The following is a 115,343-nucleotide window of genomic DNA, read 5'->3' as shown; positions in this document are numbered from 1 at the left end:
CGGCGTCGAACAGCGGCTGATCCCCGGCTGTTTCGGGATTTTCGGCCACGGCAACGTCGCCGGGATCGGACAGGCGTTGCTGCAGGCCGCGCGCACCGGAGAAGCGGACCTGCCCTACTACCTCGCGCGCAACGAGCAGGGCCAGGTCCACGCCGCGACCGCGTTCGCGAAGATGCGCAACCGGCTCCAGACCTTCGCCTGCACCGCGTCCACCGGCCCCGGCTCGACCAACATGATCACCGGAGCCGCGCTGGCCACCACGAACCGGATCCCGGTGCTGCTGCTCCCGAGCGACATGTTCGCCACCCGCGGCCCGGACCCGGTGCTGCAGCAGCTGGAGGACACGCGCGCCGGCGACGTCTCGGTCAACGACGCGTTCCGTCCGGTCTCGAAGTACTTCGACCGGATCACCCGGCCCGAACAGCTGATCCCAGCCGCGCTCGCGGCGATGCGAGTGCTCACCGACCCCGTCGAAACCGGCGCGGTCACCCTCGCCCTGCCGCAGGACGTCCAGGCCGAGGCCTACGACTGGCCGGAGGAGTTCTTCCGCCGCCGCGTCTGGCACATCGACCGTCCGGTCCCCGAACCGGAAGCGCTCGCCCGCGCGGTGGAACTGCTGCGCAGCGCGAAGACGCCGCTGATCGTCGCGGGCGGCGGGGTCGTGTACTCCGAAGCGGAGCGCGAACTGCGCGCGTTCGCTGCCGCGACCGGCATTCCGGTCGCGGACACGCACGCGGGCAAGGGCGCGGTGCCCTGGGACCACCCGAGCGCGGCCGGCGGCATCGGCTCCACCGGCACCACGGCGGCCAACGCACTGGCCGCGGAAGCCGACGTCGTCCTGGGCATCGGCACGCGCTACAGCGACTTCACCACCGCATCGCACACCGTGTTCGGCAACCCGGCCGTCAAGTTCGTGAACCTCAACGTCGCCCGCCTCGACGCCGCGAAGCACTCGGCGGAGATGGTCCTGGCGGACGCGAAACGGGGCATCACCGCGCTGCACGAAGCCCTCGCGGGCTGGCAGGTGGACGACGCGTACCGCACCCGCGCGCGGCTGCTGGCGCAGGAATGGAACCGCACCGCCGACGAGTGCTTCCGCGTCGGGCATCAGCCGCTTCCGGCCCAGACCGAGATCCTCGGCGCGCTGAACGACGAACTGGACGACCGCGACGTGGTCGTCAACGCGGCCGGCTCGATGCCGGGCGACCTGCAGATGCTCTGGCGGGCAAGGGATCCGAAGGCCTATCACGTCGAGTACGCCTACTCCTGCATGGGCTACGAGGTGGCCGCGGGCGTGGGCGCGAAAATGGCCGCGCCGGACCGGGAAGTGGTCGTGCTCGTCGGCGACGGCTCGTATCTGATGATGGCGCAGGAAATCGTCACGATGGTCGCCGAACGGCTCAAGGTGATCATCGTGCTGGTGCAGAACCACGGTTTCGCCTCGATCGGTTCGCTGTCGGAATCGCTGGGCTCGCAGCGGTTCGGCACCTCTTACCGCTACCGCGCCGATTCCGGGCTGCTCGAAGGCGACGTCCTGCCGGTCGACCTCGCCGCCAACGCGGCCAGTCTCGGCGCGACCGTGCTCCGCGCGTCCACCGTGGACGAGTTCCGGACCGCGGTGAAGCAGGCGAAGGCGAATTCCACGACCACCGTCGTGCACGTCGAAACCGACCTGCTCGGCCCCAACCCGCCCGGATCGGCGTGGTGGGACGTGCCGGTCAGCGAAGTCTCCGACCTGGACTCCACGCGCGAGGCGCGCGAAACCTACGCCGAAACCAAGCGACAGCAACGGCCTTACCTGTGACTAGGAGCAGCGTGAACACCATCGAACACTGGATCAACGGCACCGCGACGCCGGGCGGCTCGACGCGCACCGCGCCGGTCTACGACCCGGCGACCGGGCGGCAGCAGTCGGCCGTGCTGCTCGCCGAGTCCGCGGACGTGGACACCGCCGTCGCCGCCGCGAGCAAGGCTTTCGAGGCCTGGAGCGATTCGTCGCTGACCCAGCGCACCCGCGTCCTGTTCGCGTTCCGCGAGCTGCTGGTGAAGCACGAGGACGAGCTGGCGCGGATCATCTCGAGCGAACACGGCAAGGTGATCGACGACGCGCGCGGCGAAATCGTGCGCGGCCGCGAGGTCGTCGAATACGCCTGCGGCATCGCCGACGCGCTCAAGGGCAGCTTCTCCGACCAGGTCTCGCGCGGCGTCGACGTGCACGACTTCCGGCAGCCCCTGGGCGTGGTCGCCGGCATCACGCCGTTCAACTTCCCGATCATGGTGCCGCTCTGGATGCACCCGGTCGCGATCGCCACCGGCAACACCTTCGTGCTCAAGCCCAGCGAACGCGACCCGTCCGCGTCCAACCTGGTCGCGCAGCTCTACGCCGAGGCCGGGCTGCCCGACGGCGTGTTCAACGTCGTCCACGGCGACAAGGTGGCGGTCGACGCGATCCTCGACCACCCGGACATCGCCGCGGTGTCGTTCGTCGGCTCCACCCCGATCGCCAAGTACGTGCACGAGCGCGGCACCGCGACCGGCAAGCGCGTCCAGGCCCTCGGCGGCGCGAAGAACCACGCCGTCGTGCTGCCCGACGCCGACCTCGAATACGCCGCCAACCACCTCACCGCCGCCGCGTTCGGCTCCGCCGGGCAGCGGTGCATGGCGATCTCCGTCGCGGTCGCGGTCGGCGACGCGGGCGACCGGCTGATCGGGGTGCTGGAACGCAAGGCGAACGAGGTCAAGGTCGGCCCCGGATCGGACTCCTCGAGCGACATGGGCCCGGTTGTCACCGCCGCCGCCCGCGATCGCGTCGTCGCCGCGGTCGCCCGGGGCGCGGAGGAAGGCGCCACCGTCGTGGTCGACGGACGCGGCCGGTCCGTCGAAGGGTACGAGGAGGGCTTCTTCGTCGGACCGTCCCTTTTGGACCACGTGACGACCGAAATGCAGGCCTACCAAGAGGAAATCTTCGGCCCGGTGCTGGCCGTCGTCCGCGTGTCCACAGTGGACGAGGCGATCGCGCTGATCAACGCCAACCCGTACGGCAACGGCACCGCGATCTTCACCGGCAGCGGCGAGGCGGCGCGCCGCTTCCAGCGCGGGGTCAAGGTCGGCATGATCGGCGTCAACGTCCCGATCCCGGTCCCGATGTCGTACTACTCCTTCGGCGGCTGGAAAGACTCGCTCATCGGCGACAGCCCCATCCACGGCCCCGCGGGAGTCCGGTTCTACACCCGGGCGAAGGTCGTCACGACCCGGTGGCCGGAGACTGAGGCGCACGGGGCGGCGTTCAACTTCCCCACCGCCAACTGAATCCGGGCTGGGGCCCGCCCGGTCCTTCCGAGCGTGCCCCAGCCCTTCACCCGGCGAACCGGCCGACCGCGACGAACACGGCGAGCAGCAGCAGGAAAACGTTGACCGGCAACGGCGTTCGCTCGGCCCGGAGCACATGCACCCGCAACGCGAAGAGCTGCACGACAGCCAGGCCAGCCGCGGCGACCGGGGTGAGGATCGGCGCGATCCCGGTCAGCCACGGCAGCACCACGCCGAGCGCACCCAGGAGTTCGACCAGCCCGACCACCTTCACTCCGGCGTCCGACGAATCCTTCATCCAGTCCAGGCTGCCCGTCGCGATCAAGTGCTCTCGAGAGCGCACGACCTTGAGCCCGCCCGCGGCGAGGTACACCGCGGCAAGCAGTCCCTGGCCGATCCACAGTGCGATGTCCACTGGATACCCCCTCCTTGCGACCTGTGCGTAGCCTGATGATCTGCGCGCACGGGGGCGCCCGCAAAAGGCACACCGGTGTATGTGTCCAGGAACGGAGCCACGGATATGTCGGAGGTCACACCGAAGCCGGCCGTTCCGCCGCGAATCCGGGAGGGCGGCGCGGTCCGGGAGGTTCTGGACCGGATCGGCGACAAGTGGAGCATGCTCGTGGTCGGCACCCTGCGTGCCGGGCCGCGGCGGTTCGGCGAACTGGAACAAGCGATCGCCGGTGTTTCGCAGCGGATGCTGACGCTGACCCTGCGACGATTAGTCGAGGACGGACTGGTGGCGCGCACCGCCTTCGCCGAGGTGCCGCCTCGGGTCGAGTACGAACTCACTGACCTCGGCCGGACGCTGGTGCCGCTGGTGATGGCGCTGGCGGAGTGGGCGATGGCGCATCGCGAGGAGATCAACGCCCACCGATCCCGGCACCGCGCCGACACAGCGGACGGCCCGGGAGGCCACTGACCGCTTCCGGGCGGACGCTGGTGCCGCTGATGATGGCGCGCAGCGGCCGGAACGAGAGAATCGTTGCGAACCGACGTTCCGCCCCGGCCGCTGGCTTGCTCCTACACGGTCAAGGTCCGGGGTCGCGGTTCAGAGCGGACCCGGACCCCGTGATTACGCGCCGAAGTGCTTCTCAACCAACCCAGTCGCCTTCTCCCGCTGCCGCACCGAAATCTCCTCCGCCCGCTCCTCCCAGCCGAACACACACGACGACACCACCCCGTCGAACCCCACGTCGGCGAGGGCGCCGAACACCTCGTCGAAGTCCACCTCGCCGCGGCCGATCTCGGCGTGCTGGTGGACTCGGACGGTCGAGCCGGGCGGGTTCACGATGTAGCGCAGGCCGTTCGACGCCGTGTGGTCCAGCGTGTCGGCCAGGTGCACATAGGTGACCTTCTCCGCGGCCTCGGCGATGATGCCGGCCGCGTCGTTGCCCTGGTGGAACGTGTGCGGAGTGCAGTAGAGGAACGAAATCCACTCGCGGTTCAACCCGCGCACGAACCGCACGGCGGCATGGCCGTCCTCGATGAAGTCGTCCGGATGCGGTTCCAGCACCAGCTTCATGCCCTCGCGTTCGAACACCGGGATCAGCTCGTCCATCGAGCGCAGGAACTGGCTTTCGGCGAACTCGGCGGCCTCCGGACGGCCGTTGAACTCCGAATTCATAGTGTCGACGCCGAGATCGACCGCGATCTGGACGGCCCGCTTCCACGCCCGGACCGCCGCCTGCCGTTCCTCCTCCCCCGGACCGGACCAGCGCAGCACCGGCAGCACCGACGCGATGCCGACCCCGGCGTCCGCGGCGCGCTTGCGCAGTTTCGCCACCGTGGCGTCGTCCGCGCGCGGATGGGAGAAGAACGGGATGAAGTCGGCTTTCGGCGACAGCTCCATCCAGGAGTAGCCCGTCCGCGCGACGACGTCGGGCAGGTCGAGCACGGAATGGGTCGCGTAGAACATCTGCGGGTCGAGAGCGAGTTTCACGGTTTCCTCCGGAAATGGGACAGGGCGGCCGGGCACTGCTCCCGGCCGCCCTTCGGACAGATGCGTTCAGAGGCCGCGCGCGGCGGCGTGCAGGTTCTTCGCCGCCAGCGCGAGCCCTTCGGTCTGCGAGTACGCGGCGTCCTCGTGTTCGATGTTCACCGCGATCTCCGGGTCGACCTCGGCCAGCGCGCGCAGGAACCCGGTCCAGTAGGCCGCGTCGTGCCCGAGACCGACCGCGACGAACTTCCAGGCCGGGTCCTCCGGCCAGGCGGAGCACCAGTGGCCGATGCCGGTCGGGACCCGTCCCGGAGCACCGGCCGGCACCCGGGTGAACGACGTGTCGAGCACGCCGCGGACGTCGGCCCCGGGGCAGAGCGTCGCGTCCTTGGCCGCGGCGTGGAACACCAGCGGCCCGAGCCACCGGATGCACTCGACCACGTCCATGCCTTGCCACATCAGGTACGACGGGTCCATCTCCGCGCCGAGATTCGTCGCGCCGGTCTCGTCGACCAGCCGTTTCAGCGTCACCGGCGAGAAGGCCAGGTTGTGCGGATGCATTTCGATCGCGACCCGCACGCCGTTCTCCCGCGCCAGCGCGTCGATCTCGTTCCAGAACTCGGCCGCGACATCCCATTGGTAGTCCAGGACGTCCAGGTACACGCCGTCCCACGGGTTCACCACCCACGACGGGTACTTCGCGTCCGGATCGGACCCCGGGGTGCCAGACATGGTCACCACGTGCCGCACGCCGAGCTGCCCGGCCAGCCGGATGCTGCGACGGAGGTCCTCCGCGTGCTTCGGCCCGACGCCGGGCAGCGGGTTGAGCGGATTCCCGTTGCAGTTCAAAGCGGTCAGCTCCATGTCGCGCTCGGCGAACTCCGCCAGGTACTCGCGGCGCGCGGTGGCCGAGGACAACAGGAGGTCGACCGGGCAATGCGGGGCGGGCAGGAACCCGCCGCTGTTCACCTCCGCCGAGGTCAACCCGTTGGCCCGCAGCACGTCGAGCGCCTCGGCCAGCGTGTGGTCGTGCAGGCAGGCGGTGTAGGCGCCCAGCTTCACCGTGCGCCCTCCGCGTAGAATGCGGGCCGGTCCTTCATCGTCACGCCGACGACCCGGCCGCTCTTCAGCGCCTCCACGGTCGCATCGGAGATCACCGTCGCGGCGTAACCGTCCCAAGAGGACGGTCCGGTCGGCTCGCCGCCGGCGTCGAGCGTGTCGATCCATTCCTGGAACTCGACGTCGAACGCGGTGCCGAACCGTTCCTTCCAGTCCTGGGGCACGGCGACGCGGGTCGCGTCGCCGCTGCGGACGGCGAGCCGCGCCGGCTCCGGCAGCCGGGCCAGCCCGGTCTCCCCCACCGTCTCGCACTGGATGTCGTAGCCGTATTGGCAGTTGACGAACACCTCGAGGTCGATCCGCACCCCGGCGGCGGTTTCGAACAGCATGATCTGCGGGTCGCGCAGGTGCTCGAACCGCTTGGCGGTCGGCCGCGGCGTGATCACCTGCGCCGACACGATCTCGTCGGACAGCAGCCAGCGCAGCACGTCGATCTCGTGCACGGCGGTGTCCTGCGCGGCCATCTCGGAGTGGTAGCTCTCCGGGACGGTCGGGTTGCGATGCGCGCAGTGCACCATCAACGGGGTGCCGATCTCCCCGGCGTCCAGCACCCGCTTCAGCTCGCGGTACCCGGCGTCGTAGCGGCGCATGAAACCGACCTGGACGAGCCGTCGCCCATAGGCGATTTCCGCCTCCACGATGCGCAGGCAGTCCTCCGCCGTGGTGGCGAGCGGTTTCTCGCAGAACACCGGTTTCCCGGCGGCGATCGCGGCCAGCACGTGCTCGGCGTGCGTCGGCCCCCACGACGTGACCAGCACGGCGTCCACTTCGGACAGTCCGATCAGCTCGGCCCCGTCGGCCGCGGCCTGGGCGCCGACCGCCGCGGCGACCGTCGCGGCCCGCTCGGCGTCGAGGTCGGTCACCGCGGTCACCTCCGCCCCGTGCACCACCTCGGTCAGCCGGCGGACGTGGTCCTGGCCGATCATCCCGGCCCCGATCACTCCCACGCGTACGGTCACAGCGGGATCTCCTTTCTTCTCAGCGTTCAGCTGTTTTCACAGCCAGGACAGGCACTTCCGCGCCGAGCAGCAGCCGCTGCGCGACACTGCCGAGCACGAGTTTCCCCACCGGCGACCGGCGCTTCATGCCGATCACCAGCAGTTCGACTTCTCCCGCCCGCTCGTCGAGCAGGTCGAGCACGTGCTCGGCGATGTCCACTCCCGGGCGGCGTTCCAGGACCTCCGCCGCGCCGGGCACCTCCAACGGGCTCAGCCGCAGGTTGGCGACCAGCAGCTTCGTGCCGCGCAACCGGGCTTCGGCGATGCCCCGGGCGAGGGCGAGATCGCCCTCTTCGGAATCGGTCACGGCCGCGAGGACGGACATGGTCAGTTCTCCTTTCCGGCCGCGACCGGCTGGGACCGGTCGAATCGGCTGTGCAGCTCGACTTCGAGCGTCTCCAGCGAACGCCCGCGGGTTTCCGGGACGTACTTCGCCACGAACGTGATGGCGACGACGCCGAGCCCGACGAAGATGAAGAACGTCGTCGAGATGTGCAGCGCGGCGACCAGCATCGGGAACGTCAGGCCGATCGCGAAGTTCGTCAGCCACAGCACCAGTCCCGCGATGCCCATCCCGAACCCGCGCAGTTTCAGCGGGAAGATCTCCGAGAGCATCAGCCAGGTGACCGGGGAGATCGCGCCCTGCTGGAAGGCGAGGAACGTGACCGTCAGCACGAGCACGACGTACGCGCGGCCTTCCCCGGCGGGCAGCAGCAGCGAGAACACGCCGATCAGCAGCAGCGCGCCGGTGGTGCCGACCTGGCCCGCGATCAGCATCGGCCGCCGGTTCACCTTGCCCAGCAGGTAGATCCCGACGAACGTGGCGAGCACCGAGATCACGCCGTTGGCGATGTTCGCGGTCAGCGCGCTGTCCGCGGAGAACCCGGCGTCGGTGAGGATCTGCGTGCCGTAGTACATGATCGAGTTGACGCCGGTGATCTGCTGGACGATCGCGATCCCGATGCCGACGAGCACCAGCCGCCGGATCCACGGGGTCGCCAGGTCGCGCAGCCCGCCGGTCTGCGACTTCTTGTCCTCGATCGCCAGCTGCCGCACCTCGGCGAGTTCGGCCTCGGCCCGCCGCGCGGAGCGGACCTGCTGGAGCACGGCCAGCGCGTCGCCGAACCGGTCCTTCGAGGCCAGCCAACGCGGGCTTTCCGGCATCACCAGCATGCCGAACCACAGCACGACCGCGGGCAGCGTCGCGATGACGAGCATCCAGCGCCAGACCCCGCCGGTTTCCCCGAAGGAGTTGCCGATGATCGCGTTGAACGTGAAAGCGAGCAGCTGGCCGGAGACGATCATCAGCTCGTTCTGGGTGACCAGCCGCCCGCGCCGCTCGGCGGGCGAGACCTCGGCGAGGTACGTCGGCACGGTGACCGACGCGCCGCCGACGGCCAGGCCGAGGACGAACCGGCTGAGCACCATGATCGCCGTGGTCGGCGCGAGCGTGCAGCCGAGCGTGCCGATCAGGAAGATCACGGCCAGCATCAGGATGTTCCGGCGGCGGCCCCGCCGGTCCGACAGCCGCCCGCCGACCACCGCGCCGAGCGCGGCGCCCAGCAGCAGCGAACTCGTGACGAGTCCCTCGGTGAACGGCGACAAGCCGAGGTCGGTCTTCATGTACGGCAGGGCGCCGTTGATGACTCCGGTGTCGTAGCCGAAAAGCAGGCCGCCGAAGGTCGCGATCACGGTGACCAGCCGCAGCCGGCGGGAATGCGGTCCCTTTTCGTCGAGCGGCACGGCAGGCGGCGTCGTTGCCCGGACCTGATTCATGTGGGTGCTCCATTGCCCCGTGCGCCAGACCCCACTGGCGCGGATCAGTAAGTTCCCTGTGGTTCCCCGGAAAGCGTTCAGCCCAGACGCGGGCGGGTACTGCCGCTCAACCCCTGCGCGGCGAGATATTCGCGCGTGCGCACCGCGATCGGCAGCGGCACCTCCGCGGCGCACGGGTAGAGATCCTGTTCCACGATCACGAACAGCTCCGCGTCCAGTGTGGACAGTGCGTCGACGACCGAGGCGGGATCCGGCACCCCGGCGGGCGGTTCGACGCAGACGCCTCGCTTGACCGCCTCGCCGAACGACAGCCCTTCCGCGGCGACCTGCTCGAGCACGGCCGGGTCCATCTGCTTGATGTGCACGTACCCGACGCGCTCGCCGAACCGGCGGATCAGGTCGAGGTTGTCCCCGCCGCCGTAGGCGACGTGGCCGGTGTCGAGGCACAGGTTCGCGTACCGGGAATCGGTCTCGTTCAGGAACCGCTCGATCTCCGGCTGGGTCTGGATGTGGCTGTCCGCGTGCGGATGCAGCACCAGCCGGACGTCGTACTCCTCCAGCAGGATCCGGCCCAGTTCGTTCGCGCGGCCGCCGAGCGAGTTCCACTGCTCGGCCGTCAGCCGCGGGTCCTCGGTGTACGCGCCGGTCTTCTCGTCGCGGTACATCGGCGGGATGAAGACCAGGTGGTGCGCGGCCGCGGCGGCGGTCAGCGCGGCGACCCGGCGGGCGGTCGCGACCGTCTCCTCGAACGCCTCGGGACGGTGCAGCGCGCCGAACGTGGTGCCGCCGGAAACCCGCAGGCCCCGCGCGGCGGCCGCGTCGGCCAGCTCCCGCGGATCGGTGGGCAGATAGCCGTAGGGGCCCAGCTCGAACCAGCGGTAGCCGGCGCCGGCCAGCTCGTCGAGGAACCGGGTCCACGGGACCTGGTGCTCGTCCTCGGGGAACCAGATCCCCCAGGAGTCGGGTGCCGAACCCAGGCACAGGTTTCCGGCGGTGATACGGGACATCGTCGTCACGGCGGGTCCTCCCGGACTTCAGGGGAAAGGGACGGTCGTGGTCACCTAGTGCGCTCTACTAGCGCGCTCTAGTGGACTGAACTATGCTGGCTGTCACAGCGGGCTGTCAAGAGCCTGGAAGAATCCCGCCGGAACGCCGACGAGAGGAGGGACGCCGTGCCCGAGCAGCCGCCCGGCGAGGAAACGGCGGGCAAGCCGCGCCGTCCGACGATGGTCGACGTCGCCGCCAAAGCCGGCGTTTCCCGTGCGCTCGTGTCCCTGGTGTTCCGCAATCAGCCCGGCGCCAGCGAGGCCACCCGCCAGCGGGTGCTCGCCGCCGCGGACGAACTGGGCTACCGCCCGGACAACGCCGCCCGCCTGCTGGCCCGCGGCCGCAGCCGCACGCTCGGCGTGGTGCTGACCGTGCACCAGCCGTTCGACGCCGACCTCGTCGAAGGCATCTATCCGGAGGCCGAACGGCTCGGCTACGACGTCCTGCTGTCCGCGACCGCGCCCGGCCGCGACGAAAGCAAGGCGGTGGAAGCACTGCTGAGCCATCGCTGCGAATCGGTCATTCTGCTGGGCTCGCAGTCGGAGCAGGCGTATCTCGCCGAACTCGGCCGGCGCACGGTCGCCGTCTCGGTGGGCCGCCGCGTCCCGGGAGCGCATCTGGACAGCGTGCACACCGCGGACACGGTCGGCGTCCGCCAGGCCGTCGACCACCTGGCGGAGCTGGGCCACCGCGAGATCGTGCACGTCGACGGCGGAAAGGGCCCCGGAGCCCCGGACCGCCGCCGCGCCTACCGCGGCGCGATGCGCCGGCACAAGCTTCCCGCGCGCGTCCTCCCCGGCGCGTACTCCGAGGAAGCCGGAATGGCGGCGGCCCGGCAGCTGCTGAGCGAAGACCGGCTGCCGACGGCGGTGCTGGCGGGCAACGACCGATGCGCGGTGGGCCTCATGCACGCCTTCGCCACCGCGGGCCTGGACGTGCCGAAGGACATCTCCGTCGTCGGCTACGACGACAACCACCTGTCGCACCTGTCCTATATCGACCTCACGACGGTCCGCCAGGACGCGAACCGGATCGCGGAACAGGCGGTGCGGCAGGCAGTGGCCCGGCTGGAGGACGAAACCCTCGAACCGAGGGAGACGGTGCTGGACCCGAAACTCGTGGTCCGCGGGACGACGGGACCGCCAGCCGTCCGCTGACTCCGGACCCGGTCGTCAGCGGCTTCGGTTCGACCTGAACACCCCTGCCGGGAGGCGACTGTGCGAGCAACGTCGCCAAGTCCGGCTCCCCGGCTGGCTGCAGAGAGCCTATTTCCCGTTGTGCTGCTTGGTATACGCGGCCAGCAGGTCTTCCAGCCCGCGCACCATGAACCGGTAGTAGTCGCGCATGTCGGTCAGGCGCGCCCGCTGCGCGGTGTCGAAGGACGCGCCGCGCTCGTGGCCGCGTTCGGCTAGCTTCAGCAGCTCGGCGGTCTGGCCGAGCTGGTGCTGCAGGCAGCCGATCCACGCGTCGTCGCGCCAGCGGTAGACGAACTGGCGGCTGCCCGGTTCCTTGAACCGTTCGACGGTGCCGTTGACGATCAGGAGGCGCGTGGTCTCCGAGACCGAGCCCTTGCTGGCGTCGAGTCCCTCCTGCAACTGCGCCAGGGTGAGCGGCTTTTCGCTCAGCATGAGCAGGGCCGCGGCCCGGCCCGCCATCGGCGGCCATCCCATCGCGCGGCCGATGTGCACGCCGAAGTCCTCGACGAGCTCGTCCTCCTCGGCGGGCACGGCCACCTCCGTTCATTTTGAAGTGAACATTCATTCTTGACTGAACTCACCGGGTGGCGCACAGTTTAGTCCTTCGAGCGACTCCGGAGGACTCAATGGGTGCAGACGGCTGGGATCTGATCGTGGTCGGCGCGGGATCGGCGGGAGCCGCGCTCGCGGTCCGCTCCGCCGAGCAGGGCAAACGGGTGCTGCTGCTGGAAGCCGGCGCGGATTGCCGATCGGCGCGGACGCCCGAGGAATGGCGCTCGCCCAACCCCGCCGTCGCCCTGATGCACCCCACGGCCGCCGCCGGCATGGTGTGGGAGGGCCTCGACGCCACCCGTACCGAGAAACAGCCCGCGGCGCCCTACTGGCGCGGGCGCGGCACCGGCGGCAGCTCGGCGATCAACGGACAGATCGCCATCCGCCCGCCGATGGCCGACTTCACCGATTGGGCTCTGCCGGGCTGGTCGCCACAGGACGTGCTGCCCTACTTCGCCCGCCTCGAGGACGACGAGGAGTTCGGCGACGAGCCTTACCACGGGCGGGGCGGGCCGACGCCGATCCACCGCACGCCGCAGGACCGCTGGGGCGGCGTCGACGCGGCGCTCGCCCGGTCGGCACTCGCCGCCGGCCACCCGTGGGCCGCGGACGTCAACGCGCCCGGGGCGACCGGCGTCTCGCCCTACCCGATCAACTCCCGCGCCGGGCGCCGGGTTTCGGTCAACGACGGCTACCTCGAACCCGCCCGCGGCCGGGCGAACCTCGCGATTCACGGTGACGCCCTCGTGGACCGGGTGCTGTTCCGCTCCGGCCGGGCCGTGGGCGTCCGAGTGATCACCAGCGGCACCGCCGTCGACGAGTACGCGGACACTGTCGTGCTCAGCGCCGGCGCGATCCACTCCCCCGCGATCCTGCTCCGGTCCGGGATCGGTCCGGCCCGGCACCTGGCCTCACTCGGCATCGAGGTCCGCCAGGACCTCCCGGTCGGACACGGACTGCAGGACCACCCGATGGCGCTGATCTCGCTGCCGCTGACCGAAGCGGCGGCCGTCAAGTCCCCGCACGACCGCCACACCAACGTCTGCGTCCGCTGGACCAGCGAGACCGGCGAGTTCGCCGACGACCTGATGTTCGTCTCCCTCAACCAGAAGGTGCTCGCGATGGCCGCCGCCGACCCGGGTGTCCACAGTGGAGCGTTCGGCGTCTGGCTCAACCAGAACCACTCCCGCGGCGAGCTGACGCTGACGTCGGCGGATCCGACGGCCCAGCCGCAGGTCGCCGAGCGGATGCTCTCCGACGAACGCGACCTGACGAGGCTGCGCGAAGGCGTGCGGAAGCTGGCCGGACTAGCCCGCACCGCCGAAACCGCGCCCGCGTTGGCGTCCACTGCGGAGGGTGCGAACCCGGAGCTGTTCCGGGTCCTCGACAACGACGCCGAACTGGACGACTACCTCCTCGCGACCGTGGTCGACGCGCAGCACGGAACCAGCACGTGCCGGATGGGCGAGGTCGTCGACCCGGCGTGCCGGGTGCTCGGCGTGGACGGCCTGCGGGTCGTCGACGCGTCGGTCTTCCCGTCCGTCCCCCGCGCCAACACCAATCTCGCCACGATCATGCTCGGCGAGGCCATGGCCGACCGGCTCGGCTGAGGAGAAGCATGCAGACCCTGCGCAACCTGGTCGGCGGCCGATGGCGGGACTCCGCGAGCGAGGCCGTGCTCGACCTGGCCGACCCCGCGACCGAAGCGGTGATCGCCCGTTTCCCCGCCGGCTCGGCCGCCGACGTCGAGCTCGCCGTCGAGGCAGCGGCGCGAGCACAACCGGCGTGGGCCGCGCTGCCGGTGGCCGACCGCGTCGCCCGGATCCACCGCTGGGCCGACGTCATCGCCGAGCACGCCGCCGAACTCGCCGAGCTCGAACGCCGAGAGATGGGCAAGCCGGTCGCGATCGGACAGTCGTTCATCGACGCCGCGGTGGCCGGGCTCAAACATTCGGCGTCCGAGGCGTTGTCCTACGGCTTCGACACCACAGTGGACAGTCCCGGCGGGGGCCGCACGCGGATCGTGCGCAACCCGTTGGGCCCCACGGCGGTGATCACGCCGTGGAACTTCCCGGTACCGATGGTGCTCGGCGCGCTCGGCCCTCTTCTCGCCGCGAGCAACACCGTGGTCGTCAAGCCGTCCGAGCGGTCGCCGATGTCCACCGTGCGGCTGTTCGAACTGCTGACCGACCTGCCGGACGGCGCGCTGAACCTCGTCCTCGGCGACGCGCGCGCCGGGAAACCGCTGGCCGAACACGACCAGATCCAGCTCGTGCACTTCACCGGCTCCGTCGAAGCGGGCCGCCAGATCGGGGCAGCGACCGGGCGGCTGCTGCACCGGTCGGTCCTCGAACTCGGCGGCAAAGACCCCGTCGTGGTCGACGCCGGGGTCGATCCGGTGGCCACCGCCGCCGCGGTGGCGTTCGGCGCCTTCGTCAACACCGGCCAGATCTGCACCTCGATGGAGCGGATTTACGTGCACCGCGATCTCGCCGCCGCGTTCGTCGACGCACTGGTGGACGCCGCGCGGGCCTACCCGGTGCGGGACGTGCTGGGCCCGCTCGCCGACGAACGGCAGCGCGACATCGTCCGCCGCCACGTCGACGACGCCGTCGCCCGCGGCGCGAAGGTCCCCATCGGCGGGGTCGTGCCGGAAGGCCCGGGCTATTTTTACCCGGCGACCGTGCTGACCGGCGTGGACGAGTCGATGCTCGTCATGACGGAGGAGACGTTCGGGCCGATCGCCCCGGTCGTGACGGTGGACTCGTTCGAAGAAGGGATCGAGCGGGCCTCGCGGTCGCGATTCGGCCTGGCGGCGACGGTCTACACCCACGACCCCGCGCACATCGAGGCGGCCGCGCGCATCCCGGCCGGTGTCGTCTGGGTCAACCAATGGCAGGGCGGCGGCCCGGAGCGGCTGTACGAACCGGCGGGCGACAGCGGCATGGGAGCCACCGGTGCCCGTGCCGCCTACGACGCCGCCACGCGCCCGGCATCGATCCACCTCACCGCATGACGCAGCACCGGATTGTCCTTGGGCTGCCCGGAAAACCAGTCGCGAGAGAACGGAATTCCGCGGCACCGGCGGCGATCCGGCCGGTGCCGCGGGTCATCAGGCCTCTGCTGCGGCGGGCGGGGCAGACGGGCGGCGGACCAGCGAGCCGAGCGCGACGGCTCCCGGGCCGGTGAAGACGAGCAGCAGGAACGCCCAGCAGAACAAGGCGGAGGACTCGCCGTGGTTCTGCAGCGGGAGAAGCCCGTCGGGCTGGTGGACGACGAAGTAGGCGTAGGCCATGGAACCGGAGGCAAGGAACGCCGCGCTCCGGGTGAATACGCCTGCCGCGACGAGCAGCCCGCAGACCAGCTGGATCACCGCCGCGTACCAGGACGGCCAGGATCCGGCGGCGACGGTTCCACCGTTAGTGCCGACCGCTCCGCCGAAAACCCCGAAGAGCGAGGCGGCGCCGTGCGCGGCGAAAAGCAGGCCGATGACGAGGCGGAACAGGCCGATCGCGAAGGGAGCGGCCTTGTCGACGGTCGAACTGGGCTGGGGCATGGCTGCTACTCCTCGGGGAAAGTTAGGCAAGGCTCGCCTACCGTAAGGAGGTGCCGCAGAACCGTCCAGAGGCTGTGATGCGGGTCAAACCGGGACAGACCCGGCACTGGATCTTGGCCGGACGGTTCGCGAGGCCGTTCCGGATGCGCTGGCCTGCACGAACTCCGCACCGCGGGAGTCCAGAATGGAGCGGGGAATTTTCCGGACATCAGCCCCCGAATCACCCCGGCCGGGCAAGCCGACGGTTAAAACTTAGGACCGCCTCTGTTAGGGAAGGCTCAGCTGAGGTTACGGTCCTGGCGCTCCGCCCCCTTCGCAGAACCGGGAACTCCCATGTCTTCCGCTCAGATCGCCCTCCTCGGCGGCATCGCCGGGCTCACCATCTTCCTCGGCCTGCCGCTCGGCCGGCTCCGGACGCCGTTGCCCCGGATGAAAGCGCTGCTCAACGCCATCGCGACCGGAATCCTGATCTTCCTGCTCTGGGACGTGCTGGCGCACGCGTGGGAGCCGATCGACTCGGCGCTGTCGCACGACCACGCCGGTTCGGCAGCGGGGAACGGCGCGGTGCTCGCGGTCGCGCTGGGCATCGGACTGCTCGGCCTCGCCTATGTCGACGAATCCGCCGCGCGGCGCGAAAAAGCGGCGCGCTCGTTCGGTCCCGGAACCGCGGCGGCCGGCGAACTGAACGGGGCGACCGCGCGCGGGCCGGCGGGGCGGCTGGCGCTCACCATCGCGATCGGCATCGGGCTGCACAACTTCGCCGAAGGGCTCGCGATCGGCAACTCCGCCGCGGGCGGCGAGCTCAGCCTCGCGGTGCTGCTGGTGATCGGTTTCGGGCTGCACAACGCGACCGAGGGCTTCGGCATCGTCGCGCCGCTCACCGGCCAGCGGCCCTCCTGGGGCTATCTGGCCCTGCTCGGCCTGATCGGCGGCGGGCCCACGTTCCTCGGCACTCTGGTCGGCCAGAGCTTCGTCAACGACACCCTCTCCATCGCGTTCCTCGGGCTCGCAGCGGGCTCCATCCTGTACGTCGTCGTCGAATTGCTCGCGGTGGCACGGAAATCCGCGCTCAAGGTGATCACCACGTGGGGCCTGTTCGTCGGCCTGATCCTCGGCTTCGCCACCGACGCGATCGTCACCGCCGCCGGAGCCTGACCGGCCCGCGCGGAGCCAGCCGGCAGCGGGCGGGACATTCGGTTCCGGTCCGAGCCCACACAGGTTTCCGGGCGCTGCACCGGGAGGATCACCCGGTTCCGGAGTTGTCCGGCGGCAGGGTCGGCCGCGGATTGGCCTGCGCGCCCGGCACGTGGAGTGCGGCGAGGTTGTCCGCGGCGGGGTGCGCACGGCCTGCCGGGCCTTGTGCGTAGGCGTTCAGCAGGCGGTTGGTGATGGCCGCGATCGCCGCGTTCGCGGTGCGGTCGGCGTGGTCTTGGGGACAGCCGGGGTCCAGCGCGCAGATCCAGTATTGCGTGCCGGCCGAGAACACCGCCGCGCCGCTGGCGGTGGTGTAGTAGCTGGTGTCGGCGAAATCGGGGTGTCCCCCGCAGGTCACCGGCGAGTGGAAGAGCACCTGGATCGGCCGCGGGGTCGGGACGGACAGGTCGACCCGTTCGTATTCGTTGCCCACCAGGCCGGGGAACGTCTGTCCGTTGTGGACGATCCCGGCCAGCAGCCAGCTGGTGTCGTCGGCGGCGACGAGCGCGGCCTGGACCGGGTTGCAGTGGTAGTAATTGCCCAGCAGCACGCTTTCCGGACGCGGGAACGGCGGCGAACGCCATTCCGGCGTGGCTTCCCGCGGATCGCTCACGTGGTAGGGATCCTCGGCGAAGGATTTGTAGTCGATCTCGAGCCGGTCCGGGCCGAGCCCGGTCGGGGCGAACCGGATGTGCCGGTAGATTTCATTGCCGCCGAGGAAAGCCAGGTTCACGCCTTGGTCGCGGGCCGCGGTGACGTGCTGGCGCATCGCGGTGGACCAGTACTCGTCGTGGCCGAGGGTGACGACCGCGCGGGCGCCGTCGAGCAGATGCGGGTCGGCGTGCAGGTCGACGTCGGTGGCGTAGCCCAAGGGCAGGCCGCTCGCTTCGGCGAAACGCAGGAACGGCAGTTCGAAGTAGAGGAAATCTCCCGCGCCTTGCATGTCCGCGGCCTGGTACGGCCGGTCGAACGAGACCGCGCGGGAACGTTGCGCCTTTCGCCCGCTCGGCGAGTCGTAGAGGCTGTAGCCGCCCCACTGGTTGTACGCCTGCCACGTCGTGACCGCGTTCACCACCATGATTTTCCCCGCGTTCGAACGGCTGCGGACGGTGAGCGGCACGAATTGCTGCGCCCCGTTGTCACCGTCCAATCGCAGCAAGTAGTCCCCCGGCTGCCACCCGTCGGTCCGCACCTCGAGAGACGGCCGCCAAGGCGCCACGACCGTGCTGGTGGGCGCCTGGACGACCGGCCGGGCCTGCACGGATCCCGCCTCGCGCGGCGAAGTCCAGATCCGCAGGGCCGGCGAGCCGCGGTAGCCGCCCATGCGGAACGCCGTCGCCGTGTAGTGCGCCGCCGTGGTGCTGACGAACAAGTGCACGACCGTGCCCGGCAGTACGCTGGTGTGATCGGCGAAGCCTTCGATGGCGTGCTCGCGCCCCGGATGCGTGATCTCCCATCCCGGCGTGCCGTCCTGCGAGGCGAACCCCGGCGCGTTCCCCGGAGCGGGACCGGGAGCGGGCGACGGCGCCACCCGGTCCGGCGGGGCACTGCAGCCGGCAATCAGCAGCACCGAGGCCACGACGACCCAGAACGACGACTCTCTCCGCACGCGCACACCGGCAAGTGTCGGCCTCCTCACGCCGTTTCGCACTTCCGACACGCACAGCGGTCGCCGCGGCACGCAATGGTCACTCTTTTCCCTGCCGTGCGCGGACAATTCAGGGAAACTTCAGCTCGGATTCCGGGGGCCGCCGGAAAACCGTTCCCGGCCTTCGGGTTCTCAGTCTCCTCACAGCGAACGGTTCATAGCCTGCCCCGGCAATTGACCCCGGAGCGTCCGAACCAGGAGAAGGCTGTCATGACCCCGCATGCGGTGAAGCACGCCGCGGGAAGCGGTCCAGTCCGTTCGCCGGCAGTGCCGTGCCCGGCCGCCGGGGCCTGATCGCCTTGACGGGCCTCGGCGCGCTCGCCGGCGGCGCCGCCCGGTCTTCCGCGCGGTTCCGGACCCGAGACGGACGCACGTTCCACCGGCCGCGGAGAAATGTCCGAACTGCCCGGCGAAATCGCCGGAAAGGCGAGGATATGCGCGCGCGGTCGGCACATGCGGCAGTACCGGAATTCGATTCGGGACTGCCGCGGGCCAGGACAGAAAATGTGCCGGAATGCGCCTCGGCGGACAACTCGCCTGCGGTGCGCATCGATGACGGCACCGCGGTGCGGATCGAAGATCCGGCCCCAGGCGCAATGCCGCGCCCGTCCGCGAATTCCCCTATCGCAGAACGGATAGCCAGTTGAGCGAGGATTTGTCGATTTCCGTCGAGGACACCGCGCGCCTCGGCACGGTGCCGCTCCGGGCGAGGCAGCCGGTGCGGCTGCACGAATTCTTCGAACGCGCCTGTGACGAAACCCCGGACTCCGTCGCACTGGAATGCGGCCCAGACCGGCTCACCTACCGCCAGCTCGACGAGCGCGCCAACCGCATGGCCCACGTCCTGCTGCGCCGGGGAGTCCGGCCGGGCCAGCGAGTGGGCATCCTGGTGCCGCGCTCGGTGCCGATGTACCTGACGCTGCTCGCGGTGCTGAAAACCGGCGCGACGTTCGTCCCGATCGATCCGGCCGCGCCCGCCGACCGGGTCCGCTACGTCGCCGAAGACGCGGCGCTGGACCTGCTCGTCGTCAGCGCCGGGCTGGAGGCCGCCACCGCCGGCGTCCGCTGCCCGATGCTGCGCCCCGAGCAACTGGCCGCCGAAATGGGCCACGCGAGCCCGGCCCGGCCGCGCCTGCCGCCGCCCGGGGCCGAACCGTGCTACGTCATCTACACGTCCGGCTCCACCGGGCGGCCCAAGGGCGTCGCGGTCGGCCACGCGAGCATCTGCAACTTCATCGAAGTGGTCGCGGGCATCTACGGCGTCCGGCGCACCGACCGGGTTTACCAGGGCATGACCATCGCCTTCGACTTTTCGGTCGAGGAGGTCTGGCCCACCTGGGCGGCGGGGGCGACGCTCGTCGCCGGGCCGACCGGGGCCGACCGCATCGGCTCCGGCCTGGCCCGCTTCCTGCGGGACCAGCGCGTCACCATCCTGTACTGCGTGCCGACGGTGCTCGCGACCATCGACTGCGATCTTCCCGGCATCCGCACCCTTCTGGTCGGCGGCGAGGCGTGCCCGGCCGAACTGGTCCAGCGCTGGAGCCGGCCGGGTCGGCGGATGCTCAACACCTACGGCCCGACCGAAGCCACCGTGACCGCGACCTGGTGCCAGCTGTTGCCCGGGCGGCCGGTGACGATCGGCCGCGCCCTGCCGACCTACCGGATCGTCCTGCTGAACGAACGGCTGGAGCCGGTCGCGGACGGAGCCGTCGGCGAGATCTGCATCGGCGGGCCCGGCGTCGCGCTCGGCTATCTGAACCGGCCGGAACTGACCGCCGAGCGTTTCCTCGACGACCCGCGGATCACCGGCGGCGGACGGCTCTACCGCACCGGGGACCTCGGCCGGGTGCTCCCCGGCGGCGAGATCGAATACCTCGGGCGGGCCGACAGCGAGGTCAAGATCCGCGGCCACCGGATCGACCTGCAGGAAATCGAGAGCATCCTGCTCGAAGACCCGCAGGTAGCCGGCGCGGCCGTCGCGCCGCACCCGGACGCCCCCACCGAAGACCTGGTGGCGTACCTGACGTTCACCCGCGGTGCGCGCGACCGCCAGGCCGTCATCGGGCGGCTGCACGGAGTCCTGCGGCAGCGGCTGACCGCGGCGATGATCCCCGGTTACGTGGAAACGCTCGACGAACTCCCGATGATGCCCAGCGGCAAGGTCGACCGCGGCCGGCTCCCCCGCCCGTCCGGCGCCCGGTTCCGCTCCGGCGCCACCGCCGCGGTGGCCCCGGCGACCCCGGCGGAACGCGCCCTCGTCGCGGTCTGGGCCGAATTGTTCGGCACGCCCGCGGCCGAGGTGTCGGTGACCGCCGATTTCTTCGATCTCGGCGGGCATTCGCTGCTGGCCGCCCGTGCCGTCTCGATCCTGCGGGAACGCGGCGTGGCGCCCGAGGTGTCCGTCGCCGACGTCTACGCCCACCCCACCATCCGTGCCCTGGCCGCCACTCTGGCGGAACGGGCGCCCGCGCACCGGCGCCCGAGCCAGTCCCGGCCGCGGAGCACCAGCACGGGACGCTTGTTCGGCTGGGGCACGGCGCAACTCGGTGCGATCTCGGTGTTCCTCCTTCTTCTCGGCGCGCCGGTCGCGGTGATCCTCGGCCAGTCCGCCGGAGTGCTCTCTTTGGGCTCGGTATGGGCATTGGTCGCGGTCGCGCCGGTGGCGTACGTCGTCGCGCGGTTCCTGCTCCCCGTCGTCGGAGTACGCCTCCTGTCCCGCCGGGTGGCGCCCGGCGAGTATCCATTGTGGAGCGCCGCGTACTTCCGGGTGTGGCTCACGCAAGGCCTGCTCGCACTCGCCCCGCTGGGCACGATGAGCGGATCGCCGTTGCTGCCGTGGTACTTGCGCCTGCTCGGGGCCCGGGTGGGGCGCCGCTGCCAGCTCGCGAGCGCGAACCTGTCGCTGCCGTCGCTGCTGACCATCGGCGACGACGTCAGCGTCGGGTACGGCGCACGCGTGCAAGCCTTTCACGTCAAGCACAACCGGGTGCACATCGCGCCGGTCGCGCTGGGCGCGCAGTCCTTCGTCGGCGCGAACGCGGTCGTCGAACCCGGCGCGGAGCTCGGCGCCGGGGCGGGGCTCGCGGAAATGTCGGCGGCGGCCGCCGGACAGCGGATCCCGGCCGGGCAGTACTGGTCCGGTTCCCCGTCGCGGCAGTGCGCGCACGTCGACCCGCTCATCGCCGCGCTGCGCGCACGGCCGAGCCGCGACCACTCTCGTCCGATGCGGGCCGGCTATCTCGCGGCGTGGCTGTTCGTCGAATTGCTGCCGCTGATCTTCCTCGCCCCGTCCATCGCGCTCGGCAGCTGGATGTACCTGACCTACGGCGCCGCCGGCGGCTGGCTCGCGTGCCTCGCCGCCGGGCCGGTTTCCGTTGCCACCACCTGCCTGGTGGTGTTCCTCGGCAAGCGGCTGGTCCTGCCGGTCACCCCGCGCGGCATCCACCCGGTGGCCTCGCCGTTCGGCTTGCGCAAGTGGATCGCGGACAAACTCCTGCAGGCGAGCCTGGCCGCGACGAACTCGCTCTACTCGACGCTGTACACCCCGGGCTGGCTGCGGAGCCTCGGCGCCCGCATCGGGCCGCGGTCCGAGGTCTCCACCGCGTCCCACCTCGACCCGGGCCTGCTGACCCTCGGCGCGGAAAGCTTCGTCGCCGACATGGCCGCCGTCGGCGGCGCCACCTACTGCCACGGACAGGTTGCGCTCGGCCCCACCACCGTCGGACGTCGTTCCTTCATCGGCAACGCCGCGTTCCTCCGGTCCGGCACCACTGTCGGCGACGGCTGCCTGATCGGCGTGCACACCAGCGCGCCGAACGACGGCATCCCGAACGGCACCTCCTGGCTCGGCACCCCGCCGATCCGCCTGCCCCGCCGCCAGGACAGCGGCGAATACTCCGACGAACTCACCTTCCGCCCGAGCAGGCTTCGCGTGTTCGAGCGGTTCGTGATCGAGTTCTTCCGCATCGTCGTGCCCGGCAGCATGCTGGCCGCCGGCGGCTATCTCGTCCTGCTCCTGCAGCTGTGGACGGCCCAGAACGCCGGTCCGCTCGCGACCGTCCTGGCGACTCCGCTGTCCGCGCTGCTCGGCGGGCTCGCGGTGGTGCTCGCGGTGGCCGCGGTCAAGTGGGTCGTCGTCGGGCGTTACCGGCCGCGCGTCGAACCCCTGTGGAGCCGGTTCGTGCGGCGCACCGAATTCGTCACCGCGCTGTACGAGACCGCCGCCGTGCCCGCGCTGCTCGGCGCGCTGAGCGGAACCCCGCTGCTGGGACCGGCACTGCGCCTCTTCGGGGCCAAAATCGGGAAACGCTGCTGGATTTCGACCACGTTCCTGACCGAATTCGACCTCGTCCGGCTCGGCGACGACACCTGCGTCGGCGCCGCCACCTCGCTGCAGACGCATCTCTTCGAGGACCGGGTGATGAAAATGTCCGCCATCGACGTGCGGACCGGCGCGAGCATCGGCGCGCGCTCGGTCGTCCTTTACGACAGCGCCGTCGGCGACGGCGCCACCGTCGAGGCCATGTCGCTCGTCATGAAAGGCGAGCACCTCCCCGCGGAGACGGCTTGGCAGGGAATCCCGGCGCGCGGAATCCAGCGGCAGCCTCGGCTCGTGTCCGACCCGCGGCAGGAGGCGAGGCAGGTCCGTGCCCGCTGATCCCGCGCCGCCGCGAAACGCCCGAACGCACCCGGGGAAAATGTCTCATTCCTCCGCATCGAATCCCTTTCCCGCACCAGCGCGACACCCAGAATTGGCGAGCCGTGCGCCGTGCCGGTTGCGCTCCGGACATCTGGCGTTCATGTGCGGCAGTGAGGGTTTCGCGCCGTAGACATCGGTTGACAGGTACGGCAAAACAGCTGGTAGTGCCCGGTCGGACGCGAGGAGTAAGCACCGTGGAAATGTCCAAGATCACCCGGGTGGCGGGCGGTGTCGCGGCGACGGCGGCGCTGACTGTCGCGGCGGCAATGGCCCCCGGGACGGCCGGCTCCGCGACGCCATCAGGCACCGCGACGCCGATCAAGCACGTGGTCGTGATCTACCAGGAGAATGTGTCGTTCGACCATTACTTCGGCACTTATCCCAACGCAGCGAACACCGACGGGCAGCGTTTCCAGGCGAATCCGAAAACGCCCAAGGTCAACGGGTTGACGCCGCAGCTGCTGACCCGCAACCCGAATTCGTCCAACCCGCGCCGGCTCGGCCCGGCGCAGGCGCTGACCTGCGACCAGGACCACGAGTACAAGGACGAGCAGGCCGCGTACGACAACTACAAGATGGACAAGTTCATCGAAACCGTCGGCAACGGCGACCCGGGCTGCGAGAAGCGCCAGGTGATGGACTACTACGACGGCAACACCGTCACCGCGATGTGGAACTACGCGCAGCACTTCGCGATGAGCGACAACTCCTACGGCACCACGTTCGGCCCGTCCACGCCGGGCGCGGTCAACCTGGTCTCGGGCCAGACGCACGGCGTGACGGCGCAGCGGATGCCGGGCGGCAAGCCCTTCCCCGAGGGCGAGACCATCGCGAACACGATCGTCGGCGACCCGCAGCCGCTCGGCGACGACTGCAGTTCGCGCGACCAGGTCCGCCTCTCCGGCCGCAACGTCGGCGATCTGCTGAACGAGAAGAACGTCACCTGGGGCTGGTTCGAAGGCGGCTTCAAGCCGGCGCAGCGCAAGGCCGACGGCACCGCGGTGTGCACGGTCACGCAGCCGGACGGCTCGATGCTGGGCGGCCACCCGGTCGGCGCGGCGCTGGGCAACACCGGCCAGAAGGGCTGGAAGGGCGACTACATCCCGCACCACGAGCCGTTCCAGTACTACCCGTCCACCGCGAACCCGCACCACCTGCCGCCGAGCTCGCCCGCGATGATCGGCCGGACCGACCAGGCCAACCACCAGTACGACCTGACCGACTTCTGGGCGGGCGCGAACAGCGGCCACCTGCCCGCGGTGAGCTTCCTCAAGGCCGCCGGATACCAGGACGGCCACGCCGGCTACTCGGACCCGATCGACGAGCAGCAGTTCGTCGCCGACACGATCAACCGGCTGCAGAAGCTGCCCGAATGGCGCGACACCGCCGTCGTCCTCGCCTACGACGACTCCGATGGCTGGTACGACCACCAGGCCGGACCCCTGGTGAACCAGTCGCAGAGCGCGGAGGACACCCTCACCGGCGCCGGCCAGTGCGGGCACGACCCGGCCAAGGTCATGGGCGGCTACGAGGGCCGCTGCGGCTACGGGCCGCGGCTGCCGCTGCTGGTCATCTCCCCCTGGGCCAACCGCAACCACGTCGACCACGCGGTGACCGACCAGACGTCGGTGCTGAAGTTCGTCGAGGACAACTGGAGCCTCGGCCGGATCGGCGACTCGTCCTTCGACGCGCGAGCGGGCAGCCTCGACGGGCTGTTCAATTTCAAGGCCCCGTCGGCGGGCCGGCTGTTCCTCGACCCGAAGACCGGCCAGCGCATCGACGACTGACCCGGCCACCGCATCCGAAGCCGGGAACGACAAAACCAGGAGGCACCCGATGACAGGCATGGACCGCCGACGTTTTCTCCAGCTGGCCGGCGGCACCGCCGCCTTCACCGCGATGTCCTCCAGCATCGCCAGGGCGGCCGCGATCCCGGCCGCGCGCCGCACTGGCACCCTCCGGGACATCGAGCACGTCGTCGTGCTGATGCAGGAGAACCGGTCGTTCGACCACTACTTCGGCACGCTGCGCGGCGTGCGCGGATTCGGCGATCCGCGCCCGGTGACCCAGCCCAGCGGCAAACCGGTCTGGTACCAGTCCGACGGGACCAAGGACGTGCTGCCGTTCCACCCGGACGCCAAGAACCTCGGGCTGCAGTTCCTGCAGGACCTCCCGCACGACTGGAACAGCGGCCACCTGGCGTGGGACAACGGCGCCTACGACAAGTGGGTCCCGGCCAAGTCGGCGACCACGATGGCCTATCTCGAGCGCGGCGACATCCCGTTCCACTACGCGCTGGCCGACGCGTTCACCCTCTGCGACGCCTACCACTGCTCGCTGATGGGCCCGACCGACCCGAACCGCTACTACATGTGGACCGGGTACACCGGCAACGACGGCGCCGGCAGCGGCCCGGTGATCACCAACGCCGAAGCCGGGTATTCGTGGCGCACCTACCCCGAGCGGCTGGAGGCGGCCGGCGTCTCGTGGAAGATCTACCAGGACATCGGAACCGGGCTGGACGCCGCTGGTTCGTGGGGATGGGTCCAGGACGCCTACATCGGCAACTACGGCGACAACTCCCTGCTGTACTTCGACAACTACCGCACCGCGGCGCCCGGCAGCCCGCTGTACGAGAAGGCCCGCACGGGAACGAACGTCGCCAAGTCCGGCGGCTACTTCGACGCGCTCAAGGCCGACGTCGCCGCGAACCGGCTGCCGCAGGTGTCCTGGATCGTCGCGCCGGAGGCGTTCACCGAGCACCCGAACTGGCCGGTCAACTACGGGGCCTGGTACCTCTCGCAGGTGCTGGACGCGCTGACCGCGAACCCGGCGGTCTGGAGCAAGACCGCGCTGCTGATCACCTACGACGAGAACGACGGCTTCTTCGACCACGTGGTCCCGCCGTTCCCGGCCTCGACCCCGGCCCAGGGCGCGTCCACTGTGGACGTCAGCGCCGAGATGTACCGCGGCAAGGACGGCGTCCCCGGCCCGTACGGGCTCGGGCAGCGGGTCCCGATGATCGTGGTGTCGCCGTGGAGCACCGGCGGCTACGTCTGCTCGCAGACCTTCGACCACACGTCGATCCTGCAGTTCCTCGAAGCCCGCTTCGGCGTCCGCGAGCCGAACATCTCGCCGTGGCGCCGGGCGGTGTGCGGGGACCTCACCTCGGCATTCGACTTCGGCCGGGCCGACTCGGGCGTGCCCGCGCTGCCCAGCACCAGCGGCTACGTCCCGCCCGACCACAACCGCCACCCCGATTACGTGCCCACCCCGCCGGCGCACCCGTCGCTGCCCAAGCAGGAGCCGGGGCTCCGTCCGGCCCGCGCGCTGCCCTACCGGCTGACGGCCGACGGAGCCGTGCGCGACGGCAAGCTCACCGTCGAATTCGCCAGCCGCGGCCAAGCCGGCGCCGGGTTCCTCGTCACCTCGCCGCGCACCCCGGGCGGCCCGTGGTCCTACACGGTGGAAGCGGGCAAGACGCTCACCGGGACCTGGCCGGTGCTCGGCGCTTACGACTTCACCGTGCACGGACCCAACGGATTCGTCCGGCAATTCGCGGGCGCCGCGGTGCCCGGCCCGGAGGTCAGCACCCGCGAAGCCGACGGCCGTCTCGTCCTCGCCTTGGTGAACAACGGTGCCGTCGCGGTCACGCTCACCGTCGCCGACCAGTACGGACACCAGCGGACCGCCACCTACCGGCTCGCCCCCGGCGGACGTGCGGAACACGTCGTGGACCCGTCGGCGAGCTACGGCTGGTACGACCTGGTGATCACCTCGGACCGCGACAAGGCGTTCCGCCGGACGCTGGCGGGCCACGTGGAAACCGGCAAGCCGAGCGCCAGCGACCCGGCGATCAACCAGCGCTGACGCGTTCGCCCGCGCGAGCCGGCCGGCACCGGCTCGCGCGGGCGTGACTTGGTTCTGCCGAGCCTTCTCCGCAATCGCAGAGAGTCCGCGTCCCCCGAGTCCACTGTGGACCGGAGATCCCCGGCACCGGTTCGATGCCGGTGCCGGAGCCGCGGTCAGGCGACCGGCGCTCCGATGAGCTGGCCGATGCCGTAGGTGACGGCGACGGCGAGCGCGCCGAGGACCAGCTGGCGCAGTCCGGAGTGCAGCAGCGGACGTCCGGTGAGCTTGCCGACCGTCATCCCTCCGGCGAGCAGCGCGATCGCGGTGAGCACGAGCGAGGCGACCAGGGTGCTGGCGCCGAACAGGTACGGCAGCAGCGGGAGAAGCGCGCCGAGGGAGAACGCGACGAACGACGCGCCGCCGGCGAGCAGCGCGGAAGGCAGGTCCTGCGGGTCGACGCCGAGTTCTTCGCGGGTGTGCAGCCGCAGCGCCTGGTCCGGATCGCGGGCGATGGCCTCGGCCATCCGCCGCGCCGTGTCGGTGTCGGCGCCGTAGGAGACGAACCGGTCGACGAGTTCCTCGTGCTCCTGCTGCGGATAGCGCGCGTGCATCTCCGCCTCGAGCGCGACCTCCGCGTGCACCAGCTCGTTCTGGTTCGTCACCGACACGTACTCGCCGGCCCCCATGGAAAACGCGCCGGCGACGAGCCCGGCCAGCCCGGTGAGCACGATCGTGTGCGGAGCCACGCCACCGCCGCCGACGCCCGCGATCAAGGCGGCGTTGGTGACCAGTCCGTCGACCGCGCCGAACACGGTCGGGCGAAGCCACCCGCCCGAGACGTCGCGGTGCCGATGGGCGGCCCAGCCGGCGGCCAGACCGGCCCGGTTCTCGGGATCGGGATGCGGGGTCATGTCGTTGATTCTGGCCGGGGCGCCCGCGCCTCGCCTGTCGGAGCCGGGGCGGTCGCCTCACGGGGCGGGGCGCAGCGCCAGGGCCAAGCCGGGATTACCGGTGGCACAAGCGATTCAGGCCGACAGCGCCTCCGTCAGGTCCGGCCGGGGAGCATCCGCACGAGGTTTCCGTCCGTGCGGCGGCGAGCGGTCGCTGTCCGCCGCCGAGGCGTCGATTTTCGCCCCGCCGCCGCTCTCGGCAAGCCGTTCGGGGCCGAGAACGACCGCACGGCCGGGCACTCTGCCCGGCCGTGCGTCGTCGCTCAGCGCTGCTCCGAGTCGCGTACCGCGGGGTTCAGCCGCGGAGGGCGCTGCCCGCCTGCCAGTCGCTCCAGCTGATCGCCCAGTCGCCGTGGCCGTTGTCGATGGCCAGCTGCGGGCCGCCCGAGTTGGTCACCTCGACCACGTCGCCGACGTTGAAGTTGTCGAAGAACCACTTGGCGTTCTCGGTGTTCATGTTGAGGCAGCCGTTGGAGACGTTGTCGCTGCCCTGCACGCCGACCGTTTTCAGGTTCTCGTGCATGAACTCGCCGTCGTTGGAGATCCGGACGTCCCAGTTCTCCGGCGCCTTGTAGTAGCCGGGGTCGCCCTCGCACACGCCGTAGGTGCAGGAGTCCATGATCGTGTGGTCGACCTTGGCCAGCACCGTGTGGGTGCCGTTGAACGTCGGCGTCGGGCCGCGCGGCGGGGTGTCGGCGGTCTTGCCCATGCTGATCGGCGCGGTTTTCACCAGCTGCCCGTTGTGGTACGCGGTGATCTGGTGGGTTTTGCCGTCGGCCTTGGCGATCCAGGAGTCGTGCACCTTGTAGGTGGCCGAGACGTCCGGGCCGCCGTACAGGCCGCCCCCGATCGGCATGCCGAAGGTCGTGGTCTCGAGCTTCACCGTCGAGCCGGCCTTCCAGTAGTCCTTGGGCCGGAAGTGCACTTCGTGCTTGTTGACCCAGTACCAGCCGCCGTCCTGCTCAGGCGAGGACGTCACCTTGAAGGACTTCTCCACCGTGGCCTTGTCGGCGATGTCGTGGTCGAACTTCAGGCCGATGACGAGCCCGACGCCGAAATCGCCGGACGCGGGCTGGAACAGCGAAGGAGTGGCGACCCCGGCGGGCTTGAGGGTGTGCACCTCCCCGCGCTGCTCGGTCGGCATGCCCGCCTGGTTCACCGCGGTGGCGACCACCTCGTAGGTGGCCCCGTACCGGAGGTGGTCCGAGCTCGTCCACGTCGTTTTGTCCGGCGAGAGATCCCCCGCCACGCTGTTGCCGGTCTGCGGGTTCACGACCTTGACCGCCTGCAGCGTGCCGCCCGACGCCTTGACGACGATCGGGTCCTTCGGACTCAGCTGGTCCGAGGGCGCGAACGCCACGGTCGCGGCCGGTACCGCGGGCGCTGTCGTCGTCCCGGCCGTTCCGGCCGCGCGCGCGGCCCCCTCGACGTCGGTCTGTCCACTACATGAAGCCAGCAGGAAGGCCACCAAGCCGAGGCCGGCAATGCGGATCGCTCTCACGTCCAGTCAGACGTCCCACCGCGCCGCACGTTGCATCACAATGAGATTTCTCTCGCTCCGCGCCGGCGCTCTGGGTCCCGATGTCCGATAAGCGATCAGTTGCGCGATTTCCGCGTACGGCCGAATCAACGGAAAAGCAGGCACGTCGCCAGAACTTCGCCGGTATTCTTGCCCCTCCCTCGCGCAGAAGGGGTTCGCTCGTGACCGCAATCGCCGTGCCGAGATCGACCCTGCCCCGCTTCGCCTCCCGGCCGGTCGCGGCTGTCGCCGTCGTGCAGATCGCCGTGCTGACCGCGTTGTCCGGCCGCTACGGGTTCCACCGCGACGAGCTGTACTTCATCGCCGCGGGCAACCGTCCGGCCTGGGGCTACGTCGACCAGCCGCCGATCACCCCGCTGCTGGCCAGGGCCGCCACCACGCTGTTCGGCGACACTCCGAGCGGGCTGCGGGTGGTCGCGACGCTGTGCGGCGCGGCGACCACGGTTCTCGTCGCCCTCGTCGCACGGGAATTCGGCGGCGACCGCCGAGCACAGTTCGCCGCCGCCGCTGCGACGGCGTTGTCCGCATACGTGCTCGTGGTGTCGCACATGCTGTCCACCAACAGCGTGGACATGGTGATGTGGACGGCCATCGGGCTCTTCGGGCTCCGGCTGCTGCGCACCGGCGACCGGCGGTGGTGGCTCGCGATCGGCGCGGCCGTCGGCGTCGGAGCGGAGAACAAGTGGCTCGTGCTGGTGCTGCTCGCCGCGTTCGGAATCGCCCTGCTCGGCACCGGACCGCGTGCGGTGTTCGCCAGCGGCTGGACGATCGCCGGAGCCGCCGTCGCGGCGGGGCTCATGCTGCCGCAGCTGTTCTGGCAGATCAGGCACGGATTCCCGATGCTGACCGTCGCCGGCGGCATCAGCGCCGACGACGGCACGAAGAACCGCCTGCTCTTCGTGCCGATGCAGCTGGTCTACCTCTCCCCCGTGCTCGTGCCCGGGTGGATCTCCGGCCTCGTCCGGCTCTGGCGCGCTCCGGAGCTGCGGTGGGCACGCGCGTTCGCGCTGAGTTATCCGGTGGCGTGCCTGATGCTGCTGCTCGTGGGCGGAAAGCCGTACTACGCGGTGCCGCTGCTGCTGATCCTGCTCGCCGCCGGCACCGATCCCGTGCTGCGCTGGCTGTCCCAGGGCGGGACACGCCGACGCGGCGGGGCCTGGATCCTCGCCGCGGCCGGGGCCGCGATCTCGGTCGTCGTCGGGCTGCCGGTGTTCCCGATCGCGGCACTCCGCGGTCCGGTCCTGGCGTTCAACAAAGACCAGGGCGAACAAGTCGGCTGGCCGGAACTCGCCTCGACCGTCGCCCGCGCCTGGCAGCGCATCCCGCGAGACCAGCGGGCGACCGCGGTGCTCCTCACCGGAAACTACGGCCAAGCCGGCGCCCTCGAACGCTTCGGCCCGGCCCTCGGCCTGCCCCGGCCGTACTCGAACCACATGTCCTACGCGGACTGGGGCCCGCCGCCGGACACGATGACCGGCCCGGTCCTGTTCGTCGGCAAACTCCGCCCCGCGATCCTCGCCGCGTTCGGAGACTGCCAGCGAATCGCCGTCAACGACAACGGCGCCGGGCTGCCCAACGACGAACAGGGCACCGCGATTTCGCTGTGCTCTCCCAGTTCCGAGCCGTGGTCGCGGATCTGGCCCCGGCTCAGGACGTTCTACTGAGTCCACCGTCTCGACCGGAAAGGCCCGGTCGTATCCGAGGACGGTCACCCGGTAGATCCCGGAGCCAACCGGACGAAGTACCGCCGTTCGCAGTGCAGCCAATGGCCCGGCGCACCGGACTCCGAAGCGGCGCATTGCCGCCGCTTTCGGTGCGCCGTCCGCCAACGAAGCCCTCGCGGCTCACTGGTCCACTTTGGACGCCCGCTCGCACGGCCTGACTATGCAGGCCCAGGCGCACAACCGGGGGCGAGCTGGACGACCTCGCCCCTGGCCGCCGGACCGCTCATGCCACTCCCTGGGGTTCCGCGTCGCGTGGCAGGCCGAGCATCCGCTCGCCGATCACGTTGAGCTGGACCTCCGTGGTCCCGCCGTAAATGGTGGTGGCGCGGCCGGCCAGCAGCTGTTCCATCGCCTTGTCGCTGGGCTCGCCGGGGACCGCGACCGCTCCGGCGGCGCCCAGCTGTTCGACGACGAACTCGGCGATCTGCTGCCCGAGCCCCATCGCGAGGAGCTTGCCGACGCTGGACGTGGTGCTGACGTCGGCGCCGGACAGCTGTTTGAGCACCACCCGCACGCTGATCAGATCGACGGCCTGGCTTTCCGCGACCAGTTCGCCGAGCCGGTGCCGGGCGACCGGGCCGAGTTGCCGTCCGCGGGCGAACTTCAGCAGGTCGGCGTCGGTCGCGTAGGCCTCCATTTTCTGGCTCAGCGCGACGCGTTCCCCGGCCAGCGTGGTCCGGGCGACCTTCCAGCCGTCGTCGACCGCGCCGACGACGTTTTCGTCCGGAATGAACACGTCCTCCAGGAAAACCTCGTTGAACAGCGCCGATCCGGTCATCTCCCGCAGCGGGCGGACCGTCACGCCGGGCGTGGCCATGTCGAGCACGAAGTAGGTGATGCCCTCGTGCTTGGGCTTCGCCGGGTCGGTGCGGGCGATCAGCATGGCCCATTCGGCGAACTGCGCCACGGTCGTCCAGATCTTCTGCCCGGTGACCTTCCAGCCGCCCTCGACCTTGACCGCCCTGGTCGTCAGCGAAGCCAGGTCGGAGCCCGCGCCCGGTTCGCTGAACAGCTGGCACCACACCACGTCGCCGCGCAGGGTCGGCACCACCAGCTCGGCCTTCTGCTTTTCGGTGCCGTGCCCGGCGATCGCGCCGACCGCCCAGGAGCCCATCAGCAACTGCGGCAGGTCGATGCCCGCCGCCTTCAGTTCCTGGCCGATGACGATCTGCTCCAGCGGCGAGGCGTCCCGGCCGAACGGGCGCGGGAGATGCGGCTGCACCCAGCCGTCGTCGCCGAGCCGGACGAGCAGCTCGTCCTCGTCGAGGCCGGCCAGCTCGGCCAGCTCCGCGGAGACGGCGCTGCGAATGGCGTCCGCTTCCGGGGGAAGTTCGATCTCCAGCGCGCGCGTCGCGCCGTCGAGGGCATACGCCGCAACGCGTTCGGTCCGCTGCTCTCGCGAGCCGAGCAGGCTCCGCAACGCCAGCGCGCGCCGGTAATAGAGGTGAGCGTCGTGTTCCCAGGTGAAGCCGATGCCGCCGTGCACTTGAATGCAGTCCTGCGCGGTCTGCACCGCCGCGTCCGGAACCACCACGGCGGCGACGGCCGCAGCGAAACCGGCGTTCTCGTCGCCGTTGTCGAGCGCGACGGCGGCGTCCCACAGCACCGCGCGAGCCTTCTCCAGCGCGATGCCCATCCACGCGCATTTGTGTTTGACACCTTGGAATTGCCCGATCGGCCGGCCGAACTGCACCCGCATCTTCGCGTATTCCGACGCGGTGGCGACGCACCAGGAAAGCACTCCGACCGCTTCGGCGCCGAGCACCACGGCGGCGATCGATCGCGCCCGCGTCAGGCTGAGCCGGGAGAGAACCCGCTCGCTGCTGACCTCGAGACCGGCGATCTCGACCCGCGCCGAACCGCGCACGATGTCGATCGAGTCCTGGCGCGTGACGGTGGCGTCATCCGCGTCCACCGCGATCCACACCGGTTCACCGTTGCGCCGCAACGGAAGCAGCAGCACATCGGCGTGCTCGGCGCCGAGCACTGCCTGCCAGCTGCCGTGCACCGTCGCGGCGTCGCCGGACCACGTCGCTTCGACGATCCCCGAGCTCTCGAGCGCGACAGCCGCGGTCGTGGTCCCGTCGATCAGCCGCGGCACCAGTTCGTCGGCGGATTTTCCCGCGTCCGCAACAAGCAGCGCGGACGCCAGCACTGTCGGCACGAAGGGGCCGGGAGCCGCAAACCTGCCGAGAGCCTCGAGCGCCACCGCGAGCGTCAGCAGTCCGCCGCCCGCTCCGCCCCGGTCCTCGGGCACGTGCAGGCCGAACAGGTCCAGTTCGGTCAGCGCGGACCAGAACGGCGGGAACTTTTCCTCGGCGCCGCGGTCGATGTCGCGGCGGATCAGCTCGGAAGTGACGGTGTCCTCGGCGAATCCGGCGACGGCGTCCGCGAGGGCGACGTGCTCGTCGCTGAGGCCGAGCCCGAGTGCGTAATGCTGTCGTGCCACGGGAAGTCCTCTCAGCCGATCCGGTCGGCGATGTCGGCGATGGTCCACGGGCCTTCCGACTCGACGGTGGCGACGTCGTGCCAGCCGGCGAGTTCGGAGATCCCGCCGCCCTGCACCGCGAACACCTTCCCGGTCACCGCGCAGTCCGCCGCGGCCAGCCGGGCCACCAGCGGCGAGATGTTGGCCGGATGGAAGGCGTCGAACTCGCCTTCGGGCACTTCCGCCGCGAACAGCGCGCCCATGCCCGGAGTCGCAAGCGTCAGCCGGGTCCGCGCGGCCGGCGCGATCGCGTTGACTCGCACCCCGTACCGTTCGAGTTCGTCCGCGGCGACGAGTGTCAGCGCGGCGATGCCCGCTTTGGCCGCACCGTAATTGGCCTGCCCGGCATTCGGCATGAAGGTGCCGGACGCGGACGCGGTGTTGATCACTGACGCTTGGCAGTCAGCGCCCGCTTTGCTTTGCGCCTTCCAGTAAGCCGCCGCATGGTGCAGCGGCGCGGCATGGCCCTTGAGATGCACCGTGATGACGGCGTCCCACTGCTCCTCGGTCATGCTCGCGACGAACGCGTCGCGCAGGATGCCCGCGTTGTTGACGAGGATGTCCAGCCCGCCGAACGTCTGCACCGCCTGGTCGACCAGCGCTCGCGCACCGTCCCAGCTCGCGACGTTGTCGGTGTTGGCAACGGCTTTCCCGCCGTCCGCGGTGATTTCCTCGACTACTTGCTGCGCGGGCCCGGCGTCCGAGCCGCTGCCGTCGTTCGCGCCGCCGAGGTCGTTGACCACGACGCTGGCGCCCTCCCGGGCGAGGAGCAACGCGTGCTCCCGGCCGATGCCGCGCCCCGCGCCGGTGACGATCGCGACGCGGCCTGCCAAGCTGCCCATGAAATTTCCTTCGCGTAGGGATTAGCGGGTGACGACGGCGAGCCCGTCGCGGATCACCAGGTCGGAACCGGCCGAGGTGGCGAAGCCGTAGCTGGTCTCCGCGGAGTCGGAGGACAGCTCCCAGAACCGGGTGGTGATGTCCTGCCCGGGAAGCACGGGCTTCGCGAACCGCACGGCGAGGCGCCTGAGGCGGCCGACGTCCCCGTCCGCGAACTCACCGAGCGCGGCCCAGGAGGTGAACGCCATGGTGCACAAGCCGTGATTGATGATCCCGGGCAACCCGGACAGCCGCGCGACTTCCTCGTCGAGGTGGATCGGCATCGGGTCGCCGGACGCGGGCGAATACCGGAACGTCTGGTCCTCGTCGACGTGCTGCGTCACCTCGGCGAGCGGCGGCTTCTCGGCGATCGCGTCGTCGAGCGCGTGCCGCGGAGCCTGTTCGCCCGCGGTGGCGCCCGCGTCGACGCCGCGGAAGAACGCCGCCAGCCACTGCTCGTTGACGAGTTCACCTGCCGCGTCAACGGTTTCCGCATAGACCGTCACCGTCGAACCGGTGCTCAGCGCGGCGTACCCGGTGGCTCGCGCCCGCGTGGTCAGCACGTCGCCGGGGCGGATCGGCCGGCGGAAGTGGAAGTCCTGCTCGCCGTGCACGAGTTTCATCAGCAACGACACCGGAGCGACCTCCAGCGCCGCCGGCGCGAGCGAGAAAAACGTCGGCACCACCGCGAAAACCGGCGGTGCGATCTCCCCGGCGCGATGGGCGGGAATCGGATCGTTGGTCGCCGCGGCGTACTCCGCGATGCGTTCGGCGGTGACCTCGAAGACCTGCTCTTCGGTCCACTCGCCGAGGCCGGAGTCGGTGAAGGACACCGGTTCCGTCATGTCCCGGCCTCCGCTCAGGCCGCGACGAGCTGCGCGAACTTCGCCAGCGAACCGTCCAGGTCGGCCTGGGTGTTCTTGGCGACCGCCTTGCCGATCGGGCCGACGATCATCGTGCCGGTGAACGAGGCGTCGATCTGCGCGGTCGAGCCGCCTTCGGCGGGAGCCACCGACAGGGTGAACTCGACCTTGACCCCGGCCATCCCGGTGCCCGCGTGGTGACCGTGTGCGGGGCGTCGACGTGCGTGATGGTCCACTCGATTTTGTTCGCCATGCCCATCACCGACACGACCTCGGTGACGCGGGTGCCCTCGGTGACCTCGGCCGGCAGTTCGCTTTTCCAGTTCTGGTGGATGCTCAGCCAGTTCTCCCAGCCCGCGAGGTCGGACAGCGCGTCCCACGCCTTCTGCGGGTCGACGGGGAGGGCCTGGGTGACGGAAACGCTTGCCATGACGGTGCTCCTTGCTGAATTCGGTACGAGTGAGTACTGCGGATCAGTGCTGCGGATCAGTGCTCGGCCTTGCGGTACGCGGTCACCACGACCGCACCGCCGAGACCGATGTTGTGCTGCAACGCGACGCCGTCCTTGCCCGCGGCCGCTTCGACCTGGCGGGCGCCGGCCGTGCCGCGCAATTGCCAGGTGAGTTCGCTGCACTGGGCGAGACCAGTGGCGCCGAGCGGGTGCCCCTTCGAGATGAGGCCGCCGGAGGGATTGACGACCCAGCGGCCGCCGTAGGTCGTGTCGTCGTTGTCGATGAGCTTGCCCGCGTCGCCCTCGGCGCACAGGCCGAGTGCTTCGTAGGTGAGCAATTCGTTGGCGGAGAAGCAGTCGTGCAGTTCGATGACGTCGAGATCGGCCGGGCCGAGGCCGGCCTGCTCGTAGACCTTCGCGGCCGCCTTGCGCGTCATGTCCGCGCCCACCAGCGAGATCGCCGACTTGTCGTCGAAGGTGCTGTTCATGTCCGTGACCATCGACTGGCCGACGATTTCCACCGCCTGGCCGGCGAGACCGTGCCGGTCGACGAAGTCCTCGCTGGCGAGAACGACCGCGCCGGAACCGTCTGACGTCGGCGAACACTGCAGCTTGGTCAGCGGGCCGTACACCGGCTTCGAGGCCAGCACCTCTTCGAGCGTGTAGACGTCCTGGAATTGCGCGTACGGATTGTTCGCCGAGTGCCGGTGGTTCTTCACGCCGACCTTGGCGAACTGCTCGTCCGTCGTGCCGTACCGCTCCTGGTGCTCCTTGCCCGCCGCGCCGAACATGTACGGCGCCGGCGGCATCGCGAACTCCTGCAACTCGGCCAGCGCGAGAAGGTGGCGCATCATCGGCTGCTCGCGGTCGTCGTAGGTCGAGCCGAGCGAACCCGGCTGCATCTTCTCGAACCCGAGCGCCAGCGTGCAGTCGGCGAGGCCGCCCCGGATCGCCTGCGCGGCCAGGTACAGCGCCGTCGACCCGGTCGAGCAGTTGTTGTTGACGTTGACGATCGGGATGCCGGTCAGGCCGAGTTCGTACACCGCCCGCTGCCCCGACGTCGACTCGCCGTAGACGTAGCCGACGAAGGCCTGCTCGACCTCCCCGTACTCGATCCCGGCGTCCTCGAGAGCTTTCGTCCCGGACTCCCGGGCCATGTCCGGGTAGTCCCACTCGCGGGCGCCGGGCTTCTCGAATTTCGTCATGCCGACGCCGACGACGAAGACCTTGCTGGTCTGGGTGCCCACGCAGCACCTCCGATCTCGCTTCGCGATCTACCTTGGACACGCTGTCGAGGGCAATCTATGCTGGACACCATGTCCAGTCAAGAGCCGGGCCGCGCCGGTTGCGCGCGCTCGCGGCGTTAGGATCCGGTCGATGAAGGCCCCGAAATTGGCGAGCAGCGGCGACGGCCGGGACACCCGGTGGGACGAGCACCGCAGCGCGCGCCATGAACGGCTCCTCGCGGCGGCGCTCGAACTCATCGACCGGGAAGGCGGCGACGTCGGCGTCGCGGCCATCGCCGCCGAGGCGGAGATCCCGCGCTCAGTGGTCTACCGGCTGTTCCGCGACCGCGACGACCTGGACGAGCAGATCCGCGGCCGCATCATCGACGACTTGATGCGGTCGATCTCCCCGGCGCTCGCACCGAGCGGCACCATCCGGGAAGCGGTGCGCGCGGCGATCGAGACCTATGTGGACTGGGTGACCCGGCATCCGCACCTGCACCTGTTCCTCAGCCTGGGCTCGGCGACCCGCCGGTCGGTCGGCTCGCGCGCGGTGACCGGGACGAAGACCGCCATCGCCCTCAACGTCAGCGCGCTCATCTCGGCGACTCTGCTGTCCCGCGGCGAGGGCGCCGAGCAACCCCAAGGGACGGCGGACAACCTGGCGTTCGGGCTCGTCGGCCTGGTGGACAGCGTCGTCAACCGCTGGGTCGCGCACCCGGAATCCCGAAGCACCGCCGAAGCACTCGGCGAATTCCTCACGAACGCGGCGTGCGCCCTGATCGAAACCACAGCCCGGGCGGCGGGGACGGGCATCGGGCTGGACGACGCGCTCCAGTGAGGGCGGAGGGAATTTTCCGGCGCGGCCAGCGGGCCCAACGCGCACGCAGAAAGAGCACCACGATCCGCCCAGGCATCGTCGAAACACCCATGACGGACAAATTGTCCGGCGGCGCACCAGAAAGCCGTGCGCTGGTCGTCGACGGCATCGCTTGACCGGCCCGAGCCGATGCTGACCGTCTCCCCCACGGCGAACCGGAGACCCGGGTCCAGCGGAAACTCCCCGCCGGACCGCGAACCGTCCACACTAGACGATCTTCGCCGAAGATCGTTGCGGCGCAACCCATCCCTCATTCGGCGCGATCATGTAACGACCGCGCCTCCGGCGAACGACTCCCTCATGGTCCGCCTCCGACGTGGGACCGCGCGGACCGTCTCCCCCGTCCCACGGAGAGGTGTCACGATGACTGCGTCTCGTTCCTCCCGTCGCGCGTTCGTGCTGGGATCCAGCATGCTCGCCGTCCTCGCCGGAGCCGGCCTGGCGTCGGCCGGGCCGCTCGCGGCCTCGGCGCCGGTCCAAGTTCCCGACCACCCCCTCGCCGGCGCGTGTTCGGCGCTCGTCGCGCAACAGACCGCGGCCGGCAGTGTCAACTACCCCGGCGCCGAAGTGGAACCGCACGTCGCGGCGGACCCGGCGGATCCGGCCCACCTGGTCGGCTCGTTCCAGCAGGACCGCTGGAACGACGGCGGCTCGAACGGCCTGACGAACGTCGTCTCGCGCAACGGCGGCGCGACCTGGACGCTCGCCGCGTCGCAACCGGCGTTCTCGCGCTGCGCCGGCGCCGCACCGGGCTCGCCCGGCTACTTCATGCGCTCCACCGACCCGTGGGTCAGTTTCTCCGCCGACGGCAAGGTCGTCTACTCGATCGCCGACTCCTTCGACACCGGCGGCCCCGCGTTCGGCGGCGCCAGCTCGATCATGATCAGCCGCTCCCTCGACGGCGGAGACCACTGGCAGACACCCGTCACGGCCCGGCTGGACCGGTCGGACACCGTCCTCAACGACAAGGAGTCGGTGACCGCCGACCCGTTCAAGGCCTCCAGCGCGTACGCCGTCTGGGACCAGCTCGTCTCCCCGCAGTCGCACGCCAATCCCGACGCCTTCCTGCACAGCATCGCCTACCGCGGACCGTCGTACTTCTCCTCGACCGCCGACCAGGGCGCGACGTGGAGCACCGGGCGGATCATCTACGACCCCGGGCAGAACGACCAGACCATCGGCAACCAGATCGTCGTGCCCACCACCGGCCCGGCGAAAGGCGTGCTGATCGACGGCTTCAACCTCATCACCAACAAGGGCGGCAAGTGCCTGTACACGCACGGCGGACAGCACTGCGCGGGCAACTCCACCTCCACCGCCGCCCTCGTCCGCTCCACTGACGGCGGCGCGACCTGGTCCGACGCCATCGGAATCGACGTCCAGCAGGTCGCACCGGTGTCGATCGCCGGGCACCCGGTCCGCTCGAGCGACGACCTGCCCGAGTTCGCCGCGAACCCGGTCACCGGCGCGATCTACGCCGTGTGGCAGGACGGCCGGTTCGCCAACGGCACGTCGAAGATCGCCTTCGCGCAGTCCACGGACGGCGGCCTCACCTGGAGCACCACCATCCGCGCCGACCAGTCGCCCGGCGGCACCCCGGCGTTCGTGCCGCAGATCCAGGTGTCGGCCGACGGCACCGTCGGACTGACCTACTACGACCTGCAGAACGCGACCGCCGCCCAGCCCGGCCTGGCCGACGCCTACGTCGTGCACTGCCACGCGACCACGACCGACTGCACCAACCCGGCGTCGTGGACCGCGGGCGGCCAGACGAGGCTGTCCTCCACCGGATCGTTCGACTACACCACCGCCCCGGACGCGGGCGGCTACTTCCTGGGCGACTACACCGGACTCGCCCGCCGAGGCACGTCGTTCACGCCGTTCTACGGAATGTCCCAGCCGATCGCGACCGCGGGCCGCTCGGACATTTTCAGCAACTCGGTGCACTGACCGCACGCGTCGCGGCAGCCCCTGTCACGACGCCAGCGAAACGGAGGTCTTTCCGCGCAGTGCGGGCAGGCTCGCCTCGGACGAGGCGGCCTGCCCGCACTGCGGAACAATCCGCAGAAGGGAGCGCCAACCGGCACGACCTGCTGCCGGAATTCGTGCGTCAAGAACGAAGGGACCGCAGGCCGGTGCGGATTTCGCGGACCAGGATTTCAGGCTGTTCCCAGGCCGCGAAATGCCCGCCCTTCTGGGCCTCGCCGTAGTGGATCAGATTGCGGTAGGTGTCTTCTATCCAGCTTCGCGGCAAGCGCGGGATGTCCCGCGGGAAGACAGTCACCGCGACCGGAAGAGTCAGCTTCGGGCCGGCGAAGGTGGCCGATCGGTTCTCCCAGTAAATGCGGGCGGACGACGCCGCGGCGTTGGTAAACCAATAAAGGGAGATCGCGTCGAGCATGTCGTCGATGCTGAGGGCGTCCTCGGCGAGCCCATCATTGTCGGTCTTGGACTGGAATTTCTCGTAAATCCAGGCGGCCTGGCCAGCGGGAGAGTCCGCCAGCGCGAATCCGGCGGTCTCCGGTTTCGTGCCCTGCAGGTGGTTCGACCCGCCGAGCTCGCCGGTGTAGCGGGCAAGGGTCTCGACCGCGTCGCGCTGTTCGGGCGACAAGCTGTCGGGAATCTGTTCGGGAAAAGCGTATTGGGTGTTCAGGTGAATTCCGAGCAGCCCTTCAGGCTGCATGACCCCGAGAGCAGTGGTGACGACCGCGCCCCAATCCCCGCCTTGCGCGGCCCACCTCGAGTAGCCGAGACGCTTCATCAGCTCGGCCCACGCGCTGGCGATGCGCGACACCGTCCACCCGGTTTCCGCGGGCTTTTGGGAGAACCCGAATCCGGGGAGCGACGGGATGACGACGTCGAAGGAATCGGCGGCGTCCCCGCCGAACGAAACCGGGTCGGTCAGCGGTCCGATCAGTTTCAGGAACTCGGCGATCGAGCCCGGCCATCCGTGCGTGAGCAGCAGCGGCAGCGCACCGGGATTCCGGGACCTGACGTGGACGAAATGGATGTCCAGTCCGTCGATCTCGGTCAGGAACTGCGGGTAGCGATTGAGTTCGGCCTCGAAACGCCGCCAATCGTAGCCGTGCTCCCAGTAGCCGACGAGTGCTCTGGCGTTCTCCACGCGAACGCCTTGCGACCAGTCGTCCACCGTTTCCGGATCCGGCCATCGAGTTCTGGCCAGCCGGTGCTTCAGCTCGTCGATCTCCTCATCCGGGATCGAGACGGCGAACGGGCGGACGAGGGCCGGCGACGTCGGTGCGGTCATGGGCTTCTTCTCCTGAACGTCGAAGCACAGCGCAACTCTTCATTGCACACTGGTGTGCAACCTACGCCATCATTGCACACCAGTGTGCAATGATGGCGGAGTGCCTGCCGAGTCCTCCCGCGCGCGCTCGACGAACGAGACCCGCGAGCGCATCCTCGACGTCGCCCTCGACCTGCTGGGAGAGAACCCCGACGCCGGCATGGGCGACATCGCCTCCGCCGCCGGCGTCGTCCGCCGCACCGTCTACGGCCACTTCCCCTCGCGCCTCGACCTGATCCGGACACTCACGGAACGGGCCGTCGCCGAGATGACAGCGGTGCTCGCCGAAGCCGACGCCTCCGCCGCGAAAGCGGACGCGACATGGGTCGAATTCGTCAGCCGCGTCTGGCCGGTGGCGCACCGGTACCGCGTGCTGCTGGCGCTGCGCCGCGGCGAGTACGGCGAGGCGATCCACGGCCTGCTCGGGCCACTCGACGAACTGCTCGCCGACCTGGTGAAGCGGGGCCAGGACAGCAAGGTGTTCGCACAGCACTTGCCCGCGGACATTCTGAGCCAGCTCGCCTACGGCATCGTGTTCTCCATCGCGGACAGCGACCGGTCGAACGAGTCCCTCGGCGCCCGAGCGGCGACGATCACGAGCCTGCTGCTGCTGGGAGTCCCCGAGAGGCGCGCCGTCGCTCTCGCGGACGAACAACCCTGAGCCGCAGCACTCGAAACGCTCCGGCTCCAGCTGACCGAGCGTCTCTCCTGCAGTGCCGAGGACCGCGAACGGGGAGCAGTTCACCGCCGGACTCGAGCGGAACCGCCTGGCAAGCCACCGCACACCCCGCCACCGTCTACGCCATCCGCGACGGCCGCCTCTACGGCCTCCACGAATCCGCCGCCCCCCACTGACCGAGGCGGGCCGCGCCGAAAGGTGGCTGCCGGATTTCCTTGCGTCGCGGGTGATTTCCGTACGACCTCGGTAACGCTTGCGGGCTCCCGGCGATAGCGGTGTGAACGGATACCCGGTGGAGGTTTGCGGTGGGATGGATTCGTGGTGCAGTGAGCGCTGGCGCGGTCTCCGTGTTGCTCACCTGTGCGCTGGCCGGGACACCGGCCGCGGCGTCAACTGACTCAACGAGCCCGAGCGCACCCGCGCATCCGGACTCGGACTACCTGGGCTCCACGATCGGCAAGGATCCCACCGCGACGCCGAAAACCGCCCCGCGCACCGCCATGGCCTCGGGCGTGACGACGCCGGGCATGGACGTCTCCCACTACCAGGGCACCGTGGACTGGGGCGCGGCCGCGGGCAACGGCGCGAAGTTCGCGTACCTGAAAGCCACCGAGAGCACGACCTACGTCGACCCGCAGTTCACCGCCAACTACGCCGGCTCCGCGAACGCCGGAATCCTGCGCGGCGCCTACCACTTCGGACTCCCCGACACCTCGACCGGCGCGGCGCAGGCCCAGTTCTTCCTCAGCCACGGCGGCGGCTGGGTCGCCGACGGGAAAACCCTCCCGCCCGTGCTGGACATCGAGTACAACCCCTACAGCACCGCGGACTGGACCGGCTGGTGCTACAACATGACCCCGGCCCAGATCTCCGCCTGGATCACCGACTTCACCACCACGATCCACGACCGCACCAACCGCTGGCCGGTCATCTACACCACCAACGGCTGGTGGAACCACTGCACCGGCAACAACCCCGGCTTCGCCAACGATCCACTGTGGATCGCCGGTACCGTCACGATGCCCGCCAGCTGGACGGACTACACCTTCAACCAGACCGCATCCTCAGGCACGTTCCCGGGAGACCAGGACGTGTTCAACGGCAGCGTCAGCGACCTGCAGGCCCTGGCCACAGGGGCCGAACCGGACAAGATCACCGAGCACTACAACGCTCTCGGCGGCCCCGCCTCCTACCTCGGCAGCCCTGTCGGCACCCGGTACCCGGCCGCAGGCGGATGGGCGCAGAACTACCAGTACGGCGTCATCGGCTACAACCCGCCGACCGGCGCCTACGCCGTCCACGGAGCGATCGCCCAGCACTACCAGGAACTCGCCGGCCCCACCGGCTTCCTCGGGCTGCCCACCACCGACGAAACCCTCACTCCCGACGCCTCCGGCAGCTACAACCACTTCACCAACTCAGCCTCGATCTACTGGACCTCGACGACCGGCGCCCGATCGATCCACGGCGCCATCCGGGACAAATGGGCGGCACTGGGCTGGGAACGCGGACTGGGCTACCCCACCACCGACGAAACCGGCACCCCCGACGGAACCGGCCGCTACAACCACTTCAACGGAGCCCAAGGCGCCTCCGTCTACTGGACCCCCGCCACCGGCGCACAATCCATCCACGGAGCCATCCGGCAGAAATGGGCCGCGCTCGGCTGGGAACGCGGACTGGGCTACCCCACCACCGACGAAACCGGCACCCCCGACGGAACCGGCCGCTACAACCACTTCAACGGAGCCCAAGGCGCCTCCGTCTACTGGACCCCCGCCACCGGCGCACAATCCATCCACGGAGCCATCCGGCAAAAGTGGGCCGCGCTCGGCTGGGAAAAAGGCCCGCTCGGCTACCCCACCAGCGACGAATACGGCATCACCGGCGGCCGCCGCAACACCTTCCAGCACGGAACCATCACCTGGTACAGCGCCAACGGAACCACCCAAGTCGCCTACAACTGAATCCCGTGCCGCACAGCCGAACCTGGCGCGCGAGGCAGATCATCCCACTGGTGCGTCAGGTGGCTGGGGGCGTGGCCGAGTCGCGTTGGCGGGGTTCCTTCGCGGCTATGTTCTCGATGCGCTCGCCGATCTTTTTCACCTATCCACCAGAGCATCTCCACCAGCAGTGCGGCGTTATCCATCGCCTCGCGCTGATCACTGGCCAGAGCTGCCGCGAATTCGGTTTGATACATCAAACCCTGCCACGATTGCATCTGTTTTCTGCGTGGGCCTTCGCAGCAGATTCACGCTGCGCCGACGTACATTCCTCGGGTTCCGACCGCTGCTACGGTTCGTCCATGAGGTCTTTGCGCGACGCCCTGTCGCTGAACGAGCTCAAGGGGAAGCAGGAGCGGTTCTTCGCGATCTCGATGTCGATCCTTTACCTCGGCACCGGCCTGTCCTACTCGTCGCTGGCGATTTACCTGATCCGCTACGTGGGCTTGCGGCCGTCGGTCTACGGAGCCGGCATGAGCGTCGCCGCGGTGGCGGGGATCGCCGCGGGGCCGCTGATCGGATGGCTGGCCGATCGCCGCGACGGACATGTCGTTTACGCGGCATTGGCGTGGCTGATGGGCATAGCCACGCTGAGCTTGGCCATGGCCCCGGGTTGGCTGGCACTCGTTCTGCTCAGCGTGCTGGTGGCGTGCGGGCGAGGCAGCGCGGCCGTGATCGGCGCGCTGATCGGACGGGCCGTCGATGCCGAACACCGGGTGCCGTACCGAGCCGTGCTGAAGTCCCTGAGCAACGTCGCGATCGTCGTCGGCCTCAGCCTCGGCGCGCTGGTATTGGCCTTCGGGTCGATCGTCGCATTCCGGATCAGCTTTGCCGTCGAGGCGATGACCTTCGTGGTCGCGGGCCTGCTGGTCCGGACGGCGGGCAAGCACGCCACGCCGCGGCCATCGGAGCCGACTCGGCATGCCGTGCCAGGCGCGGGCCGCTCGAACGTGTTGCGGGACCGCCGGTTCGTGCTCCTGACGATCGCCAACGGCGTGCTGACGCTGTCGGAATCGATGATCACCATCGCCTTGCCGCTGTGGGTGCTCGGCCGGATGCACGTCCCGCTGTGGCTGGTGTCCGTGGCACTTGTCCTGCAGACGAGTGGCGTCGTAGTCCTCCAACTTCCGGTGAGCCGTAGGGTGGCCGACGTGCCGGCAGCGGCCAGGGCGGCGCGGTGCGGCGCGATCCTCCTCGCCGTGGCCGCAGTGCTCTTCCCGGTCGGAGCACTCGCCGACCGCGGCGTGATCGCTGCCGCCGCGATCGCCGGGATCGCACTGGCCGTCGTCGGCGGCGAGGTGCTGTGCGCGACCGCTTCCTGGTGCTTCCTGTACGACCTGGCGCCCGAGTCGGCCCTCGGCCGATACCAAGGCTTCTACAACATGGGATTCGATCTGAGCCTGGTCGTCGCGCCCTCCCTGTTCGGCTGGTTCGCGAGCACCGGCACCCAGGCAGGTTGGTTCGGCCTCGCGGCGGTGTTCCTGGCGACCGGACTGGCGCTGGCGCCGATCACCCGCCGAAGCACGATGGCCGCGGCGACTCCCGCACCGGAGCGAGCACAGCCGGACAGACCCGGTGGCAACTGAGGAATGTCGTCGGTCGCCGAGCCGGTGCGGCCCCGCTGCCGGGCTTGACGGCCGCTCCTGCCCCCGGTCGACGCCCACGAACCCGACCCACCGCATCTCTCGGGCCGGCCGACAACAGACGTTGCAAGGCCCTCCTTCGCGCCATCACCGACTCGACGACCGCGCGCTGTCGGTGAGCAACGCACGGGCTGCGCGGAACGTATCCTCTCCGAAGCCCGACGGCTGGTCGAAGACGCGGACCTTGCCCACCCTCCGGGGCCAGCCCGGATCGCCTGTCGTGATCAGCTTGACCGCCGCCGCGTGTACCTCGTCGGCGAGGTCGCGGGGCGGGTGCGGACCGGCTATCGCGGCGACTCCTTCGGCGTCGAGGCAGTCGAAGTAGAACGGCACGTCCAGACAGTGCACTGCCTGGCCGAACACCGGTGACGGCCACGCGAAGCGGTACAGCCAGGTCGGAGCGTCGCCCCGGGCGTCGGCGATGTCGGCTACCGCCACGCCGAACAGCTGGTCGGTGACGTACCGGCCGAGCAGGTCCGCGGTGTCCAGCTCCGGATGAGCCGCAACGAACCCGGCCGCGTCCGGGACACCGGCGGCGGACAGCAGGTCTGTCGCCGGGACCGCCGCCAGCCGGTCGCGGGCGCGGGCGAACCCGAACGCGAACTCGTGGTCCGTCGCGCCGAGCACCAGCGGTTTGTCCGCGCCGCACCCGGCCCGCAGTGAGTCCACAGTGGACAATTTGATCAGGTCGCCGTCGATGACCGGGCCGAGGGTCAGGCCGCCCGCCAGGCCGGTGATCGCGGCTACCGGGTCGGCGGGCGGCTCGCCAACGGGGGCCAGCTCGCGTTGCACGGCAAGGATTCGCGACTCATCCACTGTGGACAGACCGGCGCGAGTGGGAGGTACGCCGAGCCGCTCGGCCATGGCCCGGCCGAACGTCTCCGCCTGCTCGGCGGTGATGTGCGCGATCGGCCCGGACAGGCAGTGCACGGCGGTGAACAGTCCCTGCGCCGCGGGAAGCCCGAGCAAAGTGAGCACCGCGGCGCCCCCGGCCGACTGGCCCGCGATGGCGACCCGGCCGGGATCGCCGCCGAATGCGGAGATGTTGTCGCGCACCCATTCCAGCGCGCACAGCCAGTCGAGAACGCCGCGATTGGCGGGCGCGCCGTCGATCCAGCCGAAGCCGTCGAAGCCCAGCCGGTAGGAGACGGTCACCGTGACCACGCCGTCGCGGTTGAACGCCGCCCCGTCGTACCACGGACTCGCGGGCGACCCGGCCACAAAGCCGCCGCCGTGGATCCAGACCAGCACCGGAAGCCCCTCCGCCTCGGGCGAAGGCGTGAACACGTTGACGTTGAGCGTGGACTCGCCGGGGACAGACGGTTCCGGGATCAGCGTCACCTCGGCCAGCTGACGGCGCTGCGGCGTCGCGCCGGGCCGGGTGGCGTCCCGGACACCGTCCCAGCCGCGGTGCGGCACCGGGGCGGCGAACCGCCGTTCGCCCACCGGCGGCTCCGCGAACGGCACGCCCAGGAACGCGCAGGACCCGCTGGAGCGACGCACGCCGCGCAAACGGCCTTGCGGGGTGACGATCTCGGTCATGACACTCCTCATCGGACGGTGCGGATCGGCGCGATGGCAAGACTCGCCAGCAGCACCGCCGCGGCGGCGAAGACGAACAGGGCGGGATACCCGCCCAGCGCGGTGATCAGCAGCCCGGCGACCGCGGGGCTCGCCGCCTGCGGGATGTTCGTGGCGATGTTCAGGATCCCGAGGTCCTTGCCCGCGGCGGCGCCCCCGCCCGGAAGGACCTCGGTCATCAAAGCGGTGTCGCAGGCCATGTACGCGCCGTATCCGAGGCCCTGGATCGCGCCGGACACCACCATCCCGGTCACCGTGGGCGCGACCAGCGGCACCAGCAGCCCGGCCGCGAGCGCCGCCGACGCCAGGTACACGAAGATCTTGCGCCGCCCCAGCCGGTCGGACAGCCAGCCGCTCAGCGGGATCGACACCAGCGTGGTCGCCAGGCTCGCGAGGCTGAGCAGCCCGATGGTCTTGTTCGCCGTCGCCAGCGGCAGGCGGATGTAGTCGGTCAGGATGTAGAGCTGGAAGCCGTAGACCACGAAGTAGCCGAGAATGAACAGGAACCGGCCGGCGAACGCCCACGCGAAGTCGGGGTACCGCCGGGGATTCACCCAGAAACCGGCGAGAAACTCCCGCCAGGAGAACGGTTCCCGGGCCGCTCCCCGCGTCGGGGCGTCCGGGTTGAGCAGGACGAAGGCTCCGGTGGCCACCAGCACCACCACCGCGAAGATCGCATAGCCGACACCCACGTGCCCGGCGACCTGCCCGGCCGTCAGCACGCCGCCGCTGACGCCGACCATGGTGCCGACGCCGACCATCGCGCTGGCCATGCCGCGCCGTTCGCGCGGGAACCGGTCGGCGACCACGGCCGACAGCGGGCCCTGCAGCACGTTCAGCGCCACCTGGATGATCACCCAGAAGACCGCGATCCAGAGCAGGCTGCGCATTCCGCCGAGGCCGAGCAGGAATCCCGCGCCGACGGCGGCGCCGCCGAGCATCCACGGCGCGCGGCGGCCGAGCCTGCTGCGGGTCCGGTCGCTCAGCGCACCGGCGATCGGCTGCGCGAAGAGGGTGAAAACGAACGAAACGGTGGTGACCAGGGATAGGTTCGCGACCTTGTGCGCCGGGTCCAGCGCGGCCACCTGGTTGGGCAGCAGCACCCCGATCAGCCCGGAGTAGGTGGCGAACAGGACCAGTGCGTTGACCGCGAGCGACGGCAGCAGCCGCAGCGTCGCGGTGCCGCGGGTGGAAAGGGCCGGGCCGGCGTGCGGCCCGGCCGTTCTGGCGGGGACAGGTGATTCGGGCATGGCTCTCCTCGCGTCCGGAGGCCGGGGTCGCTCGACATGAAAATCGAGTGACACTCGAAATTTGTGGTGAGTGCCAGTATGCGCGCGGACGCACCCGACGGCAAGCCCCTGGCGCGACAGGGTTTCCGGCACAAAGGGCGGGCCCGGCCGAAGCCGCGCCCGCCCTGGAGATCGACTGCTCAGCGCAGAGTCACGCGCTGCGACAGCGGAGTGTCGTCCACCGACGTTCCAATATGGACAGTGAAGGTCCCCGGCTCGGTCCGCCAGCCGCCGTCCCAGTGCTGGAACGCGCGCGGCGGAAGGGACACGATCGCATCCGCCGGTCCCGGCGGCGCGTCGACGAGCGCCCACCCCGCCAGCCACCGCACCGGACGTTCGACCGCGCTGTCCGGCCGGGACAAGTACACCTGGACCACTTGGCGGCCGGCGCGCGCACCGGTGTTGGCCAGCCTCACCTCGACCGGCACCGGCTCGTTCGCGGGGACCTCGGCGGGCATCCGTGCTTCGCGCAGTTCCCAGTCCGTGTAGCCGAGACCGTGCCCGAACGGATAAGCCGGCCGCTCGCGATTCCGCAGCCAGCCGCGGTGTCCGATGTGGACTCCTTCGGTGTAGGACAGGACGCCGTCCGAAGGAACGCCCGAGAGCACCGACTTCTCGCCGCCGGTCGCGGGCCACCCCGCCGGCAGCCGCCCGCCCGGTTCGCGGACGCCGAGCAGCACGTCGGCGACGGCCTCGCCGAACCGTTCGCCGCCGAACCAGCCGAGCAGGACCGCCGCCACCTCGTCTCGCCAGGGCAGCAGGACCGGCGCACCGGAGTTGACCAGCACGACCGTGCGCGGGTTGGCCGCCGCGACCGCGCGCACCAGGTCGTCCTGGCGACCGGGCAGAGCCAGCGAAGCACGGTCGAAACCCTCGCTCTCGATGGTCTCGCCGGTCCCGACGACCACCAGCGCGACGTCCGATTCGGCGGCCAGCGCCGCGGCGGCCGCTATTTCCGCGTCCGGGTCGGCCAGCACGGTCGCGACGCCCAGGGTCACCGCCCGCAGCGGCAGGTCGACGTCGCTGGTGTACCGCAGCACGATCTCGGAAGCGCCGCCGCCGAATTCGACCGCGGCGGTGACGGCGGGCGGGTCGAGGAACGCGCCGCCGAGCAGGCCGCCTTCGGCCTCGGTGACCGTGTCGAGCACCTCGGTGCCGTCCACCGTCAGCACGACCCTGCCGAGCGCGGCCGCGCCGACGTGGTGGGTGCCCGCCGGAGCGTTCCACGAGGTGAGCAGTTCGATCGTCGCCGTGCCGTCCGGAAGGTCGTCCAGCCACACCAGGGTCGCGGCCAGCCGGTCCTGAACCGCCACTTCGGTGCCGTCCGCCGCGAGGAAGCGCACCCGCACGCCGCGCTCGCCGGTCACCGGATTGGTCAGTTCCGCCGGGTCGAAAACGAGCACGCCGTCCGTCACGGTCGCCCCGACGCGATGGCGGACCACCTCCGCGCCGAGTGCCGAGCGCAGCGCGGCGAGCGGGGAAACCACCTCGCGCGGCCGCACGGTGGCGCTTCCGCCGCCCTGGATGCGGGCCCGCTGCGCGTTCTGCCCCAGCACCGCGACTGAGCCGAGCCCAGCTGGATCCCACGGCAACGCGTTCTCGTTGCGCACCAGCACCATTCCGGCGGCCGCCACCTCGCGGGCCAGCGCGACGCCGTCTTCGGCCGGCGGCGGCTCCGGGACCGCGGGCGGCAGCGTGTCCAGCGCGCCCACGCGGGCGGCCAGCCGCAGCAGCCGCCGCACCTTCTCGTCCACCGCCTCCTCCGGAACGTCGCCGGCACGCACCGCGTCGACCAGCCGCTGCCCCCACGGACCCTCCGGACCGGGCATCACCAGGTCCTGCGCAGCGTTCGCCGCGGCCGCGGTACTGCGCACGGCCGTCCAGTCGGACACCACCACGCCGTCGAATCCCCACTCCCGCGACAGCGGTTCGCGCAGCAGCGCATGCTCGGTCATCGTGGTGCCGTTGACGGAGTTGTAGGCCGACATCACCAGCCAGGCGCGAGCACGCACGACCGCCGCCTCGAACGCGGCGAGGTGCACCTCGCGCAGCGTGCGCTCGTCGATCCGGTTGTCGACGGTGAACCGGTCGGTCTCGGCGTCGTTGGCCACGAAGTGCTTGGGCGTCGCGGCGACGCCGGCCGCCTGCACGCCCTCGACGTACGCGGCGGCCAGCTCCGCGGTGAGCAGCGGATCCTCGGCGAACGCCTCGAAGTGCCGGCCGCCCAACGGAGTGCGCTGCAGGTTGATCGTCGGTCCGAGCACCACGTCCACGCCCTGGCGACGGGCCTCGGCACCGAGTGCCGCGCCGTAGCGGCGGGCGAGGCCGGGGTCCCAGGTGGCCCCCAGCGCGGTGCCCGACGGCAGCGAAAGCGACGGGTCGCGCTCGTCGAAACTGCGCCCGCGAACGCCCGCCGGGCCGTCGGACAGCACCATCGCGCGCAGCCCGATCGCGGGCTCGGCGCGCGTGCGCCAGAAGTCGGCCCCGGTGAGCAGCCGCGCCTTCTGGTTCAGGTCGAGTTTGCCCAGCAGGGCCTGGATGTCGCGCTCCACGGCGTCTCCCGATGTGTAGAAGGTCGGTCCACCGTACCTCAAAATCGAGTGGCGCTCGGTTTTAGCCGTGGAGTAGGGTCGCCCCATGGCCGCATCCGGTCCCCGAGGGCCCTACGCGAAGGGCACCGAACGTCGGGAGCAGATCCTCCGCATCGCCCTGGAAGTGTTCACCGAGGGCGGCTACCACGGTTCGTCGGTGAAGGAGATCGCGCGACGCGTCGGGGTCACCGAATCGACCTTGTTCCACTACTTCGGGTCGAAGCAGGCGATGCTCGCGGCGGTCCTCGCCGCCCGCGACGAACGCACCGCCGCCCTGCTGGGCGCCGACGACCCGCTGCCCGGGCTGCTGGAAGTGGCGCGCCGGAACGCGCGGACCCCGGACCTGGTCCGCCTGTACGCGACGACGGCCGCCGAGGCCACCGAGCCGGGCCACGCCGCGCACGAGTGGGTCCGCGACCGGTACGCCCAGGTCTGCGCGGACATCGCCGACCGGCTCGCGGACCGCCTCGGCCCGGACACCGACCCGGCCTGGGCGGCCCGCATCCTGGTCGCGGTCATGGACGGCCTGCAGATCCAATGGCTGCTCGACGACCGCGTCGACATGGCCGAGGACATCGAGCGGTTGGTGGCCCTGCTGGTCGCCGACAAGTGACCGCGTTGCCCGGGCAGCGCACGGCCTGGGCAGCGATTCCGAGGCCGGACAGGTCGCGCGGCCGACGCCTCGGCCGCGCGACCCGGGTGCGTCAGTGCGCGATCAGGAGTGACGGGACCGCCGTCACGACGGCGAGGGTCAAGCTCGCCGCACCCCACTTGACGCCGACGCGCTGCCACGGGCGGCCGGCGTCCAACGCGAACCGGCCGGGTCCGGAGAAGGCCAGGGCAGCCGCGATCATGAACAGGACGATCGCGAGCCCGGAGTTCTCCAAGGGTTTGCCGGCGACCGCCGCGAACGCGTTGATCATGACGCCCATGACCATCGCCGTGCCCAGCGGCATCAGCAGGCCGGACATCAGCAGGAGGCCGCCGACGAATTCGCAGGTGCCGCCCAGCAGCGCGAAGGGCAGCGCCGGGTGGTAGCCCATTTGCGCGAAGGACGCTTCGGTGGCGGCGAGCCCGCCGCCGCCGAAGGCGCCGAACAGCTTCTGTGCCCCGAAGACGGCCAGCACGCCGAACGGGACGATCCGGACCAGCAACAGGCCCACGTCGGTGTGCGACCACGTGGTGCGGGCGCTGCCGGCGGCGATGGTCGGTTCAGCCGAGACGGTCGACATCGTTCTCCTCTTTCTGTTGGCGGGATGTGCTGATCGAGGCGTGGACGAGAGCGCGCCACACGCCCGGGTCGTACTCGCGGATCACCGGGAATCCCTGTCCGTACGGGGCCGTCCAGGCGAAGCGGACGCCGGGGTTGTGCACCGAGCGGCCACCGGGCAGGAATACGTGCGGGCTGCCCTGCACAAGATCCGACGAGGAGATCTCGAAATCCTCGTGGACCGCTTCGCGATGATGCCCTCGGCGCAGTTCCCAGGCCAGCCGGGCGGCGTCGAGTTCGGAACATTCCTCGGCGACAGAGATGATCTCCGAGTACAACGATATGGTGCGACTGTCCACATAGAACGCTTTGCGGAGGGCCGCGTCGAGCTGGTCGGCTGCCCGCGCACCGCCGACCTCGGGCGAGCGTGCCGCGCGGACGGCTTCCAGCGCTGGAAGCATCGTGACGGGGTACTCGGATTCCGCGCGCTGCCAGGGACGCCAGCCGAGTTCCGGTTCCGTCGACGCGATGACCGCGATTTCCGCGTCCAGAATGGGTTTCGGGGTACCACGCCGGTTGAACAGTTCCAGAGGGAACGCGCGGTGCTCGATGACAAGCTCGCGGCTTGCGGATTCGCGACGCAGCCAGTGCAGCGCCAGGCTCGCCCAGGGACAGCCGATGTCGGAGAACACGACGATCGTGTTCGGAGGACACGAGATTCCGGCGGCCATCTCAGCGCCCGCCCGCCGGCTGTCCCGCACCCGCGATCGCGGCGGCCAGTTCCGCGACACCGGGATCTTTGAGCACCTCGTAGTGATCGCAGGCGAGGTCGACGATCGTCGGCGGCGCGGCCGAGTAGCCGGTGCGGCCTTCGATGAAGGAGTAGTCGTCGCCGGCCGCCTTGAAGATCGTGATGTGAGTGTCCAGACGGCGTTGCGCCAGCTCGTGGAAGCTGTACTCGAATTCGTAGGTCTGCGCCACGATCCGGGTGATCCGGCGGATCGTCGACGGGTCCAGCGCCGGGCGAAGCTCGTGCACGAAGGCGACGAAGCTGTCCTCGTCCCGGGCACGTTCGAGGCAGTGCCGGAGGTCCGGGCCCGCGATCTTGCCGGCGAACACCGAGAACAGGATCGTGACGTAGGCGGGGTTGGCGTAGGAGGGCTCCCGCCCGAAGCGCGCCGGGTCCGCACCGGGCACGGTCGGGTTGCCGGGACAGATCAGCAGCAGCTGTTCGACACGTTCGCCGAGTTGTTCCAGCTGCCAGGCGGCTTCGAACGCGACGCGCGCCCCGAAGGAGTAGCCCCACAGCAGGTACGGGCCTTCGGTCTGGATCCGGCGAAGCTCCGCGACATCGGCGGCGGCCATCTCCCGGATCGTGGCGTAGGGCTGTTCGCCCGGATTGATGCCGTGCGCCTGCACTCCGTAGAAGGGCCGTCCGCCGGCGGCTTCCCGTGCCAGCGCGCGGAGATTCATCGGGTACCCGCCCAGACCGGGCCAGCAGAACACCGGCCGTCCCGCCCCCGCGTCGCCGAGCCGGATCAGCCGGGACGACCGGTCCCCCGCTCCGCGCTCGATCCGTTCGGCCAGGCTCGCCGGAGTCGGGTGTTCGAAGATCGCCTGGAGCGGCAGCGAGGCGGCGAACTGCTTGTTGATCCGGTGGACGAGCGTGACCGCGGTCAGCGAGTTGCCGCCGGAAGCGAAGAATTCGTCCGCCATCGAGACTTCGTCGTACTTGAGCGTCTCGCCCCACAGCCGCGCGAGCACCCGCTGCGTCTCGGTGGCGGGAGCGACGTACGGGCTCGCGGTGCGCGCGGGCCGAACTTGGTCGGACGCGGCGAGAGCCGTGCGGTCCACCTTGCCGTTCGCGGTCAGCGGCAGCCGGTCGAGGACCAGCACGTGCTGCGGGATCATGTAGTCCGGCAGCAGCCGGGCCAGGTCGTCCTTGACGATCTCGGCGGGGCCTTTCATGTGGAGGACGTCTTCCGCCATGCCCTCGCTGCGGATCTGCTCGGCGCTGACCCGGCCGCCGACGAAGAAATACGACGGCCCGGAGACCTCGCCGGCGGCGGAGAGGATCTCGTCGACGCGGCGGGCCGCCGGAAGCGGATGGCCGGACTTGGAGCTGTAGCCCGACGACATGAGTCCGAGGCCGAGGCCGTTGCGCTGCAAGTGATGCAGCTTGGTGCCGAGCCGGAGGTACTGCAGCCACGGCTGCTCGGCGCGGCCGATCGCGGTAATGCCGAACGCCGCTTGGTCATACACCCGCTGGTTGATGGCGATGACGTGCCGGGCCTGCACGAGGTCCTCGGAGATCTTCGTGAATTCGCCGTCGGCGTAACGGTATTGCCCGGCCGGGAGATCGGTGACGCGGCCGGGATGGGCCTGGACGAACAGTTCCGCGTCGTCGGGCCGGGGGCTGCCGTCGTCCGGCCGGATCTCGAACGTGCCGAGGTACTGGTCGCCGGCCGCGCCGCCGAGACTGTCCGCGATGGACGGATCGTGGCCGAGCGGCCGGATGTCCAGGCCGTAGCCGGCCAGCGCTTCCTCGAACACGCCGAGCATGTGCCCTGCCTCGAATTCGAGGACTTCGCCGATGTTGTTGCGGTAGACCGGTTCGATGGCCTGCTTCCGGCCGACGAAGTGCACCGCTAGTCCGGCGCCCGGCCATCGCGGGGACGCGCCGATCCGGACCAGGGTGTGGTCCACCGGGTGGTAGTAGTGAATGCCGGGTTCGACGCCCGCGATCCCGGTGGTGTCCAGGAACAGCTGGGTCGCGTACAACGCGCCGGGCGAGGCGTAGGCGTACTTCGGCAGCAGCCGCTCGTCGCTGTGGAACTGGCCGAACCAGCGCAGCAGTTCGCCCAGCTGCGCGAACGTCAGTTCGTCGAGCCCTCGTGCCCGGCCTCGCGGCGGCCGGTGTTCGAGCAGGTCGCGCAGTTCGGCCCGCGTCACCGGTCCGCGGTCGTAGTTGCGGTAGGTCTTGCGGGCGAAAACGGTGCTGCGCTGATGTTCGGTCTCGGCCCGGCCCGGCAGCGGGACCACCGGCTTTCCCTCCAGCTCTGCCGGTTCCCGCACGCCTGCGCCGGCGAGCTGGGCCTTGACCTGCAGCCGGCTTGACTTGGTCTGGTGGTGCGCGCCGTGGTTGCCCTGATCCATCAGGGCCGCTTCCTTCGGGTTCAGCTCGATGCAGGCGACGAGCGTGTCGAAACCGGTCCGCTCGTCGTTGGTGACGACCACGGCGGCCCGGCGGACCCAGGCGTGCTCCTCGATCGCCAGGCCGATCTCGTCGAGTTCGACCCGGTAGCCGCGCAGCTTGACCTGGTTGTCGGTGCGCCCGGCGAACTGGATGCTCCCGTCCGGGTTCCAGAAGGCCAGGTCCCCGGTCCGGTACAGCCGTTCGGTCGGCACGAACGGCGACCGCACGAACCGTTCCGCCGTTGCCTCCGGGCGGTTCAGGTACCCGCGGGCCAGCTGCGCGCCGCCGACGTACAGCTCGCCGACCTCGCCGATGTCCGCGGGCGAGCGATTCTCGTCGAGGATGTAGCACTGCGTGTTGTCGACCGGAAACCCGATCGGGATCGAGCCGGGGCCGTCGCCGAGCGCGTCCGGGTCCACGAGGTAGGACGTCGCGTTGATGCTGCATTCGGTGGGGCCGTACAGGTTGATCAGCGACGCCGCGGGCAGTTCGCCGGTGAGCTGGCGGGCCAGCTGCCGCGACAGGGCTTCGCCGCCGGAGAACACCCGCCGCAAGGACGTGCACTGCCCGAGCTGCTCGGTGTCCGCCAGAGCCTGCAGGAGAGTCGGCACGCCCTGCAGGGTGTTGATCTGGTGGCGGCGAACGGTGTCGATGACGGCGTGCGGATCCCGGTGGATTCCCGGCTCCCCCATCACCACCTTGCCGCCGAACGCGGTCGCGAGGATTTCCCACTGTGCCGCGTCGAAGCTCATCGGCGTCTTCTGCAGCACGACGGTGTCGCGGTCCAGATAGCCGACCGTGTGCAGCCAGCGCAGCTGCGACACGATGCCGGAGTGCTCGATCTGCACGCCCTTCGGACGGCCCGTGCTGCCCGAGGTGTAGATGACGTAGGCGAGATCGTGCGGAGACGGGAGCGGAGCGGGTCCGGCGGCGCGGTCGCGGGCCGCCCGCGGAGTCAGGACCGTCGTGCCGGGCGGCGCGATGGCCGCGACCCGGTCGGCGAGATGCTCCTGGGCGAGGACTGTCTTCGTGCCGCTGTCGGACAGCATGTAGCGCAGCCGCTCTTCGGGATAGTCCGGAGACAGCGGCAGATACGCGGCTCCGGCGCCGAGAATGCCCCACACGCCGGAGACCAGATCCGCCGACGGCTCCGCGAAAAGCCCCACGCGGTCGTCCGGCCCGGCGCCGGCCTGGCGCAGACCGGCGGCGAGGCTCGCGGCCTCGCGGTGCAATTCGAGGCGGGTCAACGACCGTTCGGCCGAGACGACCGCGATCGCGTCCGGCTGTTCCGCGACCTGCCGTCGCAGCAGGCTGATCAGGTCGGCGCCGAGACGGGTGACGGGTTTGCGGGTGCTGAGCTGGGTGGTTTCCACTGTCTTCCTCGCAGGCGAGCGTCCGGTCAGGACGACGGGGTGGGCAGGGACGGGGAGGAGGCCGGCCGGCTTTCGGCGGGCGGAAGCCGCGGGGAACGGGGCTGGGCGAGCGCGACGGCGACGACGATCACCACGGCGCCGGCGGCCTGGAGCACGGAAAACCCTTGCCCCAGAACGACATAGCCGAGCACCGCCGCGGCCAGGGGGCTCGCGAACCCGAGAAACGACACGGCGAGAGCGGGAAGCCGTTCGATGCCGCGGAACCAGATCAGGTAAGCCAGCAAGGCGCCGACGAGGCTGAGATAGGCGAACCCGGCCAGGTTGGTGCCGGAGACGTGCCCGGGCACTCCCTCGACCAGCAAGGCGAGCGGCAGCACGGCGAGCCCGCCGACGGTCAGCTGCCATCCGGTGAACGCGAGCAGGCTCGCGCCTTCCGGACGCCCCCATCGCTTCGTCAGCACCACGCCCGCTGCCATGCACGCGGCGCCGCCGAGACCGCTCAGCACGCCGATCGCGTCCACGCCGGCGTCGGGACGCAACACCAGCATCGCGACGCCGGCCGCGCCCAGCGCGCAGGACACGAGGTGCCGGCCGGAAATCCTGGTGCGCAACAGCATCGCCGACAGCACGAGCACCAGCATCGGCTGTGCCGACACCATCAGCGCCGCCACACCGCCCGGCAAATGGTAGGCCGCGACGAACAACAGACAGAAGAACGCGCCGATGTTGAGCAGGCCCAGCACGACCGCGCGCCACCACCAGATCCCTTGGGGCAGCGCCCGGGTCGCCGCCAGCAGCACGAGCCCGGCCGGCAAGGCCCGGACCGCCGCGGCCAGCAACGGCCGGTCCGCCGGCAGCAATTCCGTGGTCACCAGATAGGTGCTGCCCCAGATCGCCGGCGCCACCGCGGTCAGGGCAGCGTCCAGCACCGAGTTAGCCGATTTCATCCGGAATCATTCCCCGCAAAAGGTCGGGTGCCGGCGGGCCGAACTGGCGAAAACCGCTTTCGCGTTCTCCGCGAAACCCGCCGGAAAGGTGAGCCCATCCTCAGTCGCGGACCGGCGGCGGACAAGCAACGCGCGGTTAATCACCGGGCAACGAGACATGGCCGAGCCCCCGCCCGGCCGTCAGTCGCGAGCCTCGCAGGCTATTGCCGAGGCCGTCGCCGGCGAAACCAATTCCAGGTGAACCGTGCGGTATTGCGCCTAACGGTCCAGCGAGAATTCCGCCAAGAACGGCACAACACCCAAAATCGGGGCCGAAAGCCGACCGCGATCCGGTGATCGTCATCGCCGCGGCACCCCGCTGTGACAACCACCACCGAGCTGCACCGGTTACCGTCCTCGGAAGGACGCGTTCACCGGCAGTACCGCTGGCGGTTTCCTTCCCGTGTTTGCATCCCCGCCATGACTACGCGACCGCGACCCGAGCGCACGCTCAGCCCCATGACCGCCGTGGCCGGCCGGCTGCCGGTCAACCAGCGCGGCTGGGCGTGGGAACTGAAGCAGGCGGGAGTCCGGGCGCTGGCCGTTCTCGACGAACACGGACTGCGCTGGCAAGGCCGCGACAGTGCTCCGGCGCCGGGCAGCCATCCCGCGCTGGCCCGGATGGCCGACGACCTCGGCGGCCGCAAGCTGGTCCTCGACGGCGTCATCTCGCCACCCCGCGACAAGCCGTCCTACCGTGCCTTCGACGTGCTTCGCATCGACGGCCACGACCTCACCGCGGAGCCCTACGCCGTGCGTCGCAAACTTCTCCGCAGCCTCGGCCTCAGCCGCTCGCCGGTGATCGAAATACTCCCGAGCCACCGCGGCCTCGGCCCGGCTCAGCTCGCTCAGCTGGCGCGGCAGCACGACGCCGCCGGGATCGTCGGCAAACACCTGGCCTCGCCTTACCGGCCAGGACAAGCGTCGCAGGACTGGATCGAACTCGATCTGCTGCGCGGCTGCGAAGCGGTCATCGGAGGCTGGCAGCCGAGCCAGGACCACGAACCCGATCACGTCGGCGCCGTCCTCCTCGGCGTCTACACCCAGGCCCGGCAGCTCGTCTACATCGGCCGGGTCCACTCGGGATTCACCGACGCGTCCCGGCGGGCGCTCGCGTCCGTCCTGGAGGAACTCGCCACCGACAGCTGTCCCTTCACCGGCCGCGGCCCGACCGGCCGCGACCGGAACGCCCGCTGGGTCCGGCCCACGCTGATCGCCGACGTGAACTACCGCGCCATCACCGCGGACGGCCGCCTCCGGCAACCGACCTGGCGCGGCCTGCGCACCGACATCGACCCCCGCGACCAAGCCTGGAGCGGATCACTGCGGCTGCGGCTCACCCATCTCGCCGATTAGCTCGTCTCGTCTTCGCGGCCTCCGGGGCCCCGAACCACATCCCTTGCGGGGGCGGTGGTTCTGGTCCGCGTCACCGAACTCCGGGCGGCTGCGGAGTCCCCGCTCTGCGCCTTGCCCGCGACGGAACTGGGACGAAGACGTTGAGACAGAAGGGATAACCCTGCCCTCCCCTGACGAGGCCGCCCAGACGCGAATCATTGTCGCGTCCGTTTCCCGGTTGCAACGAGTGCCCACCGCCCCAGTACGCGCAAGCCATTCGGTCGAGCAAGGCGTGCCGGTCGGCGGCCCCGCATTCGTCTGCGACAAGGACGGAGGCCCTTCCCTCGCGATTCCCTCCGACGACCGGAGTGCGCGCCCCTAACGGAGCGGTGCTCCGATCGCCGGTGAATCGCCGCCATGCGCCGGGACCCCGGCGGCGGTCGGCACGGAGAGGCGGCGGTGGAGATCCAGAACAGCCTTGGCCCTGGCGAACTCGCCCGGCGTGAACGGCAGCGACCGGGTGACCGTCACCGTGCCACCTTCGGCCTCGATCAGCCGCATCACCGTTCCGTCGATGCCCTCGCCGCGCACCGTCCCGCGCCGCCCGGGCGGTTTTCGTTCGATGCCGCAGTCGCCCATGACCGCCCTGAGGAGCTGATCCAGGTCCGGCTCGCGCGCGGCCGCGATCCTCAGCACGCGAGTCGGCAGGTCCACGAACTCGTGCGCGTCCGCTGGCACGACCCGCACCTCCCGGCCGCCGCCCCGTTCGACGACCGTCGCGATATCCGCCGCGGTCGCCCCGCCCGGCGCGCGGACAAGGAACTCGTCCACCACCCCGTCCGGCACCGCGAGCACCTGCAACGAGACGATGTCGCACCCGTGCGCCGCCAACACGGTCGTCACTCCAGCCAGGCTCCCCGGCACATCCCGCACAGTGGCGCGGACCCGCCACGCCACCCCGGTTCGCGGCGGGCAATCCTTCGCGGTGCGGCGCGCGGAGTTGGACAGCGGACGGTGTGTCCACCACCGTCGCCACGCGACAGTGGCGATCAAAAGCCCGCCCAAGGTGAACAGCACGACCGGCCCGACCCGGTTTTGCGACAACGTGCTGACGAACAAATCGGCGACACCCGTGGCGATGAACAACGCCGCCAGCTCGATCAGCTCGCGGCTCATCGAGATCCTCGCTCGTTTGACGGCCTTCGGCCGTGCCTCGGCTTCGCTCATACGCCCAGCATCCGCGCCCGCGTTACCCCGCTCTCACCGACCTGTCACGATTCAGTTAACCGGACGGGGTCCTCTCGCCCTGCCAAGGTCGGCCCGTGGAAGGTGTCGACGACGCGGTCCCGAGTTTGCTGCCGCGCAACGCTGTTCTCCGCCGACCTCAGGCGTCGCCCATACCGAAGTCTGCGCAAGGATCCGTGCCTGCCGAGCGCACAGAATCCACTATGGGGGGCGGAGAGCGCAGCAGCCGCGGCGATGTTCGGGATGGGCCGTCGCATGGAACCGGAACAACACGTCCGCCCGAACGCAGCCCAGGGCAGGACGAGACGGGCGCAGTTCGCGCCGGCTGTGTGCGCCGTCGACTTCTCGGTCGTTTCCGTCACGCGGTCGTCAGCACGCCGCGGACCACCGCCGCGATGCCGCCGGCCAGCGCGACGACGATGATCAGCCGACGCCCGGTCGCCGCGTCGATGCGGCGGTCCAGCCATTCGCCGGCGAGCGCACCGACGACGAGTCCGCCGAGGCCGCAGGCCCAGCCGAACCACGAGATCGGCGGAACGCCTTTGGATACCAGCGAAACAGCGTTCACCAGCAGCAGATACGCCTGCGCGGTCGGGATCAGCACCCGGCGGCTCCACTGCTCCGAGAGCGCGTACGCCGAGACCATCGGGCCGCCGACGCCGGCGGTCACGTTCATGAACCCGGACAGCGCGCCGGCGACGATCGCGCCGGGTGTGCCCCGCAGCAGGCGCCGCTGCCGGGTCAGCACGACCACGCCGACCGCGAGGATCGCCATGGATCCGACCACGATCAGCAGCGGGCCTTCCGGCGTGGACCGCACCACGAGAGCGCCGAGCGGGACGCCCGCGAGCGCGGGAACGGCCAGCGTCAGCACCGCGCGCCAGTCGGTGTCGCGCCAGGTGCGGGCCAGCACCACCGAGCACAGCACCATCGACAGCGCGTTGGCCATGCTCACGCCGACGACCGGGCCGGCCGCGGCGACCAGCAGCGGGCCGCCGACCAGGCCGAACCCCAATCCGGTCGCCCGCTGGGTCAACGCCCCGACCAGCACCGGTACGGCCAGCAGGACCGCCGTCGCGGCGCTCACAGGGTCAGCGCTGCGTACTGGACGTCGGTGAACTCCTCGAGTCCGAGGTCCGCGCCCTCCCGGCCGAGACCGGACTGCTTGGTCCCGCCCATCGGCGCGAACGCCACGCTCGGCAGGGCCTCGTTCACCCCGAGGATGCCGACGTCGAGCCGCTCGCCGATGCGCCAGGCCCGGCCGAGGTCGCCCGACCACACGTATCCGGCCAGCCCCATTTCCGTGTCGTTGGCCAGCTCGACGGCCTCGTCGGTCGTGGCGAAGGAGAACACTCCCGCGGCGGGCCCGAAGATCTCTTCGGTCGCCAGACCGCAGTCGCGCGGCACGTCGGTGAGGACGCACGGCGCGACGTAGCTGCCCGTGTCGGGCAGCCGGTGCGCGCCCGCGTGCATGCGCGCACCCGCCGCGACGGCTTCGTCGACCAGACCGCGCACTGCCTTCACCCGCTGGTCGTCGATCACCGGGCCGAGGTCCGGGCACGGGTCCGCGAGCCCGTCGCCCACGGTCATCGCGGCGATCTTCGCGCTGAGTTTGGCGACGAACTCGTCGTGGACCCGTTCCTGCACCAGGAACCGGTTCGCCGCGATGCAGGACTGACCGGTGTTGCGGAAGCGCGCGAGCATCGCCCCGTCCACGGCGGCGTCCAGGTCGGCGTCCTCGAGGACCAGAAACGGCGCGTTGCCGCCGAGTTCGAGCAGCGGGCGCACGATCCGGCGCGAGGCCAGTCCCATGATCGCGCGCCCCACCTCGGTCGAACCGGTGAAGGACACGACCCGCACCGCGGGATGCGCCAGGATCGCGTCCGTCGTCTCGACCGCCGGGCCGTGCACCAGGTTGACGACGCCGGCCGGCAGCCCGGCGTCGGTGAGACACCGGATCATCTCGGTCACCGCGAGCGGCGCCTTTTCCGATACCCGGGCCACCACCGTGCAGCCCGCGGCCAGCGCGGGCGCCAGCTTCCGGGCCTGGATCGAGCACGGGAAGTTCCACGGGGTCAGGCTGGCGACCACCCCGGCCGGTTTGCGCCGGACCAGATGGCGCCGCAGCGCGGTCTCCTCCTGCAGCACCGGTCCTTGCGGCCGCCGCGCCTGCTCGGCGAACCACCGGAAGTACTCGACGGAGAACCCGATTTCCCCGCGTGCCTCCGGCAGCCGCTTGCCCGCTTCCTTCGCCAGCAGCACCGCGAGCGATTCGGCGCGTGTTTCCATCAGGTCGGCCGCGGCGGCCAGCACGCGCGCCCGTTGCCGGACGCCGGCTCCCGACCACGCGGGGAACGCGGCGGCCGCGGCGTCTGCCGCGCGGACGCCGTCGGCCGCCGCCTCCGCCGGGCTCGTCCAGTCCACGCGGCCGACGAGGGTGCCGTCGGCCGGATTGCGGACGTCGAGGCCGCGGTCGCGGTTTTCCCATCGGCCGTCGATCAGGACTGTCGGCTGAGCCGTCATCGGGTCTTCTCCTGGTTGTCGGGAATTTTTCGAGTCACACTTTGTCCAAATGGGACGCTGCGGAACGGGCCGTGGAACCGGCGTCGCCGTACTCCTCCACGTCCTTGCCGATCGGATCCCAGCGGATGGCCAGCAGGGCCGCGATCGCGACCAGCGGAGCCAGCACGATCGCACCGATCGTGAACCGCATGCCTTGCGCGGCAAGCAGAACCGGGAAAGCGAACGCGCCGATGATGCCGCCGACCCGGGTGATCGCCTGCGTGTAGCCGCCGCCGATGCCGCGGATTTCGGTCGGATACGACAGCGTGCCCATCGCCGTTCCGCAGTAGCCGGCGCCGAAATTGTGCGCGGCGGCGAAGGTCGCGATGAGGATCGCCGAAATCGGGGCGGCGAGCAGGGTGAAAGCCCCGCTGATGATCATCAGGCAGGCCGCGGTGATCGAGAAGCCGATCAGGCCGAGGCAGCGCAGGCCGAGCCGCTGGGTGCCGGCCACGCACCCGAGCGCTCCGATCGCGCCCACCACATTGACCAACCCGGACAACACAAGTACCAGCACGATCTTGCCAGGGAACAGAGCATTGAGGATTTTCGGCGTGTACAACGAGATCGCGTAGTACTGCGCGGCCTGGCAGACGACAAGAATGCTCACCAGAACGGTCCGCGCGGTGTAAGGCTTGCGGAACAGCGCGAGCAGGCTGCCCGCCTTGAACTTCGGCACGGCCTGGCTCTGCTGCGCGGTTTGCTCCACGACGACATCGAGGCCGTAGCTCTTGCGCAGGATTTTCGCCGCGGAATCGAGTCCCTCGTACTTCGCCGCCCACATCGGGCTCTCGCCGCTGTAGATGAACCGAAGGACCAGCACAATCAGCGCGGGCACGGCGCCGAGCCCGATCGCCCACCGCCACAAGTGATCGCCGATCCCCATGTAGTGGAAGGGAATGATCACGAAGAACGCCACAGCCGTGGCACTGGTGGACATCACCTGGGCCATCGTGACGTTGCGCCCCTTGGCGGAGATCGCGCTGTATTCCGCGACGAACGCCAGTGCGACCGGCACGTCGAGACCGACGCCCACCCCCATCAGGAACCGCCACAGCGTGAACAGTTCCGGGTTCGGCGCGGTCGCCGCGAGCACCGTGGCGCCCACGAGCAGGAACAGCGTGAGCAGCAGCATCTTCGTGCGGCCGATGCGGTCGGTGAGGTACCCGCCCAGCAATCCGCCGATCATCGCGCCGATCAGCACCGCGGTGGAGATGAACGGCAGCGAATGGAGGCTCACCCCCGAATTGGACAGCTTGAACTCCGATGTCATCTGCACCGTGCCCAGGCCGAAACTGCTCAGGTCCCAGCCGTCGACGAAAATGCTGCCCAGGGCGACGATCTTGACGAGGGCGGGATGCCGGGGCCGGACCTGGCCCGAGTCGATCAAGCGCAGGACGTCGTCCGGTTTCCGGAGCACGACGGCGGCGTTGCCGGTCATGGCGAAACTTCCTTCGGCTAGTGGTAAGACCTCTTTCCACACGGTAAGGTGACGCCGGACATCGAGTCAAGGTCCGGCGCGGGAGGATGAGCAAGGTGCCAGAGGTGGCGGAGCGGTACATGTTGCGCGAGGTCGAGGAGGTGACGGCCCGCCCGGCGGCCGGGGGCGGAGGCGTCACCGCGCGGGTCCGGGCCGTGCTGTGCTGGCTCGCCGACGACGGATTCGGTTACCTCACCGGGGAAACTCCGCGGGAGCAGGGCATCGAGACGACCATGCCGAACCTGCCGGACCTGGCGACGCCGCCGTTGCGCACCGTCCAGGTCGAGGTCGGCGTCCGCTGGGCCGGACCGGACGCCGTGCGGGTCACGGTCGTCCCTGCCGACGTGTCGCCGGCGGCGCCCGAGGGCACCGAGCACGGCATCGTCGTGGCACCGCATTACGCCGAGGTCGGAACGACCGTCGATCAGGACGAGCAGCGAATCGTCGTGACCGGCGGGCGACTGCGCGTCATTCTCGAGAAGCGGCCGTTTTCGCTGACCGTCGAGGACGCCGACTCCGGCGCCACCCTCCTGACGACCGCGGGGCGGCTGCGCCAAGTGGCCGGATTGCCCATCTCCCCGGCGCTGACCGTCGGGCCCGCGACCGCGCTCAACCTGGAACTCGGCCCGGACGAAGACATCCTCGGGTTCGGCGAGCAGTTCGGGCGGCTGGTCAAAAACGGGCAGCGGCTGCGGTTGCGCGTCGAGGACGCGCTCGGCACCGCCACCGGGCTCGCCTACAAGCCCGCGCCGGTCTGGTACTCCACGGCCGGATACCTCGCGTTGGTCAACACCGGCGCGACCGTCACCGCGGACGTGGGCCACTCCCGCAACGGCGTGCTCGGCATCGAATCCGGCTGCGGGGAACTCGACCTCTACCTCGTCGCCGGCCCGGACCCGAAAACGGCCCTGTCCGCCTACACCCGGCTCACCGGCCGCGGATCCGTCCCGCCGCCGTGGGCGTTCGGCTACTGGCTCGGCCGCTGCCGCTACCACTCCGCGGGCGAGATGGAGCAAGTCGCCCGGACACTGCGCGAACACGACGTGCCGTGCGACATCCTGCACCTCGATCCCGACTGGCTGGTCGTCGACCGGCTCAACTGCGACTTCATCTGGAACACCGACCGTTTCGGCGACCGCGCGGAATTCGTCGCGACGCTGGAAAAGCTGGGCATCCGGCTGTCGGTGTGGGAGCTGCCCTATCTCGATCCGGCCTCGCCGCGCTATGCCGAGGCGGCCGACCGCGGATACCTGGTCACCTCACCGGACGGCGAGGTCGCGACGATCGCGGGCACCCCGGTCCCCGACGGGCGGCCGCGGGCGCTCGTCGACTTCACCTCCGCGGACGCGCGGAAGTGGTGGCAGGACTTGCACGGCCCGTTCCTCGACGACGGCGTCGCGGTGTTCAAGACCGACTTCGGCGAAGGCCTTCCCGACGACGTGCGGCTCGCCGACGGCACCCCGCCCGAGCACGCCCACAACCTGTATCCCTTGCGCTACAACGGCACGGTGAGCGACGCGATCGCCGAGCGGACCGGCCGGGCGCCGCTGGTGTGGGGCCGCTCGGGCTGGGCGGGCTCGCACCGCTACCCCGCTCAATGGGGCGGCGACGCCGAGTCCACCGTGTCCGGCATGCGAGCCACCCTGCGCGGCGGGCTCTCGCACGCGATGAGCATGCCGGGCTTGTGGGGACACGACATCGGCGGTTTCTTCGGTCCGGAACTGACGCCTGAGCTCTACGTCCGCTGGACCCAGTTCGGCGCGCTGTCGCCGTTGATGCGCGCGCACGGGCTGCGGCCCCGCGAACCGTGGGCCTTCGGCGACCGAGCTCTCGAGATCGCACGGGACTGGATCCGGTTGCGCTACTCGCTGCTGCCCTATCTGTGGCAGACCGCCCACGAGTCCGCGCGGCACGGGTGGCCGGTGCTGCGCCCGCTCGCGCTCGAATTCCCGGACGACCCGCTGGCCACCGCCCGCGACGACGCGTTCCTGCTCGGCTCCGACCTGCTGGTCGTCCCGGTGTTCGACGACGGCCCCGCGCCGGTGCGCCGGCGGTTCTACGTCCCGGAAGGAACCTGGACCGACCTGCTGACCGGCACCCGCTACGACGGACCGGGCATGCACGAGGAAACCGTGCCGCTGGACCGCATTCCCGTGCTGGCGCGGTCCGGCGCCCTGCTCCCCCGGCTGAACCTCGGCGAGCGGGTGCGCAACGCCGACGAGCTCCTGGACCGCCCGTGGGAGCTGCACGCGTTCGGCCAGCCGCCCGCCACCGCCGAATTCACCGATTTCCGCTCGCGCCCGTTCACCGTCACCGTGGACGGCGAGTCCGCGAGCGCGACCGGCCCGGCGCCGGTCACGCTCGTCCGGCACGACCACGAGGAGACCCGTTCATGACGTCCGATCCCACCGCGATCCCGCCCGGCGCGCGGCGCAGCACCTCCTGGTTCGGCGCCGACGGCAAGATGGGCTTCGTCCACCGTTCGAAGCTCTACAACTCCGGCCGCTCGCCCGCGATGTTCGACGGCCGGCCGGTGATCGGCATCTGCAACAGCTGGTCCGAACTGACTCCCTGCAACGGGCATCTGCGCAGCCTCGCCGAGGCGGTGAAACGCGGGGTGCTCCTGGCCGGCGGCTTCCCGCTCGAGTTCCCCACCATGTCGCTGGGCGAGACGCTGATGCGCCCGTCGGCGATGCTCTACCGCAACCTGATGGCGTTGGAAGTCGAAGAGAACCTGCGGGCCTACCCGCTCGACGGCGTGGTGCTGCTCGCCGGCTGCGACAAGACCGTGCCCGCCCAGCTGATGGGCGCGCTCAGCGTCGACCTGCCCGCGATCATGCTCACCGGCGGCCCGATGCTCAACGGCAAATTCCGGGGCTGCGACGCCGGTTCCGGAACGCACGTGTGGCAGTTCAGCGAGGAGGTGCGGGCCGGGCGGATGAGCAAAGAGGAGTTCGGCCGTGCCGAAGCCTGCCTCTCGCGCAGCGCCGGGCACTGCACCACGATGGGCACCGCGTCGACCATGGCCTGCCTCGTCGAGACCATGGGCCTGTCGCTGCCCGGCAGCGCCGCCGTGCCCGCCGTGGACGCCGAGCGGTCCGCGCTCGCCGAGCAGAGCGGGCAACGGATCGTAACGATGGTCGAAGAAGACCTGCGCCCGTCTCGGGTGCTCGACCGCCGGTCGTTCGAGAACGCGGCCCGGGTGAACGCCGCGATCGGCGGGTCGACCAACGCGATCGTGCACCTGTCCGCGCTGGCCGGGCGCGCCGAGGTCGACTTCCCGCTCGAGGAATTCGACCGCCAGGCGCGCGACATCCCGTTGCTGGTCAACCTCCTGCCCTCGGGCCAGTTCCTGATGGAGGAGTTCAGCTACGCGGGCGGCGTTCCGGCAGTGGTCACCGAACTCGGAGACCTGCTGCACGGCGACGCCGCGACCGTCACCGGCCGCACGCTGGCCGAAAACTGCCTAGGCGCCCCGAACTGGAACCGGGACGTCATCGCCTCCCGTACGGAGCCGATCCAGCCGGCCGGCCGCGCCACCGCCGTGCTGCGCGGGAACCTCGCACCCGACGGCGCGGTCATCAAGCTGTCAGCGGCCTCGCCCGAACTGACCGACCACACTGGCCCCGCGCTGGTTTTCGACACCGTCGAGGAGTACTACGCGGTCTGCGACGACCCCGACCTTCCGGTCGAGGCCGACACCGTGCTCGTCGTCCGCGGCGCCGGCCCGCGCGGCTACCCCGGCATGCCCGAGATCGGCAACCTGTCGATCCCCAAGAAGCTCCTCGACGCCGGCGTGCGCGACATGGTCCGGATCACCGACGGCCGGATGAGCGGCACGTCCTACGGCACCATCGTGCTGCACGTCGCCCCCGAATCCGCCGCCGGCGGTCCGCTCGCCTTGCTGCGCACCGGCGACCGTGTCCGCCTCGACGTGGCCAATCGCCGCCTCGACATGCTCGTCGAGGACGCCGAACTGGCCAGGCGCGCTGCCGAACTGGCCGAGTCCGCGGCCGCCGAGCCGCCGAAGCCCGGCCGCGGTCCCGGATGGACCTGGCTTTACCGCCAGCACGTCGGGCAGGCCGACACCGGCGCGGACTTCGACTTCCTCCTCGGCCGACGCGGGCACGCCATCCCCCGACGCCACCTGTGATCGCCGACGCCAGCAGAAAGGACAGCATGGACGAGTTCACCGGACGCCGGATCCTCGTGACCGGCGCAGGAACCGGCATCGGCCGGGTCGTGGCCCACGATTTGGCCCGCCGCGGCGCGACCGTTCTCGGCGTCGACCGCGACGCCGCCGTGGAGAACCTCGCGGACGGATGCGAGGACGCCCTAGCAGCGCGTTTGGAAGGAGCGGTCGTCGACCTGTCCGACGACGCACAACTCGAAGGGCTCGCCGCCCGCGCGCGCACGGCGCCGGGATTCGACGTACTCGTCAACTGCGCGGCTGCCTACCCTCCGAAAGGCGGCTTCCTCGACGCCTCGCTGACCGACTGGACCCGAGTGCTCAAGGTCAACGTCGTCGCGCTCGCCGTGCTCAGCACCGCCATGGCGCGCGGTGTGCACGCCGCGGGCCGCGAGGGCGGGGCGATCGTGAATTTCGGCAGCCTGCAAGAAGATCTGCCGGTTCCCGGGTACGGACCGTACGTGGTTACCAAAGGCGCAGTGCGGGCCGCGACCCGCGCGCTCGCCGTCGAGCTGGCACCGTGGGGCATTCGCGTCAACGCGGTGGCGCCCGGTGTGATCAACACACCGTCCACTCTGGACACTCTGGACGGCCGCAGCTGGGGCGAGGACGGTGCGCCTCCCACGCTGCTCGGCCGCGCCGGCACCCCGGACGAGGTCGCCGACGTCGTAGCGTTCCTCGCCTCGGACGCCGCGTCGTTCGTCACCGGCACCGTCGTTCCCGTCGAGGGCGGCCGCCGCCTGAGCCGTCGCCCCGACCCGCTCGGCGACCGTGACGTCACTGCCGAGAGGCAATCATGAACCCCGTCCTGAGTCCGCTCACGGTGGTCTACCGCGGTCTCACCCCCGAACAGACCTGCACGCTCAGCTCGGCCTTGTATGCCGCCGGGGTGCGCTCCTTCGAAGTCACCATGACCGGGCCCCAGCCGATGGAGACCATTTCGCTGCTGTGCCGCGAACTCGGCGACGACGCCATCGTCGGCGCCGGCACGGTTAGCACCACCGACGAGGTCGCCGCGGCAGCGGCCGCCGGGGCTCGCTTCGTCGTGTCGCCGCATTTCGACGCCGACGTCGTCACCCGCACCCGCGCGGAAGGACTGCTGTCGGTGCCCGGGGCGCTGACCCCGACCGAGGTCATGGCCGCGCGCCGGGCCGGCGCGGACATGGTGAAGATCTTCCCGGTCAACGCCGTGGGCGCGGACTACATCCGCCAGCTGCGCGGCCCGATGCCGGATCTGACGGTCATGGCGAGCGGCGGGGTGACGCCGTCGCTGGCGGCCGAGGTCGTCTCGGCAGGCGCCGCCTGCGTCGCGGTCGGCTCCCACCTGCTCGGAGCGGCCGCCGACGGCAGCCACGACCCCGGCGAACTGCGCGACCGGACCGCGGAGTTCCTGCAGGCGGCAGGAGCCCCCGCGTGACCCGGACTGCGGCCGACCCGGTCGGCACGGCACGGGCCGCGTTCGGCGAAGGCCCGGTCTGGGACGCCGCCACCGGCTCGCTGCTGTGGGTGGACATCACCGGCGGCGCGGTCCTGCGCACCACACCCGGCGACGGCACCACGCACCGGATTCCGCTCGGCGGCGAAGTGCCCGCGGTATTCCCGACCACGGCCGGAACCCTGCTCGCGGCCCGCGACAACACATTGCTCGAAATCGCCGGAACCGCGACACCGCGGGAAATCGCCGGGGTGCCGGCCCGGCCTCGGATGCGGTTCAACGACGGCGCCGTCGATCCGCGCGGCCGCCTGCTGATCGGGACTATGCACGCCGACAAGGCTCCCGGCACCGCGGCCCTGTACCGGCTCGGGACAGATCACGTCCTCAAGGAGGTGATCCCCGGAGCCACGGTGTCCAACGGCATCGGCTGGAGTCCCGACGGCCGGATGCTCTACTACGTCGACAGCCCGACACTGCGCATCGACTGCTTCGCCTACGACCCCGACGACGGCGTGCTGTCCGACCGCAGCGTTCTGGCCGACGTCTCGGACTCCGCCGGGCGCCCCGACGGGCTGACCACCGATGCCGAGGGAGGCGTCTGGGTCGCGATGATCGGCGGCGGCGAACTCCGCCGATACCGGCCCGACGGTCGGCTCGACCGCGTCGTGCCGCTGCCAGTCACCCATCCGACCAGCCTCGCGTTCGGCGGCACGGCGCTCGACGAACTCTTCGTCACGAGCGCCCTCGACCCGGTGCCGATGCCCGAACGACGCGACCAGCCGCTGGCCGGACGGCTGCTCCGGCTGGAGCCAGGCGTGCCGGGACTCCCGGCGTCAGCCGTTCGGCTTCGCTGAATCTCACCGGTCGCCCGCGGGCAATCCGTCGTGCAGATGCAGGAGAGCGGCCCGGCGCGCGCCGTCGATGTGCGCCTTGGCCGCTCGCCTCGCCGCGACGGGATCCGCACCGAGCACGGCCTCGTGGATCCGCTCGTGGTCCCGCCGCGAACGCTCGAGCCGGCCGGGCAGATGGAGCGTGGTCTGCATGCCGCGGCCCAGGATGTCCTGCAGCACCGTCTGGGTCCGGGTCAGGAACCGATTGCCCGCCGCCTCGACGATCCGGAGATGAAACGCCGAATCCAACGCGCGCAGCTCGTCCCAGTCGACCTTCTCCGCGCGGGAACAGCGATCCAGGGCCCGAAACGCCTCGGTGACCTTCTCCAGCAGCGCGACGTCCTGGTTGCGCGCGGCCCACCCGGTGGCCGGGACCTCCAGTACCTCGCGCATGTCGAACAACTCCGTCAGGGTCAACTCCTCCGACGCCACCGCGTCGCGCAGCGCCCGGGTGTCGTGCGGTTCCGCGACGAACACCCCGCTCCCGTGCCGGATGTCGACCAGGCCACGCTCCCGCAGCGACCGCAACGCCTCCCGCAGCGAAGGACGGCTCGTCCCCAGCCGCGCCGCCAGATCGCGCTCCGCGGGCAACCGGTCCCCCGGCTTGAGCTGCTCCGAGGTGATCGCGTCCAGGATCCGCTCCGCGATCAGATCCGAAACCGTGCCCTGCTGCAACGGCGTCCAAGGATCACCGGTCACGCTCATCGGCCGCTCCGCAATCGTGTCAACTTCCTCAGTGGTATTACCACTTTACCACCTGCCGGTCCTGCGGGCGATGAGCTGACCGACACCGACGGTCAGTGCTTCGACGACCTCCGGCAGGGATTCGGCGGCTTGACAGATTTCGGCGCTGCCGGGCGCACTCCGTTTCGATCGAGAATGGCGTCGGAGCGGGTGGTGATCCTGTCGCGGGGCGCCGGACGAGGCACAACTTCCGAGAACGCCTGGCCGGTTCCATGGCGCGAACGCGGAATACGCAGTCCCCGCCAAGGAAATTTCGAATTACTCCGTTGGCCGCGGGCGGCAACTACCGTCCTCGCACCGGCGCACCCCACACCGTCTGGTCGCGCAGCGCTTTCTTGAGCACCTTGCCGCCGGGATTGCGCGGCAAGGGCGTGTCGTGCACGGCGACGTACTGCGGGACCTTGAAGTCGGCGAGGCGTTGGTCGAGGTAGTCCAGCATCGCGGCGACGTCGAACGAGGGCGACGACGGCACCACGACCGCGCCGACCTTCTCGCCCAGCACGTCGTCCGGCACTCCGACGACGGCCGCCTCCGCGACGTGCGGCGCGCCAGCCAGCGCGTTCTCGACCTCGACGCAGTACACGTTCTCGCCGCCGCGGTTGATCATGTCCTTGGCGCGGTCCACGATGTGCACCAGGCCTTCGTCGTCGATGCGGGCGAGGTCGCCGGTGTGCAGCCAGCCGTCGACGATCGCCGACGCCGTGGCCTCGGGTTTGTTCCAGTAGCCGGGAACGCGGTTCGGTCCCCGGACCAGGAGTTCGCCGACCCCGGTGCGCGGATCGGCGTCGGCGACGGCCAGATCCACCACCGGCACGGCGAAGCCGACCGAGTCGGCGTGCTCGGTCGACCACTCGTGCGGCAGGTAGGTCGCGATCGAGGCCACCTCGGTCAGCCCGAACCCGTTGCCCACCTTGGCCGACGGAAACGCCTCTTTGATGCGGGCGACCAACGCCGGCGCGATCGGCGCGCCGCCGTAGGCCACCCGCAGCACCCGGCCGGTGTCGAGCGCCGCGAAGTCCGGGTGCGCGATCGCCAGGCTGTAGATCGCCGGTACCGTGACGAGGATGTTGATCCGCTCTTCCGCGATCGCGGCGAGGAACCCGCGGGTCTCGAAGGCGGGCAGGATCACCGTCGTGCCGCCGAGCGAGAGCTGGACCAGCAGCTGGGTATTGCATCCCGTCACGTGGAACAGCGTGACCGAGATCAGGTTGCGCAGCGAGGGCCCGTCGGCGCGGTCCAGTTCGAGTACCCGGATCGCGGTCTCCACATTGGACAGAAAGTTCTCGTGAGTGGTGATGGCTCCCTTGGGAAAACCGGTCGTGCCGCTGGTGTAGAAGATCGCGGCCGGGTCTGTCCGCACAGCCTCGTCGTGCACGGTCGCCGGGCCGGAAGACAGCCGTTCGCCCTCCTTGAACACATACGTGGCACCGCAGTCGGTCAGCACGTAGTCGACCTCAGGTTCGGCGAATCGCGTGTTCACCGGCACCACGATCGCCCCGGCGAGCACGCTGCCCAGGAACGCGCACACCCAGTCGGCACCCGCCGGGAGCAGGATGGCGGTGCGGTCTCCGGGAGCGATCCCCCGCTCCCGCAGGCCGCCCGCCACCTCGGACGCGCGTTCCCACAGCTGTGCGTAGGTCAGGCGAGGCCCGTCGACTTCGACGACGGCCTCGACGTCGGGATGCGCCTGGACGGACGCCCGCACCGCGGCCACCAGCGACTCCGGCAGGTGGTCGTACCGTGCCACGCCGTCGGGTCCGCGAGTGATCCCGGTCAGGTCGAACGGCCCGTGCTTGGTCTCGGTCATCACGCCCCCGGGGTGAAGTAGCGCCGCGGATTGTCCACCATCATCACGGTGATCTGCTCGTCGCTGACGCCGTGCTCGCGCAACGCGGGCAGGACGTCTTCGCTGATGTGCAGGTAGTTCCAGTTCGGCACCGTCTGCTGCAGGAGCCGCTGGGACTCCTCGCCGGAGAAGAAGTCCATGTAGCAGGCCGCGTCGTGAGAGAGGACGATGCGGTCGGCGTAGCCCTGCTCGCACAGCGCGGCGATCGTCGCGACCCGGTCGGCGGTGGGGTTGAACAGGTCGAGGCCGAACCGGTCGCAGCCGATCGTCGCGCCCGTGTCCATGATCCACTTGAGGTAGTCGAGATCGTTGCTGTCACCGGCGTGTCCGATGATGACCTTCGTCAAGTCCACGCCGCGCTCGCGGTAGAACTCGAGGGCGAGCCGCCCCGTCTGGTGCGCGGAGTTGGTGTGCACGGTGATCGGCACGCCGGTGGCCAGGTGCGTTTCGCAGATCGCGGCCTGCACGCGTTGCTGGTCCGGGGTCAGGCCGCGTTCCTCGACCACGCCCTTGAGGAACGCCGCGCGCACGCCGGTGTCCGCGATGCCCTCGGTGATGTCCCGGGTGAACAGTTCGGTCATCGGCTCGGGTCCGTCGAACATCGCGCCCGGACCGCGATAGTGGAAATAATGCGGGATCTCGTCGAACGTGTACAACCCGGTCGCCACGACGATGTTGATGTCGACCTCGGCGTTGACCCGCTGGATGCGCGGGATGTAGCGACCGAGCCCCACCACGGTCGGGTCGACGATCGTGTCGACGCCCGCGGCCTTCAGCGCCCGCAGCTTCGCCACCGCGTCGTCGACGCGTTCGTCCTCGTTCCACCAGTCGTGCCCGTAATTGGCCATGATGTCCGGGGTGAGCACGAAAACGTGTTCGTGCATCAACGTCGGTCCGAGCTGGTCCGTGCTGACCGGCCCGCGAACGGTCGCGACCATGAGCTGCCTCCGCCTCGTCGTCGGTGGCTGGTGGCCAGGAGTCAAACCGCCGGGAGGCGGATGTGTCATTCGCCGGCGCGCACAGTTCTGTCGCGAACGCGCACGAGGGCAATTATGCTCGGCGGAACCGCCAGGAGGTGACGACGGTGTACCAGCTGGACAGCCTTGCCGTGGGCGACGGCACGACCGTCGGGGCCGCGGCACAGGACGCGTGGCGGGACTGGTGCCGGGCGGCGCACGGGCGCTTCGACTTCGCGTTCGACACCGACGTCTACCGCGCCCGGCTCGTCCGCCAGCACACTCCGACCTATCAGCTCATCGGCTGGACCGGCGACACCGAACTCGTCACCCGTCGTGCCCGCGACGTCCGCCGCGATCCGCGCGGCCACTACGAACTGCTCGTCCCCTTGCGCGGCAGCCTCAACGTCGGACCGGACGGCGCCGTGCGGCGGCTCGAACCGGGCGAAATGGCGTTGGTGCCGTTCGACGTCCCGTTCCAGTGCGGGCACGGCGCCGATGCCGCCGCGCTCACCCTGCTGGTGCCGGCCGAGCGCGTCGAAGGCCGGCTGGGCTCCCGAGCGATCCGCGGGCATCGCGTGTTCGGAAGCAAAGGCCTCGCACGAGCGAGCCGGGACCTCGTGGTGAGCCTGCTACGCGAGCGGGCGCACCTGTCCGGATCCGACTTCGACGCCGGCTGCGATCGGGTCGTCGACCTATTCTGCCTCGCCCGAGACGGCGCGACGGCCGAGCCTTCCGCGGGCGGCACCGTGCTCAACGCGGTCCGTCGGCACATCCGCGAGCACGCGACCGATCCGGAACTGTCCGTCTCCGCGATCGCGACCGCGGTCGGCTGGTCGACCCGCTACGTCCAGACCGTCCTGGCGCGGGCAGGAACCACCCCGACGGAACTCATCCGCCGCGAGCGCCTTGAACTGGCCCGCACCCGGCTGTCCGACCCGGCGCTCGCCGGCCAGACCATCGCAGCCGTCGCCGCGTCCGTCGGCTTCGCCTCCCCGAGCGCCTTCAGCCACGCCTACCGCGAGCACTTCGGCTGCTGTCCGCGCGAAACCCGCAGGGACGCTGCTTCGTCGGGCTAGCGGGACGCTGGATCTCCTTGCGGGCGCAGGTTTTCGGGCGTCTCCGGGGAGATCGCCGGACGCCAGGTCGCCGGGTCGAGCCGGCCGCCGTACAGCGGAAGGTCGAGCGGCCCGTCCGCCGGGTCGGGTTGCGCCCACGGCCAGGAATCGCCGCTCGTTCCGTATTTGCGGGCGGCGGCCACCCGGTCGAAGTCCACTATGGACACCAGCGTCGCCTCGTGCGCGGCCGGGGCTTCGGCCTGGATGTGGCCTTCCGGATCGACCAGGAACGTGTCGCCCAGCGCGGTCGGCGCGGCGCCGTTGACGGTGGCGACCCAGATTTGGTTCACGATCGCGTTCGCCTGGTTCAGCGGGCGTTCCTGGGCCCGTCCGGCGGTCGCCGTCTGCACGACGTTCACGACCAGCTCCGCCCCCAGCCACGCCAGATGCCGCGTGACTTCCGGGAACCAGGCGTCGTAGCAGATCGACAGGCCGACGCGGCCGTAGCCGGGCAGGTCGAACACCACGAACTCCCGGCCGACGCACATCGGTTCGTACGGCCGCCAGGTGAAGATCTTCCGGTACGCGGCCGCCAGTTCGCCGTCCGGGTCGTAGACGACCGCGGTGTTGTAGACCTTCCCGTCCCGGTCGCGTTCGAGCACGGTGCCGGGGATCAGCCAGATGCCCAGTTCCCGCGCCAGCTTCCCGAGCGCCGTACCGCGCGGGCCGTCGAGCGGCTCGGCGTGCGCGGCGTACCACTCCTCGACCGAACCCTCGATCGGGCAGAGGTGCAATTCGGGGTAGACCACCAGTTGCGCCGCGTGCGGCGAGGCCATCCGTGCCCGCAGCCCGGCCGCGAACCGTTCGAACGGTTCGGCCGCCGCCTGGACCAGCGCGATCCGGAGATGCCTGCTCATCGATTGTCTCCTCACTCCGCGAAAGACAGCAGGCCGTCGGTCATGGTCAGCCGGATCGGCAACTCCGCCAGCGCATCCGGGCCGCAGCCGACGGGATCGTCGGCCCACACGGTCAGATCCGCCCGCATGCCGACGGCCACCGCGCCGCCGCGACGGTCGCCGATCGCAGCGGCCGGGGCGGCGGTGTAGCCGTGCAACGCCTGCTGCGCGGTCAGCGCCTGCGCGGGCCCGACGGGCTCCGCATCCGGGCGACCGGGTGCGCGCCGCAGTTGTGCCGCGGCCAGGATCGGGCGCGGGTCGAACGGCGCGACCGGCCAGTCCGAGCCGAGCACGAGCGTGGCCCCGGCGTCCAGCAGGTCCCGGCAGCGCCAGCCGCGCCCGGCCCGTTCCTCGCCGATCCGGCGGGACCAGTTGTCGCTGCGGTCGGCGCGGGTGAACTCGGTCGCGTGCGCCGGTTGCATCGACGCGACGACGTCGTGCCGGGCGAACAGCGGAATCAGCTCGTCCGGGATGGTCTCGATGTGCTCGATCCGGTGCCGCTGCCGGGATCCCGGCGGCAAAGCGGCCATTGTGGACAGTGCGTGCGCGACGGCGGCGTCGCCGATCGCGTGCGTCGCGGTCTGGATGCCGCGCGCGGCGAAATAGCGGACCGCGTCGGAGTACGCGGCCGGGTCCCGCCACGCGCTGTCCCGCGAATGCCCGCAGCAGTCCGGCTCGGCGAGCCAGGCGGTGCTGTTGTCGATCGTGCCGTCCAGGAACATCTTGACCCCGGCGACCTCCCACAGCCGGCCGCCGGCTCCTTGGCGGGCCACGAGTTCCGCGCGCCGGGCGGAGTCGTCGCCAGGGCGGCACCACGGCGCGATCCGCAGCCGCAGCGGCAGTTCCCCCGCCTCGTCCAGCGAGCGGTACAGCTCCAGCGCGTCGCCGTTGCAGTCCATGACGTGGCCGCCGGTGAGCCCGGTCGCGGCCATCGCTTCGAGCAGTTCGCGCAGCCGTTCCCGCCGCCGCGCGAACGGCTGCCGCGGCACCGGCGCGTAGGCGACCTCCAGTGCCGAGAACTCCAGGACCAGCCCGGTCGGCCGCCCGCTCTCGTCGCAGGCGAAGGCCGACCGGTCGGCGAACTCGCGCGGCCCGTCAATCCCCGCGCGCCGCAACGCCTCCTCGCTCAACAGCGCCGAATGCGCGTCGAACAGCCGAAGCACTGCCGGCCGGTCGCCGAACACATCGGCGAGCGGAGCGTTGGTCACCGGCCGGTCGCCGAAACAGTTCGGGTCCAGGCCCCAGCCGACGATCCACTCCCCCGTCTCCCGGGCGAGCGCCGCCCGCACGTCCTCGAGGGTGCGGCACCCGGTCAGGTCCACGCCGTCGGTGTCCTCGACCCCCAGCGCCGGATGCAGGTGGCCGTCGACCAGCCCCGCGGTGGTCACGGCTCCGTGCAGATCGAGTGCGTCCGTGCCGGCGCGCGCCGCGGTGCGCAGGACGCGCGGGTCGCCGATCTCCCGGATTTCCCCGTCCCGCACGAGGATTCCCGTCGGCGCGCTGAGCGTCGCGCCTTCCCGGATGCGGGTGTTCACAAGCAGCAGGTCCGCTGCGGACATCGAGATTCCTTTCCAGTTCTGGGTTTCAGGCCGCGGCCGGGGCCGGGTCCTCGTCGGGCGCGGTCGCCGCGAGCACGTCCAGGCGCCGCCCGCCGCGGCGCACCGCCACGGCGGCGAACGCGATCGCCGCGACGAAGATCAGTCCGATGTAGATCCAGAACCGGTTCGCCGGCGGCGGCTGGGTGGGCAGCACGAACTCGTAGACGCCGTAGCCGACCAGCGCCACCGCGAGCACCGCGGGCAGCACGTGCTTGACGACCGAGAACTCGCCGCGGTCGTGCTTGCGGACGTAGAACGGCGTGTAGAGCGAGGTCAGGAGATAGACCAGCAGCAGCGGCACCGTGCCGATCCCGGCTTCGTAGGCCGACACCGTGACCGCGTTGCCGTCGGCCAGGAAGTACGGCACGACGATCAGTGCGGTCACCGCGGCCGTCCACAGCCACACCGCCGCTGCCGGGACCTGCGAGCGCGGGCTCACCTTCGCCAGCGGACGGGGCAGCAGACCGGCGCGGGCGGACGCGAACGTCCACCGGGAGCACGAGGTGATCGCGGCCAGGTAGCAGGCGGCCGGGCTGAGGAATCCGATCAGGTACACGAGCCAGGTCAGCCAGGGCGCGTAGTGATCGGCCAGCTCGACGTACGGCGCGGCGTTGGTCAGATCGCCCAGCCGCGCCATGCCCTTCAGCGGACCGAGCCAGTCGGCGTAGCCGGACACCGCCGCCCACGTGGCCAGGACGTAGAGCAGCGCGACGACCACGATCGACGACAGGATCGCGATCGGCACGACCCGGCGCGGCCGCTTGATCTCGTCGGCCATCGCCGCCGCGTTCTCCCAGCCGATGAAACCGGACACCGACGTCGCGAAGGTGATGCCGATCAGACCGGCCCACCCGCCCGGCTGCCCGCCCCGCGCGTGCAGCGGCGCGCCCAGCGAGGCGTGCGACCGGACCAGGATCACCGCCGACACCAGCGCGAGCCCGACCGCCTCGAGCAGGAACAGCAGCAGCGAGGTGCGCACCGACGCGGCGGCCCCGCGCAGCACGACCGGCAGCGTCAACGCGACCGCGAGCAGGGCGAAAACCGGCCACCAGAAGTTCGGCAGGCCCAGCGCCGTCTGCACCCACGAGCCGAGGAACACGACCACCGCGGCGATCGTGACCGGCCCGGACATGATGCTGAGGTAGAACGTGAACGCGGCCGCCGGGCGGGACAGGCCGCGCGCGATCGATCCCGCGCCGTGATAGGCGAACGCGACGTACGACCCGGCGGTCGGGACCCGCCGCGCGAGCTGGGCGACGTTCCACCCGGTGAGCAGGATGCCGAGCGCGCCCAGCAGGAACGCCCACGGGGTGAACGTGCCCATCGCCGCGGCCACCAGGACGACGACGATGAAGATGCCCTCGACCGGGGCCATGTTCGCCAGCGTGCCGGCGAGGGCGCCGCCGAGCCCGATCGCGTCGCGGCGCAGCTGGACTTCTCGATGTTCCGTCAGATCCGTCATGGGGAGTCCGTTCGAGGAGGGTTCGGCGGATGCCGGAGTGACTGTGGTGACGGGAGGCTGCCATATCGTCAATCGCGTAGTCAATGCCATTGACTACGGCATCGGTTAAGCTGGCCGCGATGACGAAAACCGCCAGCACCCCCGCCCGCCGTCCCCGCGGGAGCATCACGCCCGACAAGGTCGTGGCCGCCGCGTTCGCCGTCAGCGAGCGCGACGAAGCGCTGACCTTCCAGGCGATCGGCGCCGAACTGGGCGCGCATCCGACCGCGGTCTACCGGCATTTCCGGGACAAGGACGAACTGATGCGCGGCCTGGTCGACGCGCTGCTGCGCGAGCAGCTCGACGAACTCGGCGAACCGCGGGAGAATTGGCAGGACGAACTGCGGGCGATCGCCGCCGCGCTGTACGACGTCTTCCTCCGGCACCCGCAGATCGGCCAGTACGCCGCCGCGCGGACGGCCCGCACCGAACACGAGTTCCGGATCGTCGAACGCCTCCTCGCCGCCCTGCGCGGCGGCGGATTCCCCAAACGGGAAGCCGCGCTCTGCTACCGCCTGTTCGCCGACGCCTGCCTCTCCTACGCCGCACTGGACAGCGCGTTCGCCAGCCTCTCCCCCGAAACCCAGGCCGGCGACCGCGCCGCCTGGCAGCAGGAGTACCGCAGCCTGTCCCCCGCCGAGTTCCCGCAGATCGCCGAACTCGCCCCCGACCTCCCACCAGTGTCCGAACGCGACACTTACCTGGCGTTCGTCGACACCGTCCTTTTCGGACTCGAAACGCGGCTGGCCCGCAGCACCGGGACCGCCTAGCAAATCGGGCGCTGTCAGCTCCACGAAGCACGACTCCGACCCGAGCGAGCCGCTTGCTCCTGGGTTGTTGACCGCTTTGGCCTGTTCACTGCGCTGGTCAGGTGAATCCTGCCGGAATGTCGCTCTGGCCCTCATCCGAGCTGCCACGATGCCCGGTGCGTCCGCGACCTGGCGGGCGAAACGCTGGGGGAGGAATTCGCATGTCGGCGAAGAAGAAGGCCATGCTGTGCGCCGTCGCCACGCTCGCCGGGCTGGTGATCGCCGCACCTCAATCCGGTGCCGCGGCCTATCCCGCCAACAACTTCGACGTGACGTTCGGGGCAAGCTACACGCGGGGAACCATCACGTGGTACGACCGGTCAGTGCGCCTGACCGGCACCATGCGGTCGCTCGCCAGCAGCGGCTGCCGCAGGACCATCGGATTCACCTACAACGCCGACGCCTCGAAGCAACTGGGTGAACACGGGACCAGCTCGCAATGCGGCGATGCCATCAAGGCGCTCCCGCCGATCGACGTGCCGGCGGACGTCCCGGGCGGCGCGGGACTCGTCACCGTCTGCCTGACTGATGGAGACGGTGTCGTCCTCGGTACTGCTCAAGCCCCCGCCTGCCGGGCATACGCCCGCTCCGACGCCAGCTGACCGACTCGCCTGCTCGGTTCCGTCCGCCGGTCCGCCAGAACCCGAGATTTCCTCCCACGAGCGGCTACGTCAAACGACACAAGGCCCGGTCCCTGCACGCTACGATTCCGGACGTGCCGCTCAACCGGGTTGAGAAGATTCCGGGGCTCGAGTACCGCGTTTCGGACTCGCCCTATATCGAGGGCGTGTATCGGGTGGCACCGAATGGCGGCTTCGCGCCGGAGCGCATGGTGTCGGTCGTGAACTCGAACTGGGAGCTGCTGGTGTGGGCGTCGGCCGGGGCGACCGCCGTTTCGGTTCGCGGTCCCGAAACCCGGCCCACCGTGGTTCCGTTGGACGGCGGGCTGGGCAGCACCTTCGGCGTGATCTTCCGCCACGGCGCCTTCCTGCGGAATCTGCCCGTGCGCGGCCTTGTGGACGGCAGCGTGTCGAGCCCCTATACGACGCCGCGCTCCTTCGTGCTGCAGGGCAGCGAGTGGGAGATCCCCACCTACGAGAACGCGGAGACGTTCGTAGATCGCTTAGTCCGGGCAGGGTTGCTGGTGCGCGACCCGCTGGTGACCGACGTCGTCGCCGGGGAGCGGCCGGTGCCGGTCACACCGCGCTCGGTGCAGCGCCGGGTCGCCGCGGCCACCGGCCTGACGCAGGGCATGATCCGGCAGATCGAGCGCGTGCGGCAGGCCACCATGCTGCTGCGGCAGGGCGTGGCCGCGACCGAGGTCGTGCATCTGGCCGGGTATCACGACCAGCCGCACCTGGCGCGGTCGCTGACCCGGTTCGTCGGCCGGACGGCGACGCAGCTGCGGCAGCCCGCCGCCGGCGAGATCGTGTCGCTTCTGTACAAGACCGACGCCGAGGTGGGTCCGTAGGTTCGAAACAGCCGGAAGGCCCGGCTACCAGAACCGAGGAGCACCAATGGTTTTCACCCAGATCTACGTCAACCTGCCGGTCACCGACCTGGACGCGAGCACGGCGTTCTACGTGGCGCTGGGCGGAGTGCTCAACCCGCAGTTCACCGACGAGACTTCCGCACAGGTCGCCCTCGGCGAGGCGGTGACCGTGCAGATCATGACGCACGAGCAGTTCAGCCAGTTCACCTCGCGGCCCGTCGCCTCCGGCGCGATCGAGTCGATCCTCGCGTTGCCCGCCGAATCAAAGGAGGAGGTCGACCGGCTGGCCGACGCCGCCCTGAAAGCGGGCGGGTCCGAGCCGCGCTCTCCGCAGGACATGGGCTGGCTCTACAACCGCGCGGTGGACGACCCGGACGGCCACAGCTGGGAACTGCTCTCGTTCGACGCCTCGGCCATGCCCGGCACACCGGAATGACGGACAGCGCAAGCGATTCGCCTCGAAACCGCCTCCCGCGCTCTGCGCAGACCGCCGCCGTCTCTTGCCGGACAGCGAAGAGTCGTCGCCCCGACCTTCCCCCTCACGGTTGCGGACCGGCCAGCAACTGCCCTCTACTCCTGCGGCGTCGCCACCTGCCCCGAACTCGGATCCCGCGGAAAGGTCAAGTCAGACAAGGCTTTCGTGAGGGTTCGCGGCCGAATTTCCAGTACGCGAACGGGGAGCACCCGGCGGTAGCGCGCGTCCACGGCACCGCTCAGCCGGGCATCGGAAGGTGCGCATAGCGTTTGAGAACCCAGGGTTCGCGCACGGGGCCAGGCCAAAGGACCACGCGGTAGAGATCCTCGCCCTGCACGCGGTCTTCGCTGATGGTGTCGAAGCCTTTCGCGTAGACGCGGGCGGTGTAGTCGCCGGACGGGACGGCGGTGCGGGGAACCGCTGGCCGGTAGTCGAATTTGGAGACCAGGATCCGGCCGCTGGCGACGCGGAGCCCGCTTTCGGTCACGTGGTCCCATCCCCCGAGGTCGTCGCCGGGTGCTTCGGCGCGGACGTCGAGGACGACGGGCAGCGTCATGCGGCGTGCGGTGCCGACGCCGAGCACGCCGTCGTCGGCGGCGACGAGGTCGTTCATCAGTCCTTTGAGGAACGCGCGGTCGGGATCGGGCCGCGCCGTGTCGTCCTGGACGAAAAAGCTGCCGTAGTCGGCGAAAACGTCGAGCTCCGCATGGGCGATCCGGGAGGGATCACGGTGCGGCGGGTCAGCCATGAGCGGTACCTGTACTCCGGGAGGTCTCCAGGGCTTCCGGGGTGAACACGTAACGCGTGAACCAGCGGTGCATCTGGCGTTGCAAGGGCAGGTCGCCATCGATGTGCACGTCCGGATGACGCAGCAGCTCGGCCCAGGACCGCTCGCCCAGCCACCATCTGGTCACCGCCATGGCCGGGGCCGCCAGCCAGATGTCGACGGCTGCCCCGGTGTCCTGCCCGCACAGGTTCACCCCGGTCCGCGACAGGTGCAGCCAGTACTTCTCGTCCCGGTCGGTGAAGTCGATGGCGACCACGACGGTCTGTTCCGGGAGGGCTTCGACGTTGATCCGACGCTGGATGTCCCAAGTCAGGGCGGCGGTGTCCAAGTCGTCCTCGGTCAACGCCGCGCTCTCGGTGGCCACCGCCCATCGGGCCAGTTCCCGCACCACCGGGGCCAGCGCGACGCCGGCGTCGGTCAACCCGTAGGAGTCGTCCACGACACCCGCGGCGCGCAGGGCCCGCAACCGTGCGGACAACGTCGCCCGCGGAATGCGGGGCAGGCCCCGGCGGATCTCGGTGAAGGTGGACGCGCCGAGCAGCAACTCCCGCACGATCAGCAACGCCCAGCGCTCGCCCAGCACGTCCAGGGCCCGCGCCACCGCGCAGAACTGCCCATACCCCGTCATGGTTCAAATGTTGAACTACCGCTCCGGTCGTGTCCAGCTGATGATCACATCCATGAGCGACGTGACGACAGCAATTGGAAACACCCCGTTGGTGCGGCTGAACAAGGTCGTGCCCGAGGGATGCGCGGAGATCTTCGTCAAGGTCGAAGGACAGAATCCGACCGGCAGCATGAAGGACCGGATGGCGCGGGCGATGATCGCCAGAGCAGAGGACGACGGGCGGCTGCGGCCCGGCGACACGGTCGTCGAGTACACGGGCGGCAGCACCGGCGCCTCCCTGGCGCTTGTCTGCACGGCGAAGGGATATCGCCTGCGGATTGTCACCTCGGACGCGTTCAGCGAGGACAAACTGGTCCAGATGGCGGCGCTCGGAGCCGAACTCACCGTCCTCCCGAGCGACCGGGGAATGATCACCAAGGCCCTCATTCTCGCCATGATCGACGAGGCTGAGCAGTTCAGCCGGCAGCCGCACACCTACTGGACCGACCAGCTCACCAACACCGACAGCATCGCCGGCTACCACCCGCTGGGCGAGGAGATCTGGACACAGACCGCGGGACGGGTCGACGTGTTCGTCCAGTCGATCGGGACAACGGCCTCACTGCGCGGCGCCGCGGCCCCGCTCAAGCGCCGCAATCCCGCGCTGCGAGTGGTCGCGGTCGAACCAGCCGAGTCCGCCGTGCTCTCCGGCGGGCAGCCGGGCGCGCACCGCATCGAGGGCATCGGGATCGGTTACGTCCCGCCGATGTGGGACCCGGACCTGCCGGACGAGATCGTCTCGATCGCCACCGCCGACGCCGAGGACATGGCCAGGCGACTGGCCCGCCAGGAGGGTCTGTTCGCAGGGACCTCGTCCGGCGCGAACGTGCTCGCCGCCATCCAGGTCGGCCAGCGCCTTGGCCCGAGCGCGAGGATCGCGACCTTGCTGGTGGATTCCGGGCTGAAGTATCTCAGCACCGCTGTGTACCGGCGCGGATAAACGACCCTGTGTCCACCCGTGCGCGAACGCTTCGAATTTCTGCCGGTCGAGCAACTCGCGCGACGGGAACTCGATCCGGTGGTGAAACGGTGCCATCGGCATTACGGCTTCTACTGTCAGTGTTCGCAGGTGTACTGTCCGCATGTGCCGGTTGCGACCAAACCTGCACGGCTCAACCTCCACTGCCGGAGGTCTCCGCACGGGTCACGTAACCGGTTGTGCGCCGAGCGGCCATTCCGGCCATGTGCCCAGGAGCGCAGTGATGGTTTCTCGCCACCGACACGGCACCAGCGAGCTCGCCGCGCACGGGAAGGCCCGCCACCGCGCACCGGCGCTGCTGCGCGTCGTCCGGCGGGTCGATCACACCGGTAATCTGGTGGTGCTGACCGTGGCGGGTGACGTTGACCTGTCCACCCTGCCGGTGCTCGAACACCACCTGGCCGCCGCCGCGCCGCAGAACATGATCGTGGACCTGGACCAGGTCGGTTTCTTCTCGGTGGCCGGTGTCTCCGCGCTGATCCGGGCCTCCGGACACGCACGCGCCGCACGACGCCACTTCGCTGTGGTCGCCTCGAACTGCCCTGCCGCGCGGGTGTTGAGCCTGACCCGGGCCGAGCAGTCGTTCGCCGTGTTCGCGACGGTGCCCGACGCGATCAGCCAGCTGAGCTAGCGCTCGCTGCGGGCGTTGAGCGCTTCCTCGACGGTGTGATACAGCGCCAGGACGTCGTCGAGGCCGGTGACCTGGATGGGCCGGATCACCGGGCGGTTGGCGTCGACCACGATCCGCAGCGGTTCCCGTCGGGCGCGGCCGTGCCGGGTGGCGTCGACCAACGCGGTCAGCCCGGCGGAGTTGAGGAAATCGACGCCGGTCAGATCGAGGACGCACGGCTGCCCGGCTGCCCGGTCCAGCGTGGATTTCACCGCATCTGCGAGCAGGGGCGCGGTGTCCGCGTCGATCTCGCCGACCGCGACGACGACCGGGATGCTTCCCGCGACACGCTGGGCGATCCGCAGTTCCGCGGGGTGCGGCGCGGGTTCGGAAGGGCTCACTCTCCGTACGGTAGCGGCCAACGCCCGGACTCGCCGGTCCGGCGGCCTCAGCCCGGCAAAGGCGGGTGCGGGTCGCCAGGCGAGAGAGTCAAGTGCGGAGCCTTGCCGCTGCCGGCGGGCCGGTTCAGGACGAACTCGGCCCAGACGGTCTTGGACTTTCGATGCTGCTGAACGCCCCATCGATCGGTGAGCTGATCGACCAGCACCAGCCCGCGTCCCCCGGTGTGATCCGGCGTCCGCTTCCGCGGCGGCCACGGCGACGCGTCGTCCACCTCGATCCGCAGCCGCTGTCCGCTCTCGAGCAGTGCGATCCGGCAATACCGGGGCGAGGCGCCATGCCGGTGCGCATTGCTGACCAGCTCGTCCGACACCAGCACCGCGTCGTCGGCGGTGAGATCATCGCGACCCGCGAGCATATCGCGCACCAGTCTGCGGACCTCGCGAAAGGACGCGCCGTCCAGATCGCACATCACTTCGCAGGGCTGCTCGAAACGGACCGGCGGCTGCGGATCAAGCGACATCAGCGGAACAACCTCACATGTCAGGCACGAGAGCCTCCGTTACCCGGGCATGCGGCGGAGATACCCGAGAGTGGCTCGCAGCAAACTGACGTGTTCGTCACGGCTGCCGCAGCGGAAGGAGCGCCAGCGCTTCTTTCGTGTTGTGCTCCGCGATCCCCTGCATGAACGCCCGGTCAGGGAAGTCTCCGTCGAGGAGCCGCAGCGGACCGGCCACCAGCGACAGACGCATCGCGAGCATGTAGAAGTCGAGCCGCCGCGGATCGAGACCAGGCCGGACCAGCGCGGGGTACCGCTCGCCGAAGCGGAGCTGGAGGAAGACGTGTTCCCACTCGACGTCGAAGTACATCAAGCCCTCGATGTCGATCAGGACGGGTTGCCCGTCGGCATCGACCAGGACGTGGTCGGGTCCGAGTTCTCCGTGGACAAGTCCGTATTCCGTGCGCGGGCTCACCCGCTCGGCCAGTTCCCGCAGACGGTCGCGCAATGCGGCACCAGCGGCCGCGATGCGCCCGTCGCGCCGGGCTGCCTCCTCAAGGTCCCGCAGGGCGCGGTCGAGAACCCGTCGCTCGCACGAGACCTCAGACACGGGTCCGTTCCGTTCCAGCAGATCTACCCGGCCGTAGTGCTGGCCTTGGTGTCCGTGCATCACCTCAAGCGTCTCGGCAAGGTCGCCCAGGGCTTTCGCGGCGCGCGCGGGATCGGTTTCGAAGAGTGCTTCAAGCGTGCCGCCGGAGACGTCCTCGACCACGGCGACGTCCGCCGGATAGCGGGACCGGCTGTCATCCGCGAGGTGTACCCGCGGAACCCGTGCCCCGAGTCTGTCCAAGCTGCGCTGCGCGGCCAAGAACGGGGCCAACCCGGAGGCGGGCGCGAACGGGTCAGCCGGGTCGGCTTCTCGCGCGCCTGGCCAGAAGTTCTCCGCTTCGGCCCAGCTGTAGACGATCACGCTGGCTGTGCTCGTTCCGCCAAGGCGGACCCGGTACACCCCCTTCTTGCTCCCTCCGCGCAACCGGTCCACCGTGACTACGCGGCATCCCGCTCCCAGTGCGTCACGCACAATCCCCGCCAGGTCTTCGATTTCCGCGAATTGCCGCATCCGCAGAACCTACTGAAGCGACGCCACGCGCGCCGCTGGATTACTTCCGCATCCTCCGGTCCGTGGCCAGCAGGGCCGGTGGCCGCAGCGGGATTGGGGCCACGGCGCGAAAATCGGCGAGTGTCAGACGCAGCTGTAGTGCGGGTGGCTGGCGCGGTCGAACTGGGCGTTCCCACCGGACCTCACGGCGGCGAAGCCGGTGACACCGGGGAATTCGGCGTCACCGGCGAACGTCGGAGCGCAGCCACCGGTCAAGCGGGCAACTGCACCCCCGGCACCATCGCCGGATCGTTCCGGACGGACGCCGGGTTGGTTTCCCGCAATGCCCAGGCGCACAGGAACGTCACCAGCCCGGTCGCCGCGACGAACACCGCGACCAACGTGGTCGTGCCGGTCGACGCGATGAAAGCCGTCATGATGAACGGCGTCCCGCCGCTCCAGATGATCGCCGCCAGCTGGTAGGCCAGCGAGGCGCCCGAGAAGCGGATGTTCGGCGCGAACATTTCGCCGAGGAACGCGGCCAGCGGGCCGTAGATCGCCGACTGGAAGATGCCGCCCACGGTCACCGCGACCAGGAAACCCGCGATGGTCCCGGTGTTGACCAGCATGAAGTACGGGAACGCCCACAGCATCACGCCGGCCGCGCCGGCCATGACCATCGGGCGGCGGCCGAAGCGGTCGGACAGCGCGCCGCCGGCCAGGGTCGCGCCGACCGTGATCAGGGAACTGAACAGCGACGCCGTCAGCAGCGAGCTTTGCTGCATGTGGAGTTTCACCGTCGCGTAGCTGAGCACCCCGGCGATGCTGATGTAGAACAGCACGTTCGTCGCGGCGAGCAGACCGCAGCCGAGCAGGATTTTGCCCCAATGGCGGCGGATCGCCTCGCCCAGCGGAGCCCGCACGGTCTTGCCTGCCTTCCGGTCGGCGGCGTGCCGCAGCTGGCGGAACTCCGGGCTTTCCTCGACCTTCGCCTGGATGTAGAGCACCACCGGGAACAGCACCGCGCTGAAGAAGAACGGGACCCGCCAGCCCCAGCTCAGGAAGGCCGCGGGCGAGGTCGACGCGGTCGCCAGCAGGAACGCGACGTTGCCGAGGATGACACCGAACGGGACGCCCATCTGCCCGAACGTGCCGGCGAATCCGCGCCGCTTCGGGCCGGCCGATTCGGTCAGCAGCAAGACGATGCCGCCCCACTGGCCGCCGCACGCCACACCTTGGACGAACCGCAGCACGACGAGCAGGATCGGCGCGAACACCCCGATCGACGAGGCGCCGGGCAGACAGCCGATCAGGAAGGTCCCGAGCCCCATGCCGAACAGCGACGTGACGACGACCGGTTTGCGGCCGTAGCGGTCGCCGAAGTGACCGGCGAGCGCGCCGCCGATCGGGCGGGCGACGAAGCCGGCCCAGAACGTGCTGAACGACAGCAGCGTGCCGATCAGGGGCGAGCTGTACGGGAAGAACACCTTCCCGAACACCAGCGCCGCGGCCGTGCCGTACAGGAAGAAGTCGTACCACTCGATCGAACTGCCGACGAGGCCGGCAGCAAGCAGTTTCCGCGGCATTCGGCCGTGCGGAACGGGCCCGTTGCGCGCCCCGTCCGGCCCCACCGGTGATGCGGTCATCAGCCACTCCTTTGTGCACTGAAGGGGTTTTCGCGGTGGACGAACGCTGCCGAGCCTCCTCGATGAGCGCCGCTGCCGGCTGCGGCATTCGAACCTGACGTCAGGTTCAGGTCGGCGAGCGGGTGCAAGTGTGCGACACGCTGACACGAGTGTCAATGGACCGGCGGCGCAGGCCCGTGCCGGACTTCGAAGCGTTACCCGCGATGGTCCGGAAAGCGCAGCGCGTTGGCCCAGATGCGGGTGAGAGTGTCGACGAGATGGTCGAAATCGGGCGGCCCGCCCTCGTCCAGCGCGAGCGTGCTGAAGGCGACGCGGCTGACCATCATGGACAGCGCGCGGGAGGTCAGCTCCGGGTCGAGGTCCGGATCCGCGAGGCCGCGCTTCTGCAGGTCGGCGATCCCCCGCGCGTTGCGGTCGATGAACGCCTGCGCTCGCCGGCGGCGCAGCCGCTGGAAGGCCGGGTCGATGTTGGCGACCTGGTCGAGCAGCGCCATCAGCTTGGCGTTGCGGCGATAGGTTTCCAGGTAGGCCCGGTTGCTGGCCGCCAGCACGGCGTACGGATCGCCGGTGTCGGCCACCCGTCCCATGCCCGGGTGCCGCATCTCCTCCTCCGCGACCGCCAGCACCGCCGCGAAGATCTCCTCCTTGTTCTTGAAATACAGGTAGAACGTGCCGGTCGAGCACTTCGCCTCGGCGGTGATGTCCGCGAGCCGCGCGTCGAGATAGCCGACGCGCTCGAACACCGCCCGCGCCGCCGCGATCAAGCTCGCGCGCGTGCGCACTCCGCGTTCGGTCGCCGGGGGTTCGCGCAGCAAAGCCGGGTTCGCCAGCGACGGAGGTGGCGAACCTTCCCAACCGTCGAGGTCCATCAGCAACTTATACGGGCAACGCGACGGTGCCTTCAACTCGCGGCCTGCGCGGAGGGAAGCCGGTCAGCCGGTCGTGGGCAGGGTGAGGACCTGGCCCGAGTCGCCGGTGCTGACAGTCACCGGCGCGAGGGCCAGCCCGCCCCGGTAGTTCAGGTCGCCGCTCGCCAGCAGGACGCGGATCGCGTGGCCGGCGGCGAACTGGTGCACGATGGCGGGCAACGTGATGTGCACCGGCGCGGTCGGGTCGGCCACCCGTGCGGGCGCGATCAGGTTGTGCACCAAGCTTTCCGTGCCGTCCGGGGCGACGTCGTAGACCTTCGCGAACAGCACGAGCTGACCGGCCGGCCCGGTCGCGCTGGTCAGCGCCGCGGTAGGCGCCTGCAGCCGCACGTCGAGCGTCGGCGTCCCGGCCACGTCGACGGCCGCGGGCAGGGCGGCCCCGGTCCACGACGCGTACGTGCCGGGAAGGTTGGAGTCCGGCGGCAGGTTCGGGGAGAACGCGTCGATGCCCGAGGAGCTGGTCGGGAATCCCGCCGGCGGGGTGACGAAGCTCTGCGAGCCCGCCGCGATCCGCGCCGGATCGGTGACCAGGCCGGTGCCGGAAAGGTAGTACCGCGTCGGGCTTCCGACCGGGTAGGCGGGCGCGGTGCCGTAGGCCGGGGTCGCGATCCCGGTGTAGGGCACCCAGTCGCGGAAGTAGGCGAACCCCGGGGAGGTGTCGGCCGGGCCGTTGGCGAGGTACTGGCGGAACCAGCTCGCCACCCGGGCGGTCTCGTATTGCGTGCCCGGGTCCGGATTGGACAGATCGAGCTCGCCCGGCGCCGGCGTCGAGCCCGAGTGTCCCCAGGACTGCCAGACCATTTTCACCGGTGTGCCCTGGGCTTTCAGCGTCTGGTAGGTCGCGGCCGCCTCGTTGAGGTTGAACAGCGTGTCGTTCTCCCCCTGCATCAGCAGCACCGGGACGTGGATCCGGCTGGAGTAGGTGCTGACCGACGCGTGCCGCAGCAAGGCCAGCAGGTCGCTCGTGGGATAGCCGAGCGTGCCCGCTTCGGCGAGCCCGGTGCAGACCTCGGTCGGGAAGTTCGGGCAGCCGATCACCCGCGACGGGTCGTACTGGAAACCGGTCGCGCTGTCGAGCAGCGCGCCCTCGGAGAAGAACAGCAGCGGCCAGGTCAGCTTGGTGACGCCGGAGCCGTTGGAGGTCACGCCGCTGCGCAGGTCGGTGTTGTTCGGGGTGAGCGAGTACGAGAGGTCGTTCCAGGTGATCAGCGGGACGAGCGTGTCGATCCGCGGGTCGACCGACGCCGCCGCGAACTGGACTTCGCCGCCGTAGGAGCCGCCGATCATGCCGACCCGCGGGTCGTACTGGTCGTGGTTGCCCGCGTGGTCGACCTGGTCGTGCACGACGGAGTCGAGTCCCGCCACCGGCTGGGTGTGCGCCGCGTCGGCGTAGGCGATCCCGTTCTCGCCGCCCAGGAAACTCACCAGCTGGCTCGCGGCCTGGCCGTCCCAGTCAGGGTCGTCGAGGGTGATCTTGCAGCCCGAACCGCCGAACCCGAGCCCGGAATACGACAGCACCGCGTAGTCCTGGCCGGCGAAATAGCGCGCGAGCCCGGCCTGGTCGTCCTTGGAGCCGCCGAACCCGTTGGTGGTCAGCACGGCCGGCACCCGGTGCCGCGGTCCCGCGTCCGCGGGCAGGTAGAGATCGCCGACGATGTCGCAGCGCTCCGCTCCGCCCGGCCCGGCCAGGACGCTGAAATGCAGCGTCGTCACGGAAAAGCTGGCTGTGCTCGCCGCGGCTGTGCCCGGCACCGCCGAGAACAGCATCGCCGCGGCTGCCAGTGCCCACGTTCGTCGCATCACGCCCGCCTTCCGCCCGCCGCTCCCAGCACCACCCCCAACGGGCGGGCGGCGAATCGGTTACGCGTCTTCGCGCCGGGCCCTGAGCGATCGTCACGATTGAGCGACAAGTCTGGTAATTCGAGCGGGTGAATGTTTACGGTCCGTCGCGATTTTTCCGATCGCCAGCCGCGCGACAGCGAGGAGATCGTAATGCGTTCGCGTGCCTTGATCGTTCCCTTGACCATCGCAGTCGTACTGGGCTGCGCGACGGCCGCCGCGGCGTCTCGCGCATCTACGGCGGGACCAGCGAGGTCATGAAGACCATCATCAGCAAGTCGATCGGGCTGTGAACCGACGACTGTCCACATCAGACTCGAAAGGCAGGTCATCTCATGCGTGATGCCGTCATCGTCGACGCGGTGCGCACCCCGGTCGGCCGGGGCAAGCCCACCGGGGCCTTGGCCGGGCTCCATCCCACCGACCTGTCCGCGCACGTGCTCACCGCGCTCGCCGAACGCGTCGGTCTCGACCCGGTGCTGGTCGACGACGTGATCTGGGGCTGCGTCTCCCAGGTCGGCGCGCAGGCGGGTTCGATCGGCCGCTACTCGGTGCTCGCCGCCGGGTGGCCCGAGTCGGTGCCCGCGGTGACGGTCGACCGGCAGTGCGGCTCGTCGCAGCAGGCCGTGCACCAGGCCGCGGCGGGGGTGGTCGCCGGGCAGTACGACATCGCGGTCGCCGGCGGGGTCGAGATGATGTCCGTCGTGCCGATCGGCTCGGCCCGGGCCGCCGCCGGGCTCGGCGAACCCTTCGGCCCGGCGGTGAAGAAGCGTTACGGCGTCGAGGGTTTCAACCAAGGACTCGGCGCGGAGATGATCGCCGAGGAATTCGGTCTCACTCGCGAGCAGCTCGATCAGCATGCCCTCGATTCGCACGCCCGGGCCGCCGCGGCCGTCGACGAAGGCCGGTTCAGCGGACAGATCGCACCGGTCACGACGCCGAACGGCGTGGTGGACACCGACGAGGGCATTCGCCGCGGCGGCACGCTGGAGTCGATGGCCAAGCTCAAGCCCGCGTTCAAGCCGGACGGCGTCATCCACGCCGGCAACGCTTCGCAAATCTCCGACGGGGCCGCCGCGCTGCTCGTCACCACCAGCGAGATCGCCGCCCGGCACGGCTGGACGCCGATCGCCCGGTTCCACACCGGCACCGTGGTCGGAACCGACCCGGTCACCATGCTGAAAGGCCCCATCGCGGCAACAGAGAAGGCGCTCAAACGCTCCGGGCTCAGCATCGACGACATCGGAGCGTTCGAGATCAACGAGGCCTTCGCCAGCGTCACGCTCGCCTGGCTCGCCGCGACCGGTGCCGACTACCGCAGGCTCAACCCCAACGGCGGCGCGATCGCGCTGGGCCACCCGCTCGGCGGATCCGGCGCGCGATTGATGACCACGCTCCTGCACCACATGCGCGACCAGGGTGTCCGCTACGGCCTGCAGTCGATGTGCGAAGGCGGCGGCATGGCCAACGCGACGATCCTCGAACTGCTGTGAGCGAGGAGACGTCGCGCGGAGACATCGAGGCCGCACACGGCATGGGCACCCACCTCGCGGCGTACGTCGCGAGGCACGCCCGCACCGACCCGGGCCGGGTCGCGGTCACCTTCGGAGACACCGATCGGACGTATGCCGAACTCGACGCGCGGGCTGCCCGCCTCGCGGGTGCCCTCACCGAGCGCGGCGTCACCGTGGGCGACCGCGTCGCGGTCCTGCTGGCCAACCGAGCCGAGTACGTCGAGGCGATCGTGGCGCTCAGCCGGCTCGGCGCGATCGCGGTCCTGCTCAACTTCCGCCTGACCGCGCCCGAAATCCGGCACCAGCTGTCCGACTCCGGCGCGTCCGCCCTGCTCACCGACGCCGGTCTCGACGCGCTCGCCGGCACGGCCGCGGAGAGCACCTCCGTCAGGTTCCGGCTGGTGGCCGGCCCGGCGTACGAACAGGCTCTCGCCGAGGCGAAACCGTTGCCGGAGCGCCGGATCGACCCCGCGGCGCCGATGCTGATCCTCTACACCTCGGGCACCACCGGACGGCCGAAGGGCGCGGTCCTCACCCATGAGGGCTTTCACTTGTGGGCCACCTTGCGCATCGCGCACATGGGCTACGGCCGCGACTGCCGGACGACGCTGTGCGCGGTGCCGATCTTCCACGTCGCGGGGTCCGCCTCGGTGTTCCACACGCTGCTCGTCGGCGGCCGGCTCGTCGTCCATCCCAGCGGCGCTTTCGACGCCGGCGAGATCATCGACGTGCTCGACCGGCAGCGGGTCAATCTGAGCTTCTTCGTCCCGGCGCAGTGGCAGGCGATCGTGCGCCATCCGTCGATCGCCGGCCGCGACTTCCCGCACTTGAAGTGGGCGAACTGGGGCGCGGCCCCGGCTTCGGCGGCGCTGGTGCGCGAAATCCGGGCGGCTTTCCCGGCCGTCGCGCTCACCTCCGCCTTCGGAATGACCGAAACCTACGCCACGGCCATGGTGCTGCAGCCCGAACACGTCGAGGACAAGCCGGCGTCGATCGGCAGGCCGTTGCTCGGTGTCGAGGTGCGGGTGGTCGACGCGCAGATGCGCGACGTCCCGCCGGGCGAGGTCGGCGAGATCGTCTACCGCGGGCCGACGGTCACCACCGGTTATTGGAACGCACCGGAGCAGACCGCGGAAGCGTTCCGCGGCGGCTGGTTCCATTCCGGCGATCTGGTGCGGGTGGACGAGGACGGGTTTTACTACGTGGTCGACCGGATCAAGGACATGATCATCTCCGGCGGGGAGAACGTCTACTGCGCCGAGGTCGAGAATGTCCTTGCCGCGCACCCGAAAGTCGGCTCCGTCGCGGTCGTGGGCGCCCCGGACGAACGCTGGGGCGAAGTCCCGGTGGCGGTCGTCGTGCCCCGCGACGGCGAGCCGCCCACTGCCGAGGAACTGCGATCGCACGGCTGCGCCCGGCTGGCGTCGTACAAGGTGCCGCGCCGGCTCGTCGTTGTCGACGCGCTGCCGATGAACAGCGGCGGGAAGGTTCGCAAGGAAGTGCTACGCGACTTCGTACGAGACACCACAGCCGGGAGCCAGCGATGAGCCTGCGCGTGACCGACGACGGCGTCGTCCGGACCTTCACGTTCGACGACCCCGACACCCGGAATTCTCTCGACGCCGACACGGTCGTCCAGCTGCGCGACGCGCTGCGGGCGGCAGCGGACGACGACGCGGTTCGCGTCGTCGTGCTCACCGGCGCGGGCGGCGACTTCAGTTCCGGCGCCAACCTCAGCCGGCCCGGCCGGGACCGCCACCCGGTTGCGCGGATGCGCCAGTGGACCGAGATCGTGACGGCACTGCAGGATTTGCCCCAGCCCACCATCGCGCGGGTCCGAGGCGTGGCTGTCGGCGCGGCGGCCAACCTCGTTCTGGGTTGCGATCTCGTCGTGGCCGACCCCAGCGTGCGGTTCTGCGAGATCTTCGCCCGCCGCGGGCTGTCCCCGGACGCCGGCGGCTCCTGGTTGCTGCCCCGCGCGGTCGGGTTGCTGCAGGCGCGCCGGCTGGCCCTGCTCGGGGACATGGTCGAGGCGGACGAGGCCCGGGAACTGGGTCTGGTGACCTTCCTTGTCTCCCCTGCCGACCTGGACGCGAAGGTCGCGTCGCTCGCCGAGCGGCTCGCCGCTGGTCCTCCCGTCGCGCTGGCCCAGACCCGCCGGCTGCTCAACCGTGCCTGGAGTTCGCCGCTCGAAGAAGCGCTCGAACTCGAGGCCGCCATGCAAGCCGTCAACTTCGCCACCGACGCACCCGAGGCCAAACGCGCGTTCGCCGCCCGCGAGGAGCCTCGGTTCGAGGGCCGCTGGCAAGTCGAATCCCCCGCCCCGAGGAGCGCCCCGTGACCGAGACCCCGAGCACCGAAGTGCTCACCCGCGCCGAGGACGGCGTCCTGGTGGTCACCATCAACCGGCCGCAGGCCCGCAACGCCATCACCATGGCCGTCTCGCAAGGCATTGCCGACGCGCTCGACGAACTCGACGCACGCGACGATCTGGCCGTGGGCGTCCTGACCGGGGCAGGCGGCACGTTCTGCGCCGGGATGGACCTCAAGGCATTCCTGCGCGGCGAACGCCCCAGCATTCCCGGGCGGGGTCTGGGCGGCATGACGATCACGCCGCCGGGCAAGCCGATGATCGCCGCGGTGGAGGGCTACGCGCTCGCGGGCGGCTGCGAACTCATGCTCGCCTGCGACATGGTCACCGCCGGGCGCGGCGCCAAGTTCGGCATCCCGGAGGTCAAGCGCGGACTGGTAGCGGTCGCCGGCGGCCTGCTGCGGCTGCCGCGACGGATCCCCCCTGCCGTCGCCATGGAACTCGCGCTCACCGGCGACTTCCTGGACGCGCCGCGCGCTGCCTCACTCGGGCTGGTCAACCGGCTCGTGGACGACGGGCAAGCGCTCGCCGCCGCGCTGGAGCTGGCGCGGACCATCGCGGGCAACGGTCCCCTGGCGGTCCGGGCGACCAAGCGGGTCCTCGCCGAATCGCCGGAGTGGTCCGCCGGCGAGCGGTGGGCGCGGCAGCGGGAGATCACCGAACCGGTCTTCGCCTCGGACGACGCCAAGGAAGGCGCACAGGCCTTCGCGGAGAAGCGAGCACCGCAGTGGCAGGGGCGATGACCGGGCCGCTGGCCGGACTGACCGTCGTGGAACTCGGCGGGATCGGCCCCGGGCCGTTCTGCGCGATGCTCCTCGCCGACTCCGGTGCGGACGTGATCCGGATCCATCGCCCCGGCGACGCCGGGCGTGCGCCCAACCCGGTGCTCGACCGCGGCCGCCGCTGCATCGCGGTGGACCTGAAGTCCCCCAACGGAATTGCCGTCGTCCGACGGCTGCTCGACCGCGCGGACGCGATGATCGAGGGATTCCGGCCCGGGGTGCTGGAACGGCTCGGTCTCGCGCCGGACGTGCTGCGCTCGACCAATCCTCGTCTCGTCGTCGGCCGGATGACCGGGTTCGGCCAGACCGGTCCCCTGGCCGCGCGGGCGGGGCACGACATCAATTACATCGCCCAGGCGGGCGTGCTGAACTCGATCGGACGGCCGGACGACAAGCCCGTCCCGCCGCTCAACCTCGTCGGCGACTTCGGCGGCGGCGGGATGCTGCTCGCCTTCGGGCTGCTCGCGGCGCTGCACAGCGCGCGGGAAACGGGCGCCGGCCAGGACGTCGACGCCGCAATGGTCGACGGCGCCGCGCTCCTGATGGCGATGACGTGGGGATTCGCCGCGGAGGGCCGCTGGTCCCCCACTGAGCGCGGCGTCAACCTCTTCGACGGCAGCGTCCCCTACTACGACACCTACGAATGCGCGGACGGGAAGTACGTCGCGGTCGGGGCGATCGAACCGGCGTTCTTCCGCGCCCTCGTCGAAGGATTGGGGTTGGCGGACCGGATCGATCCGGCACGGCAGACGGACGCCGCCACGTTCGAGCAGACCCGCAAGCTGTTCTCTGGCGCCTTCGCGACGCGCACCCGCGACGAGTGGGTCGCGCACTTCGACGGGGTCGACGCCTGTCTCACGCCGGTCCTCTCGATGGCCGAAGCCACCCGCGACGCGCACCTGCGGGACAGAGGGACCTTTATGACCGTCGACGGGGTCGTCCACCCCGCTCCCGCACCGCGTTTCTCCGCTACCGCAACAGCTTCGCCTGCCGCTCCGGCTTCCGCAGGCGCCCACACCGACGCGATCCTCGCCGGACTCGGATTCGGCCCCGCCGAGGTCGCCGCGCTCCGCGAAGAAGGGACCGTCGCATGACCTACTGGCCCGACCCCATCCCCCGCCGCCTCGACTACCCGGCCGTCTCCGTCGGCGAGCTGCTGACCGCCGTCTGCCGCCGGTTCGCCGACCAGGTCGTCATCGAAGACGGTGCCGAGGAAGTCACGTTCGCGCAGCTGCTCGCCGAAAGCTCAGCGCTGGCGCACGCGTTGCACGCCGACGGACTCGGACCCGGCGACACGGTCCTGCTCCACCTGCCCAACGGCCGTGACTACGTCGTCGCCTACACCGGGGTGCAGCTGGCCGGCGCCGCCGTGTCGCCCGCCAATCCCCTGCACCCGGTCGACGGGTTGCGGCACCAGATCCAGGAATCGCGCGCCGTAGCTGTCCTCAGTCACCCCGACCACGTCGAGTCGGCACTCCGCGCGGCCGAGGGCACCGCCGTCCGCCGCGTCGTGACGACAGCGGGGTCGGCGGCCGCGCCCGCCGCGCAGGATCCGCCGGACGTGCTCTCGCTGGCGGACTACGCCGCCGGTCAGCCGACCGAGCCGCCCGCGCCGAAGGCCACGTCCGAGGACATCGCGCACCTGGCGTTCACCGGCGGCACGACCGGCGTCTCCAAGGGCGTGCGGGTGCTGAACCGGAACGTGATCGCCAACGTGACGCAGGCCGTCGCCTGGCGCGGCGGGTACGCGATCGACCTGGCTTCCGGCGAGCTGGAGCTGAGGTCCTTCGGCCGCGACGACACCGGATTGCAGGCGGGGCGGGGCGTGTCGGTCGTCGCCGGGCCGATGTACCACGCGCAGGCGCTGATCAACACCCTGTTCATGATCACCGCCGGGGCGCGGATCGTGATCATGGGCCGGTTCGACCCGGACGTCATGCTCGGCCTGATCGAGTCAAAGCGCGCCACCTACCTCAACGGCAGCCCGACGATGTGGCACGCCCTGCTCGCCTGCCCGAGCGCCCGCACGCGCGATCTCACCTCCGTGCAAGTGGTGTCGTCCGGTGCCGCCCCGATCGACCTCGAAACGATGAAGGCGCTGCGATCGGTCTTCCCGTCGGCCATGCTCAACGAGGGCTGGGGACTGACCGAGGGCACCTGCCTGGTCGCCGCGTCCCCCGCGTTCCACGGAGCCCGTCGCAAGCTGGGTAGCGTCGGCCAGCCGGTCCCCGACACGACTCTGGAAGTGCGCGCCCCCGACGGCACGGTCCTCGGCCCGAACGAGCACGGCGAGCTCTGGGTCCGCGGCCCGCAGGTCAGTGATGGCTACCTGGGCCACGACGAGCTGACCGCGGAGCAATTCGTGGGCGGCTGGCTGCGGACCGGCGACATCGGCTGCGTGGACGAGGAGGGTTTCGTCTTCATCAGCGACCGGCTCAAGGACATGCTGATCTACAAGGGCTACAACGTGTATCCGCGGGAGCTGGAGGAACTGATCGTGCAGTACCCCGGCGTGGACGGCGCCGCCGTCGTCGGCCGCCCGGACGCGGCAGCCGGTCAGCTCCCGGTCGCCTTCGTCGTCGCGAAGCCGGGCGCGGAGATCGATCCGGTGCAGCTGCAGGCTTTCGTCGCCGAGCGAGTGCTGCCGTACAAGAAACTCCGCGAGGTGCACGTGATCGACAAGCTGCCCTCGAGCGCGGCAGGCAAGATCCTCAAAGCCGAGCTGCGCAAACAGCTGTGACAGAACGGAAAAGCGGCCGGCGAGGGCCGCTTTTCCGTTCTGCGTCAGGTGCCGGTGACCAGACCCCAGAGACCGTCCGGCCCGGCCGCCGACGCGGTTGCGGCCACGCGGGCGTCCCACTGCTCCGTGGTCCCGTACTCCGCTCGCCACGCCAGCACCGGGAGGGTCAGGCGGTGCAGGAAGTGCTCCTGCGCGGTCCCGATCGCGCCGTGCAGCTGGTGTGCGTGACGGACGACCACCGAAGCGGCATGGCCCGCGCACGAGCGCGCGACCGCGACGGCGAACTCGTCCGGGGAATCGGCGGCGGCGGCGGTGTCCACCGCCGCGTCCACAGCGGCCCGTGCGAGCGTCGCTTCCGCCGCCAGATCTGCCAGCAGATGCTGGACGGCCTGGAACTTCGCCAGCGGACGGCCGAACTGCTTCCGGGTCGTCACGTGCTCGATCGCGAGCGCGCAGGCCGCTTCGAGCGCGCCGACGACCTGGATCGCGCGCAGCAGCGCGGCCCGCAACTCGAACTGCCCGGCGACTGCCGGGCCGACCGGCGCACCGGCCACCTCGTCCGCGACAGTGACGGTGTCCCGCGGCTCGCCCGCGAGGTTCTCCCCAGACGTGATCGTGAGCGAATCCGCGGGCACGTCGGCGACCCGCCAGACCGGGCCGTCCTGCCACAAGCACACGACGCGCTCGCTCTCGGCGGCGAACGGGACCTCCGCCGCGGTGCCGTCGCGGAGGATCGCCGCGGTCCGGCGGCGGTCGTCCCCGGGCAATCCCGCCGAGCGCAGCAGCCATCCGGCGAGGAGGTCGTGCTCTCCGACCGGGAGCGCTTTGCCCTGGGCAGCCAGTTCGCCGACCACCACGGCCGCTTCCCGCCAGCCGGCTCCGCTTCCGCCTTCGGCCTCCGGCGCGGTCAGCCGGGTCAGGCCCAGCCCGGCCAGCCGGTCCCACCGGCCGGGACTCTCGTCGGCGATCACCTCGCGGACGGTGGCGACCAGGTCCGGGTCGGCCGAGGGCGGATCAGGCAGTTCGGTCATCGCAGCCCCAATTCTCGTGCGATCACGCCGCGCAGCACCTCGTTGGTACCGCCGCGCAGCGTGAATCCGGGTCGATGGGTGACGGCGCGCCGGACGAGCGCGGCGAGTTCGTCACCAGGCGCCGTCCGCCGGTCGGCGAGATCGGCGACGTCGCCTTCGAACGTCGTCCCCAGCACCTTCACGACGGCCGCCGCGGTGGAGACGTCCTCGTGCCGGGCCAGACCCGCGGCGACCGCCGACGACATCCGGTGCAGCCCGGCCAGCCGCGCGACGCACGCGCCGACCGCGGCATCCGCGTCTCGGGTGAGACCGGCCAGCAGGCGGTAGGTCGACAGGAAACGTTCCGGCCCGCTGCGTTCGTAGGAGAGTTCGGACGTAACCTGGGTCCAGCCGTCGCCGATGGCGCCCAGTACCAGGTCGTCCGGCACGAAGACGCTGTCGAGACGGACCTCGTTGAAGTGATGCGAGCCGTCCAGGGCGAGGATCGGGCGGATCTCGACGCCCGGCGAGGACAGCTCGACGATGAACTGGCTGAGGCCTGCGTGCCGGTGTTCGGGATCGGGCGGCTCGGTGCGCGCCAGCGCGAAGAACGCGTCTGCGTGGTGCGCGCCGGACGTCCAGACCTTCGTCCCGGTGATCCGCCAGCCGCCTTCGGCGCGGTCCGCCCGGGTGCGCACCGAGGCCAGGTCGGAGCCGGTGTCCGGCTCGCTCATCCCGATCGCCCAGTACACCTCCCCCGCGGCGATTCCCGGCAGGTACCGTCGCTTCTGCGCTTCGGTGCCGTACTTCAGCAGAGACGGCGCGGCCTGCCGGTCGGCGATCCAGTGCGCCGCGACCGGGGCTCCCGCGGCCAGCAGCTCCTCAGTGACGACGAAGCGTTCTCCGAAGCCGCGACCGTGGCCGCCGTACTCGACCGGGATCGTCATGCCGAGCCAGCCCCGTGCGGCCAGCGCCTTGGTGAACGCCGGGTCGTGGCCGCCGAGCCAGCTGTCGACGTCAGGGGTGAAATGGCCGTCCTCGAGCTGCGCGGCGACGAATTCGCGTACCTCCATGCGCAGCGCCATCAGTTCGGCGCTCTCTCGTTTTCCTTGCGGTAACAGCGAAATCCGTCGACGCATCACGCCCCCTGGAAGTTCGGCCGGCGCTTTTCGAGCATCGCGGCGACGGCCTCGTGGTGGTCCGCGGTCTGATGCGCGATCGCTTGGTAGGCGGCGGACAGCTCGAGCACGCCGTCGAGGCTGCGGCCTTCGGCTTCGCGCAGCAGCCTCTTCGCCATTCTGACGGCGTGCGGCGGATTGGCCGCGACTCGCCGAGCCAGTTCGAAAGCGGTCGGCAGCAGCTGGTCGGGCTCGACGACGCGCGAGACGATGCCCCACTCCATGGCGGTGGTGGCGTCGACGCGATCGCCGGTGAGTGTCATCTCCGCGGCCCGCGCCGCGCCGACCGCCCGCGGCAGGAAGAACGCGCCGCCGTCGCCCGGGATGATGCCGAGCTTCACGAACGACTCCGCGAAGAACGCCGTCGTGGACGCGATCCGCAGGTCGCACATCATCGCCAGATCGCAGCCGGCCCCGACGGCCGGCCCGTTCACCGCCGCGATGAGCGGGACCTCGCAGGCGTGCAATGCCCGCGGGATGCGCTGGATCCCGTCCCGGTACGCGGTGCGCTGCCCGACCGGCGGGTGCCCGAACAACCCGGCGCGGCCGGCCATGTCCTTGACGTTGCCACCCGACGAGAAGGCACTGCCAGCACCGGTCACGACCACCGCGCGGACGGTGCTGTCGCGGTTGACCCGGTCGGCCGCGGCCACCAGCGCGTCGATCATGTCGGGGCCGGAGATCGGATTGCGCTGCGCGGGCAGGTCGAGGGTCCATGTCTCGATCGCGTCGGCGCGCTCGACGCGTAGCGGTGTCGCCATGCTGCTCCTGTCCGGTCGACGGCATTGCAGCCTCACTCTGCTCTCCGCGCCGGACCGGGTCCAAGACGCAGCCACGCCCGAAGCGATAGGCCGCGCCTATCCGGCCGCTCGCCTATGCTCGGCGGGTGGACCTACGGCTCGTCGAGTACTTCATCGCGGTCGTCGACCACGGCAGCGTCACCAAGGCAGCGCAGGCCCTCTTCATCGCCCAGCCGTCGCTGTCGCAGGCGATCAAATCGCTCGAACGCGAACTCGGCGCGGACCTGTTCGACCGGACCGGCCGCGCCCTCGAACTGACCGGCACCGGACGGTCGTTCGAGGTGGCTGCCCGCCGCGTGCTCAGAGATGTCGCGGTGGCGCGCGACCGGGTCGGCGCGGTCCGCGAGCTTCGGGCCGGCCAGCTGCGGATCAGCGCGGTCGCCGACGTGACGCTCCATCCGCTGCCGATCCTGGTGCAGGCGTTCCGCACCCGGCACCCGGACGTCGAAGTGCGGATCACCGACCCCGGGCATGTGGGCGGGGTGGTCGCCGAAGTGCGCCAGGGCCACGCCGACCTCGGGCTCGCCACGCTCCCGCTGAAAGCGGCGTCGCTGACTGTCCGGCCGATCGGGCCGCAGCGGATGGTCCTGGCGATGACGCCCCAGCTCGCGGCTGACCTGCCCGATCCGGTCCCGCAGGCCATGCTCGCGAAGTTGCCGCTGATCCGCGGCGTCGACGACCGGCTGGCCGATCTCGTCGAGCACCCCGAGGCGCTGCCACCCGCGCGGGACGCGACAGTGCGCAGCGGATTCCGGCAGGTCACCTGGGAATTGGTGCGGCTCGGCGCGGGCATGGCCGTGATGCCGGAAGGCATCGCCGAGCGGCAGCTGACCGGCGTCGAGCTGCGCGGGCTCGACCCGGACATCCGGCGTGAGGTGGCGTGCGTCTACCGTGCCGACCAGCTTTCGCCCGCGGCCACGGCTTTCCTGGCGACGTTCCCGCTTGCCGGGCCGGCCTGACGCGGTCAGGCCTCGGACGCCGGAGCCGGTTCCGGCGTCGTCCCGGCGATCTCCGCGGCAACGTTCAGGAACGCCCGCGCGGGCGGGGAAAGCGACTCGTCGTGGTAGACCAGTCCGTATCGGGCTGGCAGCGCCGGAACCATTTCCCGGACGCGCGCGCCGTGCTGGAGGGCAGTATCCCGCAACGAGCGCTCGACCCACGTCGGTCCGGCGCCGGCAAGCGCGAAGGCGAGCCGCGCCTCGCGGTTCTGCACCACCACCGCCGGTCGGCGGGCCCGCTGGCCGGGGCTCATCGCCTCATACATGCGCTGCGCGTGGGCAGTTCCCTGCGGAACCACGATCATCGCCGCGTCGAGGTCCTCCCAGGCGAGCGAACCGACTTGCGGCGAGTCCTCGCCAGGCGGGAGGACGAGGTCGTACTCCTGGGTGCCGAGCGCGAGCGTGGTCAGGCTCTCCGCCGCCCGGCACGCGACCGGCAAGTGGGCCACAACGACCTCGCAGACCGCGTTGTGCAAGAGTTCGTCGACGCGGCTTTCGTCATACATCGTGGCCAGCGTGACGCGCACCTGCGGATGCCGCCGGTGGAATTCCGCGACGATCAGCGGCAGGGCCCCGCTGGCCACCGCCGGATGCGCCCGGATATCGACCCGGCCGTTGAGCCGGCCCTCGGCGTCCGGCACGGAACCAGCCGCGGTCGCCATGTCGCGCAGAATGGTCCGCGCCGGGCCCACGAGAGCGTGGCCGGCCGAGGTCGGCACCATGCCGCGGCCGATGCGATAGAAGAGCGGCGTCTTCAGCTCCCGTTCAAGCGAGCGCAGCCCCTGGGAGATCGTCGGCTGGGCCACGCCGACAGCTCCGGCGGCGGCGTTGACGCTGCCGTGGTCGACCACCGCGAGAAAGTACCGGACATGCTGCGGATCCACGCGGGCATCCTAGACGCGCCGCGTCCGCTCGCGCTGGCGCGAGCGGACGCGGCCGGCGCGGGGATCAGCGCGACGCCATCCGGATGGCGCCGTCGAGGCGGATCGTTTCGCCGTTCAAGTAGCCGTTTTCCAAGATCTGGCTTGCGAGCAGCGCGAACTCGTCGGTCGTGCCGAGCCGGTGCGGGTTCGGCACGCTGGCCGCGAGCGCGGCGCGGACGTCGTCGCGCAGCCGGCCCAGCAGCGGCGTGTCCATGATGCCCGGGGCGATCGTGCAGACCCGAATTCCCTTCGAGGCCAGGTCGCGCGCGGCGACGAGTGTCATGCCGACCACGCCTGCCTTCGACGCGGCGTAATTGATCTGCCCGATCTGGCCCTCGAACGCCGCGACCGACGCGGTCAGGACGATCGCTCCGCGCTCCCCGTCGACCACGTCGCGGCGGGCGATCCGCTCGGCCCCAAGCCGCAGCGCGTTGAAGCTTCCGACCAGGTTGAGCTTGATGACGAACTCGAAGTCCTCCAGCGACCCGGCCTTGCCGTCCTTGTCGAGAATGCGCATCTTGCGGCCGGAGCCCGCGCAGTGGACGAGACCGCGCAGTCCCTCGCCCTGGGTCTCGGCCTCGTCGAGCGCCGCAGCGAACGAATCGGGATCGGTGACGTCGCCCGCCACGAAGCGGGCCCGGTCGCCGAGTTCGGCCGCGACGGCCGCGCCGTCGGAGGCGGGCAGGTCGATCAACGTGACGCGGCCGCCTGCCTTGACCAGCCGGCGGGCGGTGGCCAGGCCGAGCCCGGAGGCGCCGCCGGTGATCGCGGTAGTGAGGTTCTCGAGCTGCATGGGTCGCCTTTCGAGGTCAGAGAAGTCCGAAGACGGCGGCGTTGGCCATACCGTCCTCCTCGCGCATGACGGCGCCCGCCAACCTGGCTTCACCGAACCATCCGGAGGATCGCCCGGCAAAGACCCAACCGCAATGCGTGCGTGAGCCGCTGCCTATGAGGTACGAACTCCGCGCACCCGACGCTGTATGGCTGGCACGTCAAGGCATTGCCCAGACGCGGACACGGCGGCCGGCCTCGCCCCTCACGCTCTGCGCCCGGCCAGCAGCGACATTTCCTGGGATCGACCCAGACGAACACAAGGAGAGCCGACCCTGCGCGCGATGCCGTCATCGTCGAAGCCGTACGGACCCCGGTTGGCAAGCGTGGGGGCAGCCTCTCCGCCGTCCATCCCGGCGACCTGACGGCACACGTGCTCACCGCACTTCGGGAGCTTCCACGGTTGCCGGGTTGAACGGCGCGTCGCACGCCCGACGGCCCTTCCCCAGAACGCGGACGACATCGACGTCGAAATCGAAGCTGCCACGTTCCTGCTCCGCCGGATTCGCCACCGTCAACAGCGACAGTTCGCCGACCCGGACCCCGCAGTCGATCAGCACCAAAATGATCGCCCGGTCCCGCAGTTCGGCAAATCCTTTCCCCTTCGTTGTGGCCAGCAGCTTCTTCAGCTCGTTTTCCCGCAGAACCGTCGGCGGATTGTCGGGGACGTGCGGCACCTCCATTTTGTAGAACGGGGACAACTCGACGATCTCTTCCACGTCGTCGAGCCAGCGCCAGAACTGCTGCAGGTGCCGATACTGCTTGGAGATATAACTGTGCGACAGCGACTCGCCGGTGCGGAAATTCGGCCGCTGGCGGAGGTACTCGAAATACCGCTCCAGCTCCCGGCGGCCGATTTCAGGGGCCAGCATCGGCATGTTCTCGTCGTCGAGGTAGTTGACCAGCATGGCCACGCTGTCGAGGCAGGCGTCGATCGTCGAGTCGGCGCGGTTCTTGGCCCTCAGGTGCGTTCTCCAGTCCGAGACGAACTCCCTGATGCGTCGCTCCAGCACCTCAACGGCGGTCATGAAAACAGCCGAATTCGTCCAGTCCCTTGCTTTACGAGCGCCGCGCCCGCCCCGGTATCGCCGCCAAACCACGTGTCAAGATCGTTAACAGCAGCGTTTTCGCAGGTCAGACCCTATACAAGGGGAGGTAGAGTGGGCCGGGTCGGGCTCGAACCGACGGCCAAGGGATTATGAGTCCCCTGCTCTAACCAACTGAGCTACCGGCCCCTGGGTTCGCTTCCGCAGGTCGATCCCCCCAGTTCGAGTCAACTTAGCACAGGCCCCGCGCGGGCCGGGGGCGTAGGCCGATCGGGTCGAGACCCCTCGTGCGGGCCTCCGGTCGCCTAGATTGCAGGGGGTCGGGTCCCGAGAGGAGGCCGCCATGACCATGCCCGGCCGGGTTCCGCTCGCGCTTCTCGACGCTCTCGCCGCCGGGCTCGGACTGGGCTATCTTGCCCGCGACTATCGCGACGCCCTGGTTTCGCACGGGCCGGCCTGGTCGATCGCCGCGGTTGTCGGGATTGCGGTAATCGTGGTGGCATGTCGCGGATACCGCGTCCTTCGCAGCACGAGCACCCGCATGGAGGCGATAATCGCGGACGAACTGTCCCGGCGTAAGCCGTCGCCTCGGCCTCGGCGGTGAGTGCGGGATCCGTTGCGGCCACGAGAGAAATCACCTGCCTAGCTCAATGATGGCACCGTACAAGCCGGGGGCGAGCGCGTCGGCGAGACCGCCCGGCGGCACTGCCTCGCGAAGAAGGTGCAACCAGGCGAAAACCGAACCCAGCAGCATCGCGTGCACTACCGGCACCTCGGGTCGCCGGGCCAGTTCGCCGCGGGCGATCGCGCGGTCGAGCACTTCGGCCAGGTACGCCCGTTCCCGGATCAGGAACAGTTCGCCAAGCCGGGCCGTGGGGCCGTCCTCGGCGCGGAGGTCGGCAAGCAGGCCGGGCAAGGCGTTTCGCACCTGTGGTCCGTCCAAAGCGGACTGAATGTCGGCGAGAACGCTTGCTACGTCACCACGCAGAGTGCCGGTGTCGTGCGGTGCCGCGATCGCGTCATCGTGCACGACTGCGGCGAAGACGAGTTCCGCTTTGGACTTCCAGCGCCGGTACAGAGCCGCCTTGCCGACGCCGGCGCGCGCGGCGATCGCGTCGACCGTGCACCTCTGGTAGCCGACCTCCTCCAGCAGCTCGTTGACCGCGGCCCGCACTGCCGCGTCGATTCCCTGCTCACGCGGCCGTCCGCGCCGGTTGTGCGTCATGGCCCACAGTTTACGATACTGGCAGTTCCGTATATCTTCAGGGCATGACCTGGGACAAAACCTCCGCCCGCACCCTCGCCGTCGACCCGGCCGCGCTGTGGGACGTCCTTGCCGACGTCGAGAACTGGCCACGCTGGGACCCGGACGTCGCGCGCGTCGTGCTGCACGGACCGGCCGCTGCCGGTTCGACCGGATTCCTTTACCCCAGCGGCGGACTCCGCGGCAGCGTGCACGCGAAGCTCGCGAAGGACTTCACCTTCACGAGCTGGCGGCCCGGACGCGAACTCGGGCTCTGCCAGCCCGTGCCGTTCGGGAAGATGGACCTCCGGCTGAGCGTCGCGGCCGCCGCCGGCAGGGCCGAACTGACCCAGCGCGTCGTCCTCGACACCCCGCTGCGGGCGGTCATGGTGCGGATCATCGCTGACGACATCGTGGCGAACTTCGGCCGGAAGTGCGCCGCGCTGACCCGGCTCGCCGTCGCGAAAGCGAGCTGACTCGCCCTTGCGGCCCCGGCCGGGACCGCAAGGGCGGACCGGCTAGTTCCGGTACCGGAACAGGATCCGGCCCCGGTCGAGGTCGTACGGGCTCAACTCCACCAGGACCCGGTCGAACGGCACGATCTTGATGAAGTTCTTCCTGATCTTGCCGCTGATGTGGGCCAGCACGTGGTGCCCGTTCGCCAGTTCGACGGTGAACCGGGCGTCGCGCAGGCACTCGACCACGGTTCCCTCGACTTCGATCCCGCCCTTACCGGCCATGGCGCATCAGCTCCACCGTGCTGTTCGCCCGCCGCGCGCCGATGCCCTCGAACAGCGCCGTCGCCGCTGCGTTGGCCTCGTTCACCTCGGCGGATGCCGTCGGGATGCCCGCTTGGCGCAGGACGTCGAGCGTGTGGGTCAACAACCCGCGCGCGATGCCGCGGCGGCGCCGATCAGCACGGACGGCGATGAGCCCGATCCGAGGCAGGCGCGTCACCTGAACCACCCGGACCAGGCCCACGTACTCGCCCTCCTCGACCGCCACGGCGTACTTCGACGGGTCCACGATGGTGTCGCCAGCCGCGCGAGGCAGCACCTCGGCTGGCATCTCCGACCAGCCGACAGTCGCCTCGACCTCGGCGCGAATGACGCGGTCGAGCTCGCGCAACGGACCCTCGTCAGCGGATCCGGCGGGCACGAACGCGACGCCCGACGGCAGCCCGACCGGTCCGGTGACCTGCGGGTCTGTGGGCGCGACGTACTCCCACTCGCGCCGCCGGACCGTCAGGCCGGCCCGCTGCCAGCCGTCCAGCAGTTCGCGGTCGGTTTCGTCGACCACGGTGTGCACGGGGTCCGGCACCGCGGCCAGCATCTCGCGGGCGAGCTGGTCGAAGACGGAGCGGTGCCAGGCGTCGACGCTGAGGAAAACCCGTCCGTCTGGCCGGGTCGTGGCCTCGCCGCGACCGGCGACCCGGCCGTCGTCCAGTGCCTGCCATAGTCCCGGTCCGAGCCGGGTGATGCGCACCGCGGGTTCGCCCGCGGTGAAACGCAGAGTGTCCATGATGGTCACCTTTCGGAGTGCCTTCGCTCAAGGCGCTCCTGGCAACCCCTACGTCAGTCGCCCGACCGTGACGACACGGGGAGCACCCACATCGAAACAGCGTTCATGGGTCTCACCTCCTGGCGTCGAGTCACGGTCGAGGCGAACCATAACGGCGCGCTCCGGGCCCCGTCCACCGAATTAACTTCTCCTCAGCCGATCCGCAGCACCACCTTGCCGCGACCGTGTCCGGCGGCCACCTCGCGATGGGCGTTCGCGGCGTCGTCGAGCGAGTACTCCGACCGGACGGTCACCCGCAGTTGTCCTCGCGCGCACAGGTCCAGCAGTTCGCGGAGCCGCCGGGCGGAACGGTCGCTGGTGAGCCACTGCGCGCCGAGTTCCGCGGCCAGCGGAGGCTCCACAATGGACCCGATCCGGCCGCGATCAGCCACCAGTTCCGCTGCGATGCGAAGGTTCCCGTGTCCCGCGGTATCGAAAGCGAGGTCGATCCCGTCTGGAACGGCTTCGCGGAGACGGTCGAGTTCGCCTTCGCCGTACACCACTGGTATGGCACCGAGCGTGCGGAGATACTCCTGGTTCTCCTCGCTGCCGGTCCCGATTACCCGCAGCCCGCGGAGACGCGCCAACTGGACCGCCATCGAGCCGACGCCGCCGGCCGCGCCGTGAATCAGGATCGTCTCGCCGGACTTGGCGCCGAGCCGCTCCAACGCGGTGTGCGCAGTCTGCCCGGAAGCCGACAACGCCCCCGCCGTCAGCCAATCGACGTTCTCGGGCTTGACGACCACCTGGCTGGCCGGGACAGCGAGGTACTCGGCGTAGCAGCCCAGCACGCGGAATCCGGCAACCTGCTGTCCTGTCTCGAATTCGGTCACTCCCGCGCCGGCCTGGACGATCGTCCCGGCGAACTCGTTGCCCAGGATCTGCGGGAATTCAATGGTCGCGCCCGGCGGCGTCCAGCCGTCCCGGATCGCGACGTCGGTCGGCTGAACGCCGGCGGTCTCGACGCGTACCAGCACTTCTCCCGGCTTCGCGACCGGCGTCGGCAATTTATGGACCGTCAGCCGTTCCGCGGGCCCGAACTCGTCGATCGCGGCCGCGCGCATGACCGTCGGAATCCCGGACATCACGCCACCGCCTTCGCGGTCGTGCGGACGAATTCCGCCATTTCCGCAACGCTTTGCGCCGCATCTGCCTGCAGGGTCGTAGTCGTCACAAAATCCCCTTCACGCGCGATCCTCGCCGCCGGCTGGGCGGTGCTTACAGTGGACTTCATCAAGCGGACTTGATGTCAAGCACGGAAAGAGCTGCCATGCCCCAGATCACGCGCGAGGTCGTCTGGCTGAAGCCGGGACAGATCGCCGAACGCGCCGGTGTCAGCGTGCCGACGCTGCACTATTACGAGAGCCGCGGGCTCATCGCGAGCAGGCGCACGAGCGGCAACCGGCGCGAATACCGGCGCGACACGCTGCGCATGATCGCCTTCATCCGGACCGCGCAGCGGGTCGGGGTGTCGCTGGAAGAAATCAAGGAAGCGCTCGCCGAACTGCCGGACCAGCGGATCCCGACCAAACGCGACTGGGCGCGCATCTCCCGCCGCTGGCACGAGCGCCTCACCGCGCGGATCGAGGAACTGACCGCGTTGCGCGACCGGTTCACCGACTGCATCGGCTGCGGATGCCTGTCGCTGAAATCCTGCCCGTACTCGAATCCGGACGACGTTCTCGGGCAGGGCGGCGCGGGGGCGCGACGGTTTCCGCACTAGCTCCTCGCCGGAGTTTCGCGGGCCCTGAGGGAATCAGAGCCCGTGAAGGCGGCTCACGGGAGGCGGGCTGGCCGTCGCTGCTCGCGGATGGCCCATACGGCCCTTGGCCCACGACGAGGTCGAGCCGCCGGGGCGGCCCGGTCAGCCTGGCCGCGGCGAATGGGCCGTCCTAACCGCCGAGCGCGGCCCGGAAGTACCGTCCCGTCGCGCCGTCGTGCTCGGCGAGCCCCTTAGGCGTGCCGGTGTAGAGCACCTGGCCGCCGTTCTCGCCGGCGCCGGGGCCGAGGTCGAGCACCCAGTCCGCCGCGGCGACGACGTGCAGCGAATGTTCGACGACCACGAGCGTCCGGCCCTCGTCGACCAGCCGGTCCAGGAGCGCGACCATCCGCGTGGTGTCGCTGGGATGCAGGCCCGCGGTGGGTTCGTCGACGAGCAGGTCGTCGCTGGTCGAGTCGAGCTGGCGGGCGAGTTTCAGCCGTTGCCGCTCGCCGCCCGACAGCGTGTCGAGCGTGCGGCCGCTCGCCAGGTGCCCGAGACCCAGTTCGCCGAGCAGCGCGGCCAGCCGGACCACGTCCGGATGCGGCACGTACCGGGCCAGCGCCGACACCGGCGTGTCCAGCACTTCGAGCACCGTGCGCCCCTCAAGCCGCGTTTCCAGTGCCTCCGCACGGAATCCGGTCGCGTCGCACTCCTCGCACGGCGTGTCGACGTCCTCCAGGAACGCCAGGTCGGTCCGCCGCACGCCGGTGCCGCGGCAGGCCGGGCACCCGCCCTGCGAACGCGGGTTGAACAGCTTCGGCGACTCGCCGCTCGCCTCGGCGAACGCGCGCTGCACCGGATCGGCCAGTCCGAGCCAGGTGCCGACCGTCGACCGCCCCGTCGCGACGATCTGGCTCTGGTCGACGACAGTGAACCGCGGGTGCCGCTCGGCGAGTTCGCCCGCCAGCGTCGACTTCCCGGACCCGGCCACCCCGGTGATCACGGTGAGCACGCCAGTCGGCACGTCGACGTCGATATCGCGCAGCGTGTGCCGGTCCAACCCGCGCAACGGCAGCCAGCCGGTGGGCTCTCGCAGCGTGTCCTTGAGCCGGACGCCGGTGCGCAACGCTCGCGCGGTCGTCGTGTCGGCCTTCCGCAACTCCGCCGGCGGACCGTGAAACACGACGCGTCCGCCCGCTTCTCCGGCTCCTGGCCCCAGGTCGATCACGTGATCCGCGGCGACCATCACCGCTTCGTGGTGATCCACCACCAGCACCGTGTTGCCATGATCACGCAACCGCCGCAGTACATCGACCAGGGACGCGACGTCGGCCGGATGCAGCCCGTCCGTCGGTTCGTCGAGGACGTAGGTGAGGTCGGTGAGGCTGGATCCCAGGTGCCGCACCAGTTTCAGCCGCTGCGACTCGCCGCCGGACAACGTCGGTGTCGCGCGGTAGCAGTGCAGATGCCCGAGGCCGAGCGTGATCATCGATTCCAGCCGCAACCGCAGCGCGGCCACCAGCGGACGCGCCCACTCGTGGTCCAACCCGGCGCAGAATTCCAGCAACCCCGCCGCGTCGCGATATCCGAGGTCCACAATGGACACGCCGTTGATCCGGCTCTCCCGCGCGGCCGGGGCGAGCCTGCTGCCGTCGCAGTCCGGGCACGGCCGCTGCCGGGTCACCTCGGCCAATGCTGCCCGCACCGCCGGTCCCGGCTTGGCTTCGCGTTCCACGAGCAACCGCCGGATCCGCGGGACCATCGACTGGTACTTGGCGCTGGCCGGGAACCGGGGCAACGGATTCGGCGGCTTCTGCGTCGGTCCGTGCAGCAGGAACTGCACCAGTTCCTCAGGCCATTCCCGCAACGGCAGGTCGTTGTCGAAGAATCCCGAGTAGACATAACGCTTCCAGATCCAGCTGCCGACCGCGAAACTGGGGAAGACCATCGCCCCGTCGTTGAGCGAACGGCTGCGGTCGATCATCCGCTCGCCGTCGATGTCGGTGACCGTGCCGAGCCCCGCGCAGGCCGGGCACATGCCGGACGGATCGTTGAACGAGTACGCCGGCGAATAGCCCGCGGACGGTTCGCCCAGGCGGGAGAACAGCATCCGCAGCATCGTCCACACCTCGGTGGCGGTGCCGACCGTCGACCGCGAATTCGTCCCGAGCGGCCGCTGATCCACCACGACGACGGTGGTCAGCCCGCTGAGCGAACTGGCCTCGGGCGCCGGATCGTGCGGCAGTTTGGTCCGGACGAACGCGGGCATTGTCGAGTACAACTGCCGCCGCGACTCGGCCGCCAGCGTCGCGAACGCCAGCGACGACTTGCCGGACCCCGACACTCCGGTGACCGCGACCAGCTGGTGCTTCGGGATGTCGACGTCCACATCGGCCAGGTTGTGAGTGCGCACACCGCGGAGGCTGATCAGGTTCGACGGCATGTCTCGCAGCCTACGTCCCGGAGGGGGTTCGGCTCGGATGGGTTGCGCCGGATCGCGGACTGGCGGTTTCGACGGGCTCGTAAGTTTCCGCGGACTCACGGACTTCCTCGGCCTGGCAGAATTCGGCGACCTGGCGGGATTCCGCGATCCACGGGCTTCCGCGGCACGAGGACGTTAGCGGCCCGAAGGGATTCCGCAACCTCACAGGTTTCAGCAGCCTCGCGGGCTTCCGCAACCTCGCGGGCCTCCGCGACCTGGCGGGCCTCCGCAACCTCGCGGGCTTCGGCGAGCAGCGATGAGGAGTGGCACGTGTCGGGAAGCCTTGGGCGAGCTTCGGAGGCGAATTTTCGGCGTTGGATTATTCGGTGCGGAACATTCGGCTTGGGGTTCGCTCCAGTCGCTGGTCCCTTCGCTGATGCTGCGGCTTTGTCGTGCTTCGCGACCGGTGCGAGCAACCCGGGTTCGAGCAGCTTTGGTCGATGTCGAGTGCTTCAGCGGAGTTCGCTCGCTCAGCATCACTCGCCTCGACCGACGTCGGCCTTGCTTCGGCCACGTCGCTCAATCCGGTCTGGACCGCAGCGTGCTTCGCGCTCGACAGCGAACGCGTCCGGGCCTCCGGTCCGCTCAGCACCGACAAGCCGCAGACTTTGGACTTGCTGGTCCATTTTTCCGGAGGCACCCTGGCCGAGCCAGGCGGGCACGGTCCCGCGCGTGTTTTCGGAACGGAGCGAGGACCCCGATGTCTCTTGACCATTACTACCTGCTCGGACGGTCCGGATTGCGGGTCAGCCGGCTCGCGCTCGGCACGATGAACTTCGGCGTCGACGGGTTTCACGCCGCGTACGGGAAGTCCGAGGAGGAGGCGCGGCCGATCTTCCGCAAGTACGTCGAGGAGGGCGGAAATTTCGTCGACACGGCCGACTTCTACACCGCGGGCGAGAGCGAACGGCTGATCGGCAAGTTCATCGCCGAGACGGGCGAGCGGGACCGGCTCGTGCTGACGTCGAAGTTCACCAACAGCGTCGCCCCGGGCGATCCGAACGCGGGCGGCAATGGCCGCAAGCACATGATCCGGTCAGTGGAAGCGTCGCTGCGCCGGCTGGGCACCGATTATCTCGACCTCTTCCTGCTGCACACGTGGGATCGGATCACACCGGTCGAGGAGGTGCTGCGCACGTTCGACGATCTGGTGCGGGCGGGAAAGATCCGGTACGCCGGGCTGTCCGACGTGCCGGCGTGGTACGCGAGCCGTGCGCAGACGCTCGCCGACGCGCATTCGCTGCCGCCGATGATCAGTCTGCAGCTGCCGTACTCGCTGATCGAGCGGACGATCGAAACCGAGCACGTCCCGGCGGCTCAGGAGCTGGGACTGGGAATCACCGCGTGGAGCCCGCTCGGCAGCGGGTTCCTGAGCGGCAAATACCGCAGTTCGGCGGCAGGACTCAGCGGCGAGGGCCGGTTGGCCGGCGCGTCCGGGGCCTGGACTGCGCAGCAGTGGGAGCTGCTGAAGACGCTCGAGACGGTTGCCGACGAGCTGAACGTGACGATGGCGCAGGTCGCGATCAACTGGGTCGCGACACAACCGGGCATCGCGTCGGCGATCGTCGGGGCGAGCAGCGCACGGCAACTGGACGCGACGATGCACGCGCTCGATTTCACCCTGCCCGCCGACCTGCGCGAGACCATGGACCGCGCGAGCGAGGTGCCGCCGGCCGGGCCGTACCGGATGTTCACGCCGGACTACCAGTCGTGGCTGGTCAACCCCGGCGCGAAGGTCGGCGACAAACCCGAGGGGTATCGGCCGGTGGTGCGGAACTGGGTGCCGGCGAAGCAGGCGTGAACCGCGCGGGATTCCGCGCACTGGGAAAAATGATTTCCTCCGCCCTTTTCAAGATATAGCGCACCCCGGGGCTTGCCGCAAGCCCCGGGGGATGGCGCAGAATCGCTGCTCGACCATGAAATTCGAGCTGTGGGGGGGGGCGGGTGTGCGGGCGAGATCGGGACTGGGGACGTGCGGGAAAGTCTCCCCGCCAAAGATTCTTCCGGCGCGGCCGCCGAGAGCGCATTCGCGCGGGTCCTTGAGCCCGCCGCCGGGGCGGAGTTCGCGCGCGGCCGCCGCTCCACCGAAGGCCGTCGCACAGCTCCGACAGACCCGCGGCGCGGCCGTCCCCGGCGACGCCGAATCCGCGCCGCAGGTCCAACTCGCCGGACATGCCTCATCAACCGGCTTGGTTCTGCCGCCTGGTCCAATTCACTCGACCGACCGCGATGCCCGACACGCTCGACATAGCCCAGCCGGACAACTCCAGGAGGTCCGAGGCAGGGTCTGGCCCGCCCTAGCCGGAGGCTCTGTTCGCCCTTGCCGGAGGCTCCCCGCCACACCACGGCCCGGGCCGCCCGCGGGCACGGTTTGCCATCCACTGTGCGCCAGAG

General features: G+C 70.3%; 95 protein-coding genes, 1 tRNA gene and 1 pseudogene (1 of these 97 running past the window's edge). 41 read left to right on the top strand and 56 right to left on the bottom strand.

Translation table 11 applies throughout. The features are described 5' to 3' along the window. Both iolD and H5411_RS15840 read left to right on the top strand, forming a co-directional pair. Nucleotides 1-1,804, top strand: partial view of a 3D-(3,5/4)-trihydroxycyclohexane-1,2-dione acylhydrolase (decyclizing) gene (gene iolD, locus H5411_RS15845; protein WP_101433689.1) — the 3' portion only. Its footprint begins 62 nt before the window's first position; 1,804 of the gene's 1,866 nt are visible here — the last part of the coding sequence; the start codon falls outside the window, past its left edge; its stop codon occupies nucleotides 1,802-1,804. 11 nt (nucleotides 1,805-1,815) lie between these two features. Continuing rightward, nucleotides 1,816-3,309 (top strand): CoA-acylating methylmalonate-semialdehyde dehydrogenase, encoded by a 1,494-nt coding sequence (locus H5411_RS15840; protein ID WP_101433690.1) that lies wholly within the window; start codon nucleotides 1,816-1,818, stop codon nucleotides 3,307-3,309. A 46-nt stretch (nucleotides 3,310-3,355) separates the two neighbouring features. Here the strand turns inward: H5411_RS15840 and H5411_RS15835 are convergent, their stop codons facing one another. After that, a complete protein-coding gene (locus H5411_RS15835; protein WP_101433691.1) occupies nucleotides 3,356-3,724 on the bottom strand; it encodes a DoxX family protein in 369 nt (122 codons plus the stop codon). A 105-nt stretch (nucleotides 3,725-3,829) separates the two neighbouring features. On the opposite strand from H5411_RS15835, the gene H5411_RS15830 reads away from it, so the two are divergent. Next, the gene (locus H5411_RS15830) at nucleotides 3,830-4,231 is read left to right on the top strand and encodes a winged helix-turn-helix transcriptional regulator (RefSeq protein ID WP_183124257.1); all 402 of its coding nucleotides are present in this window, start codon (nucleotides 3,830-3,832) and stop codon (nucleotides 4,229-4,231) included. Between the two features lie 153 nt (nucleotides 4,232-4,384). Here the strand turns inward: H5411_RS15830 and H5411_RS15825 are convergent, their stop codons facing one another. From H5411_RS15825 to H5411_RS15800, 6 genes are all read right to left on the bottom strand, one after another. Continuing rightward, nucleotides 4,385-5,251, bottom strand: coding sequence for a sugar phosphate isomerase/epimerase family protein (locus tag H5411_RS15825; protein WP_183124256.1), 867 nt, complete (start codon nucleotides 5,249-5,251; stop codon nucleotides 4,385-4,387). Between the two features lie 66 nt (nucleotides 5,252-5,317). Next, nucleotides 5,318-6,310 carry a sugar phosphate isomerase/epimerase family protein gene (locus tag H5411_RS15820; RefSeq protein WP_183124255.1) on the bottom strand — a complete coding sequence of 331 codons (993 nt, stop codon included), beginning with the start codon at nucleotides 6,308-6,310 and terminating at the stop codon, nucleotides 5,318-5,320. Next, the gene (locus H5411_RS15815; protein WP_183124254.1) at nucleotides 6,307-7,326 is read right to left on the bottom strand and encodes a Gfo/Idh/MocA family oxidoreductase; all 1,020 of its coding nucleotides are present in this window, start codon (nucleotides 7,324-7,326) and stop codon (nucleotides 6,307-6,309) included. Before H5411_RS15815 ends, H5411_RS15820 begins: the two co-directional genes overlap by 4 nt. 19 nt (nucleotides 7,327-7,345) lie before the next feature. Continuing rightward, nucleotides 7,346-7,690: a universal stress protein gene (locus tag H5411_RS15810; protein ID WP_183124253.1), complete on the bottom strand. Its 345-nt coding sequence runs from the start codon at nucleotides 7,688-7,690 to the stop codon at nucleotides 7,346-7,348. Between the two features lie 2 nt (nucleotides 7,691-7,692). Further along, complete coding sequence (locus H5411_RS15805) at nucleotides 7,693-9,141, bottom strand: sugar porter family MFS transporter (RefSeq protein WP_183124252.1); 1,449 nt, start codon at nucleotides 9,139-9,141, stop codon at nucleotides 7,693-7,695. Between the two features lie 77 nt (nucleotides 9,142-9,218). Further along, nucleotides 9,219-10,148 carry a TIM barrel protein gene (locus H5411_RS15800; protein WP_183124268.1) on the bottom strand — a complete coding sequence of 310 codons (930 nt, stop codon included), beginning with the start codon at nucleotides 10,146-10,148 and terminating at the stop codon, nucleotides 9,219-9,221. A 165-nt stretch (nucleotides 10,149-10,313) separates the two neighbouring features. On the opposite strand from H5411_RS15800, the gene H5411_RS15795 reads away from it, so the two are divergent. Next, the gene (locus tag H5411_RS15795; RefSeq protein WP_312878313.1) at nucleotides 10,314-11,345 is read left to right on the top strand and encodes a LacI family DNA-binding transcriptional regulator; all 1,032 of its coding nucleotides are present in this window, start codon (nucleotides 10,314-10,316) and stop codon (nucleotides 11,343-11,345) included. 108 nt (nucleotides 11,346-11,453) lie between these two features. Here H5411_RS15795 and H5411_RS15790 read toward each other — a convergent pair whose 3' ends face one another. Next, a complete protein-coding gene (locus tag H5411_RS15790) occupies nucleotides 11,454-11,915 on the bottom strand; it encodes a GbsR/MarR family transcriptional regulator (protein WP_312878312.1) in 462 nt (153 codons plus the stop codon). 95 nt (nucleotides 11,916-12,010) lie between these two features. On the opposite strand from H5411_RS15790, the gene H5411_RS15785 reads away from it, so the two are divergent. Further along, on the top strand, nucleotides 12,011-13,546 hold the full coding sequence (locus H5411_RS15785; RefSeq protein WP_183124250.1) for a GMC family oxidoreductase: 1,536 nt from the start codon (nucleotides 12,011-12,013) through the stop codon (nucleotides 13,544-13,546). Nucleotides 13,547-13,554: 8 nt separating this feature from the next. Continuing rightward, on the top strand, nucleotides 13,555-14,952 hold the full coding sequence (locus H5411_RS15780) for an aldehyde dehydrogenase family protein (RefSeq protein ID WP_183124249.1): 1,398 nt from the start codon (nucleotides 13,555-13,557) through the stop codon (nucleotides 14,950-14,952). 96 nt (nucleotides 14,953-15,048) lie between these two features. Here the strand turns inward: H5411_RS15780 and H5411_RS15775 are convergent, their stop codons facing one another. Next, nucleotides 15,049-15,492, bottom strand: a complete 444-nt coding sequence (locus tag H5411_RS15775; protein ID WP_183124248.1) for a DoxX family protein — start codon at nucleotides 15,490-15,492, stop codon at nucleotides 15,049-15,051. Between the two features lie 333 nt (nucleotides 15,493-15,825). Here H5411_RS15775 and H5411_RS15770 point away from each other — a divergent pair, with 333 nt between their 5' ends. Then, complete coding sequence (locus tag H5411_RS15770) at nucleotides 15,826-16,647, top strand: ZIP family metal transporter (RefSeq protein ID WP_183124247.1); 822 nt, start codon at nucleotides 15,826-15,828, stop codon at nucleotides 16,645-16,647. An 88-nt stretch (nucleotides 16,648-16,735) separates the two neighbouring features. On the opposite strand, the gene H5411_RS15765 is transcribed toward H5411_RS15770, so the two are convergent. Next, nucleotides 16,736-18,301, bottom strand: a complete 1,566-nt coding sequence (locus H5411_RS15765; RefSeq protein ID WP_312878311.1) for a N,N-dimethylformamidase beta subunit family domain-containing protein — start codon at nucleotides 18,299-18,301, stop codon at nucleotides 16,736-16,738. Nucleotides 18,302-18,977: 676 nt separating this feature from the next. Here H5411_RS15765 and H5411_RS15760 point away from each other — a divergent pair. From H5411_RS15760 to H5411_RS15750, 3 genes are all read left to right on the top strand, one after another. Further along, on the top strand, nucleotides 18,978-22,991 hold the full coding sequence (locus tag H5411_RS15760) for a Pls/PosA family non-ribosomal peptide synthetase (protein WP_183124246.1): 4,014 nt from the start codon (nucleotides 18,978-18,980) through the stop codon (nucleotides 22,989-22,991). 242 nt (nucleotides 22,992-23,233) lie between these two features. Next, complete coding sequence (locus tag H5411_RS15755) at nucleotides 23,234-24,820, top strand: phospholipase C (RefSeq protein WP_183124245.1); 1,587 nt, start codon at nucleotides 23,234-23,236, stop codon at nucleotides 24,818-24,820. Between the two features lie 49 nt (nucleotides 24,821-24,869). Further along, nucleotides 24,870-26,903: a phosphocholine-specific phospholipase C gene (locus tag H5411_RS15750; RefSeq protein WP_183124244.1), complete on the top strand. Its 2,034-nt coding sequence runs from the start codon at nucleotides 24,870-24,872 to the stop codon at nucleotides 26,901-26,903. 155 nt (nucleotides 26,904-27,058) lie between these two features. On the opposite strand, the gene H5411_RS15745 is transcribed toward H5411_RS15750, so the two are convergent. Then, nucleotides 27,059-27,796 carry a VIT1/CCC1 transporter family protein gene (locus H5411_RS15745; RefSeq protein ID WP_101433705.1) on the bottom strand — a complete coding sequence of 246 codons (738 nt, stop codon included), beginning with the start codon at nucleotides 27,794-27,796 and terminating at the stop codon, nucleotides 27,059-27,061. Between the two features lie 334 nt (nucleotides 27,797-28,130). Beyond that, the gene (locus H5411_RS15740) at nucleotides 28,131-29,336 is read right to left on the bottom strand and encodes a L,D-transpeptidase (RefSeq protein ID WP_312878310.1); all 1,206 of its coding nucleotides are present in this window, start codon (nucleotides 29,334-29,336) and stop codon (nucleotides 28,131-28,133) included. Nucleotides 29,337-29,536: 200 nt separating this feature from the next. Between H5411_RS15740 and H5411_RS15735 the strand changes: the two genes are divergently transcribed. Continuing rightward, on the top strand, nucleotides 29,537-31,039 hold the full coding sequence (locus H5411_RS15735; RefSeq protein WP_312878309.1) for a glycosyltransferase family 39 protein: 1,503 nt from the start codon (nucleotides 29,537-29,539) through the stop codon (nucleotides 31,037-31,039). A 283-nt stretch (nucleotides 31,040-31,322) separates the two neighbouring features. Here H5411_RS15735 and H5411_RS15730 read toward each other — a convergent pair whose 3' ends face one another. From H5411_RS15730 to H5411_RS15710, 6 genes and pseudogenes are all read right to left on the bottom strand, one after another. Beyond that, entirely contained in the window at nucleotides 31,323-33,548 is a 2,226-nt protein-coding gene (locus H5411_RS15730; protein ID WP_183124242.1) for an acyl-CoA dehydrogenase, read from the bottom strand. A gap of 11 nt (nucleotides 33,549-33,559) precedes the next feature. Beyond that, entirely contained in the window at nucleotides 33,560-34,429 is an 870-nt protein-coding gene (locus H5411_RS15725) for an SDR family oxidoreductase (protein ID WP_183124241.1), read from the bottom strand. Between the two features lie 21 nt (nucleotides 34,430-34,450). Then, entirely contained in the window at nucleotides 34,451-35,311 is an 861-nt protein-coding gene (locus tag H5411_RS15720) for a MaoC/PaaZ C-terminal domain-containing protein (RefSeq protein WP_183124240.1), read from the bottom strand. 14 nt (nucleotides 35,312-35,325) lie between these two features. Then, nucleotides 35,326-35,652: an SRPBCC family protein gene (locus H5411_RS49310; RefSeq protein WP_463672085.1), complete on the bottom strand. Its 327-nt coding sequence runs from the start codon at nucleotides 35,650-35,652 to the stop codon at nucleotides 35,326-35,328. Beyond that, nucleotides 35,562-35,759 (bottom strand): annotated as a pseudogene (locus H5411_RS49770) (SRPBCC family protein); the annotation flags it as partial. The pseudogene H5411_RS49770 and the gene H5411_RS49310, both read right to left, overlap by 91 nt. A gap of 56 nt (nucleotides 35,760-35,815) precedes the next feature. After that, nucleotides 35,816-37,027: a lipid-transfer protein gene (locus H5411_RS15710; protein WP_312878308.1), complete on the bottom strand. Its 1,212-nt coding sequence runs from the start codon at nucleotides 37,025-37,027 to the stop codon at nucleotides 35,816-35,818. Between the two features lie 130 nt (nucleotides 37,028-37,157). On the opposite strand from H5411_RS15710, the gene H5411_RS15705 reads away from it, so the two are divergent. Both H5411_RS15705 and H5411_RS15700 read left to right on the top strand, forming a co-directional pair. After that, a complete protein-coding gene (locus H5411_RS15705; RefSeq protein ID WP_183124239.1) occupies nucleotides 37,158-37,847 on the top strand; it encodes a TetR/AcrR family transcriptional regulator in 690 nt (229 codons plus the stop codon). A 402-nt stretch (nucleotides 37,848-38,249) separates the two neighbouring features. After that, nucleotides 38,250-39,836 carry a sialidase family protein gene (locus tag H5411_RS15700; RefSeq protein ID WP_183124238.1) on the top strand — a complete coding sequence of 529 codons (1,587 nt, stop codon included), beginning with the start codon at nucleotides 38,250-38,252 and terminating at the stop codon, nucleotides 39,834-39,836. Nucleotides 39,837-39,996: 160 nt separating this feature from the next. Here H5411_RS15700 and H5411_RS15695 read toward each other — a convergent pair whose 3' ends face one another. Next, on the bottom strand, nucleotides 39,997-41,154 hold the full coding sequence (locus tag H5411_RS15695) for an epoxide hydrolase family protein (RefSeq protein WP_183124237.1): 1,158 nt from the start codon (nucleotides 41,152-41,154) through the stop codon (nucleotides 39,997-39,999). Nucleotides 41,155-41,254: 100 nt separating this feature from the next. Here H5411_RS15695 and H5411_RS15690 point away from each other — a divergent pair, with 100 nt between their 5' ends. The 3 genes from H5411_RS15690 (at nucleotide 41,255) to H5411_RS15680 (ending at nucleotide 45,461) form a co-directional block, all read left to right on the top strand. Then, a complete protein-coding gene (locus H5411_RS15690) occupies nucleotides 41,255-41,854 on the top strand; it encodes a TetR/AcrR family transcriptional regulator (RefSeq protein ID WP_183124236.1) in 600 nt (199 codons plus the stop codon). Between the two features lie 344 nt (nucleotides 41,855-42,198). Then, on the top strand, nucleotides 42,199-43,839 hold the full coding sequence (locus tag H5411_RS48945; protein ID WP_312878306.1) for a GH25 family lysozyme: 1,641 nt from the start codon (nucleotides 42,199-42,201) through the stop codon (nucleotides 43,837-43,839). A gap of 338 nt (nucleotides 43,840-44,177) precedes the next feature. Further along, nucleotides 44,178-45,461, top strand: coding sequence for an MFS transporter (locus tag H5411_RS15680; protein WP_183124235.1), 1,284 nt, complete (start codon nucleotides 44,178-44,180; stop codon nucleotides 45,459-45,461). A 144-nt stretch (nucleotides 45,462-45,605) separates the two neighbouring features. Here the strand turns inward: H5411_RS15680 and H5411_RS15675 are convergent, their stop codons facing one another. The 3 genes from H5411_RS15675 to H5411_RS15665 form a co-directional block, all read right to left on the bottom strand. Then, on the bottom strand, nucleotides 45,606-47,060 hold the full coding sequence (locus tag H5411_RS15675) for a carboxylesterase/lipase family protein (protein WP_220816985.1): 1,455 nt from the start codon (nucleotides 47,058-47,060) through the stop codon (nucleotides 45,606-45,608). 8 nt (nucleotides 47,061-47,068) lie between these two features. After that, entirely contained in the window at nucleotides 47,069-48,349 is a 1,281-nt protein-coding gene (locus H5411_RS15670; protein ID WP_183124233.1) for an MFS transporter, read from the bottom strand. 179 nt (nucleotides 48,350-48,528) lie between these two features. Further along, entirely contained in the window at nucleotides 48,529-50,940 is a 2,412-nt protein-coding gene (locus H5411_RS15665; RefSeq protein ID WP_312878305.1) for a beta-glucosidase family protein, read from the bottom strand. A gap of 85 nt (nucleotides 50,941-51,025) precedes the next feature. On the opposite strand from H5411_RS15665, the gene H5411_RS15660 reads away from it, so the two are divergent. Continuing rightward, nucleotides 51,026-51,592 carry a TetR/AcrR family transcriptional regulator gene (locus H5411_RS15660; protein ID WP_183124231.1) on the top strand — a complete coding sequence of 189 codons (567 nt, stop codon included), beginning with the start codon at nucleotides 51,026-51,028 and terminating at the stop codon, nucleotides 51,590-51,592. A 91-nt stretch (nucleotides 51,593-51,683) separates the two neighbouring features. Here H5411_RS15660 and H5411_RS15655 read toward each other — a convergent pair whose 3' ends face one another. The 4 genes from H5411_RS15655 to H5411_RS15640 are packed head-to-tail and all read right to left on the bottom strand — an operon-like array spanning nucleotide 51,684 to nucleotide 57,705. Next, nucleotides 51,684-52,211: a DoxX family membrane protein gene (locus H5411_RS15655; protein ID WP_183124230.1), complete on the bottom strand. Its 528-nt coding sequence runs from the start codon at nucleotides 52,209-52,211 to the stop codon at nucleotides 51,684-51,686. After that, complete coding sequence (locus H5411_RS15650) at nucleotides 52,192-52,920, bottom strand: DsbA family oxidoreductase (RefSeq protein WP_183124229.1); 729 nt, start codon at nucleotides 52,918-52,920, stop codon at nucleotides 52,192-52,194. The genes H5411_RS15655 and H5411_RS15650 overlap by 20 nt, the downstream gene beginning before the upstream one ends. Before the next feature lies 1 nt (nucleotide 52,921). Then, the gene (locus H5411_RS15645; RefSeq protein WP_183124228.1) at nucleotides 52,922-56,758 is read right to left on the bottom strand and encodes an amino acid adenylation domain-containing protein; all 3,837 of its coding nucleotides are present in this window, start codon (nucleotides 56,756-56,758) and stop codon (nucleotides 52,922-52,924) included. Between the two features lie 26 nt (nucleotides 56,759-56,784). Further along, entirely contained in the window at nucleotides 56,785-57,705 is a 921-nt protein-coding gene (locus H5411_RS15640) for an EamA family transporter (protein WP_183124227.1), read from the bottom strand. Nucleotides 57,706-58,203: 498 nt separating this feature from the next. Here H5411_RS15640 and H5411_RS15635 point away from each other — a divergent pair, with 498 nt between their 5' ends. Further along, entirely contained in the window at nucleotides 58,204-59,100 is an 897-nt protein-coding gene (locus H5411_RS15635; protein WP_158242412.1) for an ATP dependent DNA ligase, read from the top strand. A 357-nt stretch (nucleotides 59,101-59,457) separates the two neighbouring features. Here the strand turns inward: H5411_RS15635 and H5411_RS15630 are convergent, their stop codons facing one another. From H5411_RS15630 to H5411_RS15615, 4 genes are all read right to left on the bottom strand, one after another. Next, on the bottom strand, nucleotides 59,458-60,306 hold the full coding sequence (locus H5411_RS15630) for an ACT domain-containing protein (RefSeq protein ID WP_183124226.1): 849 nt from the start codon (nucleotides 60,304-60,306) through the stop codon (nucleotides 59,458-59,460). A gap of 376 nt (nucleotides 60,307-60,682) precedes the next feature. Next, a complete protein-coding gene (locus H5411_RS15625) occupies nucleotides 60,683-61,411 on the bottom strand; it encodes a sulfite exporter TauE/SafE family protein (RefSeq protein WP_183124225.1) in 729 nt (242 codons plus the stop codon). Beyond that, the gene (locus H5411_RS15620; protein WP_183124224.1) at nucleotides 61,408-62,847 is read right to left on the bottom strand and encodes an NAD-dependent succinate-semialdehyde dehydrogenase; all 1,440 of its coding nucleotides are present in this window, start codon (nucleotides 62,845-62,847) and stop codon (nucleotides 61,408-61,410) included. The genes H5411_RS15625 and H5411_RS15620 overlap by 4 nt, the downstream gene beginning before the upstream one ends. Nucleotides 62,848-62,881: 34 nt before the next feature. Then, on the bottom strand, nucleotides 62,882-64,327 hold the full coding sequence (locus H5411_RS15615) for an MFS transporter (protein WP_183124223.1): 1,446 nt from the start codon (nucleotides 64,325-64,327) through the stop codon (nucleotides 62,882-62,884). A gap of 86 nt (nucleotides 64,328-64,413) precedes the next feature. Between H5411_RS15615 and H5411_RS15610 the strand changes: the two genes are divergently transcribed. Genes H5411_RS15610 through H5411_RS15590 form a run of 5 tightly spaced genes read left to right on the top strand, consistent with a single transcriptional unit; the run spans nucleotide 64,414 to nucleotide 70,844 of the window. Then, complete coding sequence (locus H5411_RS15610) at nucleotides 64,414-66,762, top strand: glycoside hydrolase family 31 protein (protein WP_183124222.1); 2,349 nt, start codon at nucleotides 64,414-64,416, stop codon at nucleotides 66,760-66,762. After that, on the top strand, nucleotides 66,759-68,519 hold the full coding sequence (locus tag H5411_RS15605; RefSeq protein WP_183124221.1) for an IlvD/Edd family dehydratase: 1,761 nt from the start codon (nucleotides 66,759-66,761) through the stop codon (nucleotides 68,517-68,519). Before H5411_RS15610 ends, H5411_RS15605 begins: the two co-directional genes overlap by 4 nt. A gap of 26 nt (nucleotides 68,520-68,545) precedes the next feature. Next, a complete protein-coding gene (locus H5411_RS15600; RefSeq protein ID WP_183124220.1) occupies nucleotides 68,546-69,355 on the top strand; it encodes an SDR family NAD(P)-dependent oxidoreductase in 810 nt (269 codons plus the stop codon). After that, nucleotides 69,352-69,972: a bifunctional 4-hydroxy-2-oxoglutarate aldolase/2-dehydro-3-deoxy-phosphogluconate aldolase gene (locus H5411_RS15595; protein ID WP_183124219.1), complete on the top strand. Its 621-nt coding sequence runs from the start codon at nucleotides 69,352-69,354 to the stop codon at nucleotides 69,970-69,972. The genes H5411_RS15600 and H5411_RS15595 overlap by 4 nt, the downstream gene beginning before the upstream one ends. Further along, complete coding sequence (locus tag H5411_RS15590; RefSeq protein ID WP_183124218.1) at nucleotides 69,969-70,844, top strand: SMP-30/gluconolactonase/LRE family protein; 876 nt, start codon at nucleotides 69,969-69,971, stop codon at nucleotides 70,842-70,844. The genes H5411_RS15595 and H5411_RS15590 overlap by 4 nt, the downstream gene beginning before the upstream one ends. A 3-nt stretch (nucleotides 70,845-70,847) precedes the next feature. On the opposite strand, the gene H5411_RS15585 is transcribed toward H5411_RS15590, so the two are convergent. The 3 genes from H5411_RS15585 to H5411_RS15575 form a co-directional block, all read right to left on the bottom strand. After that, on the bottom strand, nucleotides 70,848-71,585 hold the full coding sequence (locus H5411_RS15585) for a FadR/GntR family transcriptional regulator (protein WP_183124217.1): 738 nt from the start codon (nucleotides 71,583-71,585) through the stop codon (nucleotides 70,848-70,850). A gap of 322 nt (nucleotides 71,586-71,907) precedes the next feature. After that, nucleotides 71,908-73,431, bottom strand: coding sequence for a class I adenylate-forming enzyme family protein (locus H5411_RS15580; RefSeq protein ID WP_183124216.1), 1,524 nt, complete (start codon nucleotides 73,429-73,431; stop codon nucleotides 71,908-71,910). Then, a complete protein-coding gene (locus H5411_RS15575; RefSeq protein ID WP_183124215.1) occupies nucleotides 73,431-74,408 on the bottom strand; it encodes a phosphotriesterase family protein in 978 nt (325 codons plus the stop codon). Before H5411_RS15575 ends, H5411_RS15580 begins: the two co-directional genes overlap by 1 nt. Before the next feature lie 146 nt (nucleotides 74,409-74,554). On the opposite strand from H5411_RS15575, the gene H5411_RS15570 reads away from it, so the two are divergent. Beyond that, nucleotides 74,555-75,505, top strand: coding sequence for an AraC family transcriptional regulator (locus H5411_RS15570; protein ID WP_183124214.1), 951 nt, complete (start codon nucleotides 74,555-74,557; stop codon nucleotides 75,503-75,505). Here H5411_RS15570 and H5411_RS15565 read toward each other — a convergent pair. From H5411_RS15565 to H5411_RS15555, 3 genes are read right to left on the bottom strand one after another with little or no spacing between them, the layout of a single operon-like run. Continuing rightward, nucleotides 75,502-76,401: a carbon-nitrogen hydrolase family protein gene (locus tag H5411_RS15565; protein WP_183124213.1), complete on the bottom strand. Its 900-nt coding sequence runs from the start codon at nucleotides 76,399-76,401 to the stop codon at nucleotides 75,502-75,504. The two genes, H5411_RS15570 and H5411_RS15565, sit on opposite strands and share 4 nt — an antisense overlap. 11 nt (nucleotides 76,402-76,412) lie before the next feature. After that, nucleotides 76,413-77,999 carry an amidohydrolase gene (locus H5411_RS15560; protein ID WP_183124212.1) on the bottom strand — a complete coding sequence of 529 codons (1,587 nt, stop codon included), beginning with the start codon at nucleotides 77,997-77,999 and terminating at the stop codon, nucleotides 76,413-76,415. A 25-nt stretch (nucleotides 78,000-78,024) separates the two neighbouring features. Continuing rightward, entirely contained in the window at nucleotides 78,025-79,500 is a 1,476-nt protein-coding gene (locus H5411_RS15555) for an APC family permease (RefSeq protein WP_183124211.1), read from the bottom strand. A 119-nt stretch (nucleotides 79,501-79,619) separates the two neighbouring features. On the opposite strand from H5411_RS15555, the gene H5411_RS15550 reads away from it, so the two are divergent. From H5411_RS15550 to H5411_RS15535, 4 genes are all read left to right on the top strand, one after another. Continuing rightward, nucleotides 79,620-80,309: a TetR/AcrR family transcriptional regulator gene (locus H5411_RS15550; protein ID WP_183124210.1), complete on the top strand. Its 690-nt coding sequence runs from the start codon at nucleotides 79,620-79,622 to the stop codon at nucleotides 80,307-80,309. Between the two features lie 200 nt (nucleotides 80,310-80,509). Beyond that, nucleotides 80,510-80,950 (top strand): hypothetical protein, encoded by a 441-nt coding sequence (locus H5411_RS15545; RefSeq protein WP_183124209.1) that lies wholly within the window; start codon nucleotides 80,510-80,512, stop codon nucleotides 80,948-80,950. A 113-nt stretch (nucleotides 80,951-81,063) separates the two neighbouring features. Continuing rightward, complete coding sequence (locus H5411_RS15540; RefSeq protein ID WP_312878303.1) at nucleotides 81,064-81,819, top strand: helix-turn-helix domain-containing protein; 756 nt, start codon at nucleotides 81,064-81,066, stop codon at nucleotides 81,817-81,819. 46 nt (nucleotides 81,820-81,865) lie between these two features. Then, entirely contained in the window at nucleotides 81,866-82,276 is a 411-nt protein-coding gene (locus H5411_RS15535; protein ID WP_183124208.1) for a VOC family protein, read from the top strand. A 277-nt stretch (nucleotides 82,277-82,553) separates the two neighbouring features. On the opposite strand, the gene H5411_RS15530 is transcribed toward H5411_RS15535, so the two are convergent. Continuing rightward, complete coding sequence (locus H5411_RS15530) at nucleotides 82,554-83,063, bottom strand: hypothetical protein (RefSeq protein WP_101433757.1); 510 nt, start codon at nucleotides 83,061-83,063, stop codon at nucleotides 82,554-82,556. Next, nucleotides 83,056-83,730, bottom strand: coding sequence for a winged helix-turn-helix transcriptional regulator (locus H5411_RS15525; RefSeq protein WP_101433758.1), 675 nt, complete (start codon nucleotides 83,728-83,730; stop codon nucleotides 83,056-83,058). Before H5411_RS15525 ends, H5411_RS15530 begins: the two co-directional genes overlap by 8 nt. 52 nt (nucleotides 83,731-83,782) lie before the next feature. Here H5411_RS15525 and H5411_RS15520 point away from each other — a divergent pair, with 52 nt between their 5' ends. Next, on the top strand, nucleotides 83,783-84,709 hold the full coding sequence (locus tag H5411_RS15520) for a PLP-dependent cysteine synthase family protein (protein ID WP_208637211.1): 927 nt from the start codon (nucleotides 83,783-83,785) through the stop codon (nucleotides 84,707-84,709). A gap of 262 nt (nucleotides 84,710-84,971) precedes the next feature. After that, the gene (locus H5411_RS15515; protein WP_158242416.1) at nucleotides 84,972-85,379 is read left to right on the top strand and encodes an STAS domain-containing protein; all 408 of its coding nucleotides are present in this window, start codon (nucleotides 84,972-84,974) and stop codon (nucleotides 85,377-85,379) included. Here the strand turns inward: H5411_RS15515 and H5411_RS15510 are convergent. The 6 genes from H5411_RS15510 to H5411_RS15485 all read right to left on the bottom strand — a co-directional run bounded on the left by H5411_RS15510 (nucleotide 85,376) and on the right by H5411_RS15485 (nucleotide 91,730). Next, nucleotides 85,376-85,759: an anti-sigma factor antagonist gene (locus H5411_RS15510; RefSeq protein ID WP_158242417.1), complete on the bottom strand. Its 384-nt coding sequence runs from the start codon at nucleotides 85,757-85,759 to the stop codon at nucleotides 85,376-85,378. The two genes, H5411_RS15515 and H5411_RS15510, sit on opposite strands and share 4 nt — an antisense overlap. A gap of 47 nt (nucleotides 85,760-85,806) precedes the next feature. Further along, a complete protein-coding gene (locus H5411_RS15505; protein WP_101433761.1) occupies nucleotides 85,807-86,280 on the bottom strand; it encodes an ATP-binding protein in 474 nt (157 codons plus the stop codon). A 97-nt stretch (nucleotides 86,281-86,377) separates the two neighbouring features. Then, nucleotides 86,378-87,376, bottom strand: coding sequence for a phosphotransferase family protein (locus tag H5411_RS15500; protein ID WP_101433762.1), 999 nt, complete (start codon nucleotides 87,374-87,376; stop codon nucleotides 86,378-86,380). A 251-nt stretch (nucleotides 87,377-87,627) separates the two neighbouring features. Then, nucleotides 87,628-89,001 carry an MFS transporter gene (locus H5411_RS15495; RefSeq protein ID WP_101433763.1) on the bottom strand — a complete coding sequence of 458 codons (1,374 nt, stop codon included), beginning with the start codon at nucleotides 88,999-89,001 and terminating at the stop codon, nucleotides 87,628-87,630. 194 nt (nucleotides 89,002-89,195) lie between these two features. After that, nucleotides 89,196-89,870, bottom strand: a complete 675-nt coding sequence (locus tag H5411_RS15490; protein ID WP_101433764.1) for a TetR/AcrR family transcriptional regulator — start codon at nucleotides 89,868-89,870, stop codon at nucleotides 89,196-89,198. A 63-nt stretch (nucleotides 89,871-89,933) separates the two neighbouring features. Continuing rightward, complete coding sequence (locus H5411_RS15485; protein WP_246368994.1) at nucleotides 89,934-91,730, bottom strand: CocE/NonD family hydrolase; 1,797 nt, start codon at nucleotides 91,728-91,730, stop codon at nucleotides 89,934-89,936. Between the two features lie 374 nt (nucleotides 91,731-92,104). Here H5411_RS15485 and H5411_RS15480 point away from each other — a divergent pair, with 374 nt between their 5' ends. Genes H5411_RS15480 through H5411_RS15455 form a run of 6 tightly spaced genes read left to right on the top strand, consistent with a single transcriptional unit; the run spans nucleotide 92,105 to nucleotide 99,176 of the window. Next, on the top strand, nucleotides 92,105-93,262 hold the full coding sequence (locus H5411_RS15480) for a thiolase family protein (RefSeq protein ID WP_183124207.1): 1,158 nt from the start codon (nucleotides 92,105-92,107) through the stop codon (nucleotides 93,260-93,262). Beyond that, nucleotides 93,259-94,830: an acyl-CoA synthetase gene (locus H5411_RS15475; protein ID WP_312878302.1), complete on the top strand. Its 1,572-nt coding sequence runs from the start codon at nucleotides 93,259-93,261 to the stop codon at nucleotides 94,828-94,830. Before H5411_RS15480 ends, H5411_RS15475 begins: the two co-directional genes overlap by 4 nt. Next, the gene (locus H5411_RS15470) at nucleotides 94,827-95,624 is read left to right on the top strand and encodes an enoyl-CoA hydratase/isomerase family protein (RefSeq protein ID WP_183124206.1); all 798 of its coding nucleotides are present in this window, start codon (nucleotides 94,827-94,829) and stop codon (nucleotides 95,622-95,624) included. The genes H5411_RS15475 and H5411_RS15470 overlap by 4 nt, the downstream gene beginning before the upstream one ends. Next, nucleotides 95,621-96,397 (top strand): crotonase/enoyl-CoA hydratase family protein, encoded by a 777-nt coding sequence (locus tag H5411_RS15465; protein WP_183124205.1) that lies wholly within the window; start codon nucleotides 95,621-95,623, stop codon nucleotides 96,395-96,397. Before H5411_RS15470 ends, H5411_RS15465 begins: the two co-directional genes overlap by 4 nt. Further along, nucleotides 96,394-97,530 (top strand): CaiB/BaiF CoA transferase family protein, encoded by a 1,137-nt coding sequence (locus H5411_RS15460; protein ID WP_183124204.1) that lies wholly within the window; start codon nucleotides 96,394-96,396, stop codon nucleotides 97,528-97,530. The genes H5411_RS15465 and H5411_RS15460 overlap by 4 nt, the downstream gene beginning before the upstream one ends. Then, the gene (locus H5411_RS15455; RefSeq protein WP_183124203.1) at nucleotides 97,527-99,176 is read left to right on the top strand and encodes a class I adenylate-forming enzyme family protein; all 1,650 of its coding nucleotides are present in this window, start codon (nucleotides 97,527-97,529) and stop codon (nucleotides 99,174-99,176) included. The genes H5411_RS15460 and H5411_RS15455 overlap by 4 nt, the downstream gene beginning before the upstream one ends. A 44-nt stretch (nucleotides 99,177-99,220) precedes the next feature. On the opposite strand, the gene H5411_RS15450 is transcribed toward H5411_RS15455, so the two are convergent. The 3 genes from H5411_RS15450 to H5411_RS15440 are packed head-to-tail and all read right to left on the bottom strand — an operon-like array spanning nucleotide 99,221 to nucleotide 102,125. Beyond that, nucleotides 99,221-100,207, bottom strand: coding sequence for an acyl-CoA dehydrogenase (locus H5411_RS15450; RefSeq protein WP_183124202.1), 987 nt, complete (start codon nucleotides 100,205-100,207; stop codon nucleotides 99,221-99,223). Continuing rightward, nucleotides 100,204-101,271 (bottom strand): acyl-CoA dehydrogenase family protein, encoded by a 1,068-nt coding sequence (locus tag H5411_RS15445; protein WP_246368993.1) that lies wholly within the window; start codon nucleotides 101,269-101,271, stop codon nucleotides 100,204-100,206. Before H5411_RS15445 ends, H5411_RS15450 begins: the two co-directional genes overlap by 4 nt. A gap of 53 nt (nucleotides 101,272-101,324) precedes the next feature. Next, nucleotides 101,325-102,125: a crotonase/enoyl-CoA hydratase family protein gene (locus H5411_RS15440; RefSeq protein WP_183124200.1), complete on the bottom strand. Its 801-nt coding sequence runs from the start codon at nucleotides 102,123-102,125 to the stop codon at nucleotides 101,325-101,327. Nucleotides 102,126-102,250: 125 nt separating this feature from the next. Here H5411_RS15440 and H5411_RS47570 point away from each other — a divergent pair, with 125 nt between their 5' ends. Further along, nucleotides 102,251-103,123, top strand: coding sequence for a LysR family transcriptional regulator (locus H5411_RS47570; protein WP_183124199.1), 873 nt, complete (start codon nucleotides 102,251-102,253; stop codon nucleotides 103,121-103,123). A gap of 5 nt (nucleotides 103,124-103,128) precedes the next feature. Here H5411_RS47570 and H5411_RS15430 read toward each other — a convergent pair whose 3' ends face one another. From H5411_RS15430 to H5411_RS15415, 4 genes are all read right to left on the bottom strand, one after another. After that, on the bottom strand, nucleotides 103,129-104,046 hold the full coding sequence (locus H5411_RS15430) for a LysR family transcriptional regulator (protein ID WP_183124198.1): 918 nt from the start codon (nucleotides 104,044-104,046) through the stop codon (nucleotides 103,129-103,131). Nucleotides 104,047-104,110: 64 nt separating this feature from the next. Continuing rightward, nucleotides 104,111-104,878, bottom strand: a complete 768-nt coding sequence (locus H5411_RS15425) for an SDR family NAD(P)-dependent oxidoreductase (protein ID WP_183124197.1) — start codon at nucleotides 104,876-104,878, stop codon at nucleotides 104,111-104,113. Between the two features lie 415 nt (nucleotides 104,879-105,293). Then, complete coding sequence (locus tag H5411_RS15420) at nucleotides 105,294-105,944, bottom strand: tyrosine-type recombinase/integrase (RefSeq protein WP_183124196.1); 651 nt, start codon at nucleotides 105,942-105,944, stop codon at nucleotides 105,294-105,296. 133 nt (nucleotides 105,945-106,077) lie between these two features. Beyond that, nucleotides 106,078-106,151, bottom strand: a tRNA-Ile gene (locus H5411_RS15415). 154 nt (nucleotides 106,152-106,305) lie between these two features. Between H5411_RS15415 and H5411_RS15410 the strand changes: the two genes are divergently transcribed. Beyond that, on the top strand, nucleotides 106,306-106,566 hold the full coding sequence (locus H5411_RS15410; RefSeq protein WP_208637222.1) for a hypothetical protein: 261 nt from the start codon (nucleotides 106,306-106,308) through the stop codon (nucleotides 106,564-106,566). A gap of 30 nt (nucleotides 106,567-106,596) precedes the next feature. On the opposite strand, the gene H5411_RS15405 is transcribed toward H5411_RS15410, so the two are convergent. After that, nucleotides 106,597-107,187: a TetR/AcrR family transcriptional regulator gene (locus tag H5411_RS15405; RefSeq protein WP_183124195.1), complete on the bottom strand. Its 591-nt coding sequence runs from the start codon at nucleotides 107,185-107,187 to the stop codon at nucleotides 106,597-106,599. 44 nt (nucleotides 107,188-107,231) lie between these two features. Between H5411_RS15405 and H5411_RS15400 the strand changes: the two genes are divergently transcribed. Beyond that, on the top strand, nucleotides 107,232-107,681 hold the full coding sequence (locus H5411_RS15400; protein ID WP_183124194.1) for an SRPBCC family protein: 450 nt from the start codon (nucleotides 107,232-107,234) through the stop codon (nucleotides 107,679-107,681). Between the two features lie 42 nt (nucleotides 107,682-107,723). Here the strand turns inward: H5411_RS15400 and infA are convergent, their stop codons facing one another. From infA to H5411_RS15385, 3 genes are all read right to left on the bottom strand, one after another. After that, on the bottom strand, nucleotides 107,724-107,945 hold the full coding sequence (gene infA / locus H5411_RS15395; protein ID WP_037818449.1) for a translation initiation factor IF-1: 222 nt from the start codon (nucleotides 107,943-107,945) through the stop codon (nucleotides 107,724-107,726). Next, nucleotides 107,935-108,726, bottom strand: coding sequence for a GNAT family N-acetyltransferase (locus tag H5411_RS15390; RefSeq protein ID WP_183124193.1), 792 nt, complete (start codon nucleotides 108,724-108,726; stop codon nucleotides 107,935-107,937). Before H5411_RS15390 ends, infA begins: the two co-directional genes overlap by 11 nt. A gap of 191 nt (nucleotides 108,727-108,917) precedes the next feature. Beyond that, entirely contained in the window at nucleotides 108,918-109,850 is a 933-nt protein-coding gene (locus H5411_RS15385) for an NADP-dependent oxidoreductase (RefSeq protein WP_312878297.1), read from the bottom strand. Between the two features lie 185 nt (nucleotides 109,851-110,035). On the opposite strand from H5411_RS15385, the gene soxR reads away from it, so the two are divergent. Then, nucleotides 110,036-110,488 carry a redox-sensitive transcriptional activator SoxR gene (gene soxR / locus H5411_RS15380; protein ID WP_183124192.1) on the top strand — a complete coding sequence of 151 codons (453 nt, stop codon included), beginning with the start codon at nucleotides 110,036-110,038 and terminating at the stop codon, nucleotides 110,486-110,488. A gap of 169 nt (nucleotides 110,489-110,657) precedes the next feature. Here the strand turns inward: soxR and H5411_RS15375 are convergent, their stop codons facing one another. Beyond that, on the bottom strand, nucleotides 110,658-112,910 hold the full coding sequence (locus tag H5411_RS15375) for an ATP-binding cassette domain-containing protein (protein ID WP_167441796.1): 2,253 nt from the start codon (nucleotides 112,908-112,910) through the stop codon (nucleotides 110,658-110,660). A gap of 739 nt (nucleotides 112,911-113,649) precedes the next feature. On the opposite strand from H5411_RS15375, the gene H5411_RS15370 reads away from it, so the two are divergent. Next, nucleotides 113,650-114,750 carry an aldo/keto reductase gene (locus H5411_RS15370; protein ID WP_183124191.1) on the top strand — a complete coding sequence of 367 codons (1,101 nt, stop codon included), beginning with the start codon at nucleotides 113,650-113,652 and terminating at the stop codon, nucleotides 114,748-114,750. Nucleotides 114,751-115,343: the final 593 nt, after the last annotated feature.

It is taken from the genome of Amycolatopsis echigonensis (genome assembly GCF_014174495.1).
Lineage (GTDB): Bacteria > Actinomycetota > Actinomycetes > Mycobacteriales > Pseudonocardiaceae > Amycolatopsis > Amycolatopsis echigonensis.
The sequence above is the reverse complement of the archived record's forward strand: the minus strand, read 5'-3'. Positions and strand labels throughout refer to the sequence as shown.

Coding starts and splice junctions, on each gene's coding strand:
- H5411_RS15530 (WP_101433757.1), bottom strand. CDS start 83,063: ATGGCTGACCCGCCGCACCGTGATCCCTCCCGGATCGCCCATGCGGAG.
- H5411_RS15580 (WP_183124216.1), bottom strand. CDS start 73,431: ATGACCGAGACCAAGCACGGGCCGTTCGACCTGACCGGGATCACTCGC.
- H5411_RS15495 (WP_101433763.1), bottom strand. CDS start 89,001: ATGACCGCATCACCGGTGGGGCCGGACGGGGCGCGCAACGGGCCCGTT.
- H5411_RS15375 (WP_167441796.1), bottom strand. CDS start 112,910: ATGCCGTCGAACCTGATCAGCCTCCGCGGTGTGCGCACTCACAACCTG.
- H5411_RS15385 (WP_312878297.1), bottom strand. CDS start 109,850: ATGTCCGGGATTCCGACGGTCATGCGCGCGGCCGCGATCGACGAGTTC.
- H5411_RS15515 (WP_158242416.1), top strand. CDS start 84,972: ATGGTTTCTCGCCACCGACACGGCACCAGCGAGCTCGCCGCGCACGGG.
- H5411_RS15620 (WP_183124224.1), bottom strand. CDS start 62,847: ATGACGGCTCAGCCGACAGTCCTGATCGACGGCCGATGGGAAAACCGC.
- H5411_RS15390 (WP_183124193.1), bottom strand. CDS start 108,726: ATGGACACTCTGCGTTTCACCGCGGGCGAACCCGCGGTGCGCATCACC.
- H5411_RS15405 (WP_183124195.1), bottom strand. CDS start 107,187: ATGACGCACAACCGGCGCGGACGGCCGCGTGAGCAGGGAATCGACGCG.
- H5411_RS15585 (WP_183124217.1), bottom strand. CDS start 71,585: ATGAGCGTGACCGGTGATCCTTGGACGCCGTTGCAGCAGGGCACGGTT.
- H5411_RS15445 (WP_246368993.1), bottom strand. CDS start 101,271: ATGGCGCTGCGCATGGAGGTACGCGAATTCGTCGCCGCGCAGCTCGAG.
- H5411_RS15425 (WP_183124197.1), bottom strand. CDS start 104,878: ATGCAGCTCGAGAACCTCACTACCGCGATCACCGGCGGCGCCTCCGGG.
- H5411_RS15635 (WP_158242412.1), top strand. CDS start 58,204: ATGACCGCCGTGGCCGGCCGGCTGCCGGTCAACCAGCGCGGCTGGGCG.
- H5411_RS15670 (WP_183124233.1), bottom strand. CDS start 48,349: ATGCCCGAATCACCTGTCCCCGCCAGAACGGCCGGGCCGCACGCCGGC.
- H5411_RS15370 (WP_183124191.1), top strand. CDS start 113,650: ATGTCTCTTGACCATTACTACCTGCTCGGACGGTCCGGATTGCGGGTC.
- H5411_RS15560 (WP_183124212.1), bottom strand. CDS start 77,999: ATGTCCGCAGCGGACCTGCTGCTTGTGAACACCCGCATCCGGGAAGGC.
- H5411_RS15595 (WP_183124219.1), top strand. CDS start 69,352: ATGAACCCCGTCCTGAGTCCGCTCACGGTGGTCTACCGCGGTCTCACC.
- H5411_RS15440 (WP_183124200.1), bottom strand. CDS start 102,125: ATGGCGACACCGCTACGCGTCGAGCGCGCCGACGCGATCGAGACATGG.
- H5411_RS15800 (WP_183124268.1), bottom strand. CDS start 10,148: ATGTCCCGTATCACCGCCGGAAACCTGTGCCTGGGTTCGGCACCCGAC.
- H5411_RS15520 (WP_208637211.1), top strand. CDS start 83,783: ATGAGCGACGTGACGACAGCAATTGGAAACACCCCGTTGGTGCGGCTG.
- H5411_RS15830 (WP_183124257.1), top strand. CDS start 3,830: ATGTCGGAGGTCACACCGAAGCCGGCCGTTCCGCCGCGAATCCGGGAG.
- H5411_RS15455 (WP_183124203.1), top strand. CDS start 97,527: ATGACCTACTGGCCCGACCCCATCCCCCGCCGCCTCGACTACCCGGCC.
- H5411_RS15485 (WP_246368994.1), bottom strand. CDS start 91,730: ATGCGACGAACGTGGGCACTGGCAGCCGCGGCGATGCTGTTCTCGGCG.
- H5411_RS15615 (WP_183124223.1), bottom strand. CDS start 64,327: ATGACCGGCAACGCCGCCGTCGTGCTCCGGAAACCGGACGACGTCCTG.
- H5411_RS15705 (WP_183124239.1), top strand. CDS start 37,158: ATGAAGGCCCCGAAATTGGCGAGCAGCGGCGACGGCCGGGACACCCGG.
- H5411_RS15695 (WP_183124237.1), bottom strand. CDS start 41,154: ATGACCGCACCGACGTCGCCGGCCCTCGTCCGCCCGTTCGCCGTCTCG.
- H5411_RS15500 (WP_101433762.1), bottom strand. CDS start 87,376: ATGCGGCAATTCGCGGAAATCGAAGACCTGGCGGGGATTGTGCGTGAC.
- H5411_RS15675 (WP_220816985.1), bottom strand. CDS start 47,060: ATGACCGAGATCGTCACCCCGCAAGGCCGTTTGCGCGGCGTGCGTCGC.
- H5411_RS15410 (WP_208637222.1), top strand. CDS start 106,306: ATGACCATGCCCGGCCGGGTTCCGCTCGCGCTTCTCGACGCTCTCGCC.
- H5411_RS15545 (WP_183124209.1), top strand. CDS start 80,510: ATGTCGGCGAAGAAGAAGGCCATGCTGTGCGCCGTCGCCACGCTCGCC.
- H5411_RS15490 (WP_101433764.1), bottom strand. CDS start 89,870: ATGGACCTCGACGGTTGGGAAGGTTCGCCACCTCCGTCGCTGGCGAAC.
- H5411_RS15575 (WP_183124215.1), bottom strand. CDS start 74,408: ATGGTCGCGACCGTTCGCGGGCCGGTCAGCACGGACCAGCTCGGACCG.
- H5411_RS15750 (WP_183124244.1), top strand. CDS start 24,870: ATGACAGGCATGGACCGCCGACGTTTTCTCCAGCTGGCCGGCGGCACC.
- H5411_RS15505 (WP_101433761.1), bottom strand. CDS start 86,280: ATGTCGCTTGATCCGCAGCCGCCGGTCCGTTTCGAGCAGCCCTGCGAA.
- infA (WP_037818449.1), bottom strand. CDS start 107,945: ATGGCCGGTAAGGGCGGGATCGAAGTCGAGGGAACCGTGGTCGAGTGC.
- H5411_RS15660 (WP_183124231.1), top strand. CDS start 51,026: ATGGCCGCATCCGGTCCCCGAGGGCCCTACGCGAAGGGCACCGAACGT.
- H5411_RS15610 (WP_183124222.1), top strand. CDS start 64,414: ATGAGCAAGGTGCCAGAGGTGGCGGAGCGGTACATGTTGCGCGAGGTC.
- H5411_RS15720 (WP_183124240.1), bottom strand. CDS start 35,311: ATGACGGAACCGGTGTCCTTCACCGACTCCGGCCTCGGCGAGTGGACC.
- H5411_RS15525 (WP_101433758.1), bottom strand. CDS start 83,730: ATGACGGGGTATGGGCAGTTCTGCGCGGTGGCGCGGGCCCTGGACGTG.
- H5411_RS15725 (WP_183124241.1), bottom strand. CDS start 34,429: ATGGGCAGCTTGGCAGGCCGCGTCGCGATCGTCACCGGCGCGGGGCGC.
- H5411_RS15775 (WP_183124248.1), bottom strand. CDS start 15,492: ATGCCCCAGCCCAGTTCGACCGTCGACAAGGCCGCTCCCTTCGCGATC.
- H5411_RS15785 (WP_183124250.1), top strand. CDS start 12,011: ATGGGTGCAGACGGCTGGGATCTGATCGTGGTCGGCGCGGGATCGGCG.
- H5411_RS15700 (WP_183124238.1), top strand. CDS start 38,250: ATGACTGCGTCTCGTTCCTCCCGTCGCGCGTTCGTGCTGGGATCCAGC.
- H5411_RS15400 (WP_183124194.1), top strand. CDS start 107,232: ATGACCTGGGACAAAACCTCCGCCCGCACCCTCGCCGTCGACCCGGCC.
- H5411_RS15565 (WP_183124213.1), bottom strand. CDS start 76,401: ATGAGCAGGCATCTCCGGATCGCGCTGGTCCAGGCGGCGGCCGAACCG.
- H5411_RS15555 (WP_183124211.1), bottom strand. CDS start 79,500: ATGACGGATCTGACGGAACATCGAGAAGTCCAGCTGCGCCGCGACGCG.
- H5411_RS15745 (WP_101433705.1), bottom strand. CDS start 27,796: ATGACCCCGCATCCCGATCCCGAGAACCGGGCCGGTCTGGCCGCCGGC.
- H5411_RS15460 (WP_183124204.1), top strand. CDS start 96,394: ATGACCGGGCCGCTGGCCGGACTGACCGTCGTGGAACTCGGCGGGATC.
- H5411_RS15605 (WP_183124221.1), top strand. CDS start 66,759: ATGACGTCCGATCCCACCGCGATCCCGCCCGGCGCGCGGCGCAGCACC.
- H5411_RS15680 (WP_183124235.1), top strand. CDS start 44,178: ATGAGGTCTTTGCGCGACGCCCTGTCGCTGAACGAGCTCAAGGGGAAG.
- H5411_RS15450 (WP_183124202.1), bottom strand. CDS start 100,207: ATGACCGAACTGCCTGATCCGCCCTCGGCCGACCCGGACCTGGTCGCC.
- H5411_RS15810 (WP_183124253.1), bottom strand. CDS start 7,690: ATGTCCGTCCTCGCGGCCGTGACCGATTCCGAAGAGGGCGATCTCGCC.
- H5411_RS15535 (WP_183124208.1), top strand. CDS start 81,866: ATGGTTTTCACCCAGATCTACGTCAACCTGCCGGTCACCGACCTGGAC.
- H5411_RS15655 (WP_183124230.1), bottom strand. CDS start 52,211: ATGTCGACCGTCTCGGCTGAACCGACCATCGCCGCCGGCAGCGCCCGC.
- H5411_RS15650 (WP_183124229.1), bottom strand. CDS start 52,920: ATGGCCGCCGGAATCTCGTGTCCTCCGAACACGATCGTCGTGTTCTCC.
- H5411_RS15470 (WP_183124206.1), top strand. CDS start 94,827: ATGAGCCTGCGCGTGACCGACGACGGCGTCGTCCGGACCTTCACGTTC.
- H5411_RS15600 (WP_183124220.1), top strand. CDS start 68,546: ATGGACGAGTTCACCGGACGCCGGATCCTCGTGACCGGCGCAGGAACC.
- soxR (WP_183124192.1), top strand. CDS start 110,036: ATGCCCCAGATCACGCGCGAGGTCGTCTGGCTGAAGCCGGGACAGATC.
- H5411_RS15480 (WP_183124207.1), top strand. CDS start 92,105: ATGCGTGATGCCGTCATCGTCGACGCGGTGCGCACCCCGGTCGGCCGG.
- H5411_RS15420 (WP_183124196.1), bottom strand. CDS start 105,944: ATGACCGCCGTTGAGGTGCTGGAGCGACGCATCAGGGAGTTCGTCTCG.
- H5411_RS15630 (WP_183124226.1), bottom strand. CDS start 60,306: ATGAGCGAAGCCGAGGCACGGCCGAAGGCCGTCAAACGAGCGAGGATC.
- H5411_RS15640 (WP_183124227.1), bottom strand. CDS start 57,705: ATGAAATCGGCTAACTCGGTGCTGGACGCTGCCCTGACCGCGGTGGCG.
- H5411_RS15780 (WP_183124249.1), top strand. CDS start 13,555: ATGCAGACCCTGCGCAACCTGGTCGGCGGCCGATGGCGGGACTCCGCG.
- H5411_RS15770 (WP_183124247.1), top strand. CDS start 15,826: ATGTCTTCCGCTCAGATCGCCCTCCTCGGCGGCATCGCCGGGCTCACC.
- H5411_RS15755 (WP_183124245.1), top strand. CDS start 23,234: ATGTCCAAGATCACCCGGGTGGCGGGCGGTGTCGCGGCGACGGCGGCG.
- H5411_RS15805 (WP_183124252.1), bottom strand. CDS start 9,141: ATGAATCAGGTCCGGGCAACGACGCCGCCTGCCGTGCCGCTCGACGAA.
- H5411_RS15550 (WP_183124210.1), top strand. CDS start 79,620: ATGACGAAAACCGCCAGCACCCCCGCCCGCCGTCCCCGCGGGAGCATC.